At 37.4% G+C, this 115,343-nt stretch carries 105 protein-coding genes, 1 tRNA gene and 3 pseudogenes (2 of these 109 cut by a window edge); 40 read left to right on the top strand and 69 right to left on the bottom strand.

All coding sequences use genetic code 11. The features are described 5' to 3' along the window. From rplC to rpsL, 5 genes are all read right to left on the bottom strand, one after another. Positions 1-297, bottom strand: the 5' end (the start) of a protein-coding gene (gene rplC, locus QPK98_RS00760; RefSeq protein ID WP_310991109.1) for a 50S ribosomal protein L3. It extends 312 nt beyond the left edge of the window; only the first 297 of its 609 coding nucleotides appear in the window; the start codon lies at positions 295-297; its stop codon lies beyond the left edge, outside the window. Positions 298-567: 270 nt separating this feature from the next. Beyond that, positions 568-873 (bottom strand): 30S ribosomal protein S10, encoded by a 306-nt coding sequence (gene rpsJ / locus QPK98_RS00765; protein WP_310991110.1) that lies wholly within the window; start codon positions 871-873, stop codon positions 568-570. A gap of 11 nt (positions 874-884) precedes the next feature. Beyond that, positions 885-3,014: an elongation factor G gene (fusA, locus tag QPK98_RS00770; protein WP_310991111.1), complete on the bottom strand. Its 2,130-nt coding sequence runs from the start codon at positions 3,012-3,014 to the stop codon at positions 885-887. A 3-nt stretch (positions 3,015-3,017) separates the two neighbouring features. Beyond that, positions 3,018-3,494: a 30S ribosomal protein S7 gene (rpsG, locus tag QPK98_RS00775; protein WP_310991113.1), complete on the bottom strand. Its 477-nt coding sequence runs from the start codon at positions 3,492-3,494 to the stop codon at positions 3,018-3,020. A gap of 78 nt (positions 3,495-3,572) precedes the next feature. Then, complete coding sequence (rpsL, locus tag QPK98_RS00780) at positions 3,573-3,947, bottom strand: 30S ribosomal protein S12 (RefSeq protein ID WP_073215344.1); 375 nt, start codon at positions 3,945-3,947, stop codon at positions 3,573-3,575. Positions 3,948-4,222: 275 nt separating this feature from the next. Between rpsL and QPK98_RS00785 the strand changes: the two genes are divergently transcribed. The 5 genes from QPK98_RS00785 (at position 4,223) to rlmB (ending at position 11,891) form a co-directional block, all read left to right on the top strand. Then, on the top strand, positions 4,223-5,920 hold the full coding sequence (locus tag QPK98_RS00785) for a POTRA domain-containing protein (RefSeq protein WP_310991114.1): 1,698 nt from the start codon (positions 4,223-4,225) through the stop codon (positions 5,918-5,920). A 112-nt stretch (positions 5,921-6,032) separates the two neighbouring features. After that, positions 6,033-9,095, top strand: coding sequence for a SusC/RagA family TonB-linked outer membrane protein (locus QPK98_RS00790; protein WP_310991115.1), 3,063 nt, complete (start codon positions 6,033-6,035; stop codon positions 9,093-9,095). A gap of 21 nt (positions 9,096-9,116) precedes the next feature. After that, entirely contained in the window at positions 9,117-10,550 is a 1,434-nt protein-coding gene (locus QPK98_RS00795; RefSeq protein ID WP_310991116.1) for a RagB/SusD family nutrient uptake outer membrane protein, read from the top strand. Positions 10,551-10,570: 20 nt separating this feature from the next. Beyond that, positions 10,571-10,993 (top strand): hypothetical protein, encoded by a 423-nt coding sequence (locus QPK98_RS00800; RefSeq protein ID WP_310991117.1) that lies wholly within the window; start codon positions 10,571-10,573, stop codon positions 10,991-10,993. A 160-nt stretch (positions 10,994-11,153) separates the two neighbouring features. Next, a complete protein-coding gene (rlmB, locus tag QPK98_RS00805) occupies positions 11,154-11,891 on the top strand; it encodes a 23S rRNA (guanosine(2251)-2'-O)-methyltransferase RlmB (protein WP_310991118.1) in 738 nt (245 codons plus the stop codon). 6 nt (positions 11,892-11,897) lie between these two features. Here the strand turns inward: rlmB and QPK98_RS00810 are convergent, their stop codons facing one another. Continuing rightward, positions 11,898-12,704, bottom strand: a complete 807-nt coding sequence (locus QPK98_RS00810; protein WP_310991119.1) for a rhomboid family intramembrane serine protease — start codon at positions 12,702-12,704, stop codon at positions 11,898-11,900. Between the two features lie 178 nt (positions 12,705-12,882). Between QPK98_RS00810 and QPK98_RS00815 the strand changes: the two genes are divergently transcribed. Continuing rightward, positions 12,883-14,160 (top strand): replication-associated recombination protein A, encoded by a 1,278-nt coding sequence (locus tag QPK98_RS00815; protein WP_310991120.1) that lies wholly within the window; start codon positions 12,883-12,885, stop codon positions 14,158-14,160. On the opposite strand, the gene QPK98_RS00820 is transcribed toward QPK98_RS00815, so the two are convergent. From QPK98_RS00820 to radC, 6 genes are read right to left on the bottom strand one after another with little or no spacing between them, the layout of a single operon-like run. Continuing rightward, a complete protein-coding gene (locus QPK98_RS00820) occupies positions 14,157-14,960 on the bottom strand; it encodes a hypothetical protein (RefSeq protein ID WP_310991121.1) in 804 nt (267 codons plus the stop codon). The genes QPK98_RS00815 and QPK98_RS00820 overlap by 4 nt on opposite strands. Then, the gene (locus QPK98_RS00825; RefSeq protein ID WP_310991122.1) at positions 14,960-16,369 is read right to left on the bottom strand and encodes a DUF5723 family protein; all 1,410 of its coding nucleotides are present in this window, start codon (positions 16,367-16,369) and stop codon (positions 14,960-14,962) included. The genes QPK98_RS00820 and QPK98_RS00825 overlap by 1 nt, the downstream gene beginning before the upstream one ends. A 4-nt stretch (positions 16,370-16,373) precedes the next feature. Then, entirely contained in the window at positions 16,374-16,922 is a 549-nt protein-coding gene (locus tag QPK98_RS00830; protein WP_310991123.1) for a hypothetical protein, read from the bottom strand. A 47-nt stretch (positions 16,923-16,969) separates the two neighbouring features. Further along, on the bottom strand, positions 16,970-17,659 hold the full coding sequence (locus QPK98_RS00835) for a YjjG family noncanonical pyrimidine nucleotidase (protein ID WP_310991124.1): 690 nt from the start codon (positions 17,657-17,659) through the stop codon (positions 16,970-16,972). Continuing rightward, on the bottom strand, positions 17,652-18,944 hold the full coding sequence (locus QPK98_RS00840; protein WP_310991126.1) for a DUF7033 domain-containing protein: 1,293 nt from the start codon (positions 18,942-18,944) through the stop codon (positions 17,652-17,654). The genes QPK98_RS00835 and QPK98_RS00840 overlap by 8 nt, the downstream gene beginning before the upstream one ends. 6 nt (positions 18,945-18,950) lie before the next feature. Then, entirely contained in the window at positions 18,951-19,646 is a 696-nt protein-coding gene (gene radC / locus QPK98_RS00845) for a RadC family protein (protein WP_310991127.1), read from the bottom strand. Positions 19,647-19,772: 126 nt separating this feature from the next. Here radC and QPK98_RS00850 point away from each other — a divergent pair, with 126 nt between their 5' ends. Then, the gene (locus QPK98_RS00850) at positions 19,773-20,216 is read left to right on the top strand and encodes a DUF1569 domain-containing protein (protein WP_310991128.1); all 444 of its coding nucleotides are present in this window, start codon (positions 19,773-19,775) and stop codon (positions 20,214-20,216) included. 12 nt (positions 20,217-20,228) lie between these two features. On the opposite strand, the gene QPK98_RS00855 is transcribed toward QPK98_RS00850, so the two are convergent. The 16 genes from QPK98_RS00855 to mraZ all read right to left on the bottom strand — a co-directional run bounded on the left by QPK98_RS00855 (position 20,229) and on the right by mraZ (position 37,744). Beyond that, positions 20,229-20,594, bottom strand: a complete 366-nt coding sequence (locus tag QPK98_RS00855; RefSeq protein ID WP_310991129.1) for a SpoIIAA family protein — start codon at positions 20,592-20,594, stop codon at positions 20,229-20,231. Positions 20,595-21,028: 434 nt separating this feature from the next. After that, positions 21,029-21,102: transfer RNA gene (locus QPK98_RS00860), tRNA-Arg, on the bottom strand. A gap of 80 nt (positions 21,103-21,182) precedes the next feature. Further along, the gene (locus tag QPK98_RS00865) at positions 21,183-21,632 is read right to left on the bottom strand and encodes a GatB/YqeY domain-containing protein (protein ID WP_310991130.1); all 450 of its coding nucleotides are present in this window, start codon (positions 21,630-21,632) and stop codon (positions 21,183-21,185) included. Positions 21,633-21,782: 150 nt separating this feature from the next. Then, a complete protein-coding gene (gene ftsZ, locus QPK98_RS00870) occupies positions 21,783-23,774 on the bottom strand; it encodes a cell division protein FtsZ (RefSeq protein WP_310991131.1) in 1,992 nt (663 codons plus the stop codon). Positions 23,775-23,853: 79 nt separating this feature from the next. Continuing rightward, complete coding sequence (ftsA, locus tag QPK98_RS00875) at positions 23,854-25,203, bottom strand: cell division protein FtsA (protein ID WP_310991132.1); 1,350 nt, start codon at positions 25,201-25,203, stop codon at positions 23,854-23,856. Between the two features lie 4 nt (positions 25,204-25,207). Next, on the bottom strand, positions 25,208-25,924 hold the full coding sequence (locus QPK98_RS00880; protein ID WP_310991133.1) for a cell division protein FtsQ/DivIB: 717 nt from the start codon (positions 25,922-25,924) through the stop codon (positions 25,208-25,210). Then, positions 25,914-27,269, bottom strand: coding sequence for a UDP-N-acetylmuramate--L-alanine ligase (gene murC, locus QPK98_RS00885; RefSeq protein WP_310991134.1), 1,356 nt, complete (start codon positions 27,267-27,269; stop codon positions 25,914-25,916). Before murC ends, QPK98_RS00880 begins: the two co-directional genes overlap by 11 nt. Next, positions 27,266-28,366 carry an undecaprenyldiphospho-muramoylpentapeptide beta-N-acetylglucosaminyltransferase gene (gene murG, locus QPK98_RS00890; protein ID WP_310991135.1) on the bottom strand — a complete coding sequence of 367 codons (1,101 nt, stop codon included), beginning with the start codon at positions 28,364-28,366 and terminating at the stop codon, positions 27,266-27,268. Before murG ends, murC begins: the two co-directional genes overlap by 4 nt. A gap of 62 nt (positions 28,367-28,428) precedes the next feature. Further along, a complete protein-coding gene (locus tag QPK98_RS00895) occupies positions 28,429-29,619 on the bottom strand; it encodes an FtsW/RodA/SpoVE family cell cycle protein (protein ID WP_310991136.1) in 1,191 nt (396 codons plus the stop codon). Positions 29,620-29,781: 162 nt separating this feature from the next. Beyond that, positions 29,782-31,119 (bottom strand): UDP-N-acetylmuramoyl-L-alanine--D-glutamate ligase, encoded by a 1,338-nt coding sequence (murD, locus tag QPK98_RS00900; RefSeq protein ID WP_310991137.1) that lies wholly within the window; start codon positions 31,117-31,119, stop codon positions 29,782-29,784. 66 nt (positions 31,120-31,185) lie between these two features. Beyond that, positions 31,186-32,418, bottom strand: a complete 1,233-nt coding sequence (gene mraY, locus QPK98_RS00905; RefSeq protein ID WP_310991138.1) for a phospho-N-acetylmuramoyl-pentapeptide-transferase — start codon at positions 32,416-32,418, stop codon at positions 31,186-31,188. Positions 32,419-32,421: 3 nt separating this feature from the next. Continuing rightward, positions 32,422-33,885 carry a UDP-N-acetylmuramoyl-L-alanyl-D-glutamate--2,6-diaminopimelate ligase gene (locus tag QPK98_RS00910; protein WP_310991139.1) on the bottom strand — a complete coding sequence of 488 codons (1,464 nt, stop codon included), beginning with the start codon at positions 33,883-33,885 and terminating at the stop codon, positions 32,422-32,424. Then, positions 33,882-35,882 (bottom strand): penicillin-binding protein, encoded by a 2,001-nt coding sequence (locus QPK98_RS00915; RefSeq protein ID WP_310991140.1) that lies wholly within the window; start codon positions 35,880-35,882, stop codon positions 33,882-33,884. Before QPK98_RS00915 ends, QPK98_RS00910 begins: the two co-directional genes overlap by 4 nt. Positions 35,883-35,996: 114 nt before the next feature. Continuing rightward, on the bottom strand, positions 35,997-36,329 hold the full coding sequence (locus tag QPK98_RS00920) for an FtsL-like putative cell division protein (RefSeq protein WP_310991141.1): 333 nt from the start codon (positions 36,327-36,329) through the stop codon (positions 35,997-35,999). Between the two features lie 58 nt (positions 36,330-36,387). After that, positions 36,388-37,284, bottom strand: coding sequence for a 16S rRNA (cytosine(1402)-N(4))-methyltransferase RsmH (gene rsmH, locus QPK98_RS00925; protein ID WP_310991142.1), 897 nt, complete (start codon positions 37,282-37,284; stop codon positions 36,388-36,390). Next, positions 37,271-37,744 (bottom strand): division/cell wall cluster transcriptional repressor MraZ, encoded by a 474-nt coding sequence (gene mraZ / locus QPK98_RS00930; RefSeq protein WP_310991143.1) that lies wholly within the window; start codon positions 37,742-37,744, stop codon positions 37,271-37,273. The genes rsmH and mraZ overlap by 14 nt, the downstream gene beginning before the upstream one ends. A 204-nt stretch (positions 37,745-37,948) precedes the next feature. Here mraZ and QPK98_RS00935 point away from each other — a divergent pair, with 204 nt between their 5' ends. Beyond that, on the top strand, positions 37,949-38,713 hold the full coding sequence (locus QPK98_RS00935) for an alpha/beta fold hydrolase (RefSeq protein ID WP_310991144.1): 765 nt from the start codon (positions 37,949-37,951) through the stop codon (positions 38,711-38,713). 80 nt (positions 38,714-38,793) lie between these two features. Further along, positions 38,794-39,399 carry a ribosome biogenesis GTP-binding protein YihA/YsxC gene (gene yihA / locus QPK98_RS00940; protein ID WP_310991145.1) on the top strand — a complete coding sequence of 202 codons (606 nt, stop codon included), beginning with the start codon at positions 38,794-38,796 and terminating at the stop codon, positions 39,397-39,399. A gap of 20 nt (positions 39,400-39,419) precedes the next feature. Here the strand turns inward: yihA and gldC are convergent, their stop codons facing one another. Beyond that, positions 39,420-39,761, bottom strand: coding sequence for a gliding motility protein GldC (gldC, locus tag QPK98_RS00945; RefSeq protein ID WP_310991146.1), 342 nt, complete (start codon positions 39,759-39,761; stop codon positions 39,420-39,422). Then, positions 39,761-40,717 carry a gliding motility lipoprotein GldB gene (gldB, locus tag QPK98_RS00950; RefSeq protein WP_310991147.1) on the bottom strand — a complete coding sequence of 319 codons (957 nt, stop codon included), beginning with the start codon at positions 40,715-40,717 and terminating at the stop codon, positions 39,761-39,763. The genes gldC and gldB overlap by 1 nt, the downstream gene beginning before the upstream one ends. A 196-nt stretch (positions 40,718-40,913) precedes the next feature. On the opposite strand from gldB, the gene nadE reads away from it, so the two are divergent. Continuing rightward, positions 40,914-41,702: an NAD(+) synthase gene (gene nadE / locus QPK98_RS00955; RefSeq protein ID WP_310991148.1), complete on the top strand. Its 789-nt coding sequence runs from the start codon at positions 40,914-40,916 to the stop codon at positions 41,700-41,702. An 82-nt stretch (positions 41,703-41,784) separates the two neighbouring features. On the opposite strand, the gene dnaG is transcribed toward nadE, so the two are convergent. From dnaG to rlmN, 6 genes are all read right to left on the bottom strand, one after another. Further along, positions 41,785-43,743, bottom strand: coding sequence for a DNA primase (gene dnaG, locus QPK98_RS00960; RefSeq protein ID WP_310991149.1), 1,959 nt, complete (start codon positions 43,741-43,743; stop codon positions 41,785-41,787). 142 nt (positions 43,744-43,885) lie between these two features. Next, positions 43,886-44,965 (bottom strand): hypothetical protein, encoded by a 1,080-nt coding sequence (locus QPK98_RS00965; RefSeq protein ID WP_310991150.1) that lies wholly within the window; start codon positions 44,963-44,965, stop codon positions 43,886-43,888. 121 nt (positions 44,966-45,086) lie between these two features. After that, complete coding sequence (locus tag QPK98_RS00970) at positions 45,087-45,863, bottom strand: hypothetical protein (RefSeq protein ID WP_310991152.1); 777 nt, start codon at positions 45,861-45,863, stop codon at positions 45,087-45,089. Continuing rightward, the gene (locus tag QPK98_RS00975) at positions 45,850-46,416 is read right to left on the bottom strand and encodes an RNA polymerase sigma factor (RefSeq protein WP_310991154.1); all 567 of its coding nucleotides are present in this window, start codon (positions 46,414-46,416) and stop codon (positions 45,850-45,852) included. Before QPK98_RS00975 ends, QPK98_RS00970 begins: the two co-directional genes overlap by 14 nt. 135 nt (positions 46,417-46,551) lie before the next feature. Then, complete coding sequence (locus QPK98_RS00980) at positions 46,552-47,529, bottom strand: polyprenyl synthetase family protein (RefSeq protein WP_310991155.1); 978 nt, start codon at positions 47,527-47,529, stop codon at positions 46,552-46,554. A gap of 81 nt (positions 47,530-47,610) precedes the next feature. Beyond that, positions 47,611-48,651 carry a dual-specificity RNA methyltransferase RlmN gene (gene rlmN, locus QPK98_RS00985; protein ID WP_310991156.1) on the bottom strand — a complete coding sequence of 347 codons (1,041 nt, stop codon included), beginning with the start codon at positions 48,649-48,651 and terminating at the stop codon, positions 47,611-47,613. Between the two features lie 319 nt (positions 48,652-48,970). Here rlmN and QPK98_RS00990 point away from each other — a divergent pair, with 319 nt between their 5' ends. The 5 genes from QPK98_RS00990 to QPK98_RS01010 all read left to right on the top strand — a co-directional run bounded on the left by QPK98_RS00990 (position 48,971) and on the right by QPK98_RS01010 (position 54,795). After that, on the top strand, positions 48,971-49,450 hold the full coding sequence (locus QPK98_RS00990) for an ORF6N domain-containing protein (protein WP_341769331.1): 480 nt from the start codon (positions 48,971-48,973) through the stop codon (positions 49,448-49,450). A gap of 433 nt (positions 49,451-49,883) precedes the next feature. Further along, on the top strand, positions 49,884-50,036 hold the full coding sequence (locus QPK98_RS00995) for a hypothetical protein (protein ID WP_310991157.1): 153 nt from the start codon (positions 49,884-49,886) through the stop codon (positions 50,034-50,036). Between the two features lie 251 nt (positions 50,037-50,287). Next, on the top strand, positions 50,288-50,698 hold the full coding sequence (locus QPK98_RS01000; protein WP_310991158.1) for a hypothetical protein: 411 nt from the start codon (positions 50,288-50,290) through the stop codon (positions 50,696-50,698). 499 nt (positions 50,699-51,197) lie between these two features. Next, positions 51,198-54,263: an aminotransferase class III-fold pyridoxal phosphate-dependent enzyme gene (locus tag QPK98_RS01005; RefSeq protein ID WP_310991159.1), complete on the top strand. Its 3,066-nt coding sequence runs from the start codon at positions 51,198-51,200 to the stop codon at positions 54,261-54,263. Between the two features lie 103 nt (positions 54,264-54,366). Then, positions 54,367-54,795 (top strand): YybH family protein, encoded by a 429-nt coding sequence (locus tag QPK98_RS01010; RefSeq protein ID WP_310991160.1) that lies wholly within the window; start codon positions 54,367-54,369, stop codon positions 54,793-54,795. Here the strand turns inward: QPK98_RS01010 and QPK98_RS01015 are convergent. The 7 genes and pseudogenes from QPK98_RS01015 to hemW all read right to left on the bottom strand — a co-directional run bounded on the left by QPK98_RS01015 (position 54,792) and on the right by hemW (position 61,172). After that, the gene (locus QPK98_RS01015) at positions 54,792-55,787 is read right to left on the bottom strand and encodes a metal-dependent hydrolase (RefSeq protein WP_310991161.1); all 996 of its coding nucleotides are present in this window, start codon (positions 55,785-55,787) and stop codon (positions 54,792-54,794) included. The two genes, QPK98_RS01010 and QPK98_RS01015, sit on opposite strands and share 4 nt — an antisense overlap. A 9-nt stretch (positions 55,788-55,796) precedes the next feature. Beyond that, the gene (locus tag QPK98_RS01020) at positions 55,797-57,569 is read right to left on the bottom strand and encodes a MutS-related protein (protein ID WP_310991162.1); all 1,773 of its coding nucleotides are present in this window, start codon (positions 57,567-57,569) and stop codon (positions 55,797-55,799) included. Between the two features lie 98 nt (positions 57,570-57,667). Then, positions 57,668-58,027, bottom strand: coding sequence for an MmcQ/YjbR family DNA-binding protein (locus QPK98_RS01025; protein WP_310991163.1), 360 nt, complete (start codon positions 58,025-58,027; stop codon positions 57,668-57,670). Between the two features lie 107 nt (positions 58,028-58,134). Beyond that, positions 58,135-58,743 (bottom strand): DUF4230 domain-containing protein, encoded by a 609-nt coding sequence (locus QPK98_RS01030; protein ID WP_310991164.1) that lies wholly within the window; start codon positions 58,741-58,743, stop codon positions 58,135-58,137. Between the two features lie 5 nt (positions 58,744-58,748). Continuing rightward, positions 58,749-59,098: pseudogene (locus tag QPK98_RS01035) on the bottom strand (DUF4260 domain-containing protein). A 3-nt stretch (positions 59,099-59,101) separates the two neighbouring features. Beyond that, positions 59,102-59,848: a cyclase family protein gene (locus tag QPK98_RS01040; RefSeq protein WP_310991166.1), complete on the bottom strand. Its 747-nt coding sequence runs from the start codon at positions 59,846-59,848 to the stop codon at positions 59,102-59,104. 160 nt (positions 59,849-60,008) lie between these two features. Then, on the bottom strand, positions 60,009-61,172 hold the full coding sequence (hemW, locus tag QPK98_RS01045) for a radical SAM family heme chaperone HemW (RefSeq protein ID WP_310991167.1): 1,164 nt from the start codon (positions 61,170-61,172) through the stop codon (positions 60,009-60,011). Between the two features lie 155 nt (positions 61,173-61,327). Between hemW and QPK98_RS01050 the strand changes: the two genes are divergently transcribed. Continuing rightward, positions 61,328-62,389 carry a transporter substrate-binding domain-containing protein gene (locus QPK98_RS01050; protein WP_310991168.1) on the top strand — a complete coding sequence of 354 codons (1,062 nt, stop codon included), beginning with the start codon at positions 61,328-61,330 and terminating at the stop codon, positions 62,387-62,389. Positions 62,390-62,485: 96 nt separating this feature from the next. Here the strand turns inward: QPK98_RS01050 and ruvC are convergent, their stop codons facing one another. The 4 genes from ruvC to QPK98_RS01070 form a co-directional block, all read right to left on the bottom strand. After that, positions 62,486-63,037: a crossover junction endodeoxyribonuclease RuvC gene (gene ruvC, locus QPK98_RS01055; protein WP_310991169.1), complete on the bottom strand. Its 552-nt coding sequence runs from the start codon at positions 63,035-63,037 to the stop codon at positions 62,486-62,488. Between the two features lie 78 nt (positions 63,038-63,115). After that, positions 63,116-64,333: a BaiN/RdsA family NAD(P)/FAD-dependent oxidoreductase gene (locus QPK98_RS01060; protein ID WP_310991170.1), complete on the bottom strand. Its 1,218-nt coding sequence runs from the start codon at positions 64,331-64,333 to the stop codon at positions 63,116-63,118. Then, positions 64,330-65,724: a pyridoxal phosphate-dependent decarboxylase family protein gene (locus tag QPK98_RS01065; RefSeq protein WP_435373087.1), complete on the bottom strand. Its 1,395-nt coding sequence runs from the start codon at positions 65,722-65,724 to the stop codon at positions 64,330-64,332. The genes QPK98_RS01060 and QPK98_RS01065 overlap by 4 nt, the downstream gene beginning before the upstream one ends. Positions 65,725-65,917: 193 nt before the next feature. Beyond that, positions 65,918-67,387, bottom strand: coding sequence for a T9SS type A sorting domain-containing protein (locus tag QPK98_RS01070; protein ID WP_310991172.1), 1,470 nt, complete (start codon positions 67,385-67,387; stop codon positions 65,918-65,920). A gap of 302 nt (positions 67,388-67,689) precedes the next feature. On the opposite strand from QPK98_RS01070, the gene QPK98_RS01075 reads away from it, so the two are divergent. The 4 genes from QPK98_RS01075 (at position 67,690) to QPK98_RS01090 (ending at position 71,944) form a co-directional block, all read left to right on the top strand. Further along, positions 67,690-68,520: an endonuclease/exonuclease/phosphatase family protein gene (locus tag QPK98_RS01075; RefSeq protein ID WP_310991173.1), complete on the top strand. Its 831-nt coding sequence runs from the start codon at positions 67,690-67,692 to the stop codon at positions 68,518-68,520. Between the two features lie 543 nt (positions 68,521-69,063). Next, positions 69,064-69,651: a class I SAM-dependent methyltransferase gene (locus QPK98_RS01080; protein WP_310991174.1), complete on the top strand. Its 588-nt coding sequence runs from the start codon at positions 69,064-69,066 to the stop codon at positions 69,649-69,651. A gap of 279 nt (positions 69,652-69,930) precedes the next feature. Beyond that, positions 69,931-70,446, top strand: coding sequence for a PH domain-containing protein (locus QPK98_RS01085; RefSeq protein WP_310991175.1), 516 nt, complete (start codon positions 69,931-69,933; stop codon positions 70,444-70,446). Then, positions 70,436-71,944: a PH domain-containing protein gene (locus QPK98_RS01090; RefSeq protein ID WP_310991176.1), complete on the top strand. Its 1,509-nt coding sequence runs from the start codon at positions 70,436-70,438 to the stop codon at positions 71,942-71,944. Before QPK98_RS01085 ends, QPK98_RS01090 begins: the two co-directional genes overlap by 11 nt. Positions 71,945-72,654: 710 nt before the next feature. Here the strand turns inward: QPK98_RS01090 and QPK98_RS01095 are convergent. Beyond that, the gene (locus QPK98_RS01095; protein WP_310991177.1) at positions 72,655-73,998 is read right to left on the bottom strand and encodes a T9SS type A sorting domain-containing protein; all 1,344 of its coding nucleotides are present in this window, start codon (positions 73,996-73,998) and stop codon (positions 72,655-72,657) included. A gap of 586 nt (positions 73,999-74,584) precedes the next feature. On the opposite strand from QPK98_RS01095, the gene QPK98_RS01100 reads away from it, so the two are divergent. The 3 genes from QPK98_RS01100 (at position 74,585) to QPK98_RS01110 (ending at position 77,579) form a co-directional block, all read left to right on the top strand. Next, positions 74,585-75,799 carry a phage integrase SAM-like domain-containing protein gene (locus tag QPK98_RS01100; protein WP_310991178.1) on the top strand — a complete coding sequence of 405 codons (1,215 nt, stop codon included), beginning with the start codon at positions 74,585-74,587 and terminating at the stop codon, positions 75,797-75,799. Between the two features lie 91 nt (positions 75,800-75,890). Beyond that, complete coding sequence (locus QPK98_RS01105; RefSeq protein ID WP_310991179.1) at positions 75,891-76,796, top strand: hypothetical protein; 906 nt, start codon at positions 75,891-75,893, stop codon at positions 76,794-76,796. A gap of 3 nt (positions 76,797-76,799) precedes the next feature. After that, positions 76,800-77,579 (top strand): hypothetical protein, encoded by a 780-nt coding sequence (locus QPK98_RS01110; protein ID WP_310991180.1) that lies wholly within the window; start codon positions 76,800-76,802, stop codon positions 77,577-77,579. Positions 77,580-77,696: 117 nt separating this feature from the next. On the opposite strand, the pseudogene QPK98_RS01115 reads toward QPK98_RS01110, so the two are convergent. Next, positions 77,697-77,870 (bottom strand): annotated as a pseudogene (locus QPK98_RS01115) (zinc-dependent peptidase); the annotation flags it as partial. A 178-nt stretch (positions 77,871-78,048) separates the two neighbouring features. Between QPK98_RS01115 and QPK98_RS01120 the strand changes: the two are divergent. The 15 genes from QPK98_RS01120 (at position 78,049) to QPK98_RS01190 (ending at position 95,024) form a co-directional block, all read left to right on the top strand. Beyond that, positions 78,049-78,222, top strand: coding sequence for a hypothetical protein (locus QPK98_RS01120; protein ID WP_310991181.1), 174 nt, complete (start codon positions 78,049-78,051; stop codon positions 78,220-78,222). Between the two features lie 225 nt (positions 78,223-78,447). Beyond that, positions 78,448-79,116 carry a response regulator transcription factor gene (locus QPK98_RS01125; RefSeq protein WP_310991182.1) on the top strand — a complete coding sequence of 223 codons (669 nt, stop codon included), beginning with the start codon at positions 78,448-78,450 and terminating at the stop codon, positions 79,114-79,116. Beyond that, complete coding sequence (locus QPK98_RS01130) at positions 79,113-80,486, top strand: sensor histidine kinase (protein ID WP_310991183.1); 1,374 nt, start codon at positions 79,113-79,115, stop codon at positions 80,484-80,486. The genes QPK98_RS01125 and QPK98_RS01130 overlap by 4 nt, the downstream gene beginning before the upstream one ends. A gap of 292 nt (positions 80,487-80,778) precedes the next feature. Then, entirely contained in the window at positions 80,779-85,116 is a 4,338-nt protein-coding gene (locus QPK98_RS01135; RefSeq protein ID WP_310991184.1) for a CusA/CzcA family heavy metal efflux RND transporter, read from the top strand. Positions 85,117-85,118: 2 nt separating this feature from the next. Further along, positions 85,119-86,273 (top strand): efflux RND transporter periplasmic adaptor subunit, encoded by a 1,155-nt coding sequence (locus tag QPK98_RS01140; RefSeq protein ID WP_310991185.1) that lies wholly within the window; start codon positions 85,119-85,121, stop codon positions 86,271-86,273. Further along, positions 86,274-86,990 carry a VIT1/CCC1 transporter family protein gene (locus QPK98_RS01145; RefSeq protein ID WP_310991186.1) on the top strand — a complete coding sequence of 239 codons (717 nt, stop codon included), beginning with the start codon at positions 86,274-86,276 and terminating at the stop codon, positions 86,988-86,990. Between the two features lie 30 nt (positions 86,991-87,020). Next, positions 87,021-87,509: a hypothetical protein gene (locus QPK98_RS01150; RefSeq protein ID WP_310991187.1), complete on the top strand. Its 489-nt coding sequence runs from the start codon at positions 87,021-87,023 to the stop codon at positions 87,507-87,509. Continuing rightward, a complete protein-coding gene (locus QPK98_RS01155; protein ID WP_310991188.1) occupies positions 87,481-88,086 on the top strand; it encodes an HD domain-containing protein in 606 nt (201 codons plus the stop codon). Before QPK98_RS01150 ends, QPK98_RS01155 begins: the two co-directional genes overlap by 29 nt. Before the next feature lie 32 nt (positions 88,087-88,118). Continuing rightward, positions 88,119-90,095 (top strand): LTA synthase family protein, encoded by a 1,977-nt coding sequence (locus QPK98_RS01160; protein ID WP_310991189.1) that lies wholly within the window; start codon positions 88,119-88,121, stop codon positions 90,093-90,095. Beyond that, positions 90,088-90,981, top strand: a complete 894-nt coding sequence (locus tag QPK98_RS01165) for a diacylglycerol/lipid kinase family protein (protein ID WP_310991190.1) — start codon at positions 90,088-90,090, stop codon at positions 90,979-90,981. The genes QPK98_RS01160 and QPK98_RS01165 overlap by 8 nt, the downstream gene beginning before the upstream one ends. A 252-nt stretch (positions 90,982-91,233) precedes the next feature. Continuing rightward, entirely contained in the window at positions 91,234-91,674 is a 441-nt protein-coding gene (locus QPK98_RS01170) for a thioredoxin family protein (protein WP_310991191.1), read from the top strand. After that, positions 91,658-92,656 carry an FAD:protein FMN transferase gene (locus QPK98_RS01175; RefSeq protein WP_310991192.1) on the top strand — a complete coding sequence of 333 codons (999 nt, stop codon included), beginning with the start codon at positions 91,658-91,660 and terminating at the stop codon, positions 92,654-92,656. Before QPK98_RS01170 ends, QPK98_RS01175 begins: the two co-directional genes overlap by 17 nt. Next, positions 92,653-92,865: a DUF4266 domain-containing protein gene (locus QPK98_RS01180; protein ID WP_310991193.1), complete on the top strand. Its 213-nt coding sequence runs from the start codon at positions 92,653-92,655 to the stop codon at positions 92,863-92,865. Before QPK98_RS01175 ends, QPK98_RS01180 begins: the two co-directional genes overlap by 4 nt. 34 nt (positions 92,866-92,899) lie before the next feature. Beyond that, on the top strand, positions 92,900-94,198 hold the full coding sequence (locus QPK98_RS01185) for a DUF3570 domain-containing protein (RefSeq protein ID WP_310991726.1): 1,299 nt from the start codon (positions 92,900-92,902) through the stop codon (positions 94,196-94,198). A gap of 178 nt (positions 94,199-94,376) precedes the next feature. Continuing rightward, entirely contained in the window at positions 94,377-95,024 is a 648-nt protein-coding gene (locus QPK98_RS01190) for a TonB-dependent receptor domain-containing protein (RefSeq protein ID WP_310991194.1), read from the top strand. A 34-nt stretch (positions 95,025-95,058) separates the two neighbouring features. Here the strand turns inward: QPK98_RS01190 and QPK98_RS01195 are convergent, their stop codons facing one another. The 20 genes and pseudogenes from QPK98_RS01195 to QPK98_RS01290 form a co-directional block, all read right to left on the bottom strand. Next, positions 95,059-95,832, bottom strand: coding sequence for a M90 family metallopeptidase (locus QPK98_RS01195; RefSeq protein ID WP_310991195.1), 774 nt, complete (start codon positions 95,830-95,832; stop codon positions 95,059-95,061). Positions 95,833-95,847: 15 nt separating this feature from the next. Next, positions 95,848-96,060: a heavy-metal-associated domain-containing protein gene (locus QPK98_RS01200; RefSeq protein ID WP_129759394.1), complete on the bottom strand. Its 213-nt coding sequence runs from the start codon at positions 96,058-96,060 to the stop codon at positions 95,848-95,850. Positions 96,061-96,083: 23 nt separating this feature from the next. Further along, on the bottom strand, positions 96,084-98,342 hold the full coding sequence (locus QPK98_RS01205; protein ID WP_310991196.1) for a heavy metal translocating P-type ATPase: 2,259 nt from the start codon (positions 98,340-98,342) through the stop codon (positions 96,084-96,086). 153 nt (positions 98,343-98,495) lie between these two features. Then, on the bottom strand, positions 98,496-98,696 hold the full coding sequence (locus QPK98_RS01210; protein WP_310991197.1) for a GDCCVxC domain-containing (seleno)protein: 201 nt from the start codon (positions 98,694-98,696) through the stop codon (positions 98,496-98,498). Next, on the bottom strand, positions 98,696-99,262 hold the full coding sequence (locus QPK98_RS01215) for a helix-turn-helix domain-containing protein (RefSeq protein ID WP_310991198.1): 567 nt from the start codon (positions 99,260-99,262) through the stop codon (positions 98,696-98,698). The genes QPK98_RS01210 and QPK98_RS01215 overlap by 1 nt, the downstream gene beginning before the upstream one ends. A gap of 262 nt (positions 99,263-99,524) precedes the next feature. Continuing rightward, positions 99,525-101,327: an efflux RND transporter periplasmic adaptor subunit gene (locus QPK98_RS01220; RefSeq protein WP_310991199.1), complete on the bottom strand. Its 1,803-nt coding sequence runs from the start codon at positions 101,325-101,327 to the stop codon at positions 99,525-99,527. A gap of 11 nt (positions 101,328-101,338) precedes the next feature. After that, positions 101,339-101,821, bottom strand: a complete 483-nt coding sequence (locus QPK98_RS01225) for a DUF305 domain-containing protein (RefSeq protein ID WP_310991200.1) — start codon at positions 101,819-101,821, stop codon at positions 101,339-101,341. Positions 101,822-101,843: 22 nt separating this feature from the next. Continuing rightward, positions 101,844-102,554: a PepSY domain-containing protein gene (locus QPK98_RS01230; RefSeq protein WP_310991201.1), complete on the bottom strand. Its 711-nt coding sequence runs from the start codon at positions 102,552-102,554 to the stop codon at positions 101,844-101,846. A gap of 12 nt (positions 102,555-102,566) precedes the next feature. Next, a pseudogene (locus QPK98_RS01235) lies at positions 102,567-102,807 on the bottom strand (permease); the annotation flags it as partial. A 554-nt stretch (positions 102,808-103,361) separates the two neighbouring features. After that, positions 103,362-103,922 carry a DUF3347 domain-containing protein gene (locus tag QPK98_RS01240; RefSeq protein WP_310991202.1) on the bottom strand — a complete coding sequence of 187 codons (561 nt, stop codon included), beginning with the start codon at positions 103,920-103,922 and terminating at the stop codon, positions 103,362-103,364. Between the two features lie 22 nt (positions 103,923-103,944). Beyond that, positions 103,945-104,397, bottom strand: coding sequence for a heme-binding domain-containing protein (locus QPK98_RS01245; RefSeq protein ID WP_310991203.1), 453 nt, complete (start codon positions 104,395-104,397; stop codon positions 103,945-103,947). Further along, positions 104,397-105,008, bottom strand: coding sequence for a DUF3347 domain-containing protein (locus QPK98_RS01250; RefSeq protein ID WP_310991204.1), 612 nt, complete (start codon positions 105,006-105,008; stop codon positions 104,397-104,399). The genes QPK98_RS01245 and QPK98_RS01250 overlap by 1 nt, the downstream gene beginning before the upstream one ends. Before the next feature lie 51 nt (positions 105,009-105,059). Further along, positions 105,060-105,446: a DUF302 domain-containing protein gene (locus QPK98_RS01255; RefSeq protein WP_310991205.1), complete on the bottom strand. Its 387-nt coding sequence runs from the start codon at positions 105,444-105,446 to the stop codon at positions 105,060-105,062. Between the two features lie 6 nt (positions 105,447-105,452). Then, positions 105,453-105,641, bottom strand: a complete 189-nt coding sequence (locus QPK98_RS01260) for an SHOCT domain-containing protein (protein WP_310991206.1) — start codon at positions 105,639-105,641, stop codon at positions 105,453-105,455. A gap of 35 nt (positions 105,642-105,676) precedes the next feature. Continuing rightward, positions 105,677-106,252, bottom strand: a complete 576-nt coding sequence (locus QPK98_RS01265; protein ID WP_310991207.1) for a hypothetical protein — start codon at positions 106,250-106,252, stop codon at positions 105,677-105,679. A 65-nt stretch (positions 106,253-106,317) separates the two neighbouring features. Beyond that, on the bottom strand, positions 106,318-106,515 hold the full coding sequence (locus tag QPK98_RS01270) for an SHOCT domain-containing protein (RefSeq protein WP_092205772.1): 198 nt from the start codon (positions 106,513-106,515) through the stop codon (positions 106,318-106,320). A gap of 20 nt (positions 106,516-106,535) precedes the next feature. Next, the gene (locus QPK98_RS01275) at positions 106,536-108,851 is read right to left on the bottom strand and encodes a multicopper oxidase domain-containing protein (protein ID WP_310991208.1); all 2,316 of its coding nucleotides are present in this window, start codon (positions 108,849-108,851) and stop codon (positions 106,536-106,538) included. A 48-nt stretch (positions 108,852-108,899) separates the two neighbouring features. Next, positions 108,900-110,111, bottom strand: coding sequence for a TolC family protein (locus tag QPK98_RS01280; protein ID WP_310991209.1), 1,212 nt, complete (start codon positions 110,109-110,111; stop codon positions 108,900-108,902). After that, on the bottom strand, positions 110,108-113,848 hold the full coding sequence (locus QPK98_RS01285; protein WP_310991210.1) for an efflux RND transporter permease subunit: 3,741 nt from the start codon (positions 113,846-113,848) through the stop codon (positions 110,108-110,110). Before QPK98_RS01285 ends, QPK98_RS01280 begins: the two co-directional genes overlap by 4 nt. A gap of 134 nt (positions 113,849-113,982) precedes the next feature. Beyond that, positions 113,983-114,399 carry an HYC_CC_PP family protein gene (locus QPK98_RS01290; RefSeq protein WP_310991211.1) on the bottom strand — a complete coding sequence of 139 codons (417 nt, stop codon included), beginning with the start codon at positions 114,397-114,399 and terminating at the stop codon, positions 113,983-113,985. 293 nt (positions 114,400-114,692) lie between these two features. On the opposite strand from QPK98_RS01290, the gene QPK98_RS01295 reads away from it, so the two are divergent. Further along, positions 114,693-115,115, top strand: a complete 423-nt coding sequence (locus QPK98_RS01295; protein ID WP_435373084.1) for an HYC_CC_PP family protein — start codon at positions 114,693-114,695, stop codon at positions 115,113-115,115. 169 nt (positions 115,116-115,284) lie between these two features. Next, positions 115,285-115,343: the 5' end (the start) of a helix-turn-helix domain-containing protein gene (locus QPK98_RS01300; protein WP_310991213.1), read on the top strand. The gene runs 523 nt beyond the window's last position; the window shows 59 of its 582 coding nt (coding positions 1-59); its start codon is at positions 115,285-115,287; the stop codon falls past the right edge of the window.

Genomic DNA, 115,343 nt, shown 5'->3' on the forward strand with positions numbered 1-115,343 from the left:
TTGAAAATGCTCCACAGTAATCGTGTCGCCTAATTTGTAATCTTCTTCAAATTTCTTGAATTCGGCGACTTTGCGTTTTGCAACGGTTCCTGCTTTTTTAGCATGCCCTTCGGCAGCCTTAGTAACAGTCTTCTTGTCATCGAAACCAAGTTGAAGAGCTTTGTACCCGTCAACCTCTACGGTTCTGACTTGGGTAACAACACAGGGCCCTGCCTCAATAACGGTACACGGAATATTCTTTCCGTTCTCGTCAAAGATGCTGGTCATCCCTATCTTCCTTCCAATTAACCCAGACATATTTAATTATTTATTGATTATTAATATTACTTATTTGAAATGCGATAAAACGCTATTTTCCTTTTTGTTCGGTACGGACAGCTCGCGAGCTGTCCCTACGGTAAACACTTTCAAAAACAAACGGGATCAAAATAACTTCGATCCCGAATATTACTTTGTTTACCGTTTTTCCTCCGCATACAAGCTCGGGACATGTTTACTCCCTGCGCAAGCAAGGATCTCTTTGGTGGTTTTTGAAAACCGATATAGAGATTACCGCCTTCGCGGTAATTATACCTTAATCTCCACCTCTACACCACTTGGCAACTCTAACTTCATTAGAGCGTCAATTGTTTTTGAAGAAGAACTGTAGATATCCAAAAGACGCTTATACGAACTTAATTGGAATTGCTCTCTACTCTTCTTGTTAACGTGTGGTGAACGTAATACTGTAAAAATTTTCTTATGTGTTGGCAAAGGGATTGGACCTGTAACAACAGCACCAGTATTCTTTACGGTCTTAACGATCTTTTCAGCAGATTTGTCCACTAAATTGTGATCGTAAGATTTTAATTTGATTCTTATTTTTTGACTCATTGCTGAAATTATTAAACGTTAGCGGTTCCTTTTGCTGCTGCTATAACTTCTTCAGAAATATTTGAAGGAGTTTGAGCATAATGCGAGAATTCCATAGTTGAAGTTGCACGACCAGATGACAACGTTCTCAATGTGGTTACGTAACCAAACATTTCAGAAAGTGGCACTTCTGCCTTAACAACTTTTGCTCCTGCGCGGTCACTCATACTACTAATGGTACCACGGCGACGGTTAAGGTCACCTACAATATCACCCATATTCTCTTCAGGTGTAAGCACCTCAAGTTTCATAACCGGCTCAAGAATTACAGCTCCAGCTTTTTTGGCAACTTCTTTAAAACCAATTTTAGCAGCCAATTCAAAAGATAACGCATCTGAATCCACAGGGTGGAAAGACCCATCTTTTAATGTAACCTTCATACTGTCAACCTCAAAACCTGCAAGCGGCCCATTGACCATTGCTTGTTTAAAGCCTTTTTCAACAGCAGGGATAAATTCCTTTGGCACGTTACCCCCTTTAATTTTATTTTCGAACTCCAAACCAATTTTTCCTTCTTCGGCAGGTTCAAGGGTAAACACAATATCAGCAAATTTACCACGACCACCAGATTGTTTTTTATAAACCTCTCTGTGATCTGCAACTTTAGTAACAGCTTCCTTATACTCAACCTGCGGCTGACCTTGACTCACCTCTACTTTAAATTCGCGACGCAAACGGTCAACAAGAACATCAAGGTGAAGCTCACCCATTCCAGAAATAATTGTTTGTCCAGAAGCTTCGTCTGTACGCACTTGGAATGTAGGATCTTCTTCGGCAAGTTTAGACAATGCCATACCTAGTTTATCAACATCGGCCTTTGTTTTTGGCTCAACTGCAACCCCAATTACTGGATCTGGAAAGTCCATACTCTCCAAAATAATAGGATGCTTTTCAGCAGTTAGCGTATCACCAGTTTTAATATCCTTAAAACCAACGCCAGCTCCAATATCTCCTGCTTCAATAAAATCAATTGCATTCTGCTTGTTCGCATGCATTTGATAAATACGAGAAATACGTTCTTTATTACCAGTACGGTTGTTAAGAACATAAGATCCTGCATCTAAATGACCAGAATAGGTACGGAAAAAAGCTAAACGCCCTACGAAAGGATCAGTAGCAATTTTAAATGCGAGTGCCGCAAAAGGCTCCTCTACACTTGGCTTACGCAATTCTTCTTCTTCAGTTACAGGATTCATTCCCATAATACCTTCTTTATCCATAGGAGAAGGCAGGTAACGGCAAACAGCATCAATTAAGAACTGAACACCTTTATTTTTAAAGGAAGACCCACATACCATTGGGATGATACTCATATCCATTACGGCAGCACGAAGCGCAGCATGCACTTCATCTTCCGTGATAGACTCTTCGTCCTCCATAAATTTCTCAAGTAGGTTTTCGTCATAACCAGCTACCTCTTCAATAAGGTGGGCACGGTGCTCACGAACCTCTTCTTTCATTTCCTCAGGAATTGACACTACATCAAAAGTAGATCCAAACGAATCGTCATGCCAAACAATAGCACGGTTCTTCACTAAGTCAACAATACCTTTAAAATCCGCTTCTTCACCCAAAGGCAAGACGATTGGCACTGCATTAGACCCTAACATATCTTTTACTTGTTGGCAAACGCCCAAGAAGTCAGATCCGTTACGGTCCATTTTGTTTACGAAACCAATACGTGGCACCTTGTAGTTATCTGCAAGTCTCCAGTTGGTTTCAGATTGTGGCTCAACACCATCAACCGCACTAAATAAAAACACCAAACCATCAAGAACACGTAGCGAACGGTTTACCTCTACGGTAAAATCAACGTGGCCGGGAGTGTCAATGATGTTAAAGTGATAATCTTTTGTTTCTGGTAATGGCTGGGCGTTTTCCATTGGAAATTTCCAAGTACAAGTAGTAGCCGCAGAGGTAATTGTAATACCGCGCTCCTGCTCTTGCTCCATCCAGTCCATTGTGGCAGAACCATCGTGGGTCTCGCCCAACTTATGATTTACCCCAGTGTAAAATAGTATACGTTCTGTTGTTGTCGTTTTACCGGCGTCAATATGCGCGGCAATTCCGATGTTTCTTGTGTATTTTAAATCTCTTCCCATTGTTTAGAATCTGAAATGTGAGAATGCTTTATTTGCTTCTGCCATTTTATGAGTATCCATACGCTTTTTAACGGCACCGCCTTCCTCCTTTGCAGCAGCAAGAACTTCAGCAGCTAGTTTTGAAGCCATGGATTTCTCGTTTCTTTTTCTTGAAAATGCAATCAACCACTTCATTGCAGTAGCAATTTTGCGGTCTGGACGTATTTGCATAGGAATTTGGAAGGTTGCCCCACCAACTCTACGACTACGCACCTCTACGTGAGGCATAACGTTAGAAAGCGCTTCTTTCCAAAGCTCTAACGAAGTTTTTTCATCGTCTTGTTTCTTTTCTTCTACAATATCCATTGCATCATAGAATACTTTGAAAGCCACACTCTTTTTTCCATCCCACATCATGTTGTTTACAAAACGCGTAACCAACTGGTCGTTAAACCTTGGATCTGGTAAAAGAGGTCTTTTTTTGGCCTGTTTTTTTCTCATTTCTTTGTTGTTTGTTGTTAATTGCTAATTGTTAACCGGATTACACCGTTAGCACCTAAGCATTAACCGTTTTCATTCTTACTTTTTTGGGCGTTTTGCTCCGTACTTAGATCTACGTTGCGTGCGGCCTGCAACACCTGCGGTGTCTAATGCTCCACGAACAATGTGATACCTAACTCCTGGCAAATCTTTTACCCTTCCACCTCTAACCAATACTATCGAGTGCTCTTGGAGATTGTGACCTTCGCCTGGTATGTATGCGTTTACTTCCTTACCATTGGTAAGCCTAACCCTTGCTACTTTACGCATAGCTGAGTTTGGCTTCTTAGGTGTAGTAGTATATACACGCGTACAAACACCACGACGCTGCGGGCACGAATCCAAAGCAACCGATTTACTCTTCTTGGTTATTCTGGTCCTTCCTTTACGTACTAATTGTGAAATTGTTGGCATAAATATGTATTATTACTGTTTAAAAATAAAACACCCCTATTTTTAGGGGATGCAAATGTAGAGTTTTTTTCTTATTAATCAAACCTTACTCAATTAATTTTCAGCATACTTTAAATTATTTATGCTTTTAAATATGAAATCGAAACTCCAAACGTTAGTTTTGAAGAACCTAAAGACAAACTGACAAATTAATAGTATTTAATAAAACATCCCAAAGCAAAGGCATAATAACCATAGAATACCAAACTCCGTTTTCCTAACGCTACATCAAAAATTTGAACAAGACCAATTCCTTTTTTTTACTCCTTAATATATATAGCTGTTTTTTCTTCGGAATAAATGCGCAGGAAATTGAATTAACCCTAAAAGCCGAAAAGCATATCTCGCAAGCCCTAAAAGATTCGCTGCAAATGCAAACCAGTTTTACCGATTTGACTTCCTTAAAAAAAGAAACAGACACGGTTTACATGAAGTTTCAAAGAATGGGATTTATAGAAAGCGAGCTTTTAGCAATCAAAAAAGAAAATGACAGCAGCTACGCAGCAAGGTTTTTCCTTGGAAGAAAGCAAAACTATATTAAGGTATATTACTCCCAAGCAGATTTCAGCAAAAAAGATCTACAGCGTATTGCTTCAGAAATTACCGACGACTACTTTATTCTTCGTTTTGAAACCATCCCCGCTTCCTTAAAAAAATTAACCGCCATTCGCAATAGAAAAGGAAATGCTTTCGCACGCTTAAAACTTACCAACTTTGAAAAAAACAGCGATGACAATTTATCGGCAAGCCTAAAAGTTAAAAACAGAGATACCAGAACGATTGACTCTATAATTGTAAAAGGTTATGAGAAGTTTCCACAGGCATTTATAAAACATTATGCTGGCGTACGCACCAAAAAAGTTTTTAACAAGGAAAAACTAATCCAACAAAATGAAAATCTAAATAGCTTGGGTTTTGTTTCATCCATTAAACCGCCCGAGGCACTTTTCAGAAAAGATTCCACAATGGTATATTTTTATCTAGAAAAGCAAAACAACAACCTTTTTGACGGCATACTTGGTTTCGCCACCGATGAGGAAACCCAAAAATTAAAATTTAACGGGTACCTAAACCTAGAACTTAACAACAACTTAAATTATGGCGAACAACTACTGCTCAACTATAAAGCAGATGGCGAGGAACAAGTTAATTTTCGGGCAAAAGTAAAATTACCTTATTTATTCAAAACACCTTTTGGGCTAAGCGGCGAACTGAAGATTTTTAAAAGAGACAGCTCCTTTGTAACCTCAGAACAAGAATTGCGCACAACCTATCAAATAAATCCAAAATCTACAACTTACATTGGCTACCGAAGCAACAACTCGAGTAATTTACTAGATGAAGCCATTGCTGGAACACCTATTATAGATTTTAAATCGAAATACCTTATTGCTGGCGCCACCTACCTTAAAGCACAGAACAGAATAAACTTTCCCATAAAAACCCTACTCGCCTTTGACGGCGGTATTGGATCCCGAGAACAGGAAGGCAGCACAGACAGCCAGATTAGACTAGAAGCACGCGCAAGCAATATTTTCAATTTAAACTACAAGAACTCAATTTTTGTTCAAAGCATTACCGGCGCCCTGCTTAGCAATAGTTATCTGGTAAACGAATTGTTTCGCTTTGGTGGCATAAACAGCATCCGTGGGTTTAATGAAAACAGCATTGACGCATCGCTTTACTCCCTAATAAATACCGAATATCGTTATTTGTTCAATGAGGAAGTGTATATACATAGCATTATAGATGTAGCATACTTTGAGAACAAAACCTTAGATTTAAAACAGCAGCTTTACAGTTTCGGAATTGGGCTCGGGCTCCGCACCAAAGCTGGCTTATTCAAGTTTAATATTGCCAATGGAAACTCAGAAGATCAAAATTTTGATTTTTCAAATACAAAAATCCATATCAGCCTAACTTCTAAGTTTTAGATCAAAAAGCCCTCGCCGTCCCAAACTAATCCTAAAAATTGGGAGCAAATACTTGTGTAATTAACTTTTTATTAGGATTTTTGCCGTTGGCTAATTCAAATAATTTATAAAAATGAGAACAAAGTTTAGTGGATTTTTAACGCTACTTCTAGCGTTAGTTGTGCAACTTACCTTCGCACAGCAGAAAACTATTACAGGTACGGTGACAGACGACACAGGTCTGCCATTGCCTGGTGCAAACGTTATAATTAAAAGCACTAGTACTGGAACACAGTCAGATTTTGATGGTCTATACTCCATCGCTGTTAATCCAGGACAAACGCTTACCTTTAGTTATGTAGGTTTTGACACCAAGGAGGTTAAAGTAGGAGCCCAAAACACTATTGATGTAACTTTAAATCCTGGTTCTTCACTGGACGAGGTTGTGGTTACAGGCTACTCTACTAGAGGTCAAACAGTTCAGACTTCGGCAGTAGTAACAATTTCAGCTCAAGAGCTGAGTGCAATGGCACCTACCACAAGTATTGACAACATGCTACAAGGTAAAGCAGCTGGGGTTCAGGTAACTGCGGCAAACGGAAAACCTGGTCAAGGGGCTTTCGTTCGTGTTCGTGGGGTTGGATCTTTAACAGCTGGAGCAGCGTCTCCGCTTTATTTAGTAGATGGCGCTCCTATTAGAGAGCAAGATCTTTCTACTATCCCTAATGAGGATATTGAAAGCATTTCGATTCTTAAGGATGCGGCTACAACTGCACAATACGGATCTCGTGGTTCTAACGGGGTAGTTATTATTACTACCAAGAGCGGTACTAGAAACAAAGATGCTTCTATCCGTTTTAGCTCACGTTATGGTGTTGTTTCAAGAATTGATGAAAACTTCACAATGATGGACGCGCAGCAAAAAATGCAGTTTGAATCAGAATTGTATGCTTTAGGTGTATCTGCTGGTGCAGGTCTTCCTGGGGTACAAACTCAACCTGGTTCTCCTGAGCGTCAATTTCTTTTAGACCATGAAACTGATTGGGGAGACCTTATCCAAAAGGATGGTATTCTTCAAAACAACAGTGTTTCTTTCTCTGGTGGAGCTGAAAAAGTAGATTATTACTTTTCTGTATCACATGACCGTAACACTGGTATATTAGACAAAATTGACGGATTTGAGCGTTTAGGATCAAGGTTAAACCTTAATCTTGAAGCTAAAGAATGGTTAAACATTGGCGTAAACGTAGGTTACTCTAGATCAACAAGTGATGAGCCTAGAGATAGATTTAACGCACAAAACCCATTCTTCGTAGTTTACGCTGCAAACCCATACGAAACAGAATTTGAATTGGATGAATTTGGAGATCCTGTCTTAGATGAAAACGGAGATCCAATCTACAACCTTGGTGCTGTAGATTACCCAATTAGACAAGCGCTTGTTGACGAGCCTCAGTCTTATACAGACAACACTACTTTGGCCAGTGTAAACGCCGAGGTGCTATTTAACAAAAACTGGAGCTATGAGTTCCAAACTTCTGTTAACTGGCAATCGCGTCGTACTGAGTACTACATTAAGCCAGGATCTTACCTTGCACAAGTAGCAGCTGGACTTACAGGTGGTAACAAAAGAGACACTCAAACACACCGTTTGGATTTTACCATAAGCAATAGACTTAACTACAACCTGTCTTCTAACGATCATAACTTAAACGTTTTAGGTCTATACGAATTCAACTTTAACGAGTATAACCGTATATTGGCAGAATCTGGTGATTTCCCTTCACCATTGTTGAGTACACAAACAAATGCTTCTGAACTACGTAATGCCTTAAGTAACAGAAACCGTTTAACATTAGTTTCTTATGGTATGTTTGCAGATTACAACTATGACGAACGCTACTACGTTTCAGGTTCTGTACGTCGTGATGGATCTTCAAACTTTGGTAAAGATGTTCAATGGGGTACATTCTACAGTGGTAGTGTTGCCTGGAATATCGCAAACGAATCGTTTTTCGATGTTGACTTTGTAGATGATCTTAAATTAAGAGGATCTTATGGTTCAGTAGGTAACCGTGCAGGTCTTGGAAGATACCAAGCTTTGGGTACTGTACAATTTGGTTCTTACCCAGGTGGTTCAAGTACACTTCCAGACCAAGTAGCTAACCCAGAATTAAGTTGGGAAACTACTACCACTACAAACGTAGGTGTAGAGTTTAACGCTTTTCAAAACAGACTTCGTTTAGTAAGTGACTATTTCATCAGAGAAACGACTGATTTGTTATTCCCATTAAGAAAGTCTTACGAATCTGGTGCTGGCGTAATTGTTAGTAACATTGGTGATATTGAAAACAAAGGTCTTGAAATTTCATTACAAGGTGATATTTTCAGAACTCCAGACTTCAAATGGACACTTGGAGGAAACATTGTTTTCTTAGACAGTAAGATTGTTAGCTTGCCAAACGGCGATCCAATTGATGCAGATGGTACATTTGGTATTCGTTGGGAAGAAGGAAGAAAGATTAACGAACACTTCTTAGTACGTTACGCAGGAGTAGATCCAGCAACTGGTAGAGGTTTATTCTACGGTGGCGATGGTGAAACATATTTTGCCGATGAGCTTCCAGAAGATATGGAAAATAGAGTTTTCCAAGGAAAATCTACAATTGCCGATAAAGAAGGTGGATTCTTTACCAACATAACCTATAAAGGTTTCGGACTTCGTACAGACTTTGTATTTAAAGCAGGAAACTGGATTAGCAACACGGTAAAAGCACGTACTACTTTTGACGGTGCTGACTTAAACCACAATAAAAGTGTTGATGCATTTAACTACTGGCAACAACCAGGAGATACTGATGTAGCTCCTAGCCCATTGTTTGCAGTAGCTGACAGAGGTGCTTATTACGACTCTGACAGATGGTTAGAAAAAGGTGATTATATTCGTTTAAGAAACGTTACCTTATCGTACACGTTCCCAAATAGCACACTTGAAGACACTTTCTTCTCATCACTTAGAATTTATGTACAAGGTCAAAACCTATTGACTTTCTCAGACTTCTGGGGTGATCCTGAGGTAGGTATTTCATCAGGCGAGACAATTTCATTCTCGAATACTGTAGCTCCTGGGGAAGCAACCTTATATAGTTATCCAAACACAAAGTCTTTCCAAATGGGTATTGACGTTAGTTTCTAATTGAAAAAATAAAGACAGAAAATGAAAAAAATAATTTTAAAAATATCAGTATTAGCATTGATTGTAGTAGGATTCACCTCGTGTGATTCTGAACTAGAACAAGTGCCATTCGATTCTTTTGGTAATGAAAACGCCTATCAGTCGGCAAAAGATTTCGACAACGCCATTAGAGGAGCCTACAGTGGGTTAACCAGTGGAGCTCTTTATGGCGGAAGCGATGGTGGCGGAATGCTTGACGCACCAGATGTATTGGCAGACAACGTAACCACCGCACAAGCCGGTAGAGGTTCACGTAGAGATTTACACAACTGGCGCTATACCGCATCAGACGGACCAATGTTTGGCTTATACAACGCAGCCTATGTTACTGCAAACCGTGTAAACCTTATCTTGGAAAACATAGATAATCTGGAAGGAGAAACTAAAGATAATATTATTGCAGAAGCCAAAGCAATACGTGCATTGGTTCATTTTAACGCAGTAAGTTTCTTTGGAAAAATCCCAACACAATCCGGTGATGCAAACGGTAGCTTAGGTGTAGCTTATGTTACAACAGCAGACGCAAATATGTTGCCAGCTAGAGATAACGTTGGTTCAGTATATGACAATATTGTAGCCGACCTTACCGACGCCCTAGCAAACATTAATGAATCTAATCCAGAAGGACGATTAGATAAAGAGGCTGTTGCCACTTTACTTTCAAGAGTTTATCTATATATGGGTAAAAACGATCTTGCTGCTAGCACTGCAAATATGGTAAGTACCAAGCCTGCAGCTATAGATAATGTAGTAGGTGTTTGGGAAGACGCTAGCCAAGACGGATTGTTGTTTTCCATTCCAAACGAAGTTGGAGTATTAGGAATTGGAGTTGGTGTAACCTGGGGACAGGGATCAAACCTAAACAATTTCAAGCCTGAATTTGTTGTAGCCTATGACTTCTTTACTATGTTTGAAGATGAGGATATCAGAAAAGATGCCTTTATTGCACAAGCTAGTAACGCTGGAAGTGATTTTAACATTGTTAAAAAACAATTGGGTAGAGATGGTTTAACAGACGGTACTGTAGATATCAAAATTCTACGTGCAGCTGAAGCCTACTTGAACAAAGCTGAAGCTAATTTCCGATTAGGAAATGAAACCGCTGCAAGAAATGCCCTAGACGAAGTGAGAAGTAGAAGATACTCTTCTTTTGCAGGAGGCGAAACAGGATCTGCTCTTCTAGACGCAATAAAATTAGAAAGACGTTTGGAGTTCGCTTTTGAAGGACAACGATTTTTCGACATCAAGCGTTGGGGTCAAGGCGTAGATCGTGGTGGATTTGGTGACTTAGCTGACGGTTCAGGAGTACCAACAGACGAACAAACACTACCAGCTGGAAGTAATAAGCTTCAGATGCCAATTGCACAAGGCGTTATAGACGTTAACAATAACATTCAGCAAAATCCAGGCTATTAATAATCTTTAAAAACATGAATATGAAAAATATAAGTATAGTATTAGCGGTATTCGCCTTGGTTTTTACAAGCGTTTCCTGTGAAACCTACGACGATTACGATGCAGATAGAGCCCCAATAATCGGCTTTACTCAAGCTAACGTAAATATTAAAGTACGTGAAGGAAGCACAAGAGATAAATCAGTAGATGTATATATCTCTGAAGCCGCCAGTGTTGACAGAACATTTAATGTAGTAGTAGTTGCAGACGAAACTGAAGTTGCAGCTGAAAACTACTCTTTCACAGAAACTGTTGAAATCTTAGCAAATGAAAGATTTGGTGAGGTTACAATTACTGGAATCGATGTTTCTTTAACCGAAGAGAAAACTCCACTTACCTTGCAAGTTCAATCAGGGGATGGTGTTATATCTGGAGCAAAAGTAACTGCCGAGTTATTTAAATAAATAACCTAGCACTTTTAAAACGAAGAGGCTGTCCGATTTAAATCAGACAGCCTCTTTTTTTTTAATATCAACCCAGCGATTCCTTAAATTACACTTCCAGAAACAATATCTTTGCAAGCAAAACCCAACCTATTCGCACTCAAATATTGATAAGCACGCTATGAGCAATAAAACAAACACCATTTTTGGAATCTACCCGATTGTAGAAGCCTTAAAGTCTAAAGTTGTATTTGACAAAGTCTTTGTTCAAAAAGGAATTGATAGTGACAAAATTGAAGACCTTGTCAAAAACCTGGATCGAGAAAACATTCCTGTGAGCAGGGTTCCCTTTGAAAAGCTAAATAGGCTTACCAAAGGTAATCACCAAGGCATTGTTGCCATTACCTCTCCCGTGTCTTTCCAAAGTCTCGAAAGCGTTGTAGAAAAGGCCCTGGCAAGTGAAAAAACACCATTGTTCTTAATCTTAGACCAAATAACCGATGTGCGCAACTTTGGAGCAATTCTCCGTACCGCAGAATGTACCGGCGTAGATGCTGTAATTATTCAAAAAACAGGTGGGGCACCAGTATCGGGCGATACCGTTAAAACCTCAGCAGGAGCTATCTTTAATATCCCAATTTGCAAAGTAGAACATATAAAAGATGCTATTTTCTATTTTCAAGGTTCAGGAATAACAACATTAGCAGCCACTGAAAAAACAAATACTGAGATTTACAACACAGACTTAAAAGAACCTTTAGCCATAATCATGGGCTCTGAAGGACGAGGAGTTTCAAAATCTGTTCTCAGTTTAGTAGATCAACGCGCTTCCCTCCCCCTACTCGGAGAAATTAACTCGTTGAACGTTTCGGTAGCTTGTGGTGCCTTTTTATATGAGGTTGTTCGGCAACGCAGATAGACTTATCTAATCACCCGTTTCCCGGTTACTTTTTTTATAGGTATAAACCACCCGAACACTATTGTCAGGCTTCGCGGAAATATCTTTTGCTAGAGCTTCCTTTGGTTCTTCGGTTGCTTCTTCGGTTAATTCTTCTACTGGTGGTTCTTTTGGAAGTTCAATAAAATTGCCATCCGCATCAAATTGCCGTAAAAACGGATCGTTATCGGGGTTAAAATCTTCCCTTTCCCAATCATACTTTTTAGGTGCGATTGGATTTCCTTTAAAGAAAAAAGCAAAGACTAATCCTATAAAAAAACCGGAGAGATGCCCCTCCCAGGAAATGTCCGGATCAACGGGAAACACATACCACAACATTCCGCCGTATATAAAAACAACGGCCAGAGACAATGCCGTAAGTTGATACTGTTTTGAGAAAATGCCTTTAAAAAATAAAAATGCGGCGAGCATATAGACTACGCCACTGGCACCAATATGAAAAGAAGGCCTACCAATACACCAAGTAGCCAACCCTGTTAACAATAACCCATAAATCAGCACTTTCCAACGTATCTTTCTATAAAAATAAAAAAGTGCTGACGATAGGACCAAAATAGGAACCGAGTTATTAAAAAGGTGTTTTAGGCCACTATGAATAAAGGGACTGAAAATTATACCGCGCAGGCCCTCTAGTTTTCTTGGGTACACTCCGTAACGGTTTAAGTTGATACCAAAGCGGGACTCTACCCAGAAAACAATCCAAAGCAGCATTACAAAAAGCACTGGGTAACCAATAACTTCAGGACTTAGTTTTAATGGGTTAGTATTTGTCATATTTGAAACTATAAAAGGTAATTATTCACAGGCAGAAGCTAAATGTAATTACAAAGTCTAGCTTAAATCTAGCAAAAATTCCTTGAATCACTGACTTTAGTACAAAAAATGCACCCGAAATAAAATTATGATAAATTGTCAGTGAAACCGATTTAATAAAATTGTAATTTTGAAAAATATGAATGCACCACTCGCCGAAAGAATCCGGCCAAATACGCTTGAAGAATATTTAAGTCAGCAACATCTAATTGGCCCCAAAGGCTCGTTGACCTCCCAATTAAATACGGGAATGATGCCCTCTATGATTTTATGGGGTCCACCCGGAACTGGAAAAACTACCCTTGCCAATATCGTTGCCAAACAAAGCGAACGTCCGTTTTACACCTTAAGCGCAGTAGATAGTGGCGTTGCAGCGGTTAGAGAAGTAATAGAAAAAGCAAAGAAAAGTGACAACCTCTTCTCTACCAAAAACCCCATTCTTTTTATTGATGAAATTCACCGCTTTAGCAAGTCGCAGCAAGATTCACTCTTAGGTGCTGTTGAGAAAGGTTGGGTAACACTTATAGGCGCAACAACAGAAAACCCAAGCTTTGAGGTAATCCCTGCCCTATTATCCAGGTGCCAGGTTTATGTCTTAGAATCTTTCAGCAAGGAAGATATGGAGGCCTTACTCCAGCGCGCTTTAAAAAGAGATACCATTTTAGCGCAGAAAAAGGTAGAGCTCAAAGAAACCGAAGCCATTATTAGGCTTTCTGGAGGCGATGCCCGTAAATTATTGAATATATTAGAGCTGGTAGTCCTTTCAGAAACTACTGATCAGGTTGTTATCACCAATGACCTCGTGATGCAAAAAGCACAAAAAAACACAGTTTTCTATGATAAAACTGGAGATCAGCATTACGATATCATTTCGGCATTTATAAAGTCAATTCGTGGAAGCGACCCCAATGCAGCGGTATATTGGCTAGCGCGAATGATTGAAGGCGGCGAGGATATCAAGTTTATAGCTAGGCGAATGGTGATATTGGCATCTGAAGACATCGGTATGGCAAACCCCAATGCCCTGCTGCTCGCAAACAGTACATTTCAGGCGGTAAACACTATTGGTTACCCCGAAGCTCGGATTATCTTAAGCCAGTGTGCTATATATTTGGCAACTTCGGCTAAAAGCAATGCTTCCTATAAAGCCATTGGAGAAGCCCAGCAATTGGTAAGGCAAACAGGCGATCTTTCGGTGCCGTTGTCCATAAGAAATGCACCTACCAAACTTATGAAGCAATTGGGTTACGGCGAGCAATATGAATATGCGCACAATTATGAAAGCAATTTTGTGCCACACGAATTTTTACCCGAAGAAATAAAGGGAACCAATTTTTACCGACCAGGAAACAACCCAAAGGAAAACTCCCTTAAAAACTATTTAAAGCAGCTTTGGAAGACTAAATACAACTTTTAGTTTTGAATTTTATAAACTTGTGAAGCACCATCTTTTTTAACAGTAAGGTTTCCTGAAGAATCAAATGTAGCATCCGAAACATTTCCGGCGGCATCCATATATTTCAGAATTTGATCCATTATTATAACTTTCCCCTGTAGTACTAGACCATCTTCTGCATCGGCATCCTCCTCGTATAGCGTATAACCTTCAGAAGTTTTACGCAGCAAAAAGGATTTTCCCGAATTTAGATAGCTAGAATATTTGGCGTCTGGCAATAAGTTTCCAGAATGCTTAGAAGCTTGACGTACTTTATTGTGTTTGGGTTCAAGAATTTCCTTTACCTTGGCCCTGTCAGTAGTTGAAACAGTTTTATCGCTGCGCTCCAAAAGAACAACATCTTTTTGGTCAACATGCATTAGCTCTATGCTACTAAATGCTTTACGCAAGGCATCTTGATAGGCCTTTTTATGCATTTTGAATTTACTTTTACCTTCACCACCGCGGTATACTTCTTTGTCATTACAATCTTTTAAAACCACCTGTAATTTGGTACCTAAAATGGTATTTAGTTCTTCCACATTAGCAAACAAGCCGTCACAGCGGTTTGCATTAGGAGCCGAATCGGAAAAATAGGCATTAAATCCATTTTTATCAAAATAGAACTTCGCCATGGAGTTCATTTTATATTGATCTTTTCCTTTTAAAAACTCAAACTGTTCGGGTACAACAACATAATGGTAGTCGCTTAGGTTTGTAACCTGCGAAATAGCATGGGTTCCCAGCAGCAAGCTTATGGAAAGTAGTAAATATCGTATCATTAATCGTCTATTATTAAATTAAAACCGAGTTGTAAAGATACACTTTTTGCTTTTGCCAAGTTTCCGTACGCAAGCAGATTATCTGCCGCCAAATAGAAATTGACTGTTCCCACAGTGGCAGAAACCCCAAGGCCAACATTAGAAAAAGAATACGAATCTACAGTGTATGTAGCTTTTGCAGAAAGAAATTCTGTTAGTCGTCTAAAATAATAAAACGTACCGGCCAACTGTGGTCCTTTTGGTCTAAAAGCCCCGTAAAACTGAAATCCGACCCCCTGCAAATGTAAAGTCTCTCCGCCCATATTCAAACAATCGCAGGCTCCAGAGGTAATAAACCTACCAAAGCCATAATTTATTCCAGCGTTGACCTTTACCGGTCTAAACTGGGTGTAACCCGCAGAAACTGTATCCAACTTTTGTTCCAGCTCTTCTTCAAGATTTTCATAATATGGATGTGTAGATTCTGAATCTGACAAGGGCGGAAAAAGTAAGTTTATTCCATCCAAGGTATAGCTATCTTCCTTAATTTGATAGTTTTCAACATCTTTAGTGTGAAAAATGGCACCTACATCTAATGCACTGGCCGAAATATTCAAATTTTCATTAAATTGATAGGTAAAGCCAAGGTCTAGACCTACTCCTATATTTCCACCAAAGAGTGCGCGACTTAAAATTTTCTTGGTCACCTCTCCAGTGCCTTCGGCATCACCCAATGAAGCATAACCCGAAGTTTCCATGGTAATATCAGCATTTTCAACAATATGCTCATATATATTATTGGCCTCGTCATTGCCCAAGCGCGTGGTAAAAGTTCCCGCGTTATTTACGCTTCGGAAACTAATCATACTAGAATATAGCTTTAAGCGTGCTCCCAAGGTAAGTTTATCATTAATTTTTTTATTGGCACCAAAATGATAAACCGTCATTAAATCTCCCGTTAAACTTATTTCACCCAAATCAAAATTGTAATCTACGTAATCGTGGTTTCCCTCCCATGCCAAAATGGCAAGATCTCGAGGGAAATACGCTATAAAATCAAGTTCTTGATAAATACCGCCCGAGTAATAGATATCACCCTTTGTACGCCAACCGAAATTAATTAACTCCAACTGTTGGGTAGCAGTGAAGAAATCGGTGTTTTTCATTTCAAATATTTTACGGCTAATGCGGTCATTTATATCATCGTTTCCCACTTTAAATATATCGTAAGCAGCTACTCCTGAAGCTCCTCCATTAATATGTATTTGCGAAAGAAATGGAATGCCATAGTGATTTTTCTGCGAAACTTTACTACCTGGATTCAGCAACAGCGACTGCGGCACATCGTTAAAACCGTAGAGTATCTGCTTGTTTTGCGAAACAGCAAAAAAGCCCATTAGGGAAAATATGTAAACAACTAAGTTTCGCATGGTATTAGTTCTCGAAATAGTACGTGGCCATTGACTTTAGGTTCAGTACGCCATCTAGGCTATCACTGCCAGCAGGTATAGTTACCGAAACCACCACTTTATTTGCCTTGGTCAATTCTGAAATAGCATTACCCTCTACATTTTCAATAAATTCGGTCTCCACAGGTACTGCGGTTGTACCTTGATTTACTCCAGTTTCCGTAACATACGTAGTATCGTTAAATTCACTTAAAAATTGAAAATCAACTTGAAAATCGCGTGGAATGCTATTGGTGAACTTAAAGTAAAACTCAGCCCTTTTTAAGTTTTTCATTAGAGTGCTGTCATCCAAAAACTTAACTTTTGTAGTGTCACGAAGGGTAAGAATGGGAGTTGCCGTAATGGAGTCGTAAAAATCTTCCGTTCGCAAGTTAAAATAGATAAGATTCAAATCAATAGTAGGGGTCAAAACAACATTTTCGCCTTGTTCAAAATCTGTGTTTTTTACACAAGCCGTAAAGAAGAGTACTATTAATACTGATAAGGTAAGTGGGGAAATTATTTTGTTTGTCATTAGGCATAAGCTATTAATACCTAACGAATTTACGCCTAAAATATTATTTATAGGTGATGCTTAATTTCTAAAAGTTCATTCACAAAAGGGTAAGAAGGGGATACTTTTTCTTTCCGATAATTAAAAAACAAGGTATGCATTCCCACATTGCTAGCACCGAGAATATCAGCCTCAAAACTATCCCCGATCATCATGCTTTTTTGCGGTTGGGCTGAAGCTTTTTTCAAAGCTGCATTAAACACCGATGGATGCGGTTTCTTTAAACCCACATCTTCAGAGGTAGTTACGCTCTTAAAATAGGTGTTAATACCACTTTTCTGAAGTTTTAAATGTTGCACATCTTCAAAGCCATTAGTAATTATATGCAGGTGATACTTTTTTTTCAAATAATCCAGAAGGTCAAACGTCCCCGTAAAAAGATGGTTGTCTCCGGGCAGTTCTTCTAAATAACAAGTGGCGAGCGCATCTATGATATCTAGTGAATACTTCATTTTAAACGCATCAAAAGTTTCGGTAAGCCGTCCTCTTCTAAGTTCTTCTTTGGTAATGCGTTCTTCTCGGTATGCCTTCCAATAGCCTAAATTAATAGGCTCGTATTTCTGTAAAAATTCGGTCACCGAAAGCGGGATGTTATGCTTTTGAAAAACGCGCTGAAATGCCAAACCAGAATTCCGATCAAAGTCCCAAAGGGTATGATCTAAATCAAAGAAAACATCTGTTATCACTTTGTTATACATATTTCTGAAGTTTTTCTGAAAAAATGCGGCGCCATACTTTGTTTTCTTCAATAGGGGAGAAATCTTTATTTGAAAAGATCATTGTAAAGGTACCGTTAACTTTTTCGACAGCTTCAACAGCGTTAAGTACAGTTTTTTCAATATCTGAAACATATTTTTGCTGAAAAGCGGCGGTTGACATGGCCGGCGGATGAATAATAAGCGGTGTTTTCACTTCGTAATCCAAATCATAAAATAAGAAAGGCGTACAGGTACCTGCCCTAAATCCATTTTCCTCGCGGAAGGTCATTGTAAAATCTCTTTTAACCTGTAACTCCACCAAATGACGATAAATATCGGGTAAGTTTACTACAAATTCGGCATTCATTGAGCTTACCAGTGCACGATTGGTAATTTCCTGCATTCTTCGTTTTTCATTTTTAAGCAATTCATAATTACGCAATGAATTATATGAAAAAACCAATCCTACCTCTTTATAATCAGCTACATATTTTATGAGCATCTTAAACTTTTGTCTATGGGTATTCATGCTTTCATTAAAGGAAAGCGAATTACCCAAAAGAAAGAAGATAGTAAGCTCAAAATTGCTTCTAGTAGCAATGTTTACAATCCATTTAAAAGTATCTAAGGGGTCTCGTTTTAACCCAACTATTGCCTGTGTACGAGCAATGATCTTTCTAAATTCAGCTTTAAAAAAGCTATTGATATAACCCACCACCGATCGAAAAAGCCCCTTTTGCTTATATGCGTATGGCTGGACCGCTTCAATTATAGGGTGAATGGTAATTTTTTTCTCTGGAAACTCCATTTCAGGATACACCTCTAAAAGCTTATCTTTTAACAAATACGCCCAGATATCTACTATAGGTTGCTCTAAAAAACCCTCCTTATAGGCCAAGCTTTCCGAAGCCATAAAACGCCCCATTTCATCTTTTACCTGTGGTAGGTATTCCTCGTAACGGGTTATCATATAAAAGCTAGAGGAAAAGATATCAAAAGGAAGTGCGCTACTGGACGAGACAGAAAAAAACCCGTAAGTATCGTTCCACTTTTTTACCGTAACATCAACAGATTCAATACCCTGTTGCTCCAAAAGCCCATAACTTTGAAAAAAGAGTTCGTTCCCCATCGGCTTTTTTCCATAGGAAATTTTTGGACCGCTATGGGCAATAAATTCTTCTATACCCGAGGTAAAGGTGAGGTCAATTCCTAAAATACGTAAGCCAATATGCTTAAAAATATAAGAAATTCGGGGCGTGAGTTTTTTGGTGTAGATTAACAGCATAAGGAGTTACAACATATTTTCATCGGCAAAGCTAAAATACGATTTTTCGGTAACTATAAGATGATCCAGCACCTTTATGTCTAGACTATCGCCCGCTATTTTTAGTTTTTTGGTTAATTGAATATCTGCGTGACTTGGTTTTAAGGTACCTGAAGGATGGTTATGGGTTAAAATAATACCTACCGCGCCAAGCTGAAGCGCTTCCTTAAACGCCAAGCGAATATCCACAAGTGTACCAGTAATGCCCCCTTTGCTTAATTGTGAAGTCTTTATCACTTTGTTTGAATTGTTTAAATAGATAATCCAGAATTCCTCATGCGGAAGCTCGCCAATTATAGGCTGAATAAACTCAAAGACTGAATTGCTAGATGTAATTTTTTCCCGTTCCAATGCCTCGCCAGTTCGTCGCCTTCGGCCTAGTTCCATGGCAGCGGCAATACAAACTGCCTTTGCCTGGCCAACACCCTTAAACTCCATTAATTCGGCTATTGAGAGCCTTCCCAATTCGCTTAAATTATTGGCTACAGAAGCTAAGATGCGTTTACTGAGCGAAACTGCGCTTTCATTACGGCTACCCGAACTAATTAGAATAGCCACAAGTTCGGCATCGCTAAGGGCAACGCGACCTTTTAGCAACATCTTTTCTCTTGGGCGATCGTCTTCATTCCAGTTTTTGATGGAAAATGAGTTGTTTTCTTCCATACCTAATTCTATTTCCCTAAAGATAAGCATGAATGTTTAAACGCTGCATCAAATTTTAAAAACAATGCCGCAATTCATAAAAACAGCAAATAATTTAATAGCTTTAGCGTATGTAAAAACTACAAAATGAATTCATTATTTAATCCCGAAGCCTATTCCGAAATTTTAGATAGAATAAATAAACTGTCTAAAAACTCCCAAAAAGAATGGGGCAAGATGACCGTAGGGCAAATGCTGCATCACTGTCAAGGCACATTAAATATTATGCTAAAAGATGATGATTATGGTTTAAAACCAAATTTCTTGGCCAAATTGTTCTTTAAAAAAATGCTTTATAACGATACCCCATATCGCAAGAATCTACCTACCGCCAAGTTTTTAAAAGAGCGCGAACCCAAGGATTTTGATATTGAAAAGAAGGAGCTTAACCTATTACTGGCCAATTTTAAAAGCCAGCGCCATAAAGAAGAATGGAAAAAGCACCCGGGCTTTGGTTATTTTACCAAGCAGCAATGGGGCCAGATGCAGTATAAGCATTTAGACCATCACCTTAAACAGTTTGGAGTTTAGTAAAACCCTGACTTAGTTTTCCTGTTTTTTTAACCAATTTAAACCTTTCTGTCTTTCGTCTAAGGAAAACCCTTCTATCTTCATTCCCGGAACAACCGCTCCTAAGGCTTCCAATGAATTTTCAAGCATTTTCTTGTCGGTCACTATTGCTACAGACTTTATAGCCTGCCAGTAATGCAGACCCGCTTTAAAATCTTCCCACATTGCTTTGGCCGTATAATCTAAGTTGTCTATTTCAACAAAAAGCTTGATGGCTCCGTTCATGGTTTTGTGTTTTTCTAGTAATGGATTGAGTTGGTCGTAATCGGTTTCGGTGGTTTTTCCAGAAATCACAACACCCAAAATATCTTCGGGAATTCCGTTAATTATTGTAAACATAATAGCTGTTTTTGTTTAACTTATTTTCATCCAAAAAGGTAAAAATAATGCAAGAAAAACCGTAATAAAGTCGTATTAATTAACAGATTTTTAATGAGTTGGAACACATTTTTAAGCGTGGAAGAGTAAGGTGAATCTCGGAAGTAAAAATTGAATATAATGACTTTCGGCAAGCTCGACACATAGTAATAGTTTACATAGCCCTAGAGCAGGCAATGTTGCAAATAAGAAACAATACGCTGCAAAAAACCAGCACCTGTTTTTTTGAGGTATTCACAAAAAAAACCACATCCTAACGAACGTGGTTTTTTGATTGTCGTGACCGCGAAGGGATTACCTTCAGTGATCCCTAAAAGCTCCGTTTTGAAAATATAAAAGGCAATTCTAAAATTTTGAGCGAGCTCAATTTTAGAATTGCCTTTACTATTTATTCGTGACCGCGAAGGGATTCAAACCCCCAACCCTCAGAGCCGAAATCTGATGCGCTATTCAGTTGCGCCACGCGGCCGTAATTTAGTATTTAATATTCAGTACGCAGTGTTCAGTATCCTAACGTACACTTTATTCAAGCAACCCTTCCTATTTATTTTAGGAAAGCTTTTCTTTTACAACTGATGAAATGGTTTTACCATCAGCTCTTCCTGCTACTTTAGCACTGGCCAACCCCATAACCTTTCCCATATCAGCCATAGAAGAAGCTCCAGTTTCAGCGATTATCTCTTCCACCAATTTGCTAACCTCATCTGTACTTAATTGCTTAGGTAAAAATTGCTCAATAACCTTTGCTTGTATCAATTCTGGCTCAGCAAGGTCTGGACGATTTTGCTGCGTATAAATGGCAGCGCTATCCTTACGTTGCTTTACTTGTTTTTGCAAGAGCTTTAGTGCCTCTTTTTCAGATAATCCATCTTTAGAAGCCGCTTCCGTCTGTGCCAAAAGCAAGGCAGATTTCACAGAACGCAATGCCTCTAATGATTGTGTGTCCTTAGCTTTCATAGCGGCCTTCATAGCCTCCATAACCTTTTCCTGTAAGCCCATTTCTGTATTTTTATAGACTGCGAATATACTGAATAAACCGTAAATGTGAAACAGATAAATGTTCGATTTATGACTTGGCTTAAATATTTACAAAAAAGACCCGAAATCTAAAGTGGATTTCAGGTCTTGCATTAAGTGTTAATCTTAAATTTAATCTACATTGTCGTGTAAGAAGGAATTGTTTTTACGCAATTCAATTTCATCATCTTCACTATTAACAGAAGTACGCGAAATATTCGATTCGTTTTTAGTTTCGTCCAGATCAATGCCCATACGCTTATAAGCAGGCTGTTTTTCTATCTCGTCTATTCGCGAGGGACTATTCTTAAACTTATAGTTAAACTCCTTCATTTTTCTTTTTCGCTCTTCGGCACGATCCTTAAGCACTTTAGAAATTGGCGAATTTAAAGGATCCTCGGCTTCTTGAGGCTCCTTTTCTTCGGTTTGGGGAGCTGACTCCGTTCTGGTTTGAAACTCCATTTCTTCATCTACTTCCTTTTTTTCGGCAGCTTTTGATGGTTTCGCACTGTTTAAATGCTCCTCCACATCTTGATAATCATCTAAACTATAGCGTTTTATGCCGTCGTTAGAAACCTCTGTAACCGGAACAACTTCAACGTGATCTTGAACTTCAATTTCATTTAATTCTGAAAATTTTGGCTCATCATTTTCTCTTTTTTCCGAAGTGTTTTTAGAGCTTGAGTTAATAGGAAGGTCAAACATCAACATTTGATCATCATTTTCTTCAGCAGCCATTTCAGAAGTATTCATCTCTTCCTGCTCTTCAGGTTTTGAAGCATCTACAATAACAAAATCATTAACGTCTATTTTATTTAATTCAGCTTGATCAACGTGCTCAACATTATTTGCCTTCACTTCTTCATAGGAAATATCAAGGCTTTTTAACAATGCCGTGGTTTCAACATAGCCTTCAAAAGGCGGTTCTTCCTTCTCCTCTTCCTCTTCGGTATCAAACAAAGTGTGCTTTATTACAGGCGCTTCAGTTTCAGCTTTGGGCTGTGGCTTAGGCTTTGGTTTCTCTGGTAAAGGAACAGATGCAGCAGTGGTTTTTGGTGTTAGGTTTTGCTCTGCTTTTTGCTCTTCACCAAGGTTATGAATAATTTTCTTAGCCTCGGTATTTACAATTTCGTTTTGTTGTTCAAAATTAAAGCCAGTTGCAATAACGGTAATTGATATTGATCCTTCTAGGCTTTCCTCTTCGCCAACCCCCATAATAATATTGGCGCTGTGGCCAGCTTCATTTTGAATATGATCACTTATTTCGCCTATTTCGTCAATCGTAATTTCATCTGATCCAGAAACGATAAGCAACAATACGTTTTTGGCTCCTTTTATTTTATTGTCGTTAAGCAATGGCGAATCCAAAGCGCGACCAATTCCTTCTTTAGCCCTGTTGGCACCAGAAGCAGTAGCGCTTCCCATGATTGCGGTGCCACTATTTGAAAGTACGGTTTTGGCATCGCGAAGGTCAATGTTTTGCGTATAGTGGTGCGTAATTACTTCGGCTATACCACGAGCAGCGGTGGCCAAAACTTCATCAGCTTTTGAAAAACCAGCCTTAAAGCCTAAGTTTCCATAAACATCACGCAATTTATTATTATTGATAACCACTAACGAATCTACATTAGCACGTAGTTTTTCAACGCCAATTTGAGCCTGTTCATTTCTGGTTTTTCCCTCAAACTGGAAAGGAATAGTAACTATACCCACCGTTAAAATGTCCATATCCTTGGCCATTTTTGCAATAATTGGAGCTGCACCAGTACCGGTTCCACCCCCCATTCCTGCAGTGATAAAAACCATTTTGGTGTTAGTGGTAAGCATACTGCGGATCTCCTCCATGCTTTCAACAGCAGATTGTTCGCCTACCATTGGGTTTGCTCCTGCGCCTAAGCCCTCGGTTAAGGATACTCCCAACTGGATTTTAATAGGTACGGGGCTGTTTTCCAATGCTTGTGAATCTGTGTTACATATTACAAAATCGACTCCCTTTATGCCCTGACTGAACATGTGGTTAATAGCGTTACTTCCTCCGCCTCCTACGCCAATTACCTTAATCACGTTTGATTGGTTCTTGGGCAGATCGAATGAAATGTTATCAAATTCTGTGTTGCTGCTCATAATTATTATTTTTTTATTGCAATTTTTATTTTCTTCTACTCGTTATTCCCGATTTTTATAGGACTAAAATTGGACGCTTTTACTCGGCATTATCCAAAAATTCCTTAAATTTTTCGGCCCATTTATCAAAAAACCCTTGTCGATCTTTTCGGGTTTTTCCTTTTTGTTTTTCTTCAACTTCTGGCTGTTCTTCCTCCTTTTCTTCATGTTCTATTTCCTGTTTCACTTTTTCTTCATCGGGAAATCGTTTCATCAACGATGATTTTCCCTTACTCTCCAAGCTGTTCAGCACTAAACCAACTGCAGTGGCATACATTGGGCTTGTAGTTTCAGCATCGCTGTCGCCGGCCAAATGCTCATTGGGGTAACCTATACGGGTGTCCATTCCAGTAAAATACTCAACCAACTGTTTTATATGCTGAAGCTGTGCTCCGCCACCAGTTAGCACTATTCCGGCAATAAGTTTCTTTTTTTGATCTTCATGGCCGTAGTTTTTGATTTCCATATACACCTGCTCAATAATCTCTTTTACGCGAGCATGGATTATTTTTGAAAGATTTTTTAAACTGATTTCTTTAGGCTCTCTTCCACGAAGCCCAGGAATTGAAACTATTTCGTTATCCTTATTTTCACCCGGCCAAGCAGACCCAAATTTTATCTTTAGGAGTTCGGCTTGCTTTTCTATGATAGAACAACCTTCCTTTATATCTTCGGTAATAACATTTCCGCCAAAAGGAATTACAGCTGTATGCCGAATAATGCCATCTTTAAAAATTGCCACATCAGTAGTTCCGCCGCCAATATCAACCAATGCTACTCCAGCTTCCTTTTCTTCTTGACTCAAAACCGCTTTTGCGGAAGCCAAAGGCTCTAAAGTAATAGCTGAAAGTTCGAGACCAGCACTTTTTATACACCTACCCACATTCCGGATGGAAGACACTTGCCCCACAACTACGTGGAAATTTGCTTCCAAACGCGCCCCGTACATTCCTATAGGCTCCGTAACTTCTGCTTGGCTATCCACCTTAAAATCTTGAGGCAATACGTGCAAAATTTCTTCACCAGGGAGCATAACCAGTTTGTGTACTTGGCCACAAAGACTGTCTATATCATTCTCGGTTATTACCTCTTCTCCGTCTTCGCGCGTTATGTAATCACTGTGTTGCAGACTTCGTATATGCTGTCCTGCAATACCTACTACAACCTCTGATATTTTTATTCCAGAAGCCGTTTCAGCATCCTGTACCGCTTGTTGGATAGACTGAATGGTTTGGGTAATGTTGTTAACCACCCCACGATGTACGCCAAGACTTTTCGCCTTCCCGATTCCTAAAATCTCCATTTTGCCATAATCATTCTTTCTTCCAATCATAGCAACTATCTTAGTAGTTCCAATGTCTAATCCTACAGCAATATTCTCATTTTCCATAGCCTTATTTTTTTGTGGCAATTACCTGACTGTCAAATTTTAGATTGATTTTATCATACCCAAAAAATGTACTGTCTTCTTTTGTTTTTTTATAAAATGCTTTAAAGTTCTTAAACTTTTTATCAATGTTTTTTGGTGCTCCAAACAACACTTTTAAGTTTGTTTTTCGCAGTTCCAATTCAATATCTCCATTCTTTCTTCTATCCAGCCCCACAACGCTCGTTTGCATAAATTCATCATCTCTAATTTTAAGCAACAAGCTTGTAAGTTCAGTAAAATTAGAATCTGATGATCCCGTAACTAATGGCACTCTTGCCGAATAAACCTCTGACAACGGCATTGCTTTTCCGTCTGAATCTATGTAATAGTCAGGCGAAGCCGACACTCGACCAATGGGCTTGCGCTGTTCAATTTTTACACCTAGCGCCGCATCTACAGTTACATAGACCTGTGCATTCCGAACCATAGGGTTCTTTAACACCCGTTGTTCCATCTCTCTCAAAACTAAGGCTTCTTTCCCTATGTCCGTTAGCTTGTCATGATTTTGTATCAACAATTTATTAACTGTATTGTGCGTTATAAAAGGACTGTCATCATTTACAAATTCAACTTCAACTTTTGTTATCTTCCTAGCATCATTTCGCTTCTTAGTAAAACTGAAAAGAAAGCCAAGCAAACCAAGCAAAAACACAAATTTTAATATTTCTAAACTATGCTTCATCTTTCAGTTTTTCAGTTATTTTTGCTACTTCTGAACCAATATCGCCGGCGCCGACCAATAATTTTATCCTGCATTTGGATTTCAGCATAACTTCGGGCAAAGCCGATTTAAAAACCAACCTCTTTTCAACCGCAGTAACCTGATTTAACAACCATTGCGAACTTACACCCGCAATAGGCTCTTCCCGGGCGGGATAAATATCAAGTAAGACTACTTCATCAAATTTGGAGAGACTTTTTGCAAAATCTTCGGCGAAGTCTCGCGTTCTACTGAACAGATGGGGCTGAAAAACAATTTGCTTATGATCATCTGGATACATTTCAGACACGGCTTGATATAACGCATCGAGTTCCGTAGGATGATGAGCATAATCATCAATCAACACCATTTTTTCAGTTTTAATTTTATATGAAAACCGTCTTTTAACGCCTTTAAATGTTGCTAAAGCACTGGGCAAATCATCTTTTGGAGCCCCGGCCAAAACCGCCATCCCCAAGGCCATAATAGCATTGGTTAAATTGTGATGCCCTGGTAGATTAAACCTTAACCCCCTAAATGTTTCTAAAGGCGTACATAAGTCGAAAACATAAGCTCCATCCTCAATTTTTACATTTTCAGCCCTATAATCTGCTGTATCCTCAACAGCCACCGTTTTGCCCGCAAGCGGAAGCCCTTGTTTTATTAAAACCCTTTCTTTGTCTTGCACCAAATTGGCAAAATCTTTAAAAGTATTTTCTAGCTCTGATGCATTGCCATAAATATCCAAATGGTCGGCATCCATTGAAGTGATGCATGTAATATCTGGTTGAAGCTGCAAAAAAGAACGATCAAACTCATCGGCTTCTAGAACAGTTATTTGGCCGCCCTTAAAAATGAAATTTGAGTTGTAATTTTCTGCAATTCCTCCTAAAAATGCGGTAACGGGCATGTTGCATTCTGCCAGTAAATGCCCTAAAATAGCGGTAGTTGTAGTTTTTCCATGTGTTCCCGCAACGGCCAAACAAAGTGTGTTTTTAGATACTGCCCCCAATAAAGCGGCTCGTTTTATAATTGAAAAGCTCTTTGATTGAAAATACTTTAAAATAGCGTTGTTCTCCGGAACTGCCGGCGTATAAACAACTAGAACTTTGTTTTTAGAAACTATGGCTTCCGGAATTGTAGCGCTATCATCTTTAAAAGCAACTGGAATTCCTTCAGCTATCAAAGCATCGGTTAAAGCGGTTGAAGTTTTATCATAACCATATACAGCTTTCCCCTGCATCTTAAAATAACGGGCAAGTGCACTCATGCCAATACCGCCGATGCCTACAAAATAAAAGCTTTGTATGTTTTTAAGGTTATTCAATTTGCTGTGTTTTTCAATAATTGTTCTATTTCTTCAACTATATGCCGTGTTGCATTTGGTTTTGCAAGTTTTTTTAAATTTTTTGAAAGCTCCTTTTGCTTTTCTTCGGAATTAATTAATTCTAAAAACTCACTTTCAAAACTGGAATCTAGGTCATTCTCTCGAATTAAAACAGCTGCATCTTTTTCTGAGACTGACATTGCGTTTTTAGTTTGGTGATCTTCCGCCACGTTTGGCGAAGGAATAAACAATACTGGTTTTCCTACCAAACACAATTCAGAAACCGAAAGCGCCCCTGCTCTTGAAATAATAATGTCTGCCGCTGCATAAGCCAAATCCATTCTATTTAGGAAAGTATGCACCTGTACCGTTTCATTTCCGCTGTTTTTATAGGTCTCTTCATAGTATTTGCCACACTGCCAGATTACCTGAAGATTATTTTTATGAAACAGAGGCAAAGACTTTTTAATAAGCTGGTTTATGCTTCTTGCCCCTAAGCTTCCACCGAGAACTAAAAGCGTTTTCTTTTCTTTATTCAGATTGAAGAATGATATGGCTTCTTCTCTTTTTTCAGTAATGTTTAGTAAATCCTGGCGTACAGGATTTCCCGTTAGTTCAATTTTTTCTGGTGGAAAGAACTTTTCCATTCCTTCATAGGCCACACAAATTTTTTGAACGCGTCCACTTAACCATTTATTTGTGATTCCGGCGTGGCTGTTTTGCTCCTGAATAAGGCAGGGAACACCTCGCATGGCAGCCATACGCAACAATGGAGCGCTAGCATACCCACCTGTCCCTATAGCAACATCTGGTTTAAAATCCTTAAGAATACCGTAAGATTTACGCAAGCTGGAAACAAGTTTTAGCGGAAACACTAAGTTCTGCAAAGACAGGCTTCGTTGTAACCCAGAAATCCAAAGCCCTTTAATTTTATAGCCTGCTTGTGGTACTTTTTCCATCTCCATTCGATCTTTGGCGCCGACAAATAAAAATTCAGCATCGGCAAAACGAGACTTCAATTCGTTAGCAATAGCAACGGCAGGATAAATATGCCCTCCGGTACCTCCGCCTGATATGATGAATTTTTTAGGTTTCACTTCTCTTTACTCTTTTCTTTTTTCTCTCTATTCTTTTAAACGATTAATAGCTCGTTCTTAGCTTAAATTGTTTCACTTAATACATCTAATGGGTTTTCTTCTGCTTCTTCTTTTGCAACCACCTCTCGTTTTGCACTTACACTTAAAATCATTCCTATTGCCAAGCACGTCATCCAGATTGAAGTTCCCCCGCTACTAATCAATGGCAAATTTTGTCCTGTTACCGGAAACAGCTCTACCGCAACAGCCATGTTTATCATCGCCCTAAAAATAATGGGCAAGCCTACGCCAATTACTAACAACTTGCCGAATATGGATGCAGATTTATGCGCCACTATTACAATTCTAAACAATAAAAACAAATACAATAACAATAGAAACAGACCTCCTAGAAGTCCGAACTCCTCAACGATTATCGCATAGATAAAATCTGATGATGACTGTGGCAAAAAGTTTTTCTGAACGCTTTTTCCAGGACCCAAGCCCGAAATACCTCCAGATGCAATAGCAATTTTGGCTTTTTCTATTTGGTAATCAGCCTCTGTGTCTTTATTATCGGTATAGTTCTCTACCCTGTTTATCCAAGTGTCCACACGGTTTGGAAACGTTCCCGGAAATGCTTTTGCCGTAAGCACAAAAAGGGTAAGAAAAATTAAACCGGCACCTAAAATTATACCCAGATACCGCAAAGGATACCCCCCTACAAACACCAAAGCCACTACCATTGCAAAGAATATGGCCGTTGTAGAGAAATTGGCAGGCAAAATGAGTGCGAGCACCAAAAATACCGGAACCCACAAAGGCAGAATAGTCTGTTTGAAAGTAAGCGTTTTATCCTTTACTCGCGATAGATAACCCGCTACATACGTTAACATTACCACACCTGCCAAAGTTGAAGTTTGAAAGGTAACTCCTACAAACGGCACCCGAATCCAACGACTGGCATTAGCTCCATCTATGGTTGTACCTTCAGCAATTGTAAGAGCCAGCAACACAATAACAAATGGAATCGCTATAATTGAGAGGCCTCGGAAATAATGAAACGGAATTTTATGAACCCCGTACAAAATCGCGAAACCTAATACTAAATGTGCAAAATGCCAGAACAGAAACGGAAACGTACTTCCATCGCCATACAGGTATGCCAGGTTACTGCTGGCACTGTAAACAGGCATAAAGGAAATAAGTGCCAGAAGGCCTACAACTCCCCAGATTGCCCGATCGCCCTGTATGTATTTAAAAATATTTCGCACTTTTTATTCTATATTCTTTTTTACTTCTTGTTCTTGTAACGGCACCGACTTTCTCTTTTCTACTTTCTGCCTTACCTCAAATCTCTCCTCCTCAGGTTTCATCTATAATTAATTCTGAATACTGAAAGCCTATTGCTTTAAGTTTTCCCGATGAAAACCCATTTACAAATTCCGAACTGCTTCCTTAAATTGTCTTCCACGGTCTTCATAGTTTTCAAATAAATCAAAACTTGCACAGGCCGGAGAAAGCAGAACCGTATTATTTCGTTCTGCCAGTTGGTATGCTGTCTTTACTGCTATTGCCATTGAATCGGTTTCAACAATTGTATCTACAATATTTCCAAAAGCGGATATCAATTTTTCATTTTCCACGCCTAGACAAATAATAGCCTTCACTTTTTCGTTTACCAAGGGCATTAATTCGTTGTAATCGTTGCCTTTGTCAACACCCCCTACAATCCAAACGGTTGGGTTATCCATACTGTCTAAGGCATAAAATGTAGCGTTTACATTCGTTGCCTTGCTGTCGTTTATATACAAGACATTATTGATTTTTAAAACATTTTCAAGCCGATGCTCAACCCCTTGAAAACCTTCCAAACTCTCACGAATGGTCTGTTTCCGTATTCTTAATAATGTAGCAACTGTTGAAGCAGCCATAGCATTCTTCACATTGTGCTCTCCTTGGATTCCTATGGTTTTAACTGGCATATTGAATTTTTTATTATTTATTTTTATTCGTATTTCATTGTCTTTTATAAATGCACCCTGACTCAATTCTCTTTTGGTGGAAAAAGGCAGTTTTTGTGATTTTATGGAATTTCTTGAAAGCCACTTTACAATTTCAACATCATCGGCATCATATATAAAATAATCCTGCGCGGTCTGATTCATTATAATCCGAAATTTAGATGCGATATAATTTTCATATTTATAATCATACCTATCCAAATGATCGGGGCTTAAATTGATCAAAAGCGCAATATGTGGTGCAAAAGCTTCAATTCCGTCTAGCTGAAAACTGCTGAGCTCCAGAACAAAATTTTTATATTTTGCTTCAGAAACCTGTTCTGCAAAACTCTTCCCTATATTTCCGCCCAAAGCCACATTCAAGCCGCCGTTTTTAAGCAATTCGTATGTTAAGCTTGCCGTAGTGGTTTTTCCGTTACTTCCGGTAATGCCAACAATAGTAGCTTCGGTATATCTTGAAGCAAATTCAATTTCAGAAATTACCTCAATACCATGTTGATGCAATTTCCGGACTATTGGCGCCGTCTCAGGAATTCCCGGACTTTTCATTACCAGATGGGCAGGAAGAAGCTTTTCTTCAGAATGACCTCCGTCTTCCCATTCAATCCCAGTATTTATAAGAACTTGTTTGTACTTATCTTTTATTTTCCCGAAGTCTGAAACAAACACTTCAAACCCCTGCTGCTTCCCCAAAATGGCAGTTCCAATTCCGCTTTCGCCTCCTCCCAGAATCACCAACTTTTCTTTCATCTTTTTTCAGTTACCAGTGAATCAATCATTGCTTCACTTCAAGCTGAGATGCATTATTTTGCGTCTCTACCGTATTTTTAAGGTTACGATTGTAATAACCGCCAAAAATATTCCCACAATCCAAAATCGAGTTACAATTTTGCTTTCATGGAAACCCTTTATTTGGTAATGATGGTGTAGGGGCGACATTCTAAAAATGCGGCGTCCTTCACCAAATTTTTTCTTTGTGTATTTAAACCAACCTACCTGCAAAACCACGGATAGATTTTCCATTAAAAAGACGCCGCAGAGAATGGGGATCAATAATTCCTTTCTAACGGCAATTGCAATTACGGCGATAATCCCACCAATAGTTAAACTTCCCGTATCGCCCATAAAAACTTGCGCTGGATAGGCATTGTACCATAAAAAACCAATGAGCGACCCCACAAAGGCCATTATAAAAATGGTCATTTCGCCCGTGTTGGGGATGTACATAATATTGAGGTAGTCTGAAAAAATAACGTTACCAGAAACCCAGGCGAACAACGCGAGCGTCACCCCTATAATGGCGGAAGTTCCGGCCGCTAGCCCATCTATTCCGTCAGTGAGATTTGCACCATTTGAAACTGCGGTTATGATAAAAATTACGATTGGTATAAAAATTAACCATACATAACTTTTATAATTTTCTCCTGCCCAGCTAATGAGCTTGGAGTAGTTAAATTCATTAGACTTTACAAAAGGAATCGTGGTTAACATGGCCTTATCTTTAACATAAAGCTTGTTTGTCTGCTCCTTCGCGATTACTTCAGTATTATTAGCGGGTTCTGAGACTGTGCGTTGTACCACAATATCTTGGTGAAAATACATGGTTGCGCCCACAAAGAGTCCTAGCCCAACTTGTCCAATTACCTTAAACTTGCCGGGCAAGCCTTCTTTGTCGTTTCTAAATTTTTTAATATAATCGTCTATAAAACCAATTGTTCCCATCCAGATTGTGGTTACAATCAATAGGATTACATAAATATTTTCGAGTTTTGCAAACAATAAAACAGGAACCAAAGTTGCCAGAATAATTATGATACCTCCCATTGTTGGCGTTCCGGTTTTTTCATTTTGACCATCCAGACCAAGGTCACGAATAGATTCCCCAATTTGTTTTTTACGCAAATAGTCTATAATTTTCTTACCGTAAACCGTGGCAATAACAAGCGACAGAATAATAGCCATCGCCGCCCGGAACGTGATAAAATTAAACAGACCGGCCCCAGGTATATCGTAAGTTTTGTCTAAATACTCAAAGAGATAATACAACATGGATTACTTGTTTAAGGCGGTTAAAAGTTGATTTACTATTTTAAAATCATCAAAATCTAAACGTTCTCCATTTACATCCTGATAGGTTTCATGACCTTTACCAGCAATTAAAATAATGTCATTTTCCTGGGCCATCTGGCAGGCGGCTTTTATTGCTTCCTTTCGGTTTGTAATAGCGATTGTTTTTTTATAGTGTTCGGCTGGCACACCTGTTTCTATTTGTTCTATAATTTTATCTGGGTTTTCAGTTCTTGGATTATCACTGGTAAAAACCACTTTAGTGCTCAACGATGATGCAATACTCCCCATTATTGGGCGCTTAGTTGCATCACGATCGCCACCACAGCCCACAACGGTTATAACCTCCTCATTACCCGTACGGATACTATTAATCGTTTCCAGCACATTTTTTAAGGCATCGGGTGTATGGGCATAATCTACAATTGCAGCAACTTTCTTTTCAGAAATTAAATATTGAAACCTACCATCAACACTTTCTAAGGTGCTCAAGATTTGAAGAACTTCAAGCTCCTTCAATCCCAAAAGCTGGGAAGCTCCATAAATTGCCAATAGATTGTACGCGTTAAAATCTCCTATCAATTTTACCCAAACATCCTGATTGTTTATTTTTAGTAACTGCCCCGTAAACTGACTTTCTAAAATTTGAGCTTTGTAATCGGCATACGATTTTAATGCGTAGGTATGTTTTTTCGCCTTTGTATTTTGAAGCATTATCGCTCCATTTTTATCGTCTGCATTTACCAGAGCGAATGCGGTTTTAGGCAATTGATCAAAAAAAGTTTTTTTTATGTCGCGGTATTCTGCAAAATCCTTGTGGTAATCTAAATGATCGTGAGAGAGGTTTGTATAAATACCACCCACAAACTCGAGCGCCTCGGTTCGCTTTTGATGAATGCCATGCGAGCTCACCTCCATAAAGCAAAACTCAACCCCGGCATCAACCATTTCTCGTAAATATTTATTGATGGTCAAAGAATCTGGAGTTGTAAGTGAAGTTTTATATTCGGTTTCATCTACCATAATTTTTACAGTAGATAGCAAGCCCGCTGCAAGTCCAGCTTTTTTGAAAAGTTGATATAACAATGACGAAATAGTCGTTTTCCCATTAGTTCCGGTAATTCCAACAAGTTTTAATTCTTCTGACGGATTTCCATAAAAGTTGGCTGCCATAATAGCCAAAGCCTTATGCGAATCGGTTACTTGCACGTAGGTAATTCCATTAATTATTTCTGCGGGTAAGGCTTCACAAATAATTGCAAGCGCACCTTGATCCACAGCGTTTTTTATAAATTCATGCCCGTCAGAAACAGCTCCCTTAATTGCAACAAACACATCGTTTAGCGCGATGTTTCTTGAATCAAAATCCAAGTTATTAATAGCAATAGAGGTGTTTCCAACAACCTTTTCAAGTGTAACCTTATATAATATGTCTTTTAGTACAATCACGTTAAGTTTAATGTTATTTGCTGTCCTTTTTTTAATGTTTCGCCAGATTCTATAGATTGTTTGGCAACTGTACCATTACCCACTACCTGAACCTTAAGCCCTAGATTTTCTAATAGTGAAATAGCATCCATTCCAGCCATTCCGGTAACATTCGGAATTACAGCTCCTGGCTTTTGCAGTTTGGAATAGTATTTCTGAAAGTCCTTTTCTATTCTAGGGTCTGCTTTTTCAATTTCTTCTACGGCATCAATATTTCGAGATTCTGTAAATACCTTTTGGGCAATTCTTTTAAAAACTGGTCCCGTAACATCGGCACCATAAAAACCTTTTTTTATACTTGGCTTATGTACGATTACTATACAGGAATATTTAGGGTTATCTGCTGGAAAATATCCTGCAAAAGAAGAAATATAGCGTCTGTTCTTAGACCAATCAGGCATCCAGTATTCGGTTTGTGCAGTTCCCGTTTTTCCTGCCATAGAAAAGCTTGGCGAATAAAGCGATCTTCCCGTACCACGCTCAACAGTATTTTTTAAAATTTCTTGAATGGCTCCTAAGGTTTCATCTGAACATATTTTCGGATTGGTAATCTCGGTATCATAAACCTTAACCTTTTTATTCCATTTGCGAACTTCTTTTATAAACCGCGGCTTTACCATTACCCCATCATTAGCAATGGCATTATAAAAGTTCAAAATTTGTAGCGGCGTAAGGTGCAAACCATAACCGTAAGACATAGAAGGCAGGGCATTTCTACTCCAATTCTTTCCGCCGGGTTGCGGTATCATGGGCTCCCCCTCGCCTATTATTGCGACACCAGTCTTTTCTAACAGATTCCAACTTTTTAAGCGATTAATAAATTTATTTGGATTTTTAGCATAATGGTCATCTACAATGGTAGCTAAGCCAATGTTAGAAGAAACCTCCAGCGCCTTTGCTGCCGAAATCTTTCCAAATCCCCCATAGTGCGCATCGTGAATGGCTTTACCATAAAAAACTTTTCTGCCGTTACCAGTATCTATTACTGTACTAGTATCAATTACCTTGTCTTCCAATGCAGCCATAAGCGCCATAGTTTTAAAGGTAGATCCAGGTTCATGAGCCTCCCCAACGGCATAGTTTAATTTTTCGTAATATCCGCCAGACGAAGTTCTTCCTAAGTTAGAAACTGCTTTTATTGCTCCCGTTGAAACCTCCATAAGGATAACCGTGCCGTGTTCTGCTTCATAATACTCCAACTGCTTTAATAAAGCGTGATGGGCAATATCCTGGATATTTACATTGATAGTAGAAACAACATCCAATCCATCTTGCGGCTCTATTTCATTTTCATCATAAACTGGCTTCCATTGTCCTTTTGCAATTTTTTGTTTTAGCCGGTGACCCTCCTTTCCGGTTAGCATATCATTAAAGGCACCCTCCAAACCTACAGTATAAGTTCCCGGACTGTCATAGGCTTCGTCACCAACCGTGCGCTGGGCAATTTTCCCTATAGGATGTTCTCTAACGGTACGTTGCTCTACGATTATCCCGCCTCTATAAGGTCCTTTTCTGAAAAGTGGCAAATTTTTCACCTTTATATAATCTGAATACCCTAAATTCTTAACTATCAGCAGATACCTGTTTTTATCGGCTCGGGCTTTTCGCAATTTGTTTTGATAATGCGAAACAGATTTCCCAAACATTGCGCTCAAGCCTTCAGAAAGCGGCTTCAAATTTTCTTTAAAATCTTTAGAGGAAGCGGTAATAGCATCAAAGCGAATATCGTATTTGGGCACTGAAGTAGCCAACAAACTGCCATCATCTGCATAAATATTTCCGCGATTGGCAGGAATAACGAAGTTTTTTACGGTATGCTTTTCTGCAAGCTCCCGATACTTATCGCCATCTACAAACTGAATGTTTATCAACTTAATGCTTATAGCAAGCGCAAACAAGAACATTAGTCCTGCAACTAAGTAAATACGATTCAATATGTTTTTTTCTTCAATAGCCATTATTTCAGTGCGCAGTGTTCAGTTGTTAGTTGTTAGTTGTTAGTTGTTAGTTGTTAGTTGTTAGTAAAAATTTAAAAAGTGTTTAACCACTTTATTTTCTTTATTCCACTCTCTCTATTGTTTGCTTTTTTCTTTCTTTTCTATGATTCTAATTCTTTTGGGCGGTGTTACAGAAGGCTTCAAACCCCTGTTTTCCATTGCCGCTATTATTTTACTTTCCATGCGCGATTGCATTAATATCATCCGCACATCTACATATTCACTTTTCAACTCCTTGACCTCAGCGTTCAACTTGGAAACTCTATGCACCTTTTTATCGGCATTGTGCGAACTAGCGATCATCACCAAAGCGAGGAACGAAAGAAAAATGATGAACCGCCAGTTTTTAAGCGCATCATCACTAACCAAGAATTTCCCTTTTATTATGTTATAAAAACTGTCTTTCACTATTTGCAATATTTCCCCTACTTCTTCAGCAGGCTTGCTTTAATCTTTTAACTTCCACTTATATTTTTTCAGCAATCCGCAGTTTGGCACTTCTAGCACGACTGTTTGCTTTAATCTCTTCTTTGGACGGAATAATAAATTTTCCCACCGCTTTAAAAGGAACTTCAAAATGTCCAAAAACATCCTTTTCTGGCTCTCCTTCAAACAAACCATTGCGGATATAACGCTTTACCAACCTATCTTCAAGAGAATGATAGCTAATCAAACTTATTCGCCCTCCAGCTTCCAAAACCTCGTTGGTTTGCAACAAAAACTCCTTTAAAGCCTCAAGCTCCTGATTAACTTCAATGCGAATGGCCTGATAAATTTGAGCCAATATTTTATTTGCTCTATGCGCCGGCAAAAATTTACGGAGTGCTTGTTTAAGTTGGTCGCTTGTTTTAATTTTTTCTTCTTCTCGGGCCTGCACAATTGCTCGGGCCATTCCAGCTGCGGCTCGCAGTTCACCATAACTTGAAAGCACATTTTTCAAATCGGCCTCGTCATATTTGTTTACTACTGTAAATGCAGAAAAACGACTATCTTGATCCATCCGCATATCTAAGTCGGCCTCAAACCGGGTTGAAAAGCCACGCTCAGCAACATCAAATTGATGCGATGAAACTCCAAAATCGCCCAAAATCCCATCAACCGTTTTATACCCATGAAATCGCAAAAACTTTTTCATAAGCCGAAAATTCTGATTGATCAATAAAAACCGTGGATCTTCAATAGTATTTGCCAGCGCATCTTTATCTTGGTCAAAGGCAATGAGTTTTCCATCAGGCCCTAATTGCGCTAAAATCTCACGCGAATGTCCACCGCCACCAAAGGTTACATCTACGTAAACCCCATCAGGTTTAATATTCAAGCCAGCAACAGTTTCTTTCAGTAAAACTGGATTATGATACTCCATTGTCATCGTCGTTTTTATCACCCATTACTTCTTCGGCCAAATCGGCAAAATCGTCTGCAGCATCATCAATAGCCTGCTCATACTTGTCTTTATCCCATATTTCCACAATATTTATTGCGGAAGAAACCACTAACTCCTTGCTTATTCCCGCAAACGAAAGAAGGTCCTTAGGGATCAATAAGCGACCTGTTGAATCAAGCTCCACCATTTTTACACCAGCCGTAAACCTTCTAATGAAATCGTTGTTTTTACGATTAAACCGGTTAAGTTCGCCCATTTTTAACATCAAGGCATCCCATTCTTTCATAGGATACACTTCCAAACACGGCTGAAACACCGCACGCTTTACCACAAACCCATCTGCCATAACCGGAGCTAGCTGTTTTTTTAACGGCGCAGGCACCATGACGCGTCCTTTTACGTCTGCTTTACATTCGTATGTGCCTATTAGATTGAGCATTGTGGAAATTTCCGGTTTGTAATTTCTTGATTCAAATATATATAACTTTTACCACAATTTCCCACAATCTACCACATTGTTGATAAGTTTTACCACATCAGAAATCACTCAAATTCAAAATACTGAACAACAAAGCCTTATTTTATTTAGACTGTATGAAATAATTTTGTTTACTTTTGTTTTTCTAATTTGCAGAAATCAAGCATGTCAGGACATTTAAAAAAAGAAGGAAAATTTTCATATTTAGAAATAGGCGAAGGCACCCCAATCGTTATCCTACACGGGTTAATGGGTGGTTTGAGTAATTTCGATGGCGTTGCGGACTTCTTTCCCCCGAAGGGTTATAAGGTATTAATCCCAGAATTGCCAATCTATAAAATGACCTTATTACGCACCACAGTAAAGAATTTTGCTAAATATGTAGCGCAGTTTATTGATCATTTGGGCTATAGCGAAGTTATTTTACTCGGAAACTCCCTTGGCGGCCATATTGGGTTACTCTGCACTAAAATGTATCCTGAAAAAGTAAAAGCGTTGGTCATAACCGGGAGCTCTGGGCTCTACGAAAGTGCAATGGGCGAAAGTTACCCCAAACGAGGCGACTACGAATACATAAAGAAAAAAGCCGAAAACGTTTTTTACGATCCAGCAGTTGCTACTAAAGAAATTGTAGATGAGGTTTTTGAATCGGTAAACGACCGAAACAAACTTATTCGGACACTTGCAATAGCCAAAAGTGCCATCCGTCACAACATGGCAAAAGATTTGCCAAAAATGCATACACCCACTTGCATAATCTGGGGAAAAAACGATAGTGTTACACCTCCCGATGTGGCCGTTGAATTTGATGAACTTCTACCAGATTCAGATCTATACTGGATTGATAAATGTGGCCACGCCGCAATGATGGAGCACCCTAAGGAGTTTAACGACCTCCTATATGCATGGTTGCAAAAAAGAAAGTACTAACTGATTACTAACTACTGAACACTGAATACTGACTACTGAACACTAGTTCCTGATTTATTCACACCTCATAACTTAAAAAAATGCATATAAAGACGGCGGAATTTGTAATGAGCAACAGCGATGTTGCAAAATGCCCAAAAGACCGTTTGCCGGAATACGCTTTTATTGGTCGTAGCAATGTGGGAAAATCCTCGCTTATCAACATGCTGATGCTGCGCAAAAGTTTAGCCAAAACCTCAGGACGACCCGGAAAAACACAGCTCATCAATCATTTTTTAGTTAATAAAAACTGGTTTTTAGTAGATTTGCCTGGGTACGGTTATGCACGAGTATCAAAAAATACCAAAAAGACATTTCAACAGTTTATCACGAAGTATTTTGAAGAACGTGAACAAATGATTCTCGCCTTTGTTTTGGTGGATAGTCGCCATAATCCACAACCCATAGATCTTGAATTTATGCAATGGCTGGGCGAAAACGGAATTCCGTTCAATATTATCTTTACCAAGGCCGACAAGCTAAAGCCGAAGGCCCTGGATCGGAATATTGCAACCTATACCGAAAAAATGCTAGAAACTTGGGTAGAAATGCCCCAATACTTTATTACATCGGCCAGCAACTCCCAAGGAAGAGACGAGGTTTTGAATTATATTGATGAATTAAACCACAATGTAGTAAAGCGATAAAGCTTATTCAGTTTAAAGAATCAATCCTCTCGTTTCAACTCCAGCTTCTCTGCAAAATACTCACAGAAATCGCGCATGGTGGCGCTCATTTTTTTATCGTTGGTAGCGCGCTCAAAGGTATCTGCCATAGCACTCAAGGTTTGGTGAAAGAAAATCTTCATCTCGTCCACCGGCATATCCTTGGTCCATAGATCAATGCGGAGCGATTCCTTTTGAGCATTGTCCCAAACAGAAAGCATTACCGCTTTTGTTTCTTCATCAGTGATACCACCATCTTCCGCGGTCCAGTTTATAGTTTCCGGTATTTTATTTTCGTCAAGTCCTACGTTTAATCGTATTTCAGAAGTATGTTTTACTGCCATTATTTCTTTGGTTTGTATTTTGAATTTTTAAATATTTCGTCAGCATCAGTAACCATTAATTGCTGAGCACTGGTATTATTTCTTTCCATATAAGCCCGAACAATTTTCCAGCCTAAATAGCGTCCCAACATGCCGGGAGATTCATTGTCTATTTCTAAATAAAATTTTGAAAATGGTGCCGGATTAATAAACCGCGCTCCCAACTTTGGATCTGTATTGTACAGCATTTCTCTTTCTACAAAGTACTGCCACATATAAAGTTCGTTCTCTTCCGCCCAAGCGTATTCCGCTTCCGTATAGCCTATTTTTTCTGCATCAGAGCTGTTAGGGAGCCATAGGTCCTTTAAATAAAGTTGTTTTCCATAATAAATAAGCTGCCCCAGAAACGAACCACGATTAGGCGGTTTTATATAATGACGGGCGTAGGCATCGGCAATATCAGGACCAATTTGGGAGGGCTGCATTTCTTTAGCAACATACCTGTCAATGCCCTCATAAAACCGATGTTCACTGCCCAAATAGTTGTCCAGCCCTATTACTAACATACTATCGGTAAGAATTACTTTATTGCGGTAATCAACATCAGAAGTAGTGGTGAACACTTGGGGCGTTTCAAATTTTGGAAAATAATATTTTATATGCTGAAACAGCGGAGTTATAACATTAGTCAATGTATTATCATCTGGGAACGCCTGTATCACCTCATCTTCTAATTGATTTTGAAGCGTATCGCCCAACTTTTGAACCCAAAGGCTGTCGTGGTATTGCTTCGGGAAAAAAGCAGGGAATTCAGCTTTAAGCTGTGGCAAATCTGCTGGGGTAGCCGCGGCAAATTCCTTGTCAAAACGAACTATTTTAACATCCATCGGAATTTTACTGATTTCCTCCTCTACCTTATTTTCATTACCGCATGAAACAAGCAATATTCCTAAAAGAAGACCCAAAAAATACCTCATAATAAAAAATGTTACAGTTGGTAAACGCGATTCCCTTTTATTAATTTTATCTTTAACAACTTTTCCGGTGCAAAGGTACTTTATTGCCCGATGAGTTTAAAAGTTTAAGGGTTTAAAATGTTTTGGGAATTTGGAAAATTAAAAAATGACGACATGACGCCCCTACCTATTGCAATTATTTAAAAATTAGTTGGAAATGAAATCAGAAAAAGTAATAGACTATATTGTAAATTGGTTAAAAACCTACAGCATAAATGCGAAGACCAACGGCTTTGTCATTGGAATTAGCGGCGGAATAGATTCGGCCGTAGTTTCGACACTTTGTGCAAAAACCGGACTGCGCACCCTCTGCGTTGAAATGCCAATACACCAAGCAAAAAACCAAGTTACCCGCGGGAAAGAACACATTGCACACTTAAAGAAAAAGTATCCTAATGTAAGCGATACTGAAGTAAACTTGACCTCGGTTTTTGAACAATTTAGAACCCAGGTACCGCAAACCACAGACGACAGTTTTTTGGACCTCTCCCTAGCTAATACACGGGCACGATTACGAATGACCACGCTTTATTATTTTGCAGGACTGCATCAATATCTTGTTGCTGGAACAGGTAATAAAATTGAGGATTTTGGCGTTGGATTTTTTACAAAATACGGCGATGGCGGTGTGGATATAAGCCCAATTGCCGATTTAATGAAAAGCGAGGTTTACAAAATAGGGGAAGAATTAGGAGTTTCAGACTCAATATTAAAAGCCGCCCCAACTGATGGCTTGTTTGGCGATAGCCGTTCTGATGAAGATCAGCTTGGCGCCAGCTATGACGAACTTGAGTGGGCCATGAAAATGAGCGAACAAGAAAAAACCACTTCCGACTTTTCCGGAAGGCAAAAAGTAGTTTTTGATATTTACACAAGACTCAATAAAGCCAATCAACACAAGGTAAACCCGATTCCGGTTTGTACGATTCCACCTGAATTAAAATAGCTGCCCTACATAAAAGAATTTAAAAAGATAAATATAGCTTGTTGACAATATTGTTTGATGTAATAAACCTAGTTTAAACAGCTTACAACACTCGATTTAGCTGACCGGAAAGCACTTTTTTTAGACTGATATAATCAATAATCTCCTGCAATACGAGTTCTTTTTCAATGTCATTGTCTTGCTTTATAGTTTCGGAAAGCTCGTTAATTTTTCGTGAGACCAGATGGCGACGAAGACTCAAAATAGTTTCACTAACAATCTGACCAATAGTCTGGTCTTTTTCCTTCACATAAATCTCCATTCGCTCCCAATCGTGCAGCAAATACCGCTCTTCTTCCATCAACACATGGGTGACTGCCGTAGCCATTTCCGGCTCTAGCTCATTGATGAAATTTTCAGCCTTGGCCTCGGGGTTTAAGTTAAAACGAGTGATAAGTTCAAGATACAAAGCCTTGAACTTTGAATTGGTAAACTCAATTTCGTCCACTTGAAGATCGAGATATATTTTTTCGTAAACGCGCGACTTGTGCTTTTCAGGACTAAAGCTAATTTCTCCCTTTTCATCGGCATCCATTATCAACTCTTCAAATTCTTCTTCCAAACCTCCATAAAGCAATAGCAATTCAATTATTTTTTGCTCCAGTTGAAATTGAACATCTACTTTTTCAACCTTTTTTTCAGAAGGGATTACCTCGAAAGCCTCTTGTTTTGAAGTAGTTTTTTTAGCCGCTTCCTTTTTATCTTTTTTAGAGATTTGTGCAAGCGTATTAAAAAGCACCTGTTCCGAAATATCCATAATTCGAGAACACTCTTTTACATAGACCTCCTGTTTTATAACATCTGGAATTTTCGCGATACTATTAACCATATCATGGATAGTCTCCGCTTTTTTCAAGGGGTCGTTCTTTGCTTCAGAAGCTAATAAAGAAGCTTTAAATGTGATAAAATCCTTGGTGTTTTCCTCTAAATATAAGTTCAGTTCTTCCAGTGAATTGTTTCGCGAAAAACTATCGGGATCCTCACCTACGGGAAACGTGCATATTTTAACGTTCATGCCCTGTTCCAAAATAAGGTCTATACCACGCAAGGAGGCACGAAGCCCTGCAGCATCCCCATCAAAAAGAACAGTAATATTCTTGGTCAGCCTATTTATTAAGCGAATTTGCTCAGAGGTTAATGCCGTTCCCGAAGAGGAAACCACATTGTGTATTCCCGTTTGATGAAACTGGATTACATCGGTATATCCTTCAACCAAATAGCAATTGTCTTCTTTTGCAATGCTTTGTTTGGCATGATAAATTCCGTAAAGCACCTTACTTTTATGATAGATGTCGCTTTCAGGAGAGTTTAGGTATTTGGCCGCTTTTTTATCAGATGTCAAGATTCGCCCACCAAAACCGAGGGTGCGGCCACTCATGCTCAAAATAGGGAACATTACCCTTCCTTTAAACCGATCAAATTGTTTTTCGGCTTTTACAATGGAAAGACCCGTTTTCTCAAGAAACTCAAGTTTATACCCTTTTTTAAGCGCATGACCTGTAAACGCATCCCACGAATCGGGCGAATAACCAAGTTCAAATTCTGTAATTGTCTCTTCAGAAAAACCGCGTTCTTTAAAGTATGAAAGCCCAATGGCTTTACCTTCTTCTGTTTTTAACAACGTACGGTGAAAATACTCCTTTGCAAATTCACTAACTAAGTACAGGCTTTCACGTTCGTTTGCCTGTTTCTTGTCCTCATCAGTCTGTTCGGTTTCTATTATTTCAATTCCGTATTTTTTGGCGAGGAATTTTATGGCTTCCGGATAGGTAAAATGTTCGTGTTCCATTAAGAATGAAACCACGTTTCCGCCTTTGCCACTACTAAAATCTTTCCAAATTTGCTTTACTGGAGAAACCATAAAACTCGGGGAGCGCTCATCAGTAAACGGACTGAGCCCTTTAAAATTACTCCCAGACTTTTTTAGCTGTACAAAGTCGCCAATAACCTCCTCTACTCGGGCGGTTTCAAAAACATTATCTATGGTGGTTCTAGCTATCAAATTTGTTATTGGTTTTCAGTTATCTGCTATCTGTTTTCATTTTTGAATGTGTAAAAATAGGAATATTAAGAACGAAAAACCTACAAGGTTTTGGAAACCTTGCAGGTTAAAAATAAACAAACGAAATTTAAAATATTTTTAGCTAATCCAAATCGAGTCTTAGACCTAATGAAATATTTCGTTGATCTACTGAGTTATTTTTGAATAACGTATTTAAATCATACTTTGCATAAATTGAAGCACTCCCCCAACCTATATAACCACTCAATCCGTAGATAAAATTGTTGGTGTTGTAATTTGCTTTTATTTTTTGTTTTCTGTTTTCACCTTCTTCCTCAAACTTAAGTTTTTGGCGTGCTCCAAGGTTGATTCCTGCATAACCTCCCAGACCTACTTTAAAATGATTGGCTGTTGAGTACCTGAAGTAATTTTCCATTTCAGTTTTCTTTGAAGAGCCAAATTCAAAGTGGATTGGCACAACCAAATTATCCATTCGGAATTTCGACTTTTTAAGTCTTAATGGATAAGTCTGCAACTCAGTTTCTTCGCCCGCATCTACAAAGTAACGATTATCCGTTGGCTTTAGGCCATTGAATTGAAAGGCCAGACCATACTTTATCCGCAGCCAATTAGAGTTTTTGAAAACGCGTGTTTTCCATGCCCAACCCAATTCAAAGAAACGACTTCCTGCTACTTTAAAATCGGAATCTTCCAGAGACTTTCCCCTTGTTAAAGCATTATTTAAACCAAAGGCTAAAACAAAGCTTGAGGTCGTCCGCCGGTCATATTTAGGCTTTTCGTGCTCAGAGTTATTGTTTTGCACCTTTAATCCAAAGATTATATCATTATCAAGATCTTCTTGCCCTAACCCAAAAACAATACGTGTTCCAGCTTTTTTTGTAGAGTCGGCACCATTTCGTTTAGCCAGTTCCATTTGGTTGGTTACGATAGCCAATCGATTCTCTATGTTTAACGCATGCTTTTCAGCGGCAGCTTTCTTTAGGACCTCGGCTTCTTTTTCTGTTATCACCTCACTTCTTAAACGTGAATTAACATCCTCTACTTCAAATTTTAATGCGTCTTTTTCCTCCTGTACAATCTGCTCTTTTAAATCGTCAAGTGTTTGGGTTGAATTTGAAACGTCCTCGTTTTGAGCCTGAGCAAAGATACTCGCCAAAACCCAGAAGGTAATTGTCATGTAAAATGTGATTAATGATTTCATAATGATTGGATTTTTTAATTACTGGTGGTGAATATTTGTTACTTATTAAGTATAAAGCAAAAAGTTCCTCTCGAATGTATTTCGACTGTACTCACTATAATGTTCTCAAGGATATTTTTACCTAGTTGTTCCTTTCTATAACCGCAGTTCTAATCTTTCTAAAGCCTTCGCCTAAGGCGTCGAAAACTTTGTCACGAAAACTTTTTTCAAGTTCCCATTCCACATCCTGAAGCAATGCCATAGCGTCTACTTTAGAGCTACTCAGTATTTGTTGGGTTTGAATTTCACGCCGGGCGTCGTTAAGCAGTTGCTCTACTTCTCTAGCGGTTACTTCTGAGTTAGTTTCTTGCAGTTGTTTTATAGATGCCGTCACTTCATCTATTTTCTGGTTAAAAAGCACCTCATCCTCCTTCGAGTTATGTATTACCGATTCTGCCGACAGATCTTCAGCTTTATCTGTAGCTTTTGCAATCACTTTATTCTTCTTGAATTTTTTCTTAACCGCACTCTCTTTCTGTTGAACTGACCTTATCAAATCTGCATTTTTGCCTTTCTTTGATTTCGTATTATCTATTTCTGAATCAACTTCATCAAAAGCAATTTTTTCGGGCTTAGCATTCTTGATTATTTTTTCAGATTGACGTTCTATACCTTGACGTTCTATACTTTCATTTACAATTTGATCTTTTTGACCCTCGTTGTTTCGACTAGAAAAAACGGAGACCAATACTAAGATTCCTATAAAACTCGCAGCTATATAATACCAACCTCTAGCTTTCTTTTTTGGCTGTTGCTCATCTAGCTTTGCTTCCAGTTTACCCCAAGCACCTACAGAGGGCTCTAGCTCTCTTCTCTCTAGTTTTTTGCGTATGTTGTCTTCTAATTTATAAGGTGCCATAACTCATATTGTTTTGTTGTTTAACCATATTTTGAAGCATTTTCCGTGCTTTAAAAAGCTGCGATTTTGATGTATTCTCACTTATCTCAAGCAGTTCGCCAATTTCACTGTGCTTATAGCCTTCTACAGCATAAAGCACAAAAACCGTTTTATAACCATCTGGAAGGCTGTCTATCATTTTTTGAATTTCAGCTACTTCCAAAGCACTGTCAATAAAGGTGGAGTGATCTACTGAATTCTCAATTTCTGTTTCAGAAATAAAATGTAATTTCTTGTCCTTTCTAAGTTGTGAGATTGACTCATTGACCATTATCCTACGAATCCATCCCTCAAAACTACCTTCGTTTTTAAAACTACTTAAATACGTGAACATTTTCAGAAAACCGGAAAGCATCACTTCCTCGGCCAGATCATTATTTTTTAAATATTGCCTACAAACACTGAGCATTTTTGGCGCAAACATTTCAAACAATTGTTGCTGCGCTCGGCGATTTCCGTTAGACGCTTTCTCAATTAATTTTGAATAGTTTTTATGTAGTGGTATAATTTTCAAAATAGGCTTCGCTGCTTAAGGCTTCTATTTATATAGACGCAGGTTTTGAAGAAAAGGTTGCCTGAAGGGTAAAAAAGTTTCTGGTTTCGAATTTCTGATTGTAGAAATAACGTAATCAATGGGGAATTAACAAGTTTACTTCTTTCTGTCAATAACATAATTCACCATAAGTTCCAGTGAATCTTTGTAAGGGGAAGCGGGCTGGGTTTCTAGAAGCTCAAGGGCTTCTTGTTGATATTGCTTCATTTTTGAAACCGCATAGTCTAGACCTCCATTCTTTTTTACAAAAGCGATGACCTCATTAACCCGTTTTTTGTCTTTATTGTGATTCTTAACCGAATTGATAAGCCATTTTTTTTCTTCAGAAGTACAATTGTTGAGCGTATATATTAAGGGGAGTGTCATTTTTTGCTCCTTGATGTCAATTCCCGTAGGCTTACCAATGTGTTCATTTCCGTAGTCAAATAAATCGTCCTTAATTTGAAAAGCAGTACCTATCAACTCACCAAAGGTTCGCATTTTTTCCACTTCGGCATCTGGAGCCATCACGGACCGCGCGCCCATTGCGCAACAAGCAGCAATAAGAGTGGCAGTTTTTTGACGGATTATTTCAAAATAAACATCTTCGGTAATATCCAGTCTTCTGGCTTTTTCAATTTGAAGCAGTTCGCCCTCACTCATTTCACGAACGGCAACGGAGATAATTTTAAGAAGATCAAAATCGTCATTATCTATGGAAAGCAACAGCCCTTTTGAAAGTAAATAATCGCCAACAAGTACGGCTATCTTGTTTTTCCAAAGCGCATTTATGGAGAAAAACCCACGGCGGCGGTTGCTATCGTCAACCACATCGTCATGCACTAAAGTGGCTGTATGGATAAGTTCAATAACCGAAGCCCCACGATACGTACGTTCGTTCACTTTGCCATCACCAGTCATTTTTGCAATAAGGAACACAAACATGGGCCGCATCTGTTTTCCTTTCCGGTTTACCACGTAATGGGTAATTCTGTTCAGCAAGGAAACTTTGGAAGACATGGATGCAGAGAACTTTTTCTCAAAAAGTTCCATTTCTTTTTCAATGGGAAGCTTGATGCGGGAAACTATCTTCATAAAGGCTCAAAGATAGTTAAATTAGAGCATGATTTTACCAGTAAGTTTCATCCAAAAAACAAAAGCGAAAAATAATCTACATTATTGCTTATTTGCCAACTGTCCGCAGGCCGCATCAATGTCCTTTCCTCTACTCCTTCTAACCGTTACCGGAATGCGATTGTGCTCTAAGGCTTCTATATAATCGTCAATTGCAGTTGATGCCGCTTGTTGAAAATGGCCATCGTCAATTGGGTTGTATTCAATAATATTCACTTTACAAGGCACATAATTACAAAACGCAATCAGAGCTTCAATATCTTTCCAAGTATCGTTTATTCCTTTCCAAACAATATATTCATAGGTTATTTTGCGTTTAGTCTTGCTATACCAATACTCCAAGGATTCGCGAAGATCTTGCAGGGTAAACTTTTTTGCAAATGGCATAATTTGTTCACGAGTTTCTTGAACGGCGGAATGCAGTGAAACGGCAAGATGGAACTTAACCTCATCATCTGCCAGTTTTTTAATCATTTTCGGTACGCCCGAAGTGGAAACCGTAATTCGTTTAGGCGACATTCCCAAGCCTTCATCCGAAGTGATTTTTTCAATGGACTCCAACACGTTTTTATAGTTCATAAGCGGTTCGCCCATCCCCATAAAAACGATATTGGAAAGGGGTTTATCGTGATAAAGCTTACTTTCCTTGTCTATAGTAACCACTTGATCGTAGATTTCATCAGGGTTTAGGTTTCGCATTCGTTTTAACTTTGCCGTTGCACAAAACGTACAATCCAAGCTACAACCCACTTGGGAAGATACACAAGCGGTGGTTCTCTTTTTGGTGGGAATCAACACCGATTCCACGACGAAATCGTCAAAAAGCTTGACGGCATTTTTAATGGTACCGTCATTACTTTTTTGAAGATGATCTACCTTAATATGGTTAATCACAAAGTTTTCATCGAGATGCGCACGGGTTTCTTTTGAAATATTGGTCATTTCGTCAAAAGTATGACTGCCTTTGCTCCACAACCATTCATAAACCTGCGTTCCCCGGAAAGCCTTATCGCCAATACTTACAAAAAAGCTTCTAAGTTCTTCTTTTGAAAGGGCGCGTATGTCTTTTTTATCTGCAATCATGCTGCAAAATTACTATTTTTAAAGCACACAGCCATTTTTTGAGTATATTAGAAGTATTTACGCTTACCATTAAGGTTTGAAAGCAGTGCTGAGGCAGAAAACGCGATGCTTCCGAGGTTACAGAAGCCCCGCTGGCGCGAGCGTCCCGCTCGTGTTCCGCAACAAACTAGCTAAATTCCTGTTACCCCTAATTAGTGATTTAGGTGGACGCATATTGCGACCACCTATAATTTAAATATTATTTTTACGAACTGAAAACACGAAACAAATAAGCAAAGAGATTACTATCCCAGAGCAAATAATAAGCAGTAAAATCTATCTGATAAGAGGACAAAAAGTAATGTTGGACAGAGATCTGGCGGAACTCTACGCAGTAGAGACCAAACAGTTAAAAAGACAGGTACGAAGGAACAGCGAACGGTTCCCCGAAGATTTTATGTTCGAGCTTGACGACCAAGAGTTCAATGACTTGAGGAGCCAATTTGGCACCTCAAGCTGGGGAGGCACAAGATATGCGCCAATGGCGTTTACCGAACAAGGTGTTGCGATGCTCTCAAGTGTACTTGGCAGCCCAACGGCCATAAAGGTAAACATCCAGATTATCCGTGTGTTCACAAAAATAAGGGAAGTGCTCACGGACACCCTGAACCTAAAGCTTGAAATCGAAGAGATCAAAAAGAAACTGGCCAGCCATGGCAAGAACATCCAGCTTGTGTTCAACTATCTGGACGAACTTATCGATAAAAAAGAGAATGAAGAACCCCGAAAACGAATAGGCTACAAACCTGATAAAAAGTAATCAAAACTCCCCAGGGCAAAAAACCCAGACATTTTACAGAATGCGTCAAAAGTTGATAAAGCAGTATTCCGTAAAGTTCCCGCTGGCGCGAGCGTCCCGCTCGTGTTCCGCAACAAACTAGCTAAATTCCTGTTACGCAGCAATAGTTTTAAGTAGCAGAAAAAATTACCTATTTTTATGCCTGCCCGCCCATTTTTTGGCGGGATGCCACGGGAATGAAGTTAAAGAAAAATGTAACCGATGGCACAACTATAACCACCACGGATTATATGGATGGCTTTCAATATACTAACAACGCCCCCGCTCCCGCACGATTGCATCGTGTGGTCTCCAACATTTTAATGAAGTGGCCATATTCCATCTCTTCTAATCTCCATTTCAGTTGGCTCCTTGCATTAATCCTGATATTGAGAAAAAATACTACCTTTATAATATGAGCCGCAACTATAAATTCCATAATCCAGAAGGGCTTTATTTTGTAAGTTTCGCCGTTGTGGAATGGCTTGATGTTTTTACCCGCAATAAATACAAGGATATTTTATTGCAAAGTCTCTCGTATTGCCAAAAGGAAAAGGGATGGAAATAATTGCATGGTGCATTATAGCCAACCATATCCATCTGATCTTTAGAAGTGTAAAGAATCAGCATCCGTCCCAACGGGGGAACGCGATGCAATCGCGCCCAGAGGGTGATTGTTGGATGGTATTGTGGTTTTTCGATATTATGGAGGAGAATGAAGAATCAAAATTGGGAAAGGAACGCGATGCAATCGCGCACCAGCGGGGGTTAGAATAACTAAGTGGGCTATGACATTCAAAAAAATACAGAAATCAATTTATGAGAAATAAAGTATTTATTTTTTTAGATGTATTATTTTATTACACACAATTACAGTATAATTTACTCTTAAAAAATATTTCTCCTTCTAATCAACCGACTATAATTTTAGGAACAATAATTGGTTTTCCTTTTGCATTATTAGTTGACTCTATATACATCTCTTTATTTTGTTCTCCTCCTCCTGCTTGGATTTTTATTTCCGTTTGTTTTGGGTGTATTTTTTTAATGTTGAAGATTTATGAATGGGATAATCGAAAAGAAAAAGTTATTAAAATGAAACCTATGTTTTTTAAAAGCAAAAAGATCAGTCTTTTTATAACAATTACAATTGAGTTGATTTCATTAACTTCATTATTTTTAGGAGGACCTATCGGTAAGTATTTGTTAGAACAATGTGGATGGCAATAGTAGCAAATGATTTCAAAAAAAATAAAACAAGATTATGTCAACAGGTGCAAAAAAATTTAATTTTTCACAAAAAATATTATTAAGCATTTTTCCAATAATAGTAACTGTTTTTATTTTTGACACCATACTATTTAATAAAATTCCATACGAATATTATGTAACATTTTGGTTTATTTTATTCGTATTAATGATTATCCAAAGTATTATATTAATAATTCGAATTCTCAAATTAAAAATGGAGTCCGGTAATAAAGCATTTTATGTTATTCTGATTTTTTCTATCATTTGGTTTCAGTTGTATTATATATGGTATTTAGATGATAGATATTCGCGATAACTAGAAGTGTGGTAAAACCGTTGGTTTTGTACAAGTACAAATTTGGCGGTATGGGTAGTACTCCCCCGCTACCGCGAGCGTCCCGCAGCCAACTTACGAAAAGCCTTAGAATAGTAAGCATTTTTCAGTAATTTTGTTCCTAAACCATCTTCCAAAAAACCTATGTCTAAAACCACACCCCAAGAAGCTTCACAGCTTGCTAAAAACAACTATAATTTAACCGCGAAAGCAACAAAATTGGAAGGTTACGAGGATGAAAATTTTCTTCTCAAAACGGATGACGCCAAAAAGTTTCTTTTAAAAATTACTTCGATTTCAGCTACCAAATCAACAAGCGATTATAAAGAACAGCTAGACTTTCAGGTTAAAATTCTGGAACATCTGTCCCATAAAAAACTAGGTTTTCAAACTTCAGCCGTAATTGCAGGCAATAGTGGGAATTCCTTAGTAGAATTAGGTGATAATAAGTGGGCCCGTTTACTCACTTGGATTCCCGGGCGACTTTGGGCAAGTGTGAACCCTAAAACGGAAAGCTTGCGAAACAATTTAGGAAAAGCCGCCGGAAGTTTAACAATGGCATTACAAGATTTTATGCCTCAGCAAATAAAAAATCATCCCGCCGCAACACGAGATTTAGAGTGGGACTTGGCAAATTCTTCTTGGACCGAACCTCATTTAAATCGGTTTTCGGGCAAGCAGAAAGAGATAATTCAACATTTTCAAAAAAGATTTTCTGAAATTCAACCTATTTATAAAAATCTGCCAAGATCTATAGTCCATAACGACTTGAACGATTATAATATTTTGGTTTCCGAAGATTTAAAATCACCAAGAATTTCTGGTATTTTAGATTTTGGCGATACTGTTTTTACACAAACGGTAAATGATTTGGCCATTGTTTTGGCTTATGCAACCATGCACCTCCCCGATCCGCTTACGGCCGCTTTAGACGTAATTAGCGGATATAACAAGCAGTATCGATTTTCTGAAGCCGAATTGCAATGCCTTTACACCTTGGTGGGAATGCGTTTGGTTGTAACGGTTACAAGTGCTTCAATAAAAAAGGCGGAATTCCCAAATGATAAATATTTTATTATCAGCGAAAAGCCAGCCTGGGATTTGTTGGAGAAATGGTTTGCCATAGATGAAAACTTCGCGCACTATTCCTTTCGAAATGCTTGTGGTTACACGCCCCATCCATTGGAAGAAGATTTTTCTAAGTGGTCAAAAAACAATCAAATCCATTTAAAAACAATCTTTCCAACTATTTCTTGTGAAACAATTGTAAATATAGACATGAGTGTTGGCAGTACATTACTTGGCAACGCATCGGAATATAGCAATCCTGAGCTTGCCGAATTTAAATTGAAGCAATTTCGAAAACAACACCCAAAAAGCATTGTATTAAACGGCTACTTGGAACCACGTCATTTTTACGCAACTGAAGCTTTTAAAAATGAAGGAAACAACGGTACACAATACCGTACCATACATTTGGGAACCGACTTTTGGGTTCCCGCACAAACGCCTATTCACGCTCCTTTTGGCGGTACTGTTAAAATCATACACCACAACAATAACGATAAGGATTATGGGCCTATGCTAATTCTGGAGCACGATTTTGAAACTGGCAAGTTCTATTCGCTTTATGGGCATTTAAACTTGGAATCATTAGATATTCTAGCGGTTGGACAAAAAATTAAACAGGGCGACCTCATTGCTTACGTGGGCACATCAAATGAAAATGGCAATTGGGCACCTCACCTTCATTTTCAACTCGTTTTAGATTTATTGGGTAATAACGAAAACTTTAATGGCGTAGCTTTACCTTCAGAAGTTGATGTTTGGAAAAGCATCTGCCCAAACCCAAATTTTATTTTTAAAGAAGAATTGGAAGCTTCAAGTTCATCTCATAATGAGGAAGAACAAAATATGATTAGATTCAGAAAAGACCATCTTGGAAAAGGCTTGAGTCTTTCGTATGATGAACCGCTACACATTGTTCGCGGCGAAGGGGTTTTTCTTATTGACAATAAAGGCCGAAAATATCTCGATACCGTAAACAACGTAAACCATGTAGGGCATCAACATCCAAAAGTGGTTGCCGCTGGCCAAAAACAAATGGCAGTTTTAAATACGAATACACGCTATCTACACCAAGAAATTATCACTTATGCTGAAGCCTTATTAAAAAAGCTGCCATCGCACTTATCGGTAATCCATTTTGTGAATTCGGGCAGTGAGGCCAATGAACTTGCGTTGCGAATGGCGAAAACCGTAACCGGCAATAAAGATATGCTGGCGATAGAAGTAGGCTACCACGGCAATACAAACGCCGTAACAGATGTAAGTTCCTACAAATTTGAAGGGGAAGGCGGATTCCCAAAACCGGAAACCACGCATATTCTTCCGCTTCCAGATCCTTACCGCGGAAAGTATTCAGGAGAAAATTGCGGACTTCGTTACGCAAATCACGCCAAGGAAATTATTGATAGTCTAAAAGCTGAAAATAAAGAAATTGCTGGTTTTATAGGAGAGACCTTGATTAGTTGCGGTGGACAAATTGTTCCTCCAAAAAATTATTTTAACGAAGTCTATAAACACGTTCGCGAAGCTGGCGGAATCTGTATTGCAGACGAGGTTCAAACTGGGTTTGGACGTATGGGGAAAAGTTTTTGGGCATTTGAACTTTACGATATTCAACCAGATATTGTAACCATGGGGAAACCGGCCGGAAATGGCCATCCACTAGCAATAGTTGCCTGCACAAAAGAAGTTGCCGAAAAATTCAATACCGGCATGGAGTATTTCAATACTTTTGGTGGAAATCCAGTTTCTTGTGCCATAGGAAGGGCCGTGCTAGAAGTTATTGAAACTGAAAACCTACAGCAAAATGCTTTGGAAGTGGGAGGTTTCTTAAAAAGTGAATTACAAAATCTAAAAAAAGAATTTCCTATCATTGGCGATGTGCGGGGCGAAGGTTTGTTCTTAGGCTTTGAACTAAATGACTCCAATAAAAACCCCTTACCGGAGCAGGCTTCCTATTTGACCAACCGAATGAAGCAACTCGGGATCTTAATGAGCATTGATGGTCCAGACCATAACGTTTTAAAAATTAAGCCAGCTATGGTTTTCAATAAAGCCAATGCGGAAGCGCTTATTTCTAGACTAAAAACCGTTTTTGGGGAGGATTTTATGGCGTTCGGTTTTAACCAAGAACCAAAGTAATTTAAACAGTACAGAAACCCACTGCGAACTCTGCGTTTTTTGCGGTGGAAAGTTTTATCGCAAAGTCTCAGAGAACGCAGAGACCAAAATAACAAACATCTTTATGAAAAAACTACCTCTATTTTTATTCCTGATCGCAACACTAAATATCTTTTCCCAAACCGAATCTGAAGACAAAAAAGCGATTCTTTCCGTATTAAATAGGCAGGAAAAAGCTTGGAACCACTACGATCTTGAAGGGTATATGCAAGGGTATTGGAAGAGCGATTCTTTAAAATTTTACGGCAGCAGCGGACTTACAAACGGGTGGCAACAAACCCTTGACAATTACAAAAATGCATACCCCTCTAAAGATTTCACCGGAACACTAAAATTCACTGTTGATGCCATCACAAAAATTGAAGCAAACGCATATCACGTTATGGGGCAATATCACTTGGCTCGAAATACAGGTGATACAAACGGTGTTTTCTTAATCATCTTCCGAAAAATTAAAGGCAAATGGCGAATTGTAGCAGATATGAGTTGTTAATTTCCTTTTATCCGTTCCCAAAGCGCCGGCAATAATTTATTGGCGTCTGCTACATCTTTAGGTTCTTCGGTTATCAGGATATCACGACCCGTGCGTTCAATCTTGAAACTAAAAGCGTACTTATCGGAATTTGGATCTAAGCTTATTTTCCCAAAGCGAAGGTCGTTTAGATAAATTCCGCCCTCCTTTTCTGAAATGGTGTACCAACCTTGCGTGATATCAATAAGCCGCTGCACTTTTGGCTCGTTAACCAGTTGGCCCAAAGCTTCGTGATTTTTAGAATGTGAAACAAATTGGATAGGTTTTGTATCAAAAAAAGAATAATCGCCAATCAAGAACGCATCTTCGGTTTCTACATTTGCTGTCCATAACACGGTATTAAAAGGGCTGGGTTTGGTCTGCAATCCAGAATATGCAATATTTTGCTCTTGCAATGCATTTTGAAACTTAAAATAGGTGATTCCTTTTAAAATAAGGGTCAATACCATATAACAGCTGCTAACAATTAAGCCTAGGTTATTGAATCTTCGTCTTTTAATGCTGCCTCGTTTCTGGAGCATTGCCAAAATCAAAAACACCAAAAACGGCACCGTATAAAGCGGGTCGATTACAAATATGTTTTTATATGCCAGCCGAAGATCTAGCGGCCAAAAAAGCTGGGTACCCCAAGTAGTGTGAGCGTCTAACAACGGGTGGGTAACAAAACACAGAAACCAAAACCAAAACCATTGTTTTAAATTGGCTCGTTTATCCCAAAGCGAAAGCATCCAGCCAAACAGCAATCCGAAGACCACGGCAAAAACGATAGAATGTGTAAAGCCTCGGTGTATTTCCAGAGCGGTAACCGTATCGGCAAAATTACTGGAAAGCACATCCAGGTCAGGAATAGTTCCTGCAATGGCACCCAAAACCATGGCTTTGTTGCCTATTTTTTTTCCTAAAACTGCCTCGCCAACTGCAGCGCCCAAAACTATTTGTGTTACTGAATCCATCGCGGCAATCTAATCAACTATTTCCATTTTCTTTAATAAAAATGAAGCATTCATATTTTGGCAAATTCCGGGTTTAAAAGTATAATCGAAGAAAAGCTCATCATTTTCAATGCGTGCATCAAAGAAATAATTTTTTACTTCTGGTAATTCTTCTGCGGCAACACATAGACTTAAATCGTGGGTAGCAATAATTCCTGTAGAATTACTAGCGACAAGCTTTTCAACAAATTTCCGTGAGCCAATAGCTTTGTCAGTACTGTTTGTTCCTTTTAAAATTTCATCCAGAATTATAAAGTAGCGATCGGTTTTAATTTCCTCAACAATAAACTTTAATCGTTTCAATTCGCTAAAAAAGTACGATTCATCATCGGTTAAACTATCGGTGGTACGCATACTGGTAATGAGTTTTATGGGGTTGTATTCAGCTTTTTCGGCACAAACTGGAAGACCGACATTCCCCATGACTATTTGTAGGGAAACAGTTCGTAAAAACGTACTTTTTCCCGCCATATTTGCTCCGGTTACAATAAAGAATTCTTCTGAATTTATGCGAATATCATTGCGAACCATGGTAGCTTCATTCAATAACGGGTGGCCTGCCCCCTTCACTTTTAACACAGGAAGCTTTTCGTTGATTTCGGGAAAAACGTATTTGGGATGGTTAAAGTTGAAATTCCCCAGACTGTTATACCCATCAAAAAACGTAATTACATCAAACCATAGGGGTACACTCTCCTTGTGTGCCTTAATCCATTGTTCTATGTTATGGCATTGGCGTAGGTTGCGAAGTGTAAAGGCGTTTATTATGAATCCGAAAATCATAATATCGCCTTGGCCCAAAACGTCTAGATACCTAGCAAATTGTTTAATGAGCGTAGAGGCTTTTGTTTTAGACTCAATTACCGAATTTCGTTTTTCAAAAAGTATTTCGGAAGCAAATTCCTCATTTTCAATTTCTAAAATAAGCTTATGAAACTGCTCAAATGTACTCTGCATCTTAGAAGTATGAGAAAAAAGATTACTTATTTTTTTCTGATAAATACCTGAAATAACGAACCCCAAAATAAACCAACCCGCAACCGCATAGCCTGAAACCACGTTGTATATGGCCAAAACAATCAAGGCAACGGAAATTATCGAAAACAAGATTGAAACCGGCTTGACCCACTTTGGAACAAAAAACTGATACTCTTTAAGCCAATCTGTTACAGCTTTTGTTGAAGCCTCCGTTTTTACCAAGGAAGCAATTGCGGAAAACTTTTGGCGCCATTTTGGTTTTTTAGATAATTCGGAAATCGCCTCTTGTTTTTTGGGTATGGCATCTATTTTATTTTCGGTTAAAAGTTTGGCCAAAAAATTGGAGCCGCTTTCCAAGGCAGTTCTATTCAGGTATTGAAAAAAAGAGCCTCTTCCAAAAAGGTCAATATCCAAACTGTAAAAGTGGGTATGATCCTTGTATTTTTCGCCGGAAGGCAAATGGTGAAAAGCACGGTTTAAAACTTCAATCTCAGCTTCATTTTGTGCGATTAATGCTTTTTCAAGATCGCGTTTATATTGCAATTCACTGTGTTTTGTAACCAAGTAGATAAAAGCCACGATGGCAGCAGCAACTATAGCAATAATGATTTTTGCACTTCCGAAGAAAAAATAAACCCCAAAACAAGCCATCAAAAAAACCAACACTCTAAATGTGCTGGAAATTGCGAGTTTGCTTTTTAAATCTTTTAAGTTGGCAGTATGGGTTTCAATCTGCTGGGTATAAAATTCTGATGGTTTGTTCATTGTTAGTTATTATACCTACAAGGAGCCCCTGATCTTGATCGCTATCGAAGCGGGAACAACCTTGCCGGATATTACATGTTTTTTTGTCTGCAATGGGCTTACATAGCCGCCAACTCCTCCTGCATTTTTTTTGTGAGGCCCTTTACAACCAAATCATACGAATGGTCTATTAATTCAGTAAGTAACTTAGGTGAAAGGTTCTTTTCCAACTCAACCGTGTTCCAGTGTTTTTTATTCATGTGGTAGCCTGGATTTATTAAACCGTCGTATTCCTCGCGGAGTTCAACGGCGCGTTCGGGATCACACTTAAGGTTCGCGGTTGTAGGATGTACGGCAATATTGGTTAACGCAAACATCTTTCCCATTACTTTAAAGACAAGTGCTTTATCATCAAAAGGAAATGATTCGGTAACCCCTTCTTTGACAAGACAATATGCTCTAAATTGTTCTATGTTCATGTTATTTGATTTTTGATTATACCTACAAGGTTTTGGAAACCTTGCAGGATGTTTTGGAAACCTTGCAGGACGTTTTTTGAAATCTTACAAACATCTAAACACCAAATTTACTTTTCCAGTTTCGAGCTTTCCTCAGGTGTATAAAGTGCTGAATAGTTCAATTTCCAATTAATAGTTTCTACGAGTGTCTCCATAAGTTGAATGGTTTCCAAAGCTTGTTTTGAAGCTTCGTCATACAAGCCGCTTTCAGGCACCTTATCAACTATATGTTTTTTGGCTTCTTGGTTTATATCTGTTAAATCGGATGCCGTAAATGGGTTTGCCCAACCTTCTCGCTTGTCGTAATATTTAAAATCGGTTTCTATGGTAAGCAACTCGGGTTGTGGAAAATTGGTTAAAATAATGGTTCTATTTTCCGTGTCGGCCTCCATTTTCAATTTTGTAAGATCAAAACCAATGTGGGCTTTAGCTTCAATAAGCACTAAGGCTTTCTTTTTACCCAATAATAAACTTATCCATTTGTCCTTTACGTTTTCGTAGTAGAATATTTCAGAAAAGTCACCTTCAACAGTTATAAATTTACATACACTGCGAATTTTTTCCATCAAAACAACAGACTGTGTACTTACCTTTTCCTTCTTTCCGCCGCTAAAACGGGCAAAAATAAAGTAAGCGATTACAGCCCCTACGGCTAAACCTATAAAAAGATATTCCATAAATATTATTTTCCTATACTTCCCAAGTGCGTATTCTTAAAACTATCCGGATATTTTAATCCATACCCGAAAATTCTATCTAATGACGCATGGGAAACAAAATTACACCTATTAAAATTAACAGCGAAACATTGAAATAAAATCCTGCTACTCCAACGGCAATCGCAATTGCTTTGTGATGAAAAATATTATAAGTGATAGCACCAATCTTAGTATTTATCACGTAACCAATGGCTCCAATATCCGGAGTTAGAATCAAAACCAGAAACCACCACCAAGCATAATCTAAATGGGAGAAAAGGAAGATTCCGAAAAGGAATTGCGCAAGCTCCTCAATTTTTAAAGTTATTTTCATTTTTTAAATACTTTTATAAAGTACGGGTTTACTAGGCGTGGCATCGTTGTGAAAAGATGCAATTTGAAGGTTTAATACATAACTGCCGTCGTCAATACTATTGGGGACGTAAATTAGTTCTGAAATTGTACAATCTCTGCGCGGATTTTCAGGGTAGTTCCAAAATGCCTTATGTGCTAAGAGTTTACCGTCGTCCTTTTCCTTATCAACCGACGGCAAATCAATCAGCAAATGTTTTACCCCGATCCCCCTTAAAAACAAAGCTGCTTTTTCATCAAGATACGGCCAATTGGTGTTGGACCAATGTTTCGATTTTTTTTCAGAAGTATTCGGAAGTGTCCTGATTACAACCGCTTCAGGAGTTTTCCCGTTTAGTGCATTTTTGATTCTTTCTTCGGAAATAATTTCGTCGTCATTAATTTTTTCAGGTTTTACGGAAACTACTTCGGCTATAAAAAAGAAAGTATTCAAAGCTTTGTTTACGGAGTAAAATTCTTCTGAAATATGCCCAAAACATTCGGTATGCGTGCCGTGCGCATGTGGATTAAAATATATATTATTAAAATTAACCGAAGCCCCTGCAGAAACTTTCGCAGTCCAATCGCCCATTTTTACCGGTTCAATAGTAGGTTCACTTAAGTACCAGGCCAGCGGATTTTCTTGGGAAGCTCGTAACGGAATTGAAATATCCAAGGGTTTAGAAAGATCAACTTTAATAAAACGGGCATCAATTTCAATGGTGGTCTTCATTTCTTAACTTTTAGGTTTTTCAGAACTATTAGCTTTTGTTTGTCAAAAGTAGTTTTATTCGTAACATTCGGCTTTAATTTAATTTGATAATCTACAAGATCCTCAAACTACGGCAGACACGTGAAAGCTTACATGAAAATGAAACGATAACCGCCAATTGTTACACCATAAACAAATCGGAAGCAATTCCATCGCTCAAAAATTTTCCTTTTTTTGAGACTTTCAATGTTTGGCCTTCAAGGAGAAGCATATCATTTTGCAAGTGACTTTTCGCCTGATTTATAAGGTATGCAGAAAAATTTTTTCCAAATTCAGTTTCAACTTTTTCTAAAGAAACACCCTTTTTGGTGCGCAGGCCAGTCATTATATATTCATTGTATTTATCGGTCAAAGAGAGTAGTTCCTTTTCAGCGGGCAATTTTCCAGCTTCAATATTTTTGATGTAAATGGTATTGTTTGCCACGTTCCAACTTCGGGAGTTCCCGTCATAACCATGGGCTGAAGGACCAATACCTAGATACGATTTTCCTTCCCAGTAAGCAGTGTTGTTACGCGAATAGAAACCTGGCTTACCGAAGTTTGAAAACTCATAGTTGTCCAATCCTGCTTTTTCAGCTTTATGTACCAAAATTTCATAATGCTGTTTTGCAACCTCCTCATCAACTGGCGGCACAATTCCTTTATCTATAAACTTTTTTAAAGCGGTTTTGGGCTCCACGGTAAGCGCATAGCACGAAAGATGCGGTACATCAAGTAGCAAGGCAATTTCCATGTTTTTTTCCCAACGTTGGTTGGTCATCCCGGGAATCCCATAAATTAAATCGATGCTAATGTTTTCGAAATATTTCTTGGCCGCAACAATACATTCCCTTGCTTCAGTTGCATTATGAGCGCGATTCATCAATTTTAAATCTTCTTCAAAAAAAGATTGAATACCAATACTCAATCTATTAATTGGAGAATTTGACAATTGGGTTAATTGGGCATTTGTTAAATCGTCTGGATTCGCTTCAAGAGTTATTTCAGCACTTTTAGCGACCCTATAATTTTTATAAATAGTGTCAAAGATCTGCTTCAATTCTTCCGAAGAAAGTAAGCTAGGCGTACCCCCGCCAAAATAAATAGTATTTACCAATCCGTTAACCTCTTCTTTCCGCAGCACTAGTTCTTTGCAAATTGCTTGAACCAACGTTCCTTTTTTCTTCAGAGAAGTGGAAAAGTGAAAATCGCAGTAATGACAAGCCTGTTTACAAAACGGAATATGGATATAGATTGAGCTTCCACTAGACATCACAAAATCTGCATCTATCTTATTTTCAGTCATTTAAAGCAGGTTTAAGGGTAGAAATGCGCTAATAGGAAACAAAAGGCACTTCCAAAAACAGAATTCATTCTTTTTTATAAGTTCAAAATTACTTATATTTTCACGCTCAAGCATATATATAAACAAAATAGTATAATCTAAATTCAGACTTTCCTATGCAAAAGTATTTCAGCTTACTTTTTCTTTTATTTTTTTCTAGCATACTAACCTTCGCTCAAGGAAGCGAAGAAAAGCTCAGAGTTGGCTACGCGGGCTCGGCTCCGTTTGTAATGCCAGATAAAAAAGAGGGGATTGTAATTGATATTTGGCAAGAAATAGCTTTTGGCCTCAATCAGAACTACAACCTTACACCTTTTGAATCTGTTGACGAAGGCATTAAAGCCATTGATAACAAAGAGCTAGATATACTAATTGGGCCAATAACCATCAACTCTTCGCGCGCTGAACTGGTTAACTTCTCACAACCGTACTTTAATACCGAGATGGCTATACTAGCGCCGGTAATAGAAACTTCTATATGGGGAAAAATAAAACCATTTCTATCCTCAACATTCATATATGCTGTAATCGGACTTTTGGTTATTCTTACCATTGTAGGCTTCTTATTTTGGGCTGTAGAAGGAAGAAAATACCCGGAGGAATACGGTGAAGGTGTTGTTAAAGGTACGGCGTCTGGGGTCTGGTTGGCGGTAGTAACCATGACAACCGTTGGTTATGGAGATTATGCGCCCCGAAGCCCGGCAGGCCGTTTTATATTGGGCTCTTGGATGATTATCTCGTTAATTTTGGCAACTTCATTTGTAGCTGGTATTGCCACTACCTTTTCACAAAGTTCAGAAGACGATTACACCATTACAAGCATAAAGCAATTGGAAAACAAAAAAGTTGCCGTTCCAAATTATAAAAAAATAATTGATAGAGTTCGAGATTCCGATGGCACTCCTATTCCTGTAGGCGACGTATCTGAAGGCTATGAGATGTTGTTGAAGGGAAAAGTTGACGCTTTAATTTATGACGAAATCCCTTTGGAATATATTTTTAGCGAAGATAAAAAAGAAGAATTCGTATTGAGCAAGAAAAAATTATCACCTCAATATTATGGATTTTTATTCCCCATTGGCAGTACTCTTAAAAGAGATGTGGATCTTGAAATTATAAGCCTCCAAGAAAATCAAGAAATTTCTCGTATCATTGAAGATTGGATTGCAAGGAATTAGAGTGAATCGGAAAAACCCTGAGACCAGAAGAAATCAATAAAAGGTAAGCTCCGCTCAAGGGTACTTCCTTTGGTGAATGTGAATACTGCGAACTCTTTATTTAACTCTATCTTCATTCTGTTTTACAAAAGCAGCCCAGCCGGTATAGCTTTTTCCAGTTTCAATTTTCCCGGAATTGTAAAAGTGGCAAACCGCAGCTGCAAGACCATCGGTGCTATCTAAGTTTTTAGGAAGTTCTTTTAAACCCAAAAGACTTTGCAACATTCGGGCTACTTGTTCCTTACTGGCATTTCCGTTACCCGTGATGGCCATTTTAATCTTTTTTGGCGAGTATTCTGTTATGGGCACTTCTCTTGAAAGCCCAGCCGCCATTGCAACTCCCTGCGCCCGACCCAACTTTAACATAGACTGTACGTTCTTGCCGAAAAATGGAGCTTCAATAGCAATTTCATCGGGTTTATGGGTATCAATAAGCTCAATAGTACGTTCAAAAATTAGTTTTAGCTTTACGTAGTGATCGCTATATTTTTTAAGCTGAAGCTCATTCAGTTGTACAAACTCCATCTTTTTCCCTATAACCTTTATCAATCCAAACCCCATAATTGTGGTTCCAGGATCAATTCCTAAAATTATTTTTTCTGTTTCCATGTTTGTTGTAAAATAACGAATATAATTTTACTTAATCCAAAATGATATCCAATCTATATTCAAGCTACAAAATCCCTACTATAAGTTCTGAGAAACAATATAACCTCCTGTCCAAGCATTTTGAAAGTTAAAACCACCGGTAATAGCATCTATATTAAGCACTTCCCCTGCTAGAAAAAGGTTTTTACAAATACGGCTCTCAAAGGTTTTAAAGTTCACCTCTTTTAAAGCTACACCGCCAGCAGTTACAAATTCTTCCTTAAACGTACTTTTGCCTTCAACAGTAAAAACGCTCGAAGTTAATTGGTTTGCGAGATTTTGAAGATTTTCACGCGTAGCTTCTGCCCAAGTTAGGCGCTCATCAATACCCGCGGCCTTTACAAGGTTCTGCCAAAGTCTTTTTGGCAACTCAAATTGTGCATATTTAAGGATTGTCTGCTTTCCCTGCGAGATTTTAAATTCTTTTAAAGCCTCAAAAACATCTTCCTCAGCATGCGTATGGAGCCAATTTACTTGAATCTTAAATTGGTATTTTAAGGGCTCAAGAATTCGCGCGCCCCAAGCCGAAAGTTTTAAGATTGCAGGACCGCTCATTCCCCAGTGCGTAACCAATAAAGGGCCATCACTTTCTAGCAGTATCTTGCTTTTTTCGTCTAGCACCTTTATCGAAGCTTGTGTACTAATACCAGGCAAATCCATGATACGCACATCTTTTATGTTGAAGGTAAACAACGAAGGTACTGCAGGAACAATGCTATGCCCCAGGGTTTTGAGCAATTTCCAAATTTTTGGATTACTACCTGTAGCCACCACAACTTTTTTAGCAGAAAAGCTATCGGTAGTTGTATTTATGACGAAATGTTCATCGTTTTTCTGAATATATTTAACCGATTGGTTTAAAAGCACATCAACCCCCAGACGTTGCGTTTCAGAAAGAAAGCAATCAATAATGGTTTGGGACGAATCGGTAACCGGAAACATTCTTCCGTCTTCCTCAATTTTTAATGCTACTCCACGCTTTTCAAACCATTCAATAGTATCTCCAGTCATAAAAGTGTGAAATGGCCCTAGAAGTTCCTTTTCGCCTCGTGGGTAATTTTGAGACAGTTCTTTCGGCAGAAACTCGGCATGGGTAACATTGCATCGTCCACCACCTGAAATTTTCACTTTGGTAAGCACTTCCTTCCCGCGTTCAAGAAGTATAATTTTAGCCTTGGGATTCTTTTCCGCAGCATTGATTGCCGTAAAAAATCCCGCGGCTCCACCGCCTAGTATTAAAATATCGGCATGTTTCAAGAAGCTACTTTTTCATCAGCAAAAGATTCGCACAAGGCAATGGTTTCTTTTACATCGTCTAAGGTTGTTCGTGGGTTTATCAAGCACATACGCAGTACAACTTGTCCGTTTAACACAGTGGTTACCAACAGCGCTTCTTTAGAATCGACTACACTTTTCGAGATTCGTTGGTTTAAGGCATCTAGTTTTTTCTCCGTAAGCTTGTTCCCAATTGGGTTGTATCTAAAATTGATTACTGCCAAGGTAGCTGGAGAAATTACTTCCCAATTCGGGCTTGTCCTTAAAAAGGCTTCCGTTGCTTCGGCAAGTTTTACGTTATAGCTAATTGCCTTTCGGAATTCGCCTAATCCAAAGGTTTTAACCGACATATAAAATTTTAAAGCTCTAAACCGGCGTGTGAGTTCAATACCGTGGTCATAAAAGTTAATTTCAGAAGTATTGCCTTCAATATCACGTAGGTATTCTGGTTTTTCGGTAAATGTTCCTTTTAGCCATTTGTGGTTTTTAATTAGAAGACAACCTATTTCATAAGGTTGATAAAACCATTTATGTGGATCTATGGTCAATGAATCTGCCTTTCCAATTCCCTTTAAAAGCTGTTTTCCCTCATCGGAAAGAATTGAAAAACCGCCGTAAGCACCATCAATATGAAACCATATTTCTTCTTTTTTACAGATTTTTGCAAGGTCTGCAAGCGGATCTACCGTTCCCGTATTGGTTGTTCCGGCAGTAGCAATCAGACAAAATGGATGTAGGCCTTCCAATCGATCTTTTGCAATTGCATTTTTTAACTTGTTAAGTGAAAATTTGAATTCGCCATCGGTTGGGATAACACGAATTTGATCCTTGCTAAAGCCCAAGACGCGAATGGCCTTAATATTTGACGAGTGTGCCTGATCTGAAAGGTAGATTACAGATTTACTAAAATCGTCGCCGCACTTTATCGTTCTTGCGGTAACCAAAGCGGTTAGATTTGCCATGGAACCACCACTGGTGAAAATTCCTCCGCCTTTTTTCTGTGGAAACCCGAACATTTTTAAAAGCCAGTTCATGGCTACAATTTCCATTTCGGCGGCTGCTGGAGAAGCTTGCCAACCTCCGGAAAATATATTGAACCCAGCCGTAAGCCCATCGGCCATAGCGCTAATGTAGTTGCTTGGCCCGGGTACAAAGGAATATGATTTTGGATGCGACACAATATTACTTTTGGTCATCACTTCTTCCAAAACAAAATTCAAGACTTCTTTGGCATCTGTTGGCTTTTCTGGGGCTTCTTCCAAAAAAAGTTGTTCCATTTCTGCTCGAGAGCCAGAAACAACGGGTAGTTTTTGGTTTTGAGTATCAAAGTGGTCCACAATGGCGTCAACCACTTCATAGCCATAGCTTTTCATATCTTCATGGCTCAATTCCAGCGTAGCTTTATTCTGAGTTTTCACGTTTCTTTTCTTTAATTTTTTCGAAGTGCAAAATTACGATTTTAGAAAGGGAATTAGAGGGTTCCTTGAACAAAAAATGTCTTGATAATTAAACCAAGACATTTTTAAAAATTTATTTTCTAAACGCAGCGCTATACTGATCTTACGCTTATTCCACAATCATCTTCTTAGTAAGGGATTTTTCATTCCCTATAAATTGAAGTATATATACCCCTGAAGGAAGGTTAATTGACAAACTTTGTTGCCCTTCAGAGATTTTTTCTGTAGTAATTAAATTGCCTTGAATTCCGTAGATTTCAATTTTATCAAAACCGAGAACCGTATTGAAATTGATTCTATCTTTTACAGGGTTTGGATAAAAGCTAAAGTTTTCGGTGGTATTATCAGCTATTCCTAGAACACCACAAAGAAAGGGTTCAAAAATAACTTCACCCAAGCTAGCGTCGTCAACATTATGGAAAATTACATCTTCCACTTCTTGCGGCGTGCTTTCCTCATCTTCAATCCAGCAATTGTATTTTGCAGAAATGGTATTGGCTGTGTTGTTGTAAATGGCATATACAGCACCGTTATTTCCATTTTCAGAAAAAACATTCTCACCCGGGTTGTCAAGATCATCTCCAAGATTTATGCTAGCCTCTCCAATTACGGTAATTCCCCATAGGTTTCGGCGTATTTCATTTCCAGAAGCAACAACCTCATAGGGGCTACTTCCTGTATTAAGAGATATTCCGCTACCACCAATGGCTGGATTCCCTTCGATATTATTGTCTTCTATAATATTGTTCCTGATGTATGCAAAGGTATTTGCGCCAACAACAGTAATTCCGTAACGGTTGCCTGTAATGGTATTGCCATCAATAATTGCCAATATGTTGCCGCCGGTAAAGTTTGAAACTGCAATTCCACCAACTCTATCCATTGCAGAGTCGCCAATTATTGTGTTCTGGATAATTTTTAAGGTATCACTCGCCATGGTGGTACCCATGTTTATTTGCGGTCTGTTGCTGTTGCTTTGGTTGTTACCCTCAATATAATTATTAAAAATATAAGCCGAAACTTGACGATTTGCCGCACTACTCACTGCAGGCAATTCGTTAAAAGTAAACGTATTGTTGGTTATCTCGGGCTTTCCGCGTGATAAGGAAATTACCGACCCAGTAGAAGCTCCCGATACATTGTTGGTAAGCGTACTATTATTTATGGTGAAATCTTCGTTTAACACCTTTAGCCCACCGCCGTATTCAATAGTGGCATTCTGGATATTGACCATTGAATTTTCTTCAAAACGAAAACCGTCATAAGGTGCGTTTTCATCAATGGCGGTTATGGTAACCTCGTCAGAGTCTACGGTAAAGCTTCCTGAAACGGTAACCCGCAAGTCAGCATCAATAGCAAGTGTAAGATCCGAATCTATAATCACAGCATCGTTTTCTGCAATTGTAAGGTTTCCTAAAAGTGAATAATTAGACCCCGAAACAGTAATGGTGGTGGGGCTTGCCGCTGCAATGTCATCTAGCGTCCAAGTCACACCAGTATTAGGGGTTGTGTAATCTTGTGCAAAAGAAAAGGCAACTGCACAAAAAATAAAAGAAATGTTTAAAATTAGGTTTTTCATTGGTTGATTTTTATTTGAAGTGTAAAAGTAATCATAAGCCTTTTATCAAAAAAAATTATTCCTCAGTTTCGCATTTCAAAAAACACTAAATTTGAAGCATGGTGCTATATATTTTAATCATAATATTTATAATAAGTCCATTTTTACCAGCTATCGGAAATCCACATTGGTTTTTTCGAACACCGGATTTCATAAGACTCCAATCTCTATTTATTCAGCTTATCCTTTTAGTACTATTCTTTTACTTTGAAACAGAATACACAGCTTTTAGTTGGGCATTACTACTCGCGTTACTTGCAACAATGGCATATCAGTTTTACAAGGTTTTCCCCTATAGCCCACTATTCCCTAGGCGAAGATCACACGACGCTAGCGATGGACACGTATCTATTCTAGCCGGAAATGTGCTACAGACAAACACCTGCTACCCTGATTTTTTAAAGGAAATAAAAAAATTTGATCCTGATCTTGTTTTGACTATGGAGTCTAATAAAGACTGGGGAAATTGTCTTTCTGAAATTGAAAGCGACTACCCGCATAGTGTAAAAGTACCTTTAGAAAATTTCTATGGCATGCACCTTTACTCAAAAAAAGAATTGATAAACGCAACTGTAAAGTATCAAATTGAAGATGATAAACCATCTATCTTTTTTGAATTCCCTACGGAAGGGAATCCGCATATATTTTTCTGCTGTCTTCACCCCGCACCACCTAGCCCAACAGAAAACGAAACTTCTAAGGAACGCGATTCCGAATTAATGCTTACAGGAAAGCAAATTAGAGAATTAGACAAACCAACAGTTGTTTGTGGCGATATGAACGATGTAGTATGGAGCCGCACAACTCGCCTATTTAAAAAAATGACTGGAATGATTGATCCGCGTGTTGGCCGTGGATTCTTTTCTACTTTTCATGCGGCTTACTTCTTTTTGAGATTTCCATTAGACCATCTGTTCCACACCCGCGATTTATATGTAGGCAAGATGATCCGGTCTAAGAATTTTGGGAGCGACCATTTTGCGATGTATTATGAAATCCACCATAAAAAGAAAGCGGAAACTCCAAAAAACCCTAAACTGAACGGAGATGAAAAGGAAGAAATAGAAGAATTGATAGAGGAAGGGAAAGATTAAAAGCAGGTGATTTTCTAATTACAAATACCCTCTAACTTCCATATATTTCAGTGAAACACAACTATTCAAAGAAATTCGTTAGCATTCGTTTTGTGTTAACTCTCTGAAACAAATTAAGAAGCCCCATAAAACGCATTTAAAAGAGACCCCGAAATTACCTCGTATAAAATAGAAATCTCTCGGTTGGTTTTAAGATTTAGTAAATCACCAAGACATAAAAGCTTTCATTAGTGTCCGATTAAAAGAGTGAGAAAATTTGTTGAGTCACAGATAATAGGAAATTAGAATATTTTTTATTTAATGACAGCATGCTATTATACTTAGCATCAAAATTTATCAATTAAAAAGTATGTTTAATCTAGTTTTCAATCTATTAAAAAGCAAGTCTTACGTCTTATGTCTTTCAGCGCAGCGGTCTTATATCTTAGTCGGACACGACTAAAAAGCTTTAATAAAATAATTACGCTATAACGAGTTGGATTTCTATCAATATAGGGCTGGATAAAATTGATGGTAGTTTATTAATCGATGAAACACAATAAAATGAATTTTAAACAAACATTTAATTTATTAGGTAATGTTGACATCTACGTCATCGATCAAATTTTGAAAGGACGCTTTCAATCGGGGCAATCCACCCTAGACGCAGGTTGTGGAAGCGGCCGAAATTTGAAATGGTTTTATCAAAACGATTTTTTAATCACAGGCCTTGATAGTTCTGCGGAAAGGATTAGATTAGCAAAAGAGCGCTATCCAAATGCTTCAGCGCATTTCACCGTCGGGTCCATAGAAAACATGCCTTATCACAAAGAAACCTACGACCACATTATTTGCTGTGCTGTGTTACATTTTGCACAAGATATTACTCATTTCAATAAAATGTTCACCGAAATATATCGTGTATTAAAACCAAATGGAACTTTGTTGATTCGCGTTGCTTCAGATATTGGATTGGATGGAAAAAAACCATTTGTTCAAGATGGAAAAAGCAAAGAATTGAGCAACTTTTATATCACGCGACAGCTAATTTCAGAAATGGTAGAAAGATTTTCCCTAAAACTTCTTGAGCCCATTAAAACTACCAATGTTCAGGATGTACGTGCAATGACCACCTTAGTTTTTCAGAAATAACACGAATTAAAATAATACTTGTATTTTTTGTGTCTAAGATTGTTAATCGCGCTAACCTCAGAAAGATTTTTCCTTCTTCCTTTAATTTCTTAAAGTAAAAAAAAAATGATTACTATTTTTTAAAGCTTGAGGCGCAAGAGCCCAGATAAAGTATTGTTTCCTTTCCCAAGCAATTTAGGGTTTCTGTTAACTACCACAACGAGTAGATTTAATCTTTGGTTGTGGGAGTAGCACATAAATAGTAAAAGAAAAACTAAATTTGACAAAATACTTTCCCTAATGGACAAATTCACCAATAACTCAATAGATATAGGTTTATTACCACAATTTGAAGAAGTGGGTTTTCAGCCTATCTCAAAGAATTATCTTATAAAAGTAAATCTTCAAAACTTTCTTTTATTGTGTATAACGATGATTGGTTGGGGAGTTTTTACTTATTTTGAAATAAGCAATACGCTTTCCATTATACTTTTTATTCTGATTGTTTTATTCTTTGTATTTCAATTTTGGAACACTTTTAAGCAGCAAAAGAATTATGGTTTTGCACTTAGAGAAAAAGACATCCTTTTTAGAAGAGGTTACCTGGTGAATAAAACAACTGTTGTTCCTTTTAATAGAATTCAGCACGCTTCTATTTTTAGTGATGTGCTGGATAAGTATCTTAAAATCGCCACGCTAAAAATTTTTACCGCGGGCGGAAGTGGTAGCGATATTATAATTCCTGGCCTGACCCCTGACCTTGCGCTCCGATTAAAAGAGGCCTTGGCCACAAAACTTACAGAGCATGAACTCTAATTGGTTTGCAATCCCGCAAAGACAATCGGGAATTGGCGTCCTTTTAATTTTTATCACAAGGATTTTCAATTTATTAAAAGGGTTTTGGGCTATAATCGCCTATTTTCTATTTACCGACTATAGTGTTTCAACATTAATTTACATTGTCTTGGGCTTGGGAGTTCTATCGGTTCTGGTCCTTGTTTATAGCTTCGTTTTTTACCGAAATTTCCTTTTTCATATAGATATTACAAACCAAGAATTTGTGCTGGAAAAAGGGGTTTTCACTAAAGAAAATATCACAATCCCATTTGATAGAATTCAGCAAGTATATGCCAAACGTTCCATTATACAGCGTCTTCTTAATGTAAACAGTTTTATAATTGAAACAGCGGGCAGCAAAAATGAAGAGATCAAAATTCAGGCTATTTCTAGTGAAAAAGCAAATCAGCTTTCCGCTATCTTGATGAAGGAAAAACAGAAATATTCTGAAAACGAGCCAGTTTCAGAAGTTGAAGACAAAACCAGTAACGAACAGTTCTGGACCCACAAACTGAGTTTTCTAACCTTGCTAAAGCTAGGAATAAGTACTAATTACCTACGAGGACTGGCATTGATTGCTGGGTTTTTTACAACTATTTACAATGAAATAAGTACGGTTTCAGAAGAACATTCCGAGACCATGCAGAAGTATTTCTCCGACCTTCCTGGTCCTATGGAATCGATTTCTATTTTTATCTTGATTGCGGTGGTTGTTTTGTTAATGAGCATTTTGATAACCGTTATTGAAGTGCTTATAAAATATTTCAACTTACAATTAACGCAAACAAAGGATAGCCTGCAGTTGGAAATGGGTATAAAAACTAACACCAAAATTTCTTTACAGCCAAGACGCTTACAAGTATTACAGGTGATCACAAACCCCGTTCAAAAATGGCTGAATTTATACGAAGTGCGTATTTCCATTGCGAACACAGAAAACAACCTAAAGAAAAGCAAAATTAAAATCCCCGGTTTGGATGAGGCTACAGTTTCTAAAATGAACTTTTTTCTGTTTAAAGATCAAGTCAGCAATTTTGGAGAAAGTTATCTACCTCATAATATTATGTTGATAAGGCGTATTATAATAGTTCTCTTACCTGTTGTTGCTAGTTATTTTGCAGTGTTTTTTACGGATGTGTTGCCTTTTAAAATTTGGTTTATTCTGGTTTCAATTTACACCATCATCGCAATCATATGGCAGGTTTTGATGTTTAAATCTTTGAAGTTAATTGTTTCAGAAGACTATATTTTTAAGGAATATGGAGTCTGGAATAAAACAGAAGAGCGCGTTGAAATTTACAAACTTCAATCAATTAGTGTACATCAGCCATTATGGTATAGAAAAAAGAATTTGATTAATCTTGTTTTCCATACCGCTGGCGGAGATATTTCATTTAGAGGTGTTAACAAGAACATTCTCCCGTATATAAATTATATGTTTTATAAAATTGAATCAGATTTACGCGGCTGGATGTAGGAATGGAAAGCTAATGAAGGTCGGCTGATTGTTTATAAAAATGTTTCATTACATCTAGAAACATAATACTGATTCTGGTTTAGATAATTCGATTCAATTTGTGCCAGCGATTTTTGTATCAAAGGTCCTCCATTTTTAATTCCTTCACAACTTTTTGTGTTGAGCCAACAATACCTCTAAAGATAGAAAATAAGCTAATAAGGTTTACTGGTTTGCAGCCTCGAACCAATTATTAAGCTAATAAGGTTTACCGAAGGGTTGCAAAGCTGATTTCAACAAGCCGAGAATCTCAATGCTTGCTGCATGAAAACTTATTACCTCAGTAATCCAACTCCATAAAACAGTCAAAACCTTATTACCTTCGTGACTAAAAATTCATAACTTTTTGACTTGCTCCGATCTCCCGAAACTTAGGGATTCATCTCCATTAAAGCTCGAAATAACTTAAAACAAAAGAGCCGACTCGTTAAAGTCAGCTCTTTTTTACTATGTGCGGGCGGAGAGACTTCCTCCTACGCATTGCTTCGGCGGATAAACTTCTCGTCTCCAAAAAAATTCAGGAACCCATAAAAAGAAAATGGAATCTCCAAAAAACCCTAAACTGAACGGAAACAAAAAGGAAGAGATATAGGAAGGGAAAGGCAGTAAATAAAAAGAGACTGCTTTTCACAAAACAGTCTCTTACATTTTACCTCTCAGTTGAGAGCATATTATTTCTTCAAAAGCTTATAAGTTCCAACCTCCCCGTTGACACTTACTTTTAAGATATAAGTGCCACTAGTTAAACCAGAAAGATTCAATTCTGAAGAGGTAGTATTCATATTAACACTTAATACCTCTTGCCCTAAAAGATTGTACAAAGAAGCAGTTTCAATGCTAGACGTAGCTTTCAAATGAACAACATCAGAAGTAGGATTTGGGTAGAAAGAGAATCCAGCGAAAGCATTGTTTTCTGTTACCCCTAAATTCTCGGTAACTTCAATAGAATAATCCTCTGTTTGTCCCCAATTGGCACCCGAATCGCATGGATTGAGGTGCGGACCTTCAAACGTCTTTTTTACACGCATTCTGGTTGTTCCCAATACAGCATCTGCAGGCACCTCTATGGTGTCGGTAACATTAACTCCATCAGTACCTGTGGTGTTTAAAAGTCCACTTCCTATCACATAAACTTCTCCTTCATCGTCAAGGCTTTCATTTTGGTTCCAGTCTATAAAAACGACAACTTGATTAGTATAATCTCCCACCGTATTTCCTTCTATCGAAATAGAATAAGTATTCCCTTGCTCCATTTCACCAGAAATAGATGTAAAATCTTCATGGGCGGGGCTCCCATCAACAATAGCACTTGAGGTATTATCAATTCCCGCTATCTCTACCTTGGTAATGGGTTCAACAGTCCCAAATACAATAGGGCCACAATAAGGAGCTGGGAAAACATTGCCCGACATAGGTTCGCAATCTGCGGTAAGTGAATATACGCCTTCTTTGGTTTCATCAGGAATAATAAACCCTGCGCCACTGCTAAAGGCTAACGGTAACCCAATTGCAGATTCGGAAGTATGTTCAATATAACCATCAGAATCATTTGAAGTTGTTATCTGCATAGCGATCCAATAATGGGCCTCCGATCCAGCGGAGCCTGATAATGAAACTGGTGTTAGCTCCAATAAAACCTCAGAGAAATCCATTCCAAACTGAGATCCTTTGTAGGTTGAGGACGAGGGAGTAATTGTTTGAGACGAACCAATAGCGTTTCCAGGAACCCCATTGGCATTATTGTAAACAGTAACAAGAACGGAGGTGACGGTAGTTCCAGGTTCTATTCCAAAACTAGGCGTAATGGAATTTAAAGTAAGGTTTTTGTCGGCCGGAACAACGACATCAACAGCAATTGTCCAGTCATTATTAGCGCTACACTGTCTTCCGCCGCCAATGGAGGTGCTTTCCACAGCAGCATCACAATTTTCTTGACTATTTCTATTTTCACTTGGGGCTTGTCCAAAAACAGCCATGCTGAGGGACAAGATGAGGATAGTTGTAATTTTTTTCATTTCTATTAGGCTTGAATTATTTGTTAAGCAGCAAAATTACAGCTATATACTTTAGATAAAAGTTGTACGTAGAAAATTTTAAGCGAAATACTCCTTTTCTCCCCACAACAAAATCACCTCCTTAAACCTTCAAAAAACAAAAAACCCTTCATTTCTGAAGAGCTTTTTTCAGTGCGGGTGGGGAGACTCCCTTCGACTCCGCTCAGGATAAACTTCTCGTCTCCCCACCATAGGTACCCTTGTTTTAACACCAAATAAAAAAAGCTTCCCATTTAAGAGAAGCTTTTCTTTTGTGCGGGCGGAGAGACTCGAACTCTCACACCGCGAGGCACTAGATCCTAAGTCTAGCGTATATTGTACCAAATTAAAGCAAAGTCATTCATTTTCAATTGATTATATGGTTTTACATTTTCTTTAATATCATCTAATATCAATTGATTTCAACATTTGTTGTACCTATGTTGTACCTGAAAAGAACAATAATTTCGTATCTTTATGGTGTTCCTAGGTAAAGGAATACATTCAAAATGGAATGTTGTACCTATGTTGTACCTGATTTGACTTTCGTACTCAAAACAGGTCAATTATGTCATCAAACGCAAAGATAGTTCTACGTAAAAAACCAAACAGTAAAGGGCTTTACCCATTAGCTGTTCGAATTACAAAAAATCGTCGTTCAACATATCAATATATAGGTCATTATATTGACATAGAGGATTGGGACGAAAAAAATATTCGAGTAAAAAAATCTAATTCAAATGCTGATAGTTTAAACAAGTTGCTATCACAGGAACTCTCGAACGCCAATAAAGCACTTATTGACTTACAATCCGAGCATAAAGATGCATCTGCCAACCAAATCAAAAAAGAGATATATGCCTCGGGAAACTCCGCTACCTTTTTTGAACTAGCACAAGAGCATCTGGACGAATTGGAAATCGCCGAAAAATTAAACCGCTTATCTACGGATAGTGCTTTGGTTAGCTATATCATAAAGTTTAATAAATCAAAACAGTTGGCTTTTCAGGAAATTAACGAACGCTTCCTAAAAAAGCTGATGATATATTTGAAAGCTGAACACGAACTTTCAGAAACATCAGTAATGAACATCTTAGTTCTCATTAGGTTATTGTTCAACAGAGCCATTAAGCTCAAAATAGTTAGTAGGGAATTATATCCTTTTGGTGGTGACAAGATTAAAATCAAGTTTCCAGAAACAAGCAAAGTCGGGTTGAATATTATTGAAGTAAGAGCCATAGAAGCTCTTGAGAATTTAACTTTGAGTGAAATACACACTCGAAATGTCTGGCTCTTTAGTTTTAATTTTGCCGGAATGCGAGTTACCGATGTATTGTGGACAAAGTGGTCTGACATATATGACAAAAGGTTGCATTATAGAATGAACAAAAACTCAAAATTACTATCATTAAAAATTCCAGATAAGGTTTTCAAAATTTTAGATTATTACAAAGAAGACAAAAGATATGCAACCGATTTTATTTTTCCTGAATTGAAAAAAGCGAATCTCGATGATGCTAAAGATGTCTATAACAAGAGAAAGACAGCTACCAAGAAATTTAATGACAACTTAAAATCTATAGCTAAAAAGGCGAAAATTGATAAGAAAATCACAATGCATATTGCGAGGCATACCTTTGGCAATATTGCTGGTGATACCATCCATCCCTTAATGCTGCAAAAATTGTATCGTCATAGCGATTTAAAAACCACATTGAACTATCAAGCTAATTTTATTCACAAAGAAGCAGATGATGCTTTGGATAGTGTGGTAAATTTTTGAACTATTATCAGCCATTTGCAAATATTTTAAAGTCATATTTCAAGATATTCAATTGCCATTCCCTTACCTTTGCCAGCATAATTTTAGGTTTATGGTGTTAAAGGTTAAATGGACTGAATTTAAAAACAGTCTTGAAAGTTTTCAGTCCGAAGGAAATGCGCTTATTGAAAAATATAAAGCAGCAAGAACTGAGGATTTATTAAATGAATTGAAAGAGGAAAAACAATCGTGGGAAAACGATATAATTAGTTATGTAAAGGCTTCTTTTGACCCTGAACACACCAATTTTGCATACGAGTTTAAGGCTCAACAAGGGTACAATTTTGGAATGAAATTAGGTGTCGACCAAAGAGTCAAAAACACTATTCAGACCATCAAAGATGAAATTAATGGTCTTGATTACTATTTAAAAATATTATCTATTTCAGATGCTATTGTGCGAGCTGATGATATTGATTTAGAAGAGCGTAAAAACCTTGATACCGAAAGCATTCTTGACCTTATACTTTCTAAACTATACGAACTGTATAATGATGGGAAATACTATTCTATTAAGTGGATTCTTGAAGGTAACGGCCTAAAGTTAAGTGGGCGTAGCGAAGATTGGGACTATGGTAGAATGCTTGAAGACAGAGGCCTTATTGAGACTATGAATGGTCGTGAGGTAAATGCCAAACTAAAACTTGAGGGAAAGTATGCCATTGAACAAGCCAGAAAAGCACAGGTGCCCGACTACTCAAAAATTAGCGATTCTGATGAAGAATTAAAAGAACTTTTGAAAGAGATATTATCCGAGATTAAAAAATCAGGATATGGTCAACAAATCATCTTCGATGAGTTCGATGAGTTGCGCAATGATATTCCGCATCTTAGCAAAAAATCGTTTGGTCAGTTATTGAAATCAAAACTTGGCGATTTAGTGGCCGCCAAGGCCTTTGACAAAGCTATAGCCAGCGATATTTTCAAACAATTTACTGACCAAATATTTCCATTTTAACGTATGGGAATATGGGCAACTATTAAAAATAGAATAGTTCAATTCTTCCGAAAAGAACCACCACCGGAATATGAGGTAACAAAATATGTGTTTTCGGACAGACAACCTCTTGATGGTTCTTCGACCATTTCTTTTTTCGTAAACAATCCCAAGCCAGATGTAAGTGTTACCAGAACTTTTGATAGCGAAGACCAAGCTGTTAATTGGCTTATGGATAATCGGGATTTCAAAAGGATGTTATTTGGCAATGTGTTTCCATCCGCAAATTCGGTGAAATACCAATGTGGCGTTAAAGAGCCTATCACAATCCCAAACAAAATGCCTGGGGACATTGACATTCTTCTGTATGAACAAGGTAAGGAACAAAATGCGGTTGGAATAGAATGTAAAATAGTAAAAACCGAATCGCTTGAAAATCAACCACCAAAAATCAACAAGATTACAAGCGTTCAAAAAAAGGGAACTATTCAGGCAAATGGATATACCAAAATTGGATTCAGCAGGGTTTATCTGCTAAACATACTATTGGATGATGGTCGGCATTACAAGAACCCCAATGTTATCTTCAGAACTACACCTTCAAAGTGGTTAAAAGAATTGTATGGTTTTGACTGGCAAACCCGAATGAGTAATGATATTGGAATTATTTACGTTCACATAAATCAATTTACTACAAACCATATTAATCAGACCAAAGGATTGGGATTGCGTATAGAGCGTGAAGCAATACCAATTTTACAACCTGAAGAACTAACTGATAAAATCAAAAAATTGGATTCATAGGATAATTTGAAACGTAAAGTAACTTGCAGGATATGCGGACATTATAGTAAACTAACGTTTGAGCACGTTACACGAGAGTGTAAACTGAACTCTCTATAATTTTTCTGATTCATTTTATCAAGTGCCTGGTTCTTGCCTAAAACATTCCACCAACATCCCATAAAGTTCCGGATGTTTCTTTTTGAGTAAATCCGGTCGCTCAAAGAAATATTCTGACGCAACCGCAAAGAATTCCGCTTGGTTTGTACCGCCATATTTACGAATATCGGAATGGTTATCGTTAATCGATTCTCAAATATCTTAAGCAAATCTTAAGAATAGCTACATCTTAACTTAATTAAAAATGATGTGCTTTGTTGACTTACTAATACCAACAAGTCTGTAAATTTTGTTCTAGTCTTTTTAGTAAATACTTAATGTAGTCAAATTATAATGTATGGAATATAGAGATTAAATAAAATACGTAATTATGTCAAAAAAAAAGCGAAAAAAACTTTATAAAAGGAATAAAAAAGATAAAATTGTAAAAAGTAACTTTACCACAAAAGACAAAATAGTATGGGTTATGGTACTTATCGTTATCGCTTTTTTCTTCGGTTTTGTACTACTTTTGAAATTCCTGAAATATTTCATTTCTATTTAATTGATAACACATAACAAGAAACAGTATAAAGGATTGATTTTAAGGTGTTAACGTGTTTTTGGAAGTATCAACAGAAGACAAAAGCTTTAGTTGAATATGCTATTTTCCTTAGCGAAAACAAATTTATCTTTGCCAATAATATAGTACGGTAGTATTTTATAAAATTTAAGCTAATCTTAAGAAAAACCAAATCATAACTTAATTAAAAATTGTAACTTTTGTGCGATGAGAATTTTAATAGTAGAAGATGAACCAGGTATATTTAACTTCCTCAAGCAAGGCTTAGAGGAAGAGTCATACGCTGTGGACATCGCCGAAGAAGGTAAAAAAGGGCTTGAAATGGCACTTTCAGGAGAATACGATTTGTTATTGTTAGATTGGATGGTTCCTGGTATAAGTGGTATCGAAATTTGTCGCCAATTCCGAAAAGATTTTAAAGAGACACCTGTCATTTTTTTAACCGCAAAAGATACTTTGGATGAAACCATTTTCGGGCTTCAATCTGGTGCTAACGATTATATAAAAAAGCCTTTTCATTTTGAAGAGCTTCTCGAACGTATTAAAGTACAACTACGCCCAAAATCGGGCGAGCATTCTATTTTTAAACTCGGAAATATTACCCTAAATACGTCTACCTATCAAGTACATAAAGGAGATGAAGAAATAAGTCTTACTCAAAAAGAATTTGCTTTGTTAGAACACTTGATTCGTAATAAAGGAATGGTTTGCAGAAGGTCTCGAATTATAGAAAGTGTTTGGGATATCCATTTCGACTACAACACGGGAGTTATTGATGTGTTTATCAACGCACTTCGTAAGAAATTAAAATTAGGAAAGGACGAGAATTACATACAAACAGTTAGAGGTGTAGGTTATATTGCTAAAGAAATATGAGTTTAAGTTTTAAAAATAGAATAGCATTGCATTATATGATTGCTACGGCAATAATAATGGCTGTAGCATTTACAGCGGTCTATTTTGTAGTCGAAGGTGTAGTGTATAAAAACTTGGATAGTGACCTTTCTTATGAAGCAGAAAAACATACTGGAGAAATAAAAGTTGTTGGAGACAGCATCAAAATAAAAAACAAAAAAGAATGGGAAGAACGCGAACATAGAGAAGTTCAGGTAAACCCTGTTTTTATTCAAATTCTAGATAAGAATGGAACTTTTATGGACAAATCCCCAAACCTGAAAGAAAACAAGCTCGAATATAATTCAAAAGAAAATTTTGGTGGAAGTTATAATGAAATTCTGAATAATAAACCCATTAGGCAAATTCAACTACCAATCGAAGAAGATGGTAAAATAAAAGGTTTTATTGTCGCTGCAATGTCGCTGGAAGCCTCACAAATGGTACTGCTTAACCTCAGGAATATTTTACTGCTTGTCTATTTATTGCTTTTGGCGAGTCTCTATTTTATTTCCAAATTCATAGCGGGCAGAAGCATCATTCCCGTCAAAAATGTAACGGAAACAACCAACAGAATTACACGCAACAACTTAAACGAGCGGGTAGCATTACCTCAAAATAAAGACGAATTGTTTGACTTATCTGCTGGCATCAATGACCTGTTGCAGCGTATTGAGAATGCGATGGAACGAGAACGTCAATTCACATCGGACGCTTCTCACGAATTACGCACACCTTTAGCAACCTTAAAAGGCACATTAGAAGTGTTAATTCGGAAGCCAAGGGAACGAGGCGAATACGAGGATAAAATTAAGTTTAGTCTTACAGAAATAGACCGTATGACCGCTACACTAGAGCAGCTTTTATTATTAGCAAGATTAGACACCAGTTCAAAGTCAGCAGACGACTCTTCAATGCCTTTGGCAGCAATTATCGACGAAATTCTTTCAAGACATAAAAACAAAATATCAGAAAAGAAGCTATCTGTCAGTTTTAAAAATGGTATTAAAAATGAAACGCTAGTACCTCAATATTTCAGTAATCTTATATTTGAAAACATCATTGGTAATGCCATAAAATATGCCAATGATGCTACAACTGTTCATATTTCAATTATACAATCTGGTCCTAAAATAATCTGCAAGGTACAAGATGAAGGTATAGGGATTAAAAAAGAAGATTTGAAAAATTTGTTCAATAATTTCTTCAGGTCAGACGCACTTAACCATAAAAATATTTCTGGTAATGGTTTAGGGCTTTCCATCGCTAAAAAAGCTGCCGATGCAGTCGACGCTACAATTGAAGTAGAGAGCGAATTTGGAGTAGGAACAACGTTTACTATTATTTTTTAAGACAATCTTAAGCTTCCCCATAGATGGTCTTAAAGTTGTACTGCTATATTTACTCAATGTTATTTAAACACATCTATTGAAAAAGAAAATAGAATTTCCCCATTAACCTATAAATTTTGGTTGGTGTTTATTGGTTAATAGCTGCAAAGGTCTCAAGTACTTTAACTTGAGGCTTTTGTTTTTTTATGCAATTCAAGAAAATTAATTCTTAAGCCAATCTTAAGAAAGGGTTTAGAATACGCTTAGATACTACCACTACATTTGACTATTATTTTAAATAAACCACCTTAAAATGTTAGAACGTATTATCCAGTACAGTATTCATCACAAGCTTATTGTACTATTATTTACTGCCGGAATCGTAGGATTTGGCTTGTATTCACTTTCCAATATTCCTATTGGAGCAGTACCAGATGTAACGAATAACCAAGTACAGGTTATTACAACGTCCAGAAATTTGGCGACTGAAGATGTAGAGAAATTCTTAACCTATCCCGTAGAATTAGAAATGGCAAACTTGCCAGGAGTGAAGGAAATTCGTTCTGTTTCTAAGTTTGGTTTATCGGTAGTTACTGTTGTATTTGATGATGATATGGGAACGTATTTACCACGTCAACTTATCGCCGAAAAAATAAAAAGTGCGGAAGAAAAAATTCCTGCAGGTTTTGGCAAACCTTTTATGGGTCCTGTTTCTACAGGTTTGGGCGAAATCTATCAATATGTTATTGATGTAGATGCCAAACACAAAGACCAATATTCCCTATCCGATGTGCGCACCATTCAAGATTGGGTGGTAAAACGTCAGCTTTCAGGTATTCCTGGAGTGGTAGAAGTAAATACTTGGGGTGGTTATTTAAAAACCTACGAAGTAGCTGTAAACCCAGAACGACTGCGTGCAATGGACGTTTCTATTTTTGATGTGTTTACAGCGCTCGAAAAAAACAATAGTGTTGCAGGTGGTGGATATATCGAAAAAATTAATGAAAGTTATTTTATTAGAGGCGAAGGCTTAGTATCATCAATTGAAGATGTTGAAGATATCGTAGTTATCAACAAAGGCGAAGTTCCTGTATATGTTAGAGACATCGCGACTGTTGGTTTTGGTCACGCCAACCGTTTTGGAGCGATTACAGGTAATGGCGAAGGCGAAAAAGTATTGGGGCAGGTAATGATGCTAAAAAACGCCAATTCAAATGCAGTTATTGAAGCGGTAAAACAACGTGTTTCAGAAATACAAGCCTCATTACCGCCAGGTATTTCCATTAATCCATTTTTAGAGCGTAGTGAGCTTATTGGCAAGACGACTTTTACTATTGCCGAAAACCTAATTTTAGGGTGTTTGATTGTAATTTTTGTGGTGGTATTGTTGTTAGGAAACTGGCGTTCTGGTTTGATCGTAGCTTCCGTTATTCCTTTATGCTTGCTGTTTGCACTTTCGCTGATGTATATTTTTGGTGTAGATGCCAACTTAATGAGCTTGGGTGCTATCGACTTCGGAATTATCATCGATGGAGCAGTAATCATCGTAGAGTTTATCGCCTTTAGAATTACCAGTCAGCGAGCTAAATTATTAGCACTTCCTAAAAATGAAAGACAAGGCTTAATAGATGCTATTACCTATCAAGGTTCAACTAAAATGATGAATTCGGCAGTATTCGGACAATTAATCATCATCATTGTTTTTATCCCTATTCTATCTCTAGTTGGCGTAGAAGGAAAAATGTTTCGTCCTATGGCACTAGTGTTTTGTTTTGCCCTTATCGGAGCAATGATTTTATGCTTTACTTATATACCAGTAATGGCTTCTATGTTCATTAAACCAACGAATACGGAAAAGAAAACCATTTCGTCCAGACTGATTGCCTTTTTAGAAGATAAATACCAGCCTACTATTGCTCTGGCATTGCGTAAAAAGAAATTAGTATTAAGTATGGCTGTCGGTTTGCTAATTCTTACAGGATTTCTATTTACTAGAATGGGCGGCGAATTTGTACCAACTTTAGATGAAGGCGATTTTGTAATTCAACCTGTATTAAAAACAGGAATGTCTTTAAGCAAAACCATTGAAGCCACAACAAAAATTGAAAAAATACTAAAGGACTTTCCAGAGGTGGAACAAGCAGTGAGTCGTATTGGAGCTGCCGAAGTACCAACAGACCCAATGTCTATGGAAGAAAGTGATGTGATTATAAAACTGAAACCAAAAGGCGAATGGACATCTGCAGAATCTAAAGATGAACTGGCAGATAAATTTAAAGAAGCCTTATCCAATGAAATTGCAGGTGTAGACTTTGAGTTTACCCAACCTATCGAAATGCGATTTAATGAATTGATTACAGGTGTTAGAGCAGATTTAGCCATCAAGGTTTTTGGAGAAGATTTAGATGTTTTGTATAGAAAGGCATTGGAAATAGAAAAAGCGATTCAAAATGTAGAAGGAGCTGCGGACATTTCAGTGGAAAAAACTGCTGGTTTGCCTCAAATGTCAGTAAAGTATGACAGACAAAAAATCGCTAAATACGGAATGAACATTGAAGACTTAAATAAAGTCATCACAATGGGCTTTGCAGGAATGCCGGCAGGAACAGTCTTTGAAGGCGAAAAGCAATTCGATTTAATGATTCGTTTTGATGATTCACACAGAAAGGATATTGAAAATATAGAGACCGCATCGATAGCTCTACCTAATGGCACAAAATTACCGCTTAGTGAATTTGCAACCATAAAGTACACTAAAGGACCTGCTAAAATTTCGCGAGATAATACTAAACGTAGAATTGTAGTAGGTGTAAATGTTCGTAATAGAGATTTAGAGTCTGTAGTGAAAGATGTGCAAGCAATCATTGAAAGAGATGTAAAGATTCCAACAGGATATTCAATAAGCTACGGTGGGCAATTCGAAAACTTAAGAACTGCAACTGCACGATTAAAAGTGGCTGTACCAATTGCCTTGATATTGATTTTTGTCTTATTGTATTTCGCTTTCGATTCGGTAAAAGAAGCCTTAATGATTTATAGCGCCATTCCATTATCCGCTATTGGTGGTGTAATGTTATTGTATATACGGGATTTACCTTTCAGTATTTCGGCAGGTGTTGGTTTTATTGCGCTTTTTGGTATTGCAGTATTAAACGGTATTGTATTGATTGAAGAGTTCAAAGAACTAAAAGCACACGGAGTAAACAATATTAACAAACGAATTTTAATGGGAACAAAGAATAGACTACGCCCTGTATTATTAACTGCTGCTGCAGCAGCTCTAGGGTTTTTGCCTATGGCAATTTCAACATCTGCTGGTGCAGAAGTTCAAAGACCGTTAGCAACCGTAGTTGTTGGCGGATTAATAACCGCAACAATATTGACCCTTGTAGTACTTCCAATTTTATATGCATTGTTCGACAGAAAAGGGCATCATCCAAAAAAGAAGACAAAGGTAAATTTAAAGGCTTTGAGCATTATGCTTTTACTGTTTTTACCAATTTTCGTACAAGCGCAACAAAACCCGTTAAGTGCTGAAGAGACTGTTGAATTGGCAATCGAGAATAATAAAGGGCTTCAAGCTGGTGTAAAAAGAATCAATCAATCAGAACAACTTGTGGGTAGTGCCTTCAATCTAGATAAAACACAAGTTTCTTATGGTTATGACCAGAGTAATATTGCTGAAAATGGTTTGCCATTAAAAGTTTTTGGAGTAAGTCAATCGCTTCAGTTTCCAACAATTTATGGTGCACAGCGCAAGGTAGAAAAACAAAAAGCAGCATTAACGACACAACAATATCAGCTAAACAAAAGGCTGTTAACGAAAGAAGTTTATATCGCATATTACAACGTGGTGTACAATAATAGTTTGGTAAAGCAATACACGTATTTGGATAGTTTATACGGTCAATTTGCAATGGCCGCAAAGAAGCGATATGATGTAGGCGAAACCAATTTATTGGAAAAACTAACCGCAGAAACCAAGCAAAAAGAAATAAACATAGCATTGACACAAGCGCGCGCAGATGTTTCAAAAGCATACACGATGCTCAACCAATGGGTACAAAGTGATTCATTACTTACCGTAAGTGAAGAAGCGCTACCAAGATTAGTCTTAGAAGAATTTACCATCACAAACCACCCAGGAATAGCATACTACAATTCGGCAGAAAGTTTGGCAAAATCTTCACTATCGCTAGAGCGACAAAAACTATTGCCAGATTTGCAATTTTCAGTATTTCAAGGTACTAACAATGGTGTAAATGCAAGAAATTATAACGGATTTCAAATAGGCGTTGCTATACCACTATGGTTCGGAGCAAACAAGTCTAAAATAAATGCTGCAAAAACCGAAACATTGATTGTAGCCAATGAATTTGAAAATTATAAAATTCAATTACAATCTAAATATGATGCTTTACTTTCCGATTTAAAGAAGTATCAAGAAACGGTTGATTATTATGAAAACACAGGCAAGAACCTTTCAAAAGAATTAACAACAACCGCCTCAAAAGCATTTCAAAATGGCGAGATAGATTTCTTGCAATACGTACAGCTTTTAGAGAGTGCAAAAAATATCGAAATCAACTATTTACAAAACCTAAATAAGTATAACAGTACAGTTTTAGAATTAAACTATTTAACCAATTAATAATGAAAAATACACGTAACAAATTATACTTCAAAAGTCTTTTAATGGTGGCAATAATGGCTTTAGCTTCCTGTAATTCAAAAGAAAAATCTGAAGTTGCGAATACAGACACAGCTGAAACAACGGCAGATACTGACGTAATTACAATCACAGAAAATCAGTTTTTGTCCGGTAATATGGTGGTTGGTAAAATAATAACCCAATCATTTAATACAGTAGTAAAAGCCAATGGTATGTTTGCTGTTCCACCAGAGAATCAAGTAGATGTTAGTGCCTATTTTGCTGGATATGTAAAAAACATCAGCCTATTACCAGGCGATGCAGTTAAAAAAGGACAGACTTTATTCACGATTGAAAATCCTGAATACGTACAAGTACAACAAGATTTTTTAGAAGCCAAAGGACGTTTGAGCTATTTAAAATCAGACTACGAACGTCAAAAGGAATTAATAGCAGATAATGTCACTTCTAAGAAGAATTTTCTAAAAGCAGAATCGGAATATGTCGTTACATTGGCACAATATCAATCCCTGAAAAAGAAATTAAGCTTAATGAATATTAACCCAAACACTTTGTCTGGAGAAAACATCCGTTCGGTCATCAGCGTGCCTTCGCCTTTAACGGGCTACGCAACCACAGTTAATGCTACAAAAGGAATGTATCTAAATCCTTCAGATGTTGCGGTAACGGTTACCAATACAGATGATTTGCACATAGAGTTGAAGATTTTTGAAAAAGACCTTCCAATGGTAAAAGGAGGACAATCTATTAATGTACGACTACAAAACGATATGAATAAAGTGTATCAAGGCAAAGTGCATTTAGTAAATAAAGCGATAAATGCCCAAGACAGAACCGTCACCATTCACGGCGATTTGGTAAACGAAAGTGATGTAAAACTGTTTGCGCCAGGAATGTATATCGAAGGAGAAATATTAACGACTACCCAAGAACATCCAGCACTTCCAGTAGAAGCTGTGTCAAATATTGATAATGATTACTTTGTTTTGGTAAAAGAAAATGATACGACGTTTAAGAGAGTTTTAATAAAAGTTGGTGCTACCTATAACGGATTTATCCAAATTTTGAATAGTGATGATTTTAAACTAGATACCGAGTTTTTGACTAAAGGAGCGTTTAATCTAATTACAGAATAAATGGAAGACAAAACAGATGAATTAGACAATTATTTAGACAACCATTATATACACAGAAGTAATTGGTTAAGGGCAGCAGTCCTTGGAGCTAATGACGGTATTTTGTCAACTGCGAGTCTCGCCATAGGTGTTGCAGCTGCAAGTGCCACGCGCGAGCCTATTATATTGGCAACCTTGGCAGGACTTGTTGCTGGAGCTTTATCAATGGCAGCAGGAGAATACGTTTCCGTGAGTTCGCAAACCGATGTGGAAAAGGCGGATATCGAGCGCGAAAAACAAGAGTTAAAAGATATGCCCGAAATCGAGCTACAACGCCTTGCAGAAATCTATGAAAAAAGAGGTTTAAAAAAAGAAACTGCTTTGACGGTAGCCAAAGAATTAACAGAACACGATGCATTGGGCGCACATATTAGAGATGAATTGGGAATAAACGAAATAAGTCAAGCCAAACCTATGCAAGCGGCGTTTGCGTCTGGAGCAGCCTTTACAGTTGGTGGATTACTGCCGTTTTTAGTAACGCTATTTATTCCTTTAAGTAATATGGAATATTCGCTTTATGGTTTTGCACTTTTCTTCTTGATAATTCTGGGAGCATTAGCTGCTCAAACAGGCGGTTCAAGTATCGTTAAAGCCATTGTCCGTATATCATTTTGGGGAACAGTTGCTATGGGGTTAACAGCCTTAGTTGGCTACTTGTTTAATGTCAATATAGCTTAAATAACGAATATTAATATAAATTATAGAATTATGAACGACGCACATTTTCATTTAGTAGTAAATCATTTGCCTATTGTAGGCGTAATGATTGGTTTTTTAGTATTGTTAGCAGGTCTAATTATGAAAAAACCTCAGATAAAAAACACGGCATTGGGCATTTTTATTTTTAGTGCTCTAACAGCAATAGTTGCCTTTTTAACAGGCGAAGGTGCTGAAGAAATAGTTGAGAATTTACCTGGAATTAGCGAAACATTAATCCATAAACACGAAGAGTATGCAGAATTGTTTCTTACGATGATTATGATTTTAGGAGGCGTATCGCTTATAACGTTGTTTTTACAATATAAAAAACTTTCATTTTACAAATATGGTTTTATTGCAGGTTTATTGCTTTCAGTTACAACAATAATCATTTCAAAATATGTAGGAACTAGTGGTGGCGAAATAACCCATATAGAGATTCGAAGCGATACAAATACAATTAATTTAGATGGACAGGATGACCACGACGATGATTAAGAGCGTTGCTGCATATTGCACAGATTTGTTGACAAGTTCAAAATGTAAGGAGTTACCCTTTCACAACCTTCAGCATACTAAAGAGGTCGTGCAAAATGCAAAATACCTTTGTGCTGCTATGGATGTCGATGAGGAAGTTACAGCGATTTTGGTCATTGCAGCTTGGTTTCACGATACAGGATTTTCAGTAACCTACAAAGGTCACGAGGATGAAAGCAAAGTGATTGCCAGTAGATTTTTAAATGAAAAAGAAATGGGTACGAACTTTATTGATAAAGTATGTAATTGTATTGATGCCACAAAAATGCCACAATGTCCAACCACAGAGATTGAAGAAATACTGTGCGATGCGGATATTTTTCACATAAGTAATTCACATTTCTTTTATCGAAAAGTTTTGCTTCGTAGGGAATGGGAAGTGTTTTGTGATAACAAAGTAACCGATTTGGAGTGGCACAAACTGAATTTAGAATTTTTAAAGAAGCACCATTTTAGAACCATTTTCGGAAAAGATATTCTAGAACAAGGAAAACAAGAAAATATAGAAAAAGTTAAACGCATATTAGCGAGTTACTAGTTGAAAGTTACATCTTAAAAACCTTAAATAGAATGTCAAAAATCTTTCCAACGCGCTTCACTTTATTAAAAGCCTATATTGGCTTGTTTTTAATACTTTCCTTTATAGTAAGGTGTAGTTTCTTTATTTGGAATTTTTCTGAAGTAGATAAAGAAGCATTTACTTTTATTGAAACTTTTGTAATTGGCTTCTTATTCGATATAGCAACAATTTCATTTTTTACTATACCTTACCTTACATATTTGTTGTTTTTTCCAAAACGATTTTATGGTTCTTTAGTAGATAAAATCATTACTTATTTTGGATTCTCAATTGGTGTGCTGATTATATTTTTTTCCTTCTTTGGAGAATTTACATTTTGGGATGAATTTCAAAGAAGATATAATTTTATAGCTGTAGATTATTTAATTTACACTTACGAAGTAGTAAAAAACATTAATGAATCTTACCCGTTGCCTATCCTTATTTCTGCTATGCTTGTTCTAGTGCTAACAAGTATTTTTATTGTGTATAGGTTTGGCTATTTCAATAAAATGTTTAAAAGCGAAACAACATTTAAACCTAAACTAATCGCTTCGTTTCCTTGGATAATTATTGTGGTCATTAGTATGTTGTTTATTACGAATAAACAAGCTGATTTTTCTGAAAATAGGTACAATAATGAATTGGCAAAATCTGGGATTTACTCATTTTTTGCAGCCTTCCGTAATAACGAGTTGCCCTATAATGAATTTTATAAAACAATTCCAAAAGAAGAAGCTTTTAAAACCGTTAAAGCGAGTTTGTTAGATTCAAAAAATACGTTTATAAATCCAACAGAAGATGCCATTTACAGAACAATTGTCAATACGGATAGCATTTCAAAATCCATTAAGCCCAACGTTATTTTTATATGCATAGAAAGTTTAAGTGGCGATTTTCTGAAAGAATTTGGTAATAAAAGTAATATCACACCAACATTAGATTCATTAGCAAACAAGAGCTTATTTTTTAAAAACCTGTATGCCACAGGAACACGAACCGTAAGAGGTATGGAAGCAATAACCTTATCCATTCCGCCAACACCCGGACGTAGTATTGTAAAACGTAAAGATAATCAAGGCTTGTTTACCATTGGCGAAGTATTTAAGCGGCAAGGTTACGACCGCAATTTCTTTTACGGAGGTGATGGTTACTTCGATAATATGAACACCTATTTTGGAGGTAATGGTTTCAATATTGTAGATAGAGGTCGTGGTTTTTTGTTGGATAAGAGTATCACAACCACACGTACTAATATTGAGGACGATGAAGTAACCTTCGAAAATGCTTGGGGAGTTTGCGATATGGACATTTACAATAAAGTATTGAAAGAAGCAGATAAAGCACACAAAACAGGAACACCATTTTTTGATTTTGTAATGACGACTTCTAATCACAAACCTTATACCTATCCAAAAGGCAAAATAGATATACCTTCAGGAACAGGAAGAAATGGCGCAGTAAAATATACCGATTATGCAATTGGTCAATTTATAAAAATGGCGCAGCAAAAACCTTGGTTTAAAAATACGGTATTCGTAATAATGAGTGACCATTGTGCAAGCAGCGCAGGACGTTGGGAATTGGATGTTAAAAATTACCACATACCAGCATTAATTTTCAATTTACCAAATCAGCCGCCAGAAAAAGTAAACAAGATGGCTTCTCAAATTGATGTTTTTCCAACCCTGTTTTCTGCCTTGCATTGGGATTACAAATCTAATCTCTTCGGAAAAGACATTCTATTAATGCAACCCGAAGACGAACGTGCTTTTATAGGAAATTATAGAAAATTAGGTTATTTAAAAGATGATAAAGTGATGGTTTTAGATGAACAGAAAAATGCTAATTTCTATCATTGGAAACCTTCAGATAATAGCTTGACAACTATTCCTTCCGAAAAAAGTTTTGAAAATACAAGTATTTCGTTTTATCAAGTTGCAGATGATTTGTACAGAAACGAAGGCTTAAAAATTAAGAATGAATAAGATGGTAGATATTCATTTCATCGTCAACCCAATAGCAGGCTCTGGACATCATAGTTTTTCTGAAACATTACTTCATAATTACTTTGAAGTAGATAAATATAATATCAGTATTAAATCTTCCAAGTATAAAGGACACGCAATTGATTTAACTAAAGAATCTATTAACCAAAAAGCAAATATCATTGTGGCTTGTGGTGGCGATGGTACAATAAATGAAGTGGCTTCAACTTTGGTTGGCACTTCAATTCCTTTAGGTATAATCCCAATTGGTTCAGGTAATGGTTTGGCTTCTAATTTGAATATTCCAAGGAACATTATAAAAGCGCTTAATATCATTAAAAACAATAACCAAACAAAAATCGATGTTGGCTGTATAAATGAAAGGTATTTCTTTAGTAATACTGGTTTTGGCTTTACGGCTAGTGTTATAGGAAACTATGAAGCTTTAAAGCAAAGAACACTTTTTTGTTATATAAAAGCTTCTTTTAAATCATTTAAAGAATATAATAAAGCAAAGGAAAATATTACAATTATAAATGGCGCTTCTGAAATCGTAAATCCCTTTTTAATATTTATTTCTAATTCAAATGTAATGGGATATAATTTTAGCCTAACGCCTAAAGCTTCATTACAAGATGGTCTGTTAGATGTGGTTATTGTTCCTAAAATAAGCAAACTGAAAATGTTACTTTTTGGCTTTTGTATGATAATAAAAAAACCAAATGTATTAAATGGCGTTATATGCTTTCAAACAAGGGAAATTTTCCTTTCGCGAAATCAAAATAATTTTTTCGAATCTCAAATTGATGGAGAATTAGCTCAACTAAAAGAACAATCTCTTTCTGTGTATTTAAAAGAGAAATCATTAAGTGTCATTATTTGTTGAAAAAAGATAAAATATGAGACAAATTAGTTTAATCAAATTAAGTAAATCGATTGCCTTTTATGTTGAATGTGAAGAGTTATAAAGGAAGAGTTATAAAGAAAATGAACTTATGTTTACCAAAGGCAAAAGCAATTTATTAGGCTTATACCGAGCCATTAAAAGTTTATATTTTAATTAAAATTAATAGATATCATTATATGATATTAATAAAAAAAACCGTTTAGTATATTATTTTGTAAATCATTTTATTTTATGAAAAAAATTTTATCAGTAGCATTGTTATTTATAGCTACAATTACCTTAGTAAATGCCCAAGAGTGGCAAACAGATTTTGTTAAAGCAAAAGAAATAGCAGCAAAAGAAAGTAAACCAATTATACTAGTTTTTCAAGGTTCAGACTGGTGTGCACCTTGTATAAAATTAGATAGGGAAGTTTGGAGCACAGAAGCTTTTAAAGCTTACGCAAAAAAGCATTACGTGATGTTGCAGGCAGATTTTCCTAGAAAGAAAAGTAACGCCCTGTCAGAAGCCCAAACAAAGGCAAATGCTGCACTTGCAGAAAAATACAACAGGCAAGGTTATTTTCCATTTGTTGTAGTGCTGGATGCTGATGGCAAAGTTCTAGGCGAAAGTAGTTACAAAAAGACAACACCAGAAAATTACATAAAAGAGTTAAATGCATTTACAAAATAATTTGAAATCCCTTATCACATCATTTATCATACTATTTTCAGTAGTTTGTAGCGCACAGCAACCCTATAAACGAAAACTCAAATTAATGGGTAGTCGTTTTGATGTAACCGTTGTTGCAAAAGATTCTATTGAAGGAAACAAGTATATAGATACCGCTGTTGCAGAAATTACTAGGATAGAAAAACTCATCTCTTCTTGGGATGCAAATTCCCAAACTTCAGACATTAATAGAAATGCAGGAAAAAAACCTGTAACAGTAAATTCTGAACTTTTTGATTTAATAGAACGAGCTATTGGTATTTCAAAATTAACCGATGGCGCTTTTGATATTAGTTATGCATCAATGGATAGGATTTGGCAGTTTGATGGTAGTATGACAGTAATGCCTTCAAAAGAAGAAATTACAGCTTCGGTGTCCAAAGTGGGTTATCAAAATATTACACTCGATAAAGAGAATAGCACCGTTTTCTTGAAGTTAGAAGGAATGAAAATAGGTTTTGGAGCCATCGGAAAGGGTTACGCAGCAGATAAGGCTAAAGATTTGCTTATTTCAAAAGGAGTGACATCAGGTATCATAAACGCCTCTGGCGATATGAATACTTGGGGTAAACAACCCAACGGAAAGGAATGGAAAGTAGCCATTACCAATCCAATGGATAAAAACAAGGTGTTTGCCTTATTACCAATAACCAATGGCGCTGTGGTAACCTCTGGCAACTATGAAAAGTTTGTCAACTTTAATGGTAAAAGATATACCCATATTATTGACCCACGAACAGGATATCCGTCTAGCGGAATTATAAGCGTAACGGTTTTTGCACCCAAAGCAGAATTGGCAGATGCGCTAGCAACGTCTGTTTTTGTAATGGGAAAAGAAGCAGGTTTAGACCGAATCAATCAGTTACCAAAAATAGAATGCATCATCATTGATGATAAAGGAAATATTACAAAATCTCAGAACATAGAAATCGATAAATTATGATTAAAAAACTTTTGTTAATGGCTATGATAACTTGCTTTTTTAGCAGTTGTGTAGTAGTTAAAGAATACGAAAAGGTCAACATCAATGACCCAGATATGGCACTTTCAGAAAAGAAATGTGACCGTAATTTAACCACAGCACATTCTTATCGAGAAGCTGCTGTAGGAGCAAACGGAGGAAAAACTGGTGGAGGCTGTGGCTGTAACTAATACAACAAATCAATTGAAAAATATAATTCTCTTTATGTGTGTTTTTGCTTTCGCGAAAGCGCACTCACAAACAAGTCAAGACTCAACCAAAGTCTATAAAAAACGTGTATTAGAAACTACTGAAGTAGATTTCTTATCAAGTTATTACAGTCAAGATGGCGATAATGCAGCCGTAAGTGGCGGTATTGGTACAGAAGAGCTAACAGATGTTACGGGAACTATTATAGTAGCCATTCCATTAAACGATGATGATGTGCTTACGATTGATGCAGGTGTTTCAGCTTACACCTCTGCTTCGTCTAGTAACGTAAATCCATTTGATGGTGGACAGCCAGCAGACCCTTTTGTGGCTTCTTCTGGAGCTTCTGGAGCAGATACTTGGGCAAATGTTACAGCCTCTTACAGTCACAGCTCTGATAATAGAAATGATATTTGGTCTGCAAAAGTCTCATTATCTACGGAGTATGATTATTTCTCGGTAGGTGTTGGAGGTTCTTACACAAAACTTTTCAATGAAAAGAACACAGAATTAAGTGTAAGCGGTAATGTTTTTATAGACTCGTGGAGTTTAATATATCCTTCTGAATTAAGAGCACCTAGCAATGGTGGAGACGATGACGATGATGATTTCAATATTAATAATTATACTATTACCGGTAATCCTAATTACGCACCACAGTTCACACCATTTAATAGTAGCGGACGTAACTCATATTCATTAGGTTTTGGTTTCTCTCAAATTCTACATAAAAATGTTCAGGGTTCTTTAGCCTTAGATTTTGTAAAGCAACAAGGCTTATTATCAACACCTTTTCAAAGGGTGTATTTTGCAGATGTTGAAGACTCTTTTATAGAAAATTTTCAGCTTGCAGATGATGTAGAGCGCCTACCAGATAGTCGTTTTAAAGTTGCTGTAGGTGGTCGTTTAAACTGGTATCTTAATGAAGCCTTTACAATACGTACTTTTTACCGTTATTACTTTGATGATTGGGGAATTAAATCACATACTGCAAATATTGAAGTGCCTATAAAAATCACAGATAAGTTTACACTCTATCCTTCATATAGGTTTTACAATCAAACAGCAGCAGATTATTTTGCGCCTGCCAATGAAAATTTATCTACCTCAAACTTTTATACTTCTGATTATGATTTGTCAAAATACTCAGCAAATCAACTTGGTTTTGGAGTGTCTTATACAGACATTTTCGCAAAAGCGCACTTATGGAAATTTGGCTTAAAGAGTATAGACTTAAAATTCTATCAGTATGATAGAGATACTACCTTTAGTTCTAGCATTATTACAGCAGGCTTTAAGTTTGTGATGGATTAATTATTGTTTGCATTATAGCATTAAAAAGCCAGTCGTTAGTTTAAAAGCTAACGACTGGCTGCTATCAATAAATCTGGGACGAGGTTAAGGGGGAACCTAATTAACTATTTAATTCTTTTCAAAAATCAACTTATCAGTACCGGCACCACTATCGCCTACATCAATAAGTTTAATTTTTGTGGCAGATGTAGATACGATATCCCAATCATCGTTTAAGTCATCAAAAATATTTGAATCTGGAACGGGAAAAAAGATATTGAAACATCAAAACACGTCTCAAATAGTCAACTTTCAAAATGATTTTTTAGATGTGGAAAAAAGAAGATGGCAATTAACCGATAATGATAGTATTCCTGTTTTAAAAAGCAAGCAAGCATCATTAGGTGTGCAATATTTTAAAAAAGGTTGGTTAGTAGATGCAACTGGCTATTACAAAGAAATAGACGGTATTACATCACAAAGCCAAAGCTTTACTACTAAATATGAATTTACAAAAACAACAGGCAGTTATAATGTAAAGGGACTTGATTTCTTGCTACGTAAACAAGTAAAAAGCTTAAGTAGCTGGCTTAGTTATTCTTATAAGGTATACACGTACACTTTTAACAACTTAGAATACCTGCAATTCCTAAGTAATTTTGACAACACCCATTCCTTTACTTTAGGCTCTACCTATTCAAATAATGTCCTGAATATTTCAGCTGGACTCAATTACAGAACAGGAAAACCAACATCCATCCCCTTACAAAGAAACGAAATCATAGATGAAGAAGTAAACTTTGATGTAAGCAACCAATACAAGAGTCCCAGATTTTTTTTAGAGTAAACTAAACTCTCTATAATTTTTCTGATTCATTTTATCAAGTGCCTGGTTCTTGCCTAAAACATTCCACCAACATCCCATAAAGTTCCGGATGTTTCTTTTTTAACAAGTCTGGACGCTCAAAAAAATACTCAGAAGCAACCGCAAAGAATTCTGCTTGGTTTGTACCGCCATATTTACGAATATCGGAATGGTTATCGTTAATCGCTTCCATTTCCTTATGGATTAGGTTTAACCACGGTATCGCATATTGGTGCTGCAATAATCGTTCTGGCACACCATCCGTTCTATCATCGAGCTTGTCTATTAGGTGTACAAATTCGTGGATGCCAGTATTGTTTTTATCACTTTTATTATTGAAACCGTGGTATAACGCTTTCTTGGACAGAATCATTTGCTTTTCAAATCGTCCGTTGCCGACAATTCCACCAATGTTCCGTGATTTGTCCCTACTGCCAAATTGCATATCTTCATTAAAGTTATCGGGATATAGAAGTATTCCGCTTAAATTGGTGTAATGCCATTCTTTAAAGCCAAACACGGGTATTACTGCGCTTGCGGCAATTAAAATTTTATCGAGCTCTTCCAATTCTAATTTCACGCCGTCAATATAGACTTCGCTCAAAAATTGCATCATTCGCTGCTGAAAAACCTCTTGCTTTTCTTCTGAAAGATTGCGATAATAGAGCACATTTTCTAACAGCAACCCGTGCCAATGTTCTGGAAAAGGTTTAACCTTTCGTCGCCTTGCTTTTCTATAAAAATGAAAGGCAAAAAAAATGACGACACCTAAGAGAATTACATAAACCATCCTTATTCAGAAGTGTTAATCTATGGATTCCGCTTTGAACCCTACTTTTTGCAAAGTAGCCTTCACTTCTTCTTCCGTCGCATTGTCGGTTTCTACGGTCAGTATCTTATCGGGATTGTTCGTATCCACTTCCCAGCTTTCAACACCTTCCTGCTTGTTTAAAAAAGGGGTTACTTTTGATACACAACCACCGCAATTGATATTGGTCTTGAATTTTAAAGTTTTCATAATTTTTGATTTTATAATTAATATTAGAGTTTTACTCGTTTAAGTCTTAAACTATTGGCAACAACCGATACGCTACTGAAAGCCATTGCTGCTCCTGCAATCATCGGGTCTAGCAAAAATCCGTTTACAGGATATAATACTCCTGCTGCTATTGGGATACCGATGATGTTATAGATAAAGGCCCAAAATAGATTTTGACGGATGCCCAATACGGTTCTTTTTGATAGTTCCAACGCTTTAGGAATAGATTGTAAATCTGAGGTTATAAGGGTCATTTTTGCAACATCCATCGCAATATCGGAACCTTTGCCCATAGCGATACTCACATTGGCCTGTGCCAAGGCGTGGGAATCGTTGATACCATCGCCCACCATAGCCACTGTTTTTCCGTCAGCCTGTAATTTCTCCACAAAAGCTGCCTTATCGGAAGGCATTACTTCCCCTTGATAATGGGTTATTCCAACTTGTTGAGCTACTGCCGAGGCGGTTTTATTATTATCGCCCGTAAGCATATACACTTCTATTCCTTTGTTTTGTAACGTAGTAATGGCCTTTTTGGATGTTTCCTTAATCTTATCTGCAATAGCAAGGATTGCCAATACATTTTCATTATTACTAAAGAATATGACCGTTTTTGCTTGTTCTTCAAGATTTTCGGATGTTTTGATTAAAGCAGCATCGATTTGAATATCATTCTTGACCATTAATTTATGGTTGCCTACAAAATATTTTGTCCCATTTTCCGATGCTGCTTTAACACCCATTCCCGTGATACTTTCAAAAGAAGTGATTTCGGCGGGTCGAACATCTTGTTCCTTAAAATGGTTGACCACAGCTTCTGCCAATGGATGTTCTGATTGCGCTTCTATTGCCAAAAGGATTTGTTTGTATTTCTTTTCATCATTACCTTTTTCAGCCCAAATTATATCGGTTACCAAGGGTTTTCCTTCGGTAATCGTACCTGTTTTATCAAGTATTACGGCATTCACTTTATGACCCAATTCCAAACTTTCGGCATCCTTAATGAGAATATTGTTCTCCGCGCCTTTACCTATTCCCACCATAATCGCTGTTGGCGTTGCCAATCCCAACGCACAAGGGCAGGCAATGACCAATACTGCCACGGAAGTCAATAAGGCTTGTGAAAATGCATTATCGCCACCGACAAACATCCAAACGATGAACGTAACAATGGATATGCCTAATACGATGGGAACAAAAATTCCCGCAATCTTATCGACCAATTTTTGCACAGGTGCTTTGCTTCCCTGTGCTTCCTGAACCATTTTTATAATCTGGGAAAGCAGGGTTTCGCCGCCTACCTTTTCTGCCGTGAATTGAAAACTTCCTTTTTGATTGACGGTACCGGCAAATACTTTTTCCGCTTTGGATTTTTGGACCGGAACCGGTTCGCCCGTAATCATACTTTCATCTACATACGAACTGCCTTTTGATACTTCGCCATCTACAGGTATTTTCTCTCCAGGACGTACCAAGATGGTTTGACCCACTTGGACTTCGGAAATCGGGATTTCCTTTTCTTCGCCATTTTCTATCACTTTTAGCGTTTTGGGCTGTAATCCCATTAGTTTTTTTATGGCCGAAGAAGTGTTGGATTTTGCTTTTTCCTCCAATAATTTCCCAAGGGAAATAAAGGTAATGATAACAGTTGCTGCTTCGTAATAGACGTGAGGTTCGATACCACGACTCAGCCAAAATTGAGGAAACAGCGTGTTGAACACACTAAACAGAAAGGCGATTCCTGTACTTAACGCCACCAACGTATCCATATTGGCCTTTCTGTACTTGGCTTGTTTGAAGGCATTGATAAAAAAGCTACGCCCGAACAAAAATAAAACAGGAACGGTCAACACCAACGATATCCATTTTCCGGGTTCCCAAGCCATAAAGAACATTCCCAGAATAAAAATGGGCAGCGTTAAAATGGCCGACCAAATGGTACGGTTTTTTATGTCCTGATAGTGCTTTTGCTGAAGTTCTTGTTGTGCTCCTGCTGGGTCTTCCACATCGACAATAAGGTCATAACCTACCTCTTGTAGTGCCCGCTGTAATTTTTCTTCGGAAGTGCTTTCATCGTAATCTACCAATACCGAACTGCTGGCAAAATTCACGGTGGCCTTGTTTACACCATTGGTATGGGAAAGAATGGATTCTACACTACCGGCACACGCGGCACAGGTCATTCCAGTAACCGGAAAGGATTTTTTCACTCCTTGTTCATTTTTCTTTTCTTTGGTTTCAAATATATTAAGTGCCTCCATAACCCTATTCTTATTAGTACATTGCAAATTTCAGGATTAAAAGACCTTAATGTGTTACGTTATTTACTGAATGAATTGTAAAATTTGCTGTTAATGTCTATTTCAATGGTTTCTCTGGAAGAAAATTTATCTTTAACAACAATTTGATTCATTTCAAATTTTATTTTCTTGAATTGGTGGGCAAGCAACTGTTCCATAGGAACAAAACACACAACAATCTCCATCATAAGGCTTCAAGACTGTTTTACAATTTTCACACTCATAAAAGAATTGACAAGCGTTTGTTGGCATATCTTCTACTTTTTTGTGTCCGCAGTTTGGACAAGTAATTTTTGATTTTAATTGAATTTCCATCAAATCTCATCTAATGATTTACGGTTTTTATTAGTGCTTTTTTTAAATTCCGAAGGGGTCATTCCTGTTAGCTTTTTAAACTGATTGCTTAAATAAGCGACGCTACTGTAATTCATTCTGAAGGCTATTTCACTCAAGGTTAATTCATCATAAACTATTAATTCCTTGACACGTTCAATTTTTTGGTTGATGATATATTGCTCAAAAGTGATACTTTCTACTGACGAGAAGAGTGCGCTTAAATATTTATAATCAAGATGTATGTTGTCGCTTACATAATCTGCCCATTTAATGTTCAGTTCGCTGGATGAGTGATGGATTTTATTTACAACCAATGTTTTCATCTGTTCGATAAGTTGACTTTTACGGTTGTCAATCAAACTGAAACCTGAATTTTGAAGGGCTTCGGAAAGTTCTTTTTTGGTGTTTACATTTAATGTTGACACTAATTTAACTTCTCCCAATTTAATAGAAGCATAGGATATTTCAAGTTGTTTTAAAATATTGGATACTGCCGAGATACATCTTGGGCAGACCATATTTTTAATATAGATAATCTCACTCATATAATACTTGTTTTAAAACAAGGTTAACCCAGATTTGTGTAGAGAATAGTAAACAGCAGCTATCGCAGCAATTACAAAAACCAATACTATCACAACAAAAGCTATAATTTTATCTTTTTTTGTGATATTACTTTTAGGTTGATGCTTCTTCCTTTCATTTTTTCGTCTATTTCTTCTTCTTTCACTCATTATCGTTCGCCATTATAAAACCAAGATTATTTTTTGGCCTTATGAAGATTACTTGATTAATCCGTAATTCGTTTTATTTTAAAGTTGCTTTTACCTCTCCACAAGTTAACATAGCCTTTCCATAATATGGATTTCGCACTTCTTCTTCCAAACTTATCCAATAGGCACCTTTATTGTCATTGGCCATTGGGCAAAACTGGATATATACATTTTGGTTGACCCCAAAAAGCTGTACACCACTTATCATATGTGCCGAAAGATGCTTGAAATGCCCTCTTTGTTCTGCTATGTCTGAACTGTTCTCAATAGCATTTGCAGATGACTTTAGTTCCTTTTGAATGGTCATCCAATGGTTATGCGCCTTTTCATCCGATAATAATTTCATATCCACTTTTTTCAAGGACTGGTTGATTTGTTCTCCTGCTTGTTGAGCACCCTTGGCATCATCGTTTACCAATGCATCCTTTAAAAGAATGTAATCATCAAGAACCTGTTCTAATTGATTCTGAAATTTGTTTGAAACCTTAATTCTTTCCTTCATTTGGGAATGATCGGTTACATCCATATTTTCTCCAGATCCATCTTCTTGCATTCCCAAATGTCCTTCGTGTCCTGTCATAGTTTTACCTCCTTCTTGATTCATCATTGATTTTTTACCCTGAAGCTGTGCCGCGGCATCTACTGTAAACGTGCCGTTAGTTACCACTTCATCTCCATTTTTTAAACCTTCAAGAACGGTATAACTATCGCCAGTGGCATTGCCCAATAAAACTTCTTTCATTTCAAAAACAGCTTTATTAGGGTCTGTTTTGACATAGACTACAGAACGTTCGCCCGTCCACATAACAGCCGTTGACGGTATGGAAACGGTGTTCTCTGTGCTCGTTTGAGCACCCTCGATTTTTCCTTCTACAAACATTCCCGGTTTAAAGAGGTCTTTTTTATTTTGTAAAACTGCTCTCACGACCACCGTTCTTGTAGCAGAGTTTAATAAGGGGTCAATAAACGAGACCTTGGCATCAAACACTTCGTTTCTATAGGCATTGGTGGTTACTTTGATGGTTTGTCCTTCTTTTAAGGACGCAATTTGGTTTTCGTAAGCATCAAATTCTGCCCATACTGTATTGAGATTGGCAATTTTGTACAAGGGTTGTCCTTGTTTTAAATAATCTCCTTCCTCTACCATTTTCTGTGTTACCGTTCCTGATACGGTTGCGTACACAGGAAAGTTTTCCTGTACTTTCCCAGAGTTTTCTATGGCGTTGATTTGCTTTTCTGAAAGTTTCCAAAGTTTGAGCTTGTTTCTAACAGCTTTATATAATTCTGGTTGCGATTCTTTCAAGGATGAAGCGGTAAGCAGTTCTTGTTGTGCCGCAACTAATTCTGGCGAATAAATAGTTGCCAAGCGTTGTCCTGCGCCAACACGTTCTCCTGTAGAATTAACGTATAGTTTTTCAATTCTTCCTCCAAAATATGTGACCTGTACAGCATTTGACTCTTCATTTGCTTTTATCTTTCCAGATAACTTTAGGGAATTATTTCCTATTTGTCCTTGTCCCACAAGTGACGTTTGAATATTGGCTAGAGCCATTGCATTATCGGTCATTTTGATTTCATTGGCATTGAGGCCATCGGCACCTGATTCAGCTGGAATTAAATCCATTCCACATATTGGGCAGTCGCCAGGTTCTGGTTGCATAATCTGTGGGTGCATAGAACAGGTCCACATTTGATTAGTAGCAATTTCTTCTGAATGTTCGTGATTGTCTTTAGCACTATTTGTTGCCTTATCAGTAGAATCTCCACCGAACAGTAGAAAGCCGCCCAAAAGGCCAACAATCAAGGCAATACCTATATAAATGATGTTTTTTTTCATTGTTTTTGTTTTTATTTGTTATTTTCTAATCGTTTAATCATTGCTTTCATTTCTGCAATTTCCTTTTCTTGTGCTTTAATTATATCATCTGCTAATTTCTTCACTTCCGGGTCTTGTATATCCGCTCGCTTACTGGTTAAAATGGCGATAGAGTGATGCGGAATCATAGCCTTCATCCAGAGTACATCGCCAATAATTGGGGCCTGTGCCCTCACAAGGCCTAACGCACCACCAAATAGGACAATACCTCCAAGAACAATTGCTATATTCTTCTTTTTGTTTTGGTACATATTACGCATTGCCACAAACATAATAATGGCCATAGCGGCAATACCCAAACAGCTCATATAAAATCGGGTAAGACTAAAATAGACGTGGTCAATTTCATAAGAGTTTAAGTACATTGTAACGTACATTGCTATGAAGGATGCCACGAGCATACCTATAAATTTTGTGTAGTTGTTTTTCTTTGAATTTTGATTTGAATTTTCCATTTTATGTTGGTTTTAGTGTTACTTATTTTCGTTTCTTTTTAACCAATTTTCTAATTGTGGGCGACGATATGTACCAAAGTAAGAACCCACTTAATACTGTAATTAACCCTAACAATGAAAACGCCCGCAGGATTATGGTATTAAAGTTGTCCCTGCCTTGATAGTCCATAGTGTGGGTCATCCACAAAAAATCGAACCAGCGCCAGTTTCTATGACGAACGGTCTGAAATGCACCATTTTCTATGGCGACATAAGCCTTCAGGTTTTGTGGGGTTTTATATGAAATCTCATAGGCTGGCAATGGACGGCCACGGTATTCGTGATGCGCATCTACCTTCTCAATTCGTTTTATACCACTTATTTCCAAATCGGGCAGCATATATCTGTTGGCTACCTCTTTTGCTTCTGCTTTAGTAATACCTTTTTTTACATTTCCCGTTTTAGCACTAAATAAATTAGCTTCGTTAATCCAATAATACGGCTCATTTGCTATTTCCAATAATTTTAGTGTTTGGATAGGTTCTTCACTCGCTAATTGCTCAGTCCCTAATAGGTTGGAAAAAGCAGTTTGCCGTGGCTTTTCTTTTTTGAACTGGTCGCCGTGTATTTCATCAATGTCCGTCCAGCTAAAATACATTCCGCTGATAGTCCACATCAAGAACTGAATACCGAGGAATATACCCAAGTATCGGTGTGCTTTTCGAATCCATTTTGCTGTCTTTCTGTTGACCATACTTTCTATAATTTAATTCACAAAAAATTTGACAATGATTCCACCAGCCAACCATACGTAGCAGATATAGGCAACATATTTTAAAACCTTTTCAAGCAATGGGCTTTTAGGTGCCATCTCGCTCATCTTACTTTCGACGTCCTTCTTTTTAAAGAACCCTAAATAAATTAAGTAGCCCGTAATTGCTAAAAAAGCCATATTCAAAAAAGAACGTATAGTCAATTTTAAAATAGTCACTATCTTGAATTTTAACCGTTTTTAATTTATGCTCTTAACTAAATACTTGAAGTGCCAACGCACCACCAACTATTAAGATTAGGATTGTATATACTATATAATTGAGCCATTTTTTAACGACAGATTTACCTGTTGTTTGTTGGCAACCGTTCTTACAACATTCTTTCATTGTTATAAATTCTTTTCTTTATTGTTATTGGCAAAACCTTATAAATAATACTTGAAGATGAGAGGTAAACTTTAATAAACCAACCAAATTTTTACCCCTCAAAATCAAGCATCTTCACTAAACTTTTTTTCTGCGAAATTTTAATTTGCCCGACCTAGGAAGAGAGACGCTATATTTAGGGATTTAATCTCTCTCCCAGTTCAGGCTGCTATTAACCAAATCAACTACTCTTCTTCAAAAGTTCATTGTGCCTGACTTGGGAAGGAACTAACACTAACCATCAACATTGTTTCCTTCCCACGACAGGACTTTATAACTATTCAGATAACCTTATTATCTCATAAGCCACTGTTAACTAATAAACCAGTGTTTTTAAAAGATTATTAAAGGCAGGGGATTATCTATTGAATAGTTTTTTGCACTTTCCCACATTTAAGCATTCTGCTACCGTAATATGGGTTTTTTACTTCTTTGCTGGTACTCAACCACGCACTACCTTTATCGTACATTGGGCAAAATTGTTGGTAAAGCGTGTTCTTTGTTCCCGTAATGGCTACCAAATCTGTTATGTCCTTACTTAAGGTCTTAAAATGTTCGCGTTGGTGGTCTATGGCACTTTCAGAAATATGCTCGGCGTGCTCGGTTGCATCTTCTATAATATCTGCCAATTCTTCTTTATTTTCTTTTGAATAACCGTCCGTATCAAAAGCTTTAAGAGAAACTACCAATTTAGACCCAGCTTGAGCTGCTTTTTTGGTGTCATCTGCAACCAAAGCATTTTTTAAATTAAAGTAATCACTTAAAATTGCTTCTGTTTTTGCATCACTTTTCATAGTTGACATTTTACTATGATCCATTTTCATATCTCCGTGATCGTGGTTCATTTTTTTCTTTTCCTGTGCGTTGGTAAAAGAAACTGCTAACAATAGCATTGCTGCTATACTCATTTTTAAATTTTTCATTTTTATTATATTTAATTATTGTTTATAAACTGTCTTTTAATTCTGTAATAAAATTAATTACCTCTTTTGCTTCCTCTTCTGAAAAGACTGCCTCTTTATGTATCAAAGTGTAAGAATCCAAAGGCATTTCGCCAGCTTCAATCTGTTTGACAATAGATCTTAATTTACTGGCTTTTCGTCGGCTTGACAGGGAATCCCATTCACTGAAATTAAGCTCGGCCTTTCCTTCTTTGATATGGTCTTCCAAAAACCAAGCAGCAGGTTGAATTTTATTGTACCAAGGGTATTGCGTATTATTACTGTGGCAATCATAGCAGGACACTTGTAACTTTTTTTGAATCGTTTTTGGCACATTATTGACCAACATAAAATCCGTTGACGGTACAGTATCACTTTGATTTCGTGTTGTGGGAATAAATTGAATTCCTACAAACGCTACCAATAATATTATTGCTATGATTTTTACAATCCTCATTAGTTAATCTCTTTTTGCACCTTTCCGCAATTCAACATTTGACTTCCGTAATAGGGATTCTTAATGTCCTTGCTCATACTCAACCAAGCACTACCGCCATCGTACATTGGGCAAAACTGTTGGTAAAGCGTGTTTTCAGTTCCTGTAATTGCAACCATATCAGTTACATCCTTGCTCAATATTTTAAAGTGTTCTCGCTGATGATCTATATCGCTTTCCGAGATATGTTCTGCGTGCTCTACAGCATCTTCTATAATATCTTTTAATTCGGCTTTTTGAGTGTCGGAAAAATTTGATGAAACATCAAAGTTCCTTAAAGTTGTTGCCAGAGTTGCACCAAGTGTTTTTGCTTTAGCATTGTCATCTGCAACCAACGCATTTTTAAGATTAAAGTAGTCCTTTAATACACCTTGTGAATTACCATCGCCACTCATTGCCATTTCCTTCTTATCTCCATCGTGATTCATTTTTGAATGGTCTTCATCGGCACTCATTTCAGAATGGTTCCCATCTGCATTATTTTGTTCATTTTTGTTGTCTTTGCAAGACATTGCTGTTAAGGTTATAAATGCTATTGCAACTATACCTAATGTTGATTTTAATTTGCTCATTTTGTTTTAATTTATGTTTGTGTTTATTTGTATTACTTTTTGAAATGTATTTTATAGTTTTTCGATTACGTTTTCTAGCATTGCAGTTATTTCATTGGCAATTTCATTCAAATTTTTATTCTCCACAGCCTGCATCGATGCCATTGGGTTTACGGCTGCTACTTCAATGATGCCTGCTTCAATTTCCTGCACTATGACATTACAGGGCAACATCGTTCCAATTTTATCTTCTGCCTGCAAAGCTTTGTGTGCATAGGGTGGGTTACAAGCCCCTAGAATTCTATACTTTTTGAAGTTTACATCCAGTTTGTTTTTTAAGGTCTCTTTGACGTCAATTTCTGTGAGTATGCCAAAACCTTCGTCTTTCAATCCTTGGGTAACTTTATCAATAACATCTTCAAAAGTTCCATTGACCGTTTTATTAAAATAGTAGTTCATTAGCTTTTATTTTTTGTTCAACATTCGTTTTTGTTCTTCGTATTCTTCTTTGGATATTTCGCCTTTGGCGAATCGGCTGTTAAGAATATCCAGAGGATTTTCTTTCTTTACAGTATATTGTCTGTTTTTTCCAATGTATAGAAATATGCCCAATACCAGTACAATCGGTATTAATATCCACCACCACATCATCATAATTGAAAATTTTTATTGTTCTTATTCAGTTCTTTTTAGTGCTTATGGCCTTGGGCGTTCTTCTTCTTGCCCTTCATTTTTTCCATCTTTTCCTTCATCTTTGGGTCGTTCATCATTTTTTGCATCATTTCCTTCATCATTTCAGGGTTTTCGTCCATCATTTTCTTCATCCGTTCTTTCATTGCCTTTTTCATTTCTTCATTGTTGTGCATTTTATTCATCAACATTTTACGGCCCTTCTCACTACCCATCATTTTATCTAGCATTTTGGATTGCATCTTTTGCATCATTTCCGGATTTTTCTCCATCATAATTTGCATATGTGATTGCATTTTTTGTTTCATTTCAGGATTCTTCTCCATCATCATTTTCATATTTCCAGACTCCATCAGCTCCATATGGGTTTTCATCATTATTTTTTTGGCATCCTTATTTTTTTGTGCCTCCTTGATAAAATCGGCAAACTGAATAGGATTTGAAATGATTTCTTGATAAATGGCATTTCTATTTTCTTCAACCTGTAATGTTTCGCTGGCATTGAAGGTTGATTTGCAACTGACCAATGTGCCAATTGTTACGATAATCAATACTGTTTTTACAATTGTTTTCATACTTGATATTTTTTATTGTTAATAATTCAGTTATTTATTCTTTAATTGTGATTAATTATTGTTAATCATTCGATTTTTGAGTTGATTTTTTGTTTTATTTCTTCATATTCTTCCTTCGATATTTCCCCTTTTGCGTATCTCTCATTCAATATGTCCATAGCCTTTGAACTTTTAGAACGCTTTATTTTTTTTCCTCCTGCATAGATGAGAATGCCTAGAAATATTACTCCGAAAACGATTATAAAATCCCATTTATAGTCCATAGTTTTATATTTTTAAATTGTTAAAATCTTGCCAATAATCCACCACCCCAACCATATCGGTTATTGTAGTTTGCTTGGATTGAAAAATTACGCGAGAGGATATACGAAGCTCCAACCAACCATTGGGTTTCACTTTCAAAGGAATTGTTATCCTCTAAATCATTGACCCATCCAAAGTCCGCTCTATATTCGTATTCGCCTTCCAGAAAAATTCTAGGAAAAATCAACAACTCTCTGTCTAGACGTATTCTTGGACGCAGTTGATTATCCATACTCACATCTACGTTAAATCTGTAAGGCGTAAAGTATTTAACCCCAACCAGTCCAACCGTATTGAACTCGTCGAAAGAATTTGGTATTTCAGTTTCGGTATTAACACCTACGTAAAGACGCACCCAATCATTCAGGTACCTATTATAGCTGACTTCCGCCTCAAGGTTTTTGTCGTAATCGAACTCTGCCCTCAATCCAAATTCGTTACGGATATTGCTCGATGTTAATAAGAGTTCATTAAAGTTTGAACCTATACGAGCCAATCCCCACGAATAATAATGGTCTGTCTCATCGATAAGTTTCTGGACTGGATAATCTTTCATTCTGTCATCCCTAGGGGTATCATAACTAAACACCCTAGCCATTCCACCAATCATATGATACAATATGTGGCAATGAAAAAACCAGTCGCCATATTCTTCGTTATAGAACTCAATTACCACTTTTTGCATCGGTGGTACGTTTACGGTATGTTTAAGTGGTGAACGCTCTCCATTTTCGTTAATTACCCTAAAGTAATGACCGTGCAAGTGCATCGGGTGGTGCATCATCGTAAGGTTGTTCATCGTAATTCTCGTTACTTCGCCCCCTTTGATTTTTATCTTATCGGTTTCGGATAGTGGTACGCCATTCATACTCCAAACGTAGCGTTGCATATTACCAGTAAGATTTAGTAAAATATCATTTACCGGTGCATCTGTCTTAAAAGTGGTGCTCTCTTTAGCCTTTAAAAAATCGTAATTGAAATATGTTTTACGAGTATTATAATCAAAAGAAGAGGTGTCTTTCTGCGTTATTTGCATATTGTGCATATGACCGTCTTTTTCCATCTTCATATCCATTTGGTTATTCATCTTATCATCTTTCATTGACATTTTATCCTGCATTCCCATTTTCATCTGTCCGTCTTTCATATCCATCTTCATTCCATACTTCTGCATTAAAACTTCAGGTGTATTCTTTTTTTTGTTTCCCACCATTGCAGGTGCTCCCATTTTCATATCCATTTTAGCCATTTGCTTCATCATCTCTATTTTACTAGGTCTGTCAATTTTTTTGGCTGGATAAAGCTTGCCACTACCCAAACGAATTGAGGTATTACCAGAGCCGTCTTGTGCTGTAGCAGTAATCTCTAATGTACCTTCTGGAATGGTCACAATTACATCGTAGGTTTCTGCAATTGCAAAAAGAAATCGGTTTTTTTGCTCTGGCGTTACATCAACACCGTCACTGGCAACTATCATTGGGTTACCTGCTCCAAAACCCATCCAATAATATGTTGATGCAGAAGCATTTATTAAACGAAGTCGTACTTTCTCTCCTGGTTTAAATTCTGGGTACTCTACCAATTTTTTACCGTTGGACAAAAATGTGGGATAATAAATGTCTGCAATATCCGCACCTTCCATTCTGTCCCGCCAAAACTTAAATTGTGCACCTAATGCACCTTCCTTTATTACTCTACTTAATGGAACTGCTGTTCCTTTTTTAACTTGATACCATTCGTTGCCTCTTTTGAGGTTCCGTAATACATTCATTGGTTTTTCGTTTGTCCAATCCGAAAGAACTACCACTAAATCCTTGTCGTAGTCCAATGTTTTTTCTTCTGGATGAATAACTATCGAGCCATAGACTCCTTTTTGTTCTTGAAGCATCGTATGGGAATGATACCAATACGTACCCGACTGGTTGATAGGGATTCTATATTGAAATGTAGTATTTGGTTTTATTGGTGGTGTGGTTAAATAAGGCACACCATCGTAAAAATTGGGAAGTATTAAACCGTGCCAATGCACAGAAGTTTCTTCATCCATCTTATTGGTAACATTAATAATGGCAAGGTCTCCTATGTTAAATTCCAAAACAGGTCCAGGAATATCACCATTGATGGTCATTGCATTAGCTGTAACACCACCAAGCGTCATTTTATTTTCTTCAATGGTAAGGTTATACTCTTTAATAGGTCGTCCTTCTTCTTTTCTATCTTGTCCGTTGGTTCCTACTTGTGCAATACCCATAGATGTTATGAGGAACACAAGCAGTATTGTTATCTTTCTAATCATAATTCTTTATTTTAGTATTCTAAAGCCAATTTGGCCTTGTTCAATTTTTTATCTTGTTAAATAATTTATTAAGGCAGATTCTGTATAATACCCTTTAATGGAATCGATTAAATTGATTTGAAACTTTAACTGTAATTCTTGTACATCTAGCACATCGTTAAAATCTATAGTTCCAGTTTCGTAGTTTTTAATAAGAATTTCCTCGGCATCAATGGCCTGTTTCAAATTATCGGTTTGGACATTGAACTTAATTCTTGTCGCATTTCTATTATAAAGCCCTTGTGCCAAAAGTGTTTCCAGCTTATTCAACCTATCCTCTTTTTGAGATTTTATTTCTTGTTGTTTCAACTCATTTTGTCTTGTCACAGACTTATATTTATTATTAAAAATGGGAATAGAAATAGAAACCATAGGCATAACCATATCTTTAAAAGAGCTAGTTATCATTGGACTATTTTCTTGGTTAATATACTGCACTCCAAACCCTACCATAGGACCACTTTCCTTTTGGTTTAACAGCTCTGACTGCTCAACAGATTCATATAACCTATCATATTTAATAAGCTCCGGGTTTATTTGAAGGTTCTCATTTAAAACCAGAGGGTCAACATCCGGAATCATCATTTCTTCCACAACATCTACCGACATATTTTCCTCACGATTTAAAAGGTTATTGAACAGCGTCTGTTCTGCCTGAAAATCCTGTTCCAACACTTCCTTTTGTTGAACTAATTCGTTTTGCCTTATTTGAAGGCGAAGTACGTCAACTGCTGATGCTTTACCAACTTCCAGTGAGGTTAATGCAAGGCGTTCATAGGTTTGTAAAAGTTCAATGTTCTCATCCAGAATAAGCTGTTTTGCACGTATGGCATAGAGTTTATAATATGACTGGGATACTGACAATGAAAGTTTTCTTTTCGCAATTGCTATATCGACAAATTGCGTTTCTGCCATAGATGATGCATAATTTTCCCTTGCTGAAATAGTCCCAAACCACGGTAACATTTGCATTACAGAGGCACTAAATTGTTCCATAGGCATATCCATTTCAGGTGCTATAGCCATAACGCCAAAATTAAATTCAGTATTTGGTAAGCTGTTAACTTCATTTACTTTTTCTTCGGCGATATTGTACCGCAATTCAAAAGCTTGAATTTCTGGATTGTTCTTTTCAGCCTCCTGAATATAGAATGCTAAATCTTGTGCATTTACTTCCGCGAAAGCGAAAAAAACAAGTGCTATTAAAATTATATATCTCATTTTGTAGCTCGTTTTAATTGAAATTCTTGTTTCCAGCTAAATAAAACTGGCACAACAAATAGGGTTACAAGTGCAATTAACATCCCACCAAATGACGGAATAGCCATTGGAATCATTATATCACTCCCTCGACCTGTTGATGTTAATACAGGTAATAAAGCAAGAATGGTTGTCGCCGTTGTCATTAAACACGGACGAATACGTTTTTCTCCTGCCTCAACTACAGATGCCCTTATGCCTTTTCTATCTTTAGGTTTGTTTTTGTCAAAGGTTTGCGTAAGGTAGGTGGCCATTACTACACCATCATCGGTTGCGATACCGAATAGGGCAATAAAACCAACCCAAACGGCAACACTTAAATTAATGGTGTGCATTTGAAAGAGGTCTCGCAAATTTTCTCCGAAAAAGCTGAAGTTTAAAAACCAATCTTGACCATAGAACCAAATCATTAAAAAACCTCCCGCAAATGCAACAGCAATTCCAGTAAAGACCATTAATGACGTTCCAACAGAACGGAACTGGAAATATAGGATTAGAAAAATGATAGCCAAAGCCAGAGGTACTACCACACTCAATGTTTTTTCTGCTCGCAACTGGTTTTCATACGTTCCCGTAAATTGATAGTTGATACCCTTTGGAACGATCAATTCGCCATTGTCAATTTTTTCTTGAATAATGGCTTGGGCATTTTCTACCACATCTACTTCGGCGAAACCATCTAATTTATCAAAAAGGACATAGCCGACTAAAAAAGTATCTTCGCTCTTTATAACCTGTGGTCCTTTCTCATATCTAATAGTAACCAGTTCACTTAATGGTACTGGGCTTCCTTTTTCGACAGGAACATAGATGTCTTTTAAGTCATTTGGATTTGCACGCAATTCCCTTGGATAGCGTACCCTAATTCCGTAACGTTCCCTACCCTCTACGGTTTGGGTTAGCACCATTCCACCAACAGAAACTTGTATAACTTGCTGTACCTGTTCGATGGAAATACCATATCGTGCAAGTCGGTCTCTATCTATGTCCAACAGCAGATAAGGTTTTCCAACAATTCTATCTGCAAAAACCGCTTCCTCTTTAACACCTTCTGCTTGTTTCAGTATATCTTCCAATTGTACCCCAAAGGCTTCAATTTCCTTTAAATCTTGTCCTTTAACCTTTATTCCCATTGGTGCTCGCATACCTGTCTGCAACATTACCAAACGTGTTTCAATGGGCTGTAATTTAGGTGCAGAAGTAACACCTGGAATTTTTGTAACTCTAACAATTTCTTTCCAAATGTCATCAGGTGATTCAATTTCTGGTCGCCAGTTTCTGTAGTACTCTCCATCATCATCGGGGATAAGTTGTGAGCTTTTAACCTTAAAAGGGTCTTTAATGGTGGATGCATTGTATTTGTCATCTTCTACATCAACTTCCATATTTGGATTTGTAACCAAACCACCATCCTTTAACATAAACAAGCCGTCTTCATTGACTTTAAAACGTTGTCTTTCTCGTTTCTCGTTAAGAATATATTCAGACTTGTACTGAATAACATTTTCGTACATAGATAAAGGTGCAGGGTCTAGGGCAGATTCTGTACGCCCAGATTTACCTACTACGGTTTCAATTTCAGGGATACTGGCAACTGCCATATCCAATTGTTGTAATACGCGTTTGTTTTCTTCAACGCCAGCGTGTGGCATTGATGTAGGCATTAACAGAAAAGAACCTTCATTAAGTGACGGCATAAATTCCTTACCTGTATTATTCATAATCATAACTCCAAAAATCACGATGGCAGTAGGTACAGAAAGGAATAATAGCTTGTTGCGTAATGCCCAATTTAAAATTCGTACATAATAGTTTCGGAAAAGGGTAAACACGCCCAAAAGACCAAAACAGATAAGCCCCACGAAAATTAAATTAATCGAGATGCTTCTATCAACTCCTAATGGCCTCCAATATTCTGCCAGCAAAAATATAATGGCAAAGGCAGATACAAATATGTTAATGATGTTGGCACGTTTTTGGGTGATTTTTTCTTTTAATGAAAGTAGCCCTACCACTCCAAAAGCAACTAATATTATTCCAAGCGGGTATCCAAATATTAGTGCCAATATCCCACCAACAATCAATACACCATTTAACATTAAGCTTAATGACTTTTTTATGCCGCGTTTTTTAAAGAAAAAGGCTGCAAAAGGTGGTATTAAAAATAAAGCCACAATTAGTGATGCAGTTAGGGCTGCGGTTTTGGTAAAAGCCAATGGCCTAAATAATTTACCTTCGGCACCAATCATAGTGAACACTGGAATAAAACTTATAATAGTGGTCATTACCGCTGTTAAGATAGCCCCAGATACTTCGGCAGTCGCTTTATAAACAACAGTGTTCATTGGCAAGTTCTCGTCGTTTTCATCAATATGCCGCAACACATTTTCTGAAAGGATGACACCCACATCCACCATTGTACCAATAGCAATAGCAATACCCGACAAGGCTACAATATTGGCATCTACATTAAATAGTTTCATTGAAATGAAAACCATTAATACCGCTACTGGTAATAATCCTGAAATCAATACCGAGGCCCTTAAATTAAATACCATTATAATAATCACAAAAATGGTAATTAGAATTTCTAGAGTAAGTGCTTCGTCAAGCGTGCCCAAGGTTTCTTGAATAAGCTCTGTTCTATCGTAAAAAGGGACAATGGTTAATTGTGAGGTTCTACCGTCACTCAATGTTTTTGACGGCAAGCCAGAACTTAATTCGTTGATTTTTTCCTTTACGTTATTGATTACCTCCATTGGGTTAGCGCCATATCTGGCTACCACAACACCACCTACCACTTCAGCCCCTTCTTTATCTAAAAGGCCTCTTCTTGTTGCTGGCCCGTGGGAAACATTGGCAATATCTTTTAAGCGTATAGATGTAAAATCTTCTGATGTTACCACCGCATTTTCTAAATCGGCAATGGATTTGACATATCCTAAACCACGAATAAGGTATTCTGCTTGATTGATTTCCAGCGTTTGAGCACCAACGTCCTTATTGCTTTGTTTGACCGCTTTTACAACTTCATTCAAACCAATTTTATACTGCCTCATCAACTCTGGATTGACATCAACTTGGTACTCCAAAACATATCCGCCAATTGAAGCCACTTCGGAAACACCACTTGCCGAAGACAGAGCGTATTTTACGTAGAAATCCTGAATACTTCGTAATTCCTGTAAATCCCATCCACCTGTAACATTACCATCTTTATCACGTCCCTCAAGGGTGTACCAATATATTTGCCCTAATCCTGTGGCATCAGGACCTAGAGCTGGATTAACGCCTTCAGGTAGAAGTCCGGCTGGTAATGAGTTTAATTTTTCAAGTATCCGGCTTCGGCTCCAATAAAATTCAATATCTTCTTCAAAAATGATATAAATGCTCGAAAACCCGAACATAGATGAACTACGTATTGTTTTAACCCCTGGAATACCGAGAAGCGATGTGGTTAGAGGATAAGTAATTTGATCCTCAATATCTTGAGGGGAACGACCATCCCATTTGGTAAATACAATTTGTTGGTTTTCGCCAATATCTGGTATGGCATCTACGGCAACAGGGTCTCGAGGAAGTGAGCCTGTATCCCATTCAAACGGGGCATTTACGACTCCCCAAGCAATAAAAAGTGCAAGTAGTAGAACCGCTACTAACTTGTTCTCGATTAAAAATTTGATGCTTTTATTCAGCATTACAATGATTATTAAACAGTTATACATAGAATAATATCCTGATAAAATCAAAATATTAAACACAAGAAAGTGAGCCCAAAATAGTATTGACCATAGGGCTAGCTATTCCGATATTTATCGGAAACTGTTTAAAATCAAATTAAATACGTCTCGTGCAGTTTTTGAATATCCCGTATGAGAAAGGGAACTGCATAATCTCTAAAAGGAACAATTTGCGAATCAAGAGTTTCAAAGAGATTGATATAAGAATGTACAAAAGAGACAACAAAGACTTGTTGCTCAAAATTTAAGGTGTTAAAAGATATCTTAAGGTCATCCTGACCTTCAACAACTAATTGTTTATCTGAACAGCAGGAATCATCCTGAACTTCACTTTGACAATCATTTTTGGATAGTTGTTTATCCATTCCGCAAGTTTCAACGTGCCCAAATAAAGAAGAATCCACCAAAGTTTCGCCACAGTAATGACTATCAATAGTAAAAGAAACTGTTGACAATAACACGATAAGTGCTAAACAAACGGATGATATTTTATGAAAAACTTTTTTCATTAATGTTGCAAATTTATAAAAAATTTATCTCATTTTGTTTATTTAACAATTTTTTTTGATTTATCAATGTTTATTTTGTGCATTAAACCGCTTAACTACTATCTGCAAATAAAATTCTTTTGCAGTTTCCTTTATATGATATAAATCATAGTTCTGTTGAACTTTTAGAATTATATTTCGTATCAATTAATTTTGTTGTTTTTTCGTAAAAAACTGATAATAAAACAATTGAACAGTTGTGTTTAATTTTAGAAAATCCTTCAATGTTAAACAAAATTTATTAACTTTACACTGTGAAATCTCTTTTTACTAGAATATTATCCTTTCTATTAGCAGTTTTTATACTGTTTTCCACTACCTCCTTTACGGTAAATATGCACTTTTGCTGCAATAAAATGGTGGATATGGCTTTTTTTAGTAAAGCGGAATCTTGTTTGGAGACTGCACAGAAAAAAGATAATGATTCCAAGCAATGTACTACAATACAAGAAAAAGACTGTTGCGATAATCAAACCATCGTGAAAGAAGGAGATGACACCTTCAAGAAAGCCAATACAATTTCAGAGATTGAAACTTTAGTTTTCTTAAACAATTTCGTCTATTCTTATATCAACCTTTTTGAAGGTTTAGAGAAAAACACAGTACCTTTTAAGGCTTATAGGCCACCTTTGCTATCCACAGACCTTGTAATTCTCAACGAGTCCTTTTTAATTTGATTTTCTACATCGCAGGTTAAAATTAATCTGCATTACCTCTATAGCCAATATTTCACTTCTGGCTAACATTTGTTGTACCCTATTCTCAACAACGCTACACAATATTAATCCTGTTAGGCTAAACCTATCAGACCATTGAGCTAAACTCAATGACAATACATTAAATACTATGAACAAACCAAAAGAATTTTGGATTAAGAATATGGTCTGTAACCGCTGCTTAAAAGT

The organism is Aequorivita marina, from assembly GCF_031631895.2.
In the GTDB taxonomy this organism is placed as follows: Bacteria; Bacteroidota; Bacteroidia; order Flavobacteriales; family Flavobacteriaceae; genus Aequorivita; species Aequorivita marina.

Bases quoted from the DNA above. Each gene is read 5' to 3' on its own strand.
- QPK98_RS01110 (WP_310991180.1), top strand. From the start codon at position 76,800: ATGGGAATATGGGCAACTATTAAAAATAGAATAGTTCAATTCTTCCGA.
- murD (WP_310991137.1), bottom strand. From the start codon at position 31,119: ATGAAAGAAAAGTTGGTGATTCTGGGAGGAGGCGAAAGCGGAATTGGA.
- QPK98_RS01215 (WP_310991198.1), bottom strand. From the start codon at position 99,262: ATGAGTGAGATTATCTATATTAAAAATATGGTCTGCCCAAGATGTATC.
- nadE (WP_310991148.1), top strand. From the start codon at position 40,914: ATGAAATCAGAAAAAGTAATAGACTATATTGTAAATTGGTTAAAAACC.
- QPK98_RS01210 (WP_310991197.1), bottom strand. From the start codon at position 98,696: ATGGAAATTCAATTAAAATCAAAAATTACTTGTCCAAACTGCGGACAC.
- QPK98_RS01015 (WP_310991161.1), bottom strand. From the start codon at position 55,787: ATGGATTCAGTAACACAAATAGTTTTGGGCGCTGCAGTTGGCGAGGCA.
- QPK98_RS01225 (WP_310991200.1), bottom strand. From the start codon at position 101,821: ATGGAAAATTCAAATCAAAATTCAAAGAAAAACAACTACACAAAATTT.
- QPK98_RS00865 (WP_310991130.1), bottom strand. From the start codon at position 21,632: ATGGGCTTACAGGAAAAGGTTATGGAGGCTATGAAGGCCGCTATGAAA.
- QPK98_RS01290 (WP_310991211.1), bottom strand. From the start codon at position 114,399: ATGAAAAAAGTTTTTCATAAAATATCATCCGTTTGTTTAGCACTTATC.
- QPK98_RS01185 (WP_310991726.1), top strand. From the start codon at position 92,900: ATGTGTGTTTTTGCTTTCGCGAAAGCGCACTCACAAACAAGTCAAGAC.
- QPK98_RS01160 (WP_310991189.1), top strand. From the start codon at position 88,119: ATGTCAAAAATCTTTCCAACGCGCTTCACTTTATTAAAAGCCTATATT.
- QPK98_RS01165 (WP_310991190.1), top strand. From the start codon at position 90,088: ATGAATAAGATGGTAGATATTCATTTCATCGTCAACCCAATAGCAGGC.
- QPK98_RS00840 (WP_310991126.1), bottom strand. From the start codon at position 18,944: ATGCTGTTAATCTACACCAAAAAACTCACGCCCCGAATTTCTTATATT.
- QPK98_RS01260 (WP_310991206.1), bottom strand. From the start codon at position 105,641: ATGATGATGTGGTGGTGGATATTAATACCGATTGTACTGGTATTGGGC.
- ftsZ (WP_310991131.1), bottom strand. From the start codon at position 23,774: ATGAGCAGCAACACAGAATTTGATAACATTTCATTCGATCTGCCCAAG.
- QPK98_RS01000 (WP_310991158.1), top strand. From the start codon at position 50,288: ATGAGAAATAAAGTATTTATTTTTTTAGATGTATTATTTTATTACACA.
- QPK98_RS01155 (WP_310991188.1), top strand. From the start codon at position 87,481: ATGGACAGGATGACCACGACGATGATTAAGAGCGTTGCTGCATATTGC.
- QPK98_RS01040 (WP_310991166.1), bottom strand. From the start codon at position 59,848: ATGAAGACCACCATTGAAATTGATGCCCGTTTTATTAAAGTTGATCTT.
- QPK98_RS01100 (WP_310991178.1), top strand. From the start codon at position 74,585: ATGTCATCAAACGCAAAGATAGTTCTACGTAAAAAACCAAACAGTAAA.
- QPK98_RS01230 (WP_310991201.1), bottom strand. From the start codon at position 102,554: ATGGTCAACAGAAAGACAGCAAAATGGATTCGAAAAGCACACCGATAC.
- rpsJ (WP_310991110.1), bottom strand. From the start codon at position 873: ATGAGTCAAAAAATAAGAATCAAATTAAAATCTTACGATCACAATTTA.
- QPK98_RS00980 (WP_310991155.1), bottom strand. From the start codon at position 47,529: ATGAAGATAGTTTCCCGCATCAAGCTTCCCATTGAAAAAGAAATGGAA.
- yihA (WP_310991145.1), top strand. From the start codon at position 38,794: ATGCATATAAAGACGGCGGAATTTGTAATGAGCAACAGCGATGTTGCA.
- QPK98_RS01220 (WP_310991199.1), bottom strand. From the start codon at position 101,327: ATGAAAAAAAACATCATTTATATAGGTATTGCCTTGATTGTTGGCCTT.
- ruvC (WP_310991169.1), bottom strand. From the start codon at position 63,037: ATGGAAACAGAAAAAATAATTTTAGGAATTGATCCTGGAACCACAATT.
- QPK98_RS01070 (WP_310991172.1), bottom strand. From the start codon at position 67,387: ATGAAAAACCTAATTTTAAACATTTCTTTTATTTTTTGTGCAGTTGCC.
- QPK98_RS00880 (WP_310991133.1), bottom strand. From the start codon at position 25,924: ATGAAGCATAGTTTAGAAATATTAAAATTTGTGTTTTTGCTTGGTTTG.
- QPK98_RS01145 (WP_310991186.1), top strand. From the start codon at position 86,274: ATGGAAGACAAAACAGATGAATTAGACAATTATTTAGACAACCATTAT.
- QPK98_RS01090 (WP_310991176.1), top strand. From the start codon at position 70,436: ATGAACTCTAATTGGTTTGCAATCCCGCAAAGACAATCGGGAATTGGC.
- rlmB (WP_310991118.1), top strand. From the start codon at position 11,154: ATGAGCAATAAAACAAACACCATTTTTGGAATCTACCCGATTGTAGAA.
- QPK98_RS01140 (WP_310991185.1), top strand. From the start codon at position 85,119: ATGAAAAATACACGTAACAAATTATACTTCAAAAGTCTTTTAATGGTG.
- QPK98_RS01030 (WP_310991164.1), bottom strand. From the start codon at position 58,743: ATGGAATATCTTTTTATAGGTTTAGCCGTAGGGGCTGTAATCGCTTAC.
- QPK98_RS00825 (WP_310991122.1), bottom strand. From the start codon at position 16,369: ATGCGAAACTTAGTTGTTTACATATTTTCCCTAATGGGCTTTTTTGCT.
- QPK98_RS00815 (WP_310991120.1), top strand. From the start codon at position 12,883: ATGAATGCACCACTCGCCGAAAGAATCCGGCCAAATACGCTTGAAGAA.
- rsmH (WP_310991142.1), bottom strand. From the start codon at position 37,284: ATGGAGTATCATAATCCAGTTTTACTGAAAGAAACTGTTGCTGGCTTG.
- rpsG (WP_310991113.1), bottom strand. From the start codon at position 3,494: ATGAGAAAAAAACAGGCCAAAAAAAGACCTCTTTTACCAGATCCAAGG.
- QPK98_RS01195 (WP_310991195.1), bottom strand. From the start codon at position 95,832: ATGGTTTATGTAATTCTCTTAGGTGTCGTCATTTTTTTTGCCTTTCAT.
- QPK98_RS00820 (WP_310991121.1), bottom strand. From the start codon at position 14,960: ATGATACGATATTTACTACTTTCCATAAGCTTGCTGCTGGGAACCCAT.
- QPK98_RS00795 (WP_310991116.1), top strand. From the start codon at position 9,117: ATGAAAAAAATAATTTTAAAAATATCAGTATTAGCATTGATTGTAGTA.
- QPK98_RS00935 (WP_310991144.1), top strand. From the start codon at position 37,949: ATGTCAGGACATTTAAAAAAAGAAGGAAAATTTTCATATTTAGAAATA.
- QPK98_RS01250 (WP_310991204.1), bottom strand. From the start codon at position 105,008: ATGAGCAAATTAAAATCAACATTAGGTATAGTTGCAATAGCATTTATA.
- ftsA (WP_310991132.1), bottom strand. From the start codon at position 25,203: ATGGAAAATGAGAATATTGCTGTAGGATTAGACATTGGAACTACTAAG.
- QPK98_RS01005 (WP_310991159.1), top strand. From the start codon at position 51,198: ATGTCTAAAACCACACCCCAAGAAGCTTCACAGCTTGCTAAAAACAAC.
- gldB (WP_310991147.1), bottom strand. From the start codon at position 40,717: ATGAGGTATTTTTTGGGTCTTCTTTTAGGAATATTGCTTGTTTCATGC.
- QPK98_RS00965 (WP_310991150.1), bottom strand. From the start codon at position 44,965: ATGAAATCATTAATCACATTTTACATGACAATTACCTTCTGGGTTTTG.
- QPK98_RS00790 (WP_310991115.1), top strand. From the start codon at position 6,033: ATGAGAACAAAGTTTAGTGGATTTTTAACGCTACTTCTAGCGTTAGTT.
- QPK98_RS01150 (WP_310991187.1), top strand. From the start codon at position 87,021: ATGAACGACGCACATTTTCATTTAGTAGTAAATCATTTGCCTATTGTA.
- rpsL (WP_073215344.1), bottom strand. From the start codon at position 3,947: ATGCCAACAATTTCACAATTAGTACGTAAAGGAAGGACCAGAATAACC.
- QPK98_RS01085 (WP_310991175.1), top strand. From the start codon at position 69,931: ATGGACAAATTCACCAATAACTCAATAGATATAGGTTTATTACCACAA.
- QPK98_RS00800 (WP_310991117.1), top strand. From the start codon at position 10,571: ATGAAAAATATAAGTATAGTATTAGCGGTATTCGCCTTGGTTTTTACA.
- QPK98_RS01020 (WP_310991162.1), bottom strand. From the start codon at position 57,569: ATGAACAAACCATCAGAATTTTATACCCAGCAGATTGAAACCCATACT.
- QPK98_RS01135 (WP_310991184.1), top strand. From the start codon at position 80,779: ATGTTAGAACGTATTATCCAGTACAGTATTCATCACAAGCTTATTGTA.
- QPK98_RS00995 (WP_310991157.1), top strand. From the start codon at position 49,884: ATGAGCCGCAACTATAAATTCCATAATCCAGAAGGGCTTTATTTTGTA.
- QPK98_RS01125 (WP_310991182.1), top strand. From the start codon at position 78,448: ATGAGAATTTTAATAGTAGAAGATGAACCAGGTATATTTAACTTCCTC.
- QPK98_RS00855 (WP_310991129.1), bottom strand. From the start codon at position 20,594: ATGTTTACAATAATTAACGGAATTCCCGAAGATATTTTGGGTGTTGTG.
- QPK98_RS01245 (WP_310991203.1), bottom strand. From the start codon at position 104,397: ATGAGGATTGTAAAAATCATAGCAATAATATTATTGGTAGCGTTTGTA.
- QPK98_RS01180 (WP_310991193.1), top strand. From the start codon at position 92,653: ATGATTAAAAAACTTTTGTTAATGGCTATGATAACTTGCTTTTTTAGC.
- QPK98_RS01205 (WP_310991196.1), bottom strand. From the start codon at position 98,342: ATGGAGGCACTTAATATATTTGAAACCAAAGAAAAGAAAAATGAACAA.
- QPK98_RS01065 (WP_435373087.1), bottom strand. From the start codon at position 65,724: ATGAAAAGCTATGGCTATGAAGTGGTTGACGCCATTGTGGACCACTTT.
- QPK98_RS01285 (WP_310991210.1), bottom strand. From the start codon at position 113,848: ATGCTGAATAAAAGCATCAAATTTTTAATCGAGAACAAGTTAGTAGCG.
- QPK98_RS01170 (WP_310991191.1), top strand. From the start codon at position 91,234: ATGAAAAAAATTTTATCAGTAGCATTGTTATTTATAGCTACAATTACC.
- QPK98_RS01095 (WP_310991177.1), bottom strand. From the start codon at position 73,998: ATGAAAAAAATTACAACTATCCTCATCTTGTCCCTCAGCATGGCTGTT.
- gldC (WP_310991146.1), bottom strand. From the start codon at position 39,761: ATGGCAGTAAAACATACTTCTGAAATACGATTAAACGTAGGACTTGAC.
- QPK98_RS01280 (WP_310991209.1), bottom strand. From the start codon at position 110,111: ATGAGATATATAATTTTAATAGCACTTGTTTTTTTCGCTTTCGCGGAA.
- QPK98_RS01120 (WP_310991181.1), top strand. From the start codon at position 78,049: ATGTCAAAAAAAAAGCGAAAAAAACTTTATAAAAGGAATAAAAAAGAT.
- QPK98_RS00850 (WP_310991128.1), top strand. From the start codon at position 19,773: ATGAATTCATTATTTAATCCCGAAGCCTATTCCGAAATTTTAGATAGA.
- QPK98_RS01200 (WP_129759394.1), bottom strand. From the start codon at position 96,060: ATGAAAACTTTAAAATTCAAGACCAATATCAATTGCGGTGGTTGTGTA.
- QPK98_RS00835 (WP_310991124.1), bottom strand. From the start codon at position 17,659: ATGTATAACAAAGTGATAACAGATGTTTTCTTTGATTTAGATCATACC.
- QPK98_RS01080 (WP_310991174.1), top strand. From the start codon at position 69,064: ATGAATTTTAAACAAACATTTAATTTATTAGGTAATGTTGACATCTAC.
- radC (WP_310991127.1), bottom strand. From the start codon at position 19,646: ATGGAAGAAAACAACTCATTTTCCATCAAAAACTGGAATGAAGACGAT.
- fusA (WP_310991111.1), bottom strand. From the start codon at position 3,014: ATGGGAAGAGATTTAAAATACACAAGAAACATCGGAATTGCCGCGCAT.
- QPK98_RS01010 (WP_310991160.1), top strand. From the start codon at position 54,367: ATGAAAAAACTACCTCTATTTTTATTCCTGATCGCAACACTAAATATC.
- rlmN (WP_310991156.1), bottom strand. From the start codon at position 48,651: ATGATTGCAGATAAAAAAGACATACGCGCCCTTTCAAAAGAAGAACTT.
- QPK98_RS01270 (WP_092205772.1), bottom strand. From the start codon at position 106,515: ATGGACTATAAATGGGATTTTATAATCGTTTTCGGAGTAATATTTCTA.
- QPK98_RS01025 (WP_310991163.1), bottom strand. From the start codon at position 58,027: ATGAACATAGAACAATTTAGAGCATATTGTCTTGTCAAAGAAGGGGTT.
- QPK98_RS01265 (WP_310991207.1), bottom strand. From the start codon at position 106,252: ATGAAAACAATTGTAAAAACAGTATTGATTATCGTAACAATTGGCACA.
- QPK98_RS00915 (WP_310991140.1), bottom strand. From the start codon at position 35,882: ATGGCTATTGAAGAAAAAAACATATTGAATCGTATTTACTTAGTTGCA.
- QPK98_RS00830 (WP_310991123.1), bottom strand. From the start codon at position 16,922: ATGACAAACAAAATAATTTCCCCACTTACCTTATCAGTATTAATAGTA.
- QPK98_RS00970 (WP_310991152.1), bottom strand. From the start codon at position 45,863: ATGGCACCTTATAAATTAGAAGACAACATACGCAAAAAACTAGAGAGA.
- QPK98_RS01075 (WP_310991173.1), top strand. From the start codon at position 67,690: ATGGCATATCAGTTTTACAAGGTTTTCCCCTATAGCCCACTATTCCCT.
- QPK98_RS01255 (WP_310991205.1), bottom strand. From the start codon at position 105,446: ATGAACTACTATTTTAATAAAACGGTCAATGGAACTTTTGAAGATGTT.
- QPK98_RS01175 (WP_310991192.1), top strand. From the start codon at position 91,658: ATGCATTTACAAAATAATTTGAAATCCCTTATCACATCATTTATCATA.
- hemW (WP_310991167.1), bottom strand. From the start codon at position 61,172: ATGACTGAAAATAAGATAGATGCAGATTTTGTGATGTCTAGTGGAAGC.
- QPK98_RS01240 (WP_310991202.1), bottom strand. From the start codon at position 103,922: ATGAAAAATTTAAAAATGAGTATAGCAGCAATGCTATTGTTAGCAGTT.
- QPK98_RS01275 (WP_310991208.1), bottom strand. From the start codon at position 108,851: ATGATTAGAAAGATAACAATACTGCTTGTGTTCCTCATAACATCTATG.
- QPK98_RS01130 (WP_310991183.1), top strand. From the start codon at position 79,113: ATGAGTTTAAGTTTTAAAAATAGAATAGCATTGCATTATATGATTGCT.
- QPK98_RS01105 (WP_310991179.1), top strand. From the start codon at position 75,891: ATGGTGTTAAAGGTTAAATGGACTGAATTTAAAAACAGTCTTGAAAGT.
- mraZ (WP_310991143.1), bottom strand. From the start codon at position 37,744: ATGCTCAATCTAATAGGCACATACGAATGTAAAGCAGACGTAAAAGGA.
- QPK98_RS01050 (WP_310991168.1), top strand. From the start codon at position 61,328: ATGCAAAAGTATTTCAGCTTACTTTTTCTTTTATTTTTTTCTAGCATA.
- mraY (WP_310991138.1), bottom strand. From the start codon at position 32,418: ATGTTGTATTATCTCTTTGAGTATTTAGACAAAACTTACGATATACCT.
- QPK98_RS00810 (WP_310991119.1), bottom strand. From the start codon at position 12,704: ATGACAAATACTAACCCATTAAAACTAAGTCCTGAAGTTATTGGTTAC.